The following is a 115,343-nucleotide window of genomic DNA, read 5'->3' on the forward strand; positions in this document are numbered from 1 at the left end:
ATCGATTTTAAGATTACCGTAGATGAAGGCATCGATACCCAATTGGTCAAGATCCCTTCGATGATATTACAACCTTTTCTTGAAAATTCGCTGTGGCATGGCCTGTCACCGAAAGAAGGCGACAAGAAAATAGAGCTTCACGTGGGGCGCGATAAAGGCGGTTTCATAAACATTGCGATTACCGATAACGGTGTAGGAAGGCAGGCAGCCGAAAAAATAAAGGAAAGCAAAGTACTCAAAAGAAAATCATTGGGAATAGACATTACCAAAGAGCGTTTGGCCAACTTTTCTCGAGATTACCAAAATTATTTCAATGTCGAGATTTTAGACCTTTTCGATAAGGTGAACAACGCCTCTGGCACCAAGGTAGTACTTCATATACCTACGGTCTGATATGTTCGTCGGCGACCTGTTCTAACTCCGTATACCAAGATAATCCAAATTTGCGTATTAAAGCCTCCTTAACAAATTTGTATATCGGTACTTTAAGTTCTGACCCCAGTACACATGCCTGGTCGCAGATTTCCCATTTATGATAGTTCACCGCGGTAAGTTCGGTATACTCGCGCACCCGTATCGGATACAAGTGGCATGATACAGGTTTTTTCCATTTTATGGCACCTTGATCATAGGCCGCTTCAAGTCCACATTTTGCCGTACCACTTTTGTCAAATACTACATAGGCACATTCGCTATTGTTGACCAGCGGGGTTTCCCATTCGCCATCATCACCTTTTACAAAGGCTCCCTGTCTTTCAATGGCCGCTATACCCTCGGGCCGAAGAAAAGGTTTCACATCGGAATAAACGTCGACCAAAATCTCGGTTTCCCTATCTTCAAGAGGTGCCCCCGCATTGCCATCAACACAGCACTTTCCTTTACAGGCCGATAGGTTGCAGACAAAATCATTTTCCAATATTTCTTCCGATATAATGGTCTTTCCTATTTGGAACATAATTAAAATCGATTCAGCGGACAAAGATAGTTTTTAAGATTGAACGTCTCTTTATTTTTATTTATCGTAGAAGCATCCGATACCACTGTTTTAAACGTAAATTTGCCGAAATTTTACAATCAACATCTGTGACATTCAATTTCAACATCAGGGAAATAGCTACCGCCACCATGGTCTTGTTTGCGGTAATCGATATTTTGGGTAGTATTCCCATCATCATAGGCCTTCGTAAAAAGGTTGGGCACATACAATCAGAAAAGGCGTCTATAGTAGCCGCTATCATAATGGTCGCCTTTCTTTTTGTAGGAGAGGAAATCTTGAAACTGATCGGTATCGATGTAAATTCTTTTGCCGTAGCTGGTGCTCTTATCATATTCTTTCTTGCCATCGAGATGATTCTGGGAATCTCGCTCTATAGGGACGACGAACCTGAAAGTGCTTCGGTCGTACCCATTGCTTTTCCGCTCATCGCGGGTGCCGGTACGCTGACCTCGATTTTATCGCTCCGTGCGGAATTCCAAGTCGAGAATATCATCGTTGCGATTGTGGCAAACACCGTTTTTGTATATCTTGTGTTGAAATCCTCAAAAAAAATTGAAAAGGTCCTTGGCAAGAACGGGGTGAATATTATTCGAAAAGTTTTCGGGGTGATTTTAATGGCCATTGCGGTCAAATTGTTCACGGCCAATATCAGCCAGTTGATTGGCAATTAACCGTTTATATCATGAGCAAAACACTTTCATTTGTATTGATTGCGCTTGGCATTGCCTTGATTGCCTACAATGTTACCTTGGTCGATTTCAAAAATCCGTTAGAAGGTGACAGCATCATTGCCATAATCGGTATTTTGGCCTCATTATGTGCCATCGTACTTTTATTGACTTATCTAACGTCGAAAAAAATACAGAAAAAACTGAACGAAGACTAGTTTTTTGCCTCTATCGCCTCGGCCTCGCCTTGGCTCACAAGAGGGTTGTCAAGCGCTAAGACCCGCTGCAACATCATATCTGCATCGCTTTTTATTTTGGCGTGTACATTGGGCCCGAAAAGTTGTTGGGCGATCGCCGCCTTTAAATAAAGTTTTATGGCATCCTCATAGTCATAATATTCCATTTTCAATTTCCTTTGGATGCAGTAATCCACAAATTTTTCGAAAAGTATATCATCGACGCTAAAATCAGCTATGAACTCTTTCTCAGTATATTGGTCATAACGATTGCGGTCTTCCTCTAAATGTTCGAATATAAAAAAGGAAATGAAGCCGACACTATCCATACTTTCAACAGCTTCCTCTTCGTTAGTCCCCATCGGAACAAAGACATCGGGAATTATTCCACCTCCTCCATAGACCACTTTACCTTTCGGTGTGGTAAATTTTAGGGAATCGGCCACCTTAATACTATCGACCGAAACCATCTCACCATTATGATAGCGATCGGTAAACCTTTTATAATAATCGCGATTGCCCTTGTCGTAAGATTTTTGAATCGAACGGCCCGTCGGGGTATAGTATCTTGACACCGTAAGTCGAACGGCCGAACCATCACCCAATTCCATTTCACGCTGTACCAGGCCCTTTCCAAATGACCGTCGGCCAACAATGGTACCTATATCGTTGTCTTGAAGGGCCCCTGCTATAATCTCGCTGGCCGATGCCGAGCGCTCGTTTATCAGCACGTATACAGGCTTATCTTCAAAATCTCCCTCATCGGTAGCATATATTTTGTCTATTTTGCCCCTTTTGTTTTTAGTGAACAAAATCAGTTTGCCATCTTCTAAAAACTCATCGGCCATCTGCTCCGCAATGCCAAGGTACCCGCCGGGGTTGTCCCTCAAGTCCAAAGTCAATTTTTTGGCCCCTTGTTCTCGCAACTCCCTTAGGGCCGATTTGAACTCCTTGAAAGTCGATTCGGCAAAACGGTTTATCTTGATATAGCCCATATCATCCGTCAACATATAATAGGCCGTAACACTCTTTATAGGTACTACATCGCGCTTGATATTTACCGTAAAAATACTATCCACACTTTTACGATAGATCTTTAGGCGAACGTTGGTCCCTTTTCTTCCCTTTAACTTTTGAACCACCGAATCGTTGATGAAATCACGTCCGAAAAGCGTGTCATTGTCAGCCATGAGGATGCGATCACCCGGTTTTATGCCCTTTAAGAAACTTGGACCATCCTGTATCGTTCGAATTACGGCTATCGTATCTTTATAAGGATAAAAATTAACGCCTATACCAACAAAATCACCTTTCATATTCTCTGAAACCTTTGCCATCTCGCGCTTCGGGATATAGACCGAATGTGGATCGAGCTTTTCAAGAATATTGTTGACGGTAACATCGACAATGCTGTCGGTGTCTATTTCATCAACATATTCATAGTCGATATAATCGATCAGGCGATTCAGCTTATCTTTTTTTGAGTTGGTGGTAAACAGTTTTTCAGGGGTATCGTTGAAATGTAGTTTACCCCCTACGAAAATGCCCAAAGCCAAAACCGCGGAGAGAATAAGGGGCCCTAGGTAAAGATATTTTTTTTTCATTTTTTGGCTTGTAACACTATTCTACAATGGCTTCGATTACAGGTATGTGTGCCAATTCAACCCCCGCCTTTCTTAAAAATCTTAATCCTGAATCATCTTTATAAGCGGTTTGATATACTACGCGCTTTATGCCCGATTGATGTATCAACTTGCTGCATTCGCGACATGGTGATAAAGTGATATAAAGCGTCGCTCCTTCACAAGATTGTGTGGATGAGGCGACTTTCGAGATCGCGTTCGCCTCGGCATGCAAAACATACCATTTGGTATATCCTTCTTCGTCTTCACAAATATTTTCGAATCCTGTCGGTGTACCATTATAACCATCTGAAATGATCATTCTTTTCTTGACAATGATCGCACCGACCTGACGTCGCCGACAATATGATAATTTGCCCCACTCCTGGGCCATTCTCAAATAGGCCTTATCGTATTTTTCTTGTTTGTCTCGTTTCACACTTGAACTTGTACAGAATAACGAATTTACCGGTTTTGAAAGACCCGAACATGATTATATGGTTAATTTTAACATTGGCCTACTACCAGGGGAACGTCTCGATCAACATCGGTATTGTGACAAGTACGACCAAAATCGAGCCAATGACAACAAAAATCGTTTGCTTGACCTTAAAAATCGTTTGCACGAGATAGGCAAGGGCCAAGATTGAAAGCACAATGATCAATTGCGAGATTTCGATACCTGTCGCAAACCCAATGAGTGGGCCCAATTTTTCGTCCTCGCCCGACATGAGCATTTTAAAATAGTTGCTAAACCCGAAACCATGAATAAGGCCAAAAAATGCGGTCGCGATCAGATGCAACAATATACTCTTGTGCCCATCGGCCGACTTCATATAGATCAGGTTGAAAAGTGCGGTCAATAAAATGGTCAAAGGGATAAGAAATTCGATCAGACCAACGTCAATGACAACTACTCCGTAGACCGAAAGGCCCAATGAGAGGCAATGGGTTACCGTAAAAACGGTGGCCAACAACAACACCTTTTTCCAACTCTTGAACGTGAAAGGCATGGCCAAGGCCAATAGAAACAGAATATGGTCATAGGCACTAAAATCGAGTACATGGTCAAGGCCAAGCTTTATATAAAACCAAAAATCTTGCATATTGTTCAATACTATAACTTATCAGTTTTTGAATATTTTCTATTGATCAGTTGATACCCCTTTCTTTTTGTAGCTGTTCGTAAGCCTTCTGGACTTCCTTGAATTTTTCTTCGGCACCTTTTTTTATGGCTTCATTTTCGGTATTCACCCGGTCGGGATGATATTTTTTGGCCATTTTACGATATGCCTTTTTAATCTCATCGTTCGTTGCCGTCTTTTCGATTTCCAAAATCTTATATGCATTATCAGCAGATTGAACGAACATGGCCATAATACTTTCAAAATCGCGCAAAGCCACCCTAAGGTATCCGGCTATTTCACGAATTTTATTTATTTCCGAATCGCTTACATGTCCATCTGCTTGGGCGATACCAAATAAAAAGTGCAATAATTGTAGCCGAACCTCGTAGCGCGTGCGCTGGTTAAGATATGCACATATTCGCTGTGCCGAAATCTCATGTTTCTTGTTGATTTCGTTAAAAGTCCTAAAAATGGCATTTGCTTTTTCTTTACCATATGTGCCGACAAAATACTGCTGCACATAATCCATTTCACGTTTACTTACCGATCCATCGGCTTTTATGACAATGGAGCAAAGAGATAGAAGGTTTAGCTCAAAGTCCGCGGGACTAACACTTTGCCTTGCAAAGTCACCTAAAATTGTTTGGGGCCTACCACCTCTTCCGGTGATGTTATCAATAAAACTTCCGACAAGAAACCCAAAAATAGCCCCAGGAAAACGGTATAGCGAATACCCTAATATGGCAGCCAACCACTTGATCATGTGTCTTTTATTTTCACCAAAGATAAGCACCCATCGATTGCCCTACAAGCAACAGGGCGATAACCTCAACGAAACGTTAAGGTCTTTATATAAAATGCGACAAAACCCGTATCTTTGAAATCCATTAAATCATAAGTTTATGTATCCTGCAGAATTAGTAAAACCGATGAGAGATGACTTGGCCATGGCCGGGTTTGAAGAATTATATACGGCCGAAGCGGTCGAAAAAGCCATTAATAGTGAAGGAACAACCTTGGTCGTGGTGAATTCGGTCTGTGGCTGTGCTGCGGCCAATGCCAGACCGGCCGCTAAAATGAGCTTGATGAACGATAAAAAACCTGACCATATCGTTACCGTTTTTGCCGGCGTCGATACCGAAGCGGTAGATGCGGCGCGTAATTTGATGGTCCCGTTTCCGCCCTCTTCGCCAAGTATGGCTCTGTTCAAAAACGGAGAACTCGTGCATATGATCGAGCGTCACCATATCGAGGGAAGGCCCGCCGAGATCATCGCCGAAAACCTGACCGAAGCCTACAACGAGTTCTGTTAGGCCACTAAATTGCCTCTTGGTACCAAGGGTAGAAAAGAATCTAAAAAAACCGTTCTTAATTGAGCGGTTTTTTACTTTTGTATATCCCTATGCAAAAATTGCTCGCATATCCTTTGTCCTTCATCTACCTGATCTTGTTCGGGCTTACCTTAGTAGTATTTCACCCGATACAATGGATATGTCTCAATCTATTTGGGTACGATGCCCATCAAAAGAGTGTCGCATTGCTCAATCTATGTTTGTTACGGTGCACCCATGCTTTGGGCACTACATATTCCTTTAAGAATTCACAAAATATTCCTGAAGACCGGCCACTCATTATCGTACCGAACCACCAAAGTATGCACGATATTCCGCCGATTATCTGGTATATGCGCAAATACCATCCGAAATTCGTGAGCAAGATCGAGTTGGGCAAGGGTATCCCCAGTGTCTCGTTCAACCTAAGGCATGGCGGCTCTGTTCTAATTGACCGTAAAGACAGCAGACAGGCGTTGACCGAAATAGCCAAGTTGGGCAAGTATATCGAAAAGTATAAGCGCAGTGCCGTTATATTTCCGGAAGGTACGCGAAGCCGTACGGGACAGACAAAAAAGTTTCAACCGATGGGACTCAAAATATTGATGAAAAATTGCCCTTCAGCACTCGTCGTGCCAATTAGCATCAACAACTCATGGAAAATGTTGAAATACGGAAAATTCCCTAACGGCATCGGCAATCATTTGACCTTTGTGGTGCACGAACCCATCGAAATTTCGGATAATCTGGATGATATGGTCGCACTTACCGAACGTGCCGTAAATTCAGGAATACAGATCGACCCATGACCGATACCGAACTTGTCGAAGAAACCATCACGTTTGTACAAGAAACATTGCAGGGCGCTGAAGGGGGTCATGATTGGTTCCACATTCAGCGCGTCTTCAGAAACGCACTTTTAATCGCAAAAGACGAAAAGGTTGATATCACCACGATTAGCTTAGCGGCCCTATTACACGATATCGCCGATGCTAAATTTTATGATGGGGATGAAACGATCGGACCTAAAATCGCAGGGGATTTTCTCAAATCCCTTCCCTTGGATACAGAAAAGGTGGATCATGTGGTAAAGATTATCGAGAACATATCGTTTAAAAACAGTTTGGACGGGGGGTCGAAAACCCGTTTTAATTCATTGGAACTACAAGTGGTTCAAGATGCCGATCGGCTTGACGCCATCGGAGCCATCGGAATAGCCCGGGCTTTTAATTACGGAGGCTTCAAGAACAGGCAAATATATAACCCTGAAATCGCCCCGAATTTGGCCATGGAAAAAGAGGAATACAAAAAGTCAAACGCACCCACAATAAACCATTTCTACGAAAAATTGCTATTGCTCAAGGATAAAATGAATACCAAAACCGGAAAAAAACTGGCATTGGAACGACACCGGTTCATGCTCGATTACCTTGAACAATTTTATAAAGAGTGGGAAGCCGATTGATCAAGGGAGGAACAGATAATCATTCTCTCGATTCAAGGAGTGTCAATTTCTTTTTCAAATGCTGCCTTTCAAGCTCATTACCGGTCGATTCAATAGCTCTTTTCAATGTTATTATTGCTTTGCCCCAATCTTCCAAATCACTCAAAAGTTCTGATTTTATAGCATAAAACAGGGTATTGTCAATAAAGTGAGGACTCTGTTCAAAGATCTGAAGTTCTTGCATCGCTTTTTCCGCACCATGTACTTTATGAAAAGGAACAATTCTGTTCAATTGCACGATCGGGGAATATTGTCTTTGCAATTGCAGGTCGTATAAAGCCAAAATACCTTTCCAATCGGTATCGGAAAACTTTTTTGCGATACAATGGTAGTATGAAACCGTAGCTTGCAAATGATAGTCGGAGAAGGTTGAAGCCACACTTGCCCTTTCCATCTGTCGAATACCGTTATTTATCATTTCGGCATTATACAATCGTCGATCTTGATTTTCAAGATCTACCATTTCTCCTTGGGCATCGATCCGGGCATCGAACCTTGCGGTATGAAAACACATTAGTGCCATCAATGCATGTACTTCCGGGAGTTTACAGTATTTGTTCCTTGTCAGCAATTGAGCCAGCCGAATGGCCTCTATGCAAAAATCCTTTTTTATCATGGTTGTTCCCGAACTGGCGGCATATCCCTCGGAAAACAATAAATATATGACCTTAAGAACGATATTCAGTCTTGACTTTAAGCCAAGTTCTATGGGTGTATCAAGGGTTTTTACATTTTCTTTCAGCCTTTTTTTGGCCCTAGTGAACGACTTGGCCACCGTTTCTTCTTTTTTTAGCATCGCCTTTGCAATCTCGGCATTTCCAAAACCAGCTATCAACTTTAGGCTCAATATAATCTGATATTCGGGCGATAGGGAAGGATGACAACAGGCAAATATCATCTTCAATTGACTGTCATTGATTATTTCTTCAAGCTCAATTTCTTTGGGAATCGATACGGTTTTGTTCAAAAGTTGTTCAAAATCGGTATCTACCACTTTTTTATCCTTGCGAAGCCTATCGATCAATTGATTGTTCGCAACCCTGAGCAGCCAGGCCGTTGGATTTTGTGGAGCTCCATTATAACCCCATACCTGCATGGCTTTGATCAGGGCATCTTGTACGGCATCCTCGATTCTTTCAAGGTGGATTGGACCAAATTTATGGGTAAGCAACGAAATTATCTTGCCATACTCATGTCTAAATACATATTCTACCAATGTTTCTTTCTCGGCGTTCTGCATGTTATAAAATTAAAAAGTCCGATTGTGATATCGGACTTTCAATCGTTTTAATCGACCGGTTACATATTCATAGACATGATTTCTCTTACCTCAACATTACCTCCATGCTCGAATATTGGGCAGCCTTTTGAAATCTCAACGGCCTCGTCCAATCCATCCGCCGAGACGATCAAATATCCGCCTACGACCTCGGCTCCTTCCGCAAATGGGCCATCTGTTATAACTTCTCCTGCATTTTCTACCACTTTGCCATCTCCAGACAATGGCAGCCCGTCTACCAATTTGCCTTTTTCTTTCAGTCCTCCCATCCATGCACCCCATTTCTTCATGTGTGCTTCTACCACTTCAGGTGCTGCCTGTTTCCAATCTGGATCGCCACCTCTAAATAAATACAAAAAATTGCTCATAATTATGTTTTTTAAAAGTTCACCTTAAAGACGTATTTCGAATTGCCAATTGGACAATTTTCGCAATTTAATTTAAAACAATCGCATTTGGCCATCTTTGAATTGCTCGTGCAGTTCGGTATTCAGTTTAGGAAAAGAGCTGTCCTTAAAATAAGTATGTTTCGCCAATCGCATCAAATCATGTATCTGGGCGGCAATCTTACCCTCTCCGCGACTTCGAAGACCGAAGCGGCTATCGTTCAGATTTCCGTTATGGCAAGATCTGATCTGACCCAATACTTTATCGGCACGATCTGGAAGTGTTTTTTTAATCCAATCCGTAAAGATTGTACCTATCGCCCCGTTGAGCCTGACTACCGTGAAGGCGATGGACAACGCTCCATTTTCTGAAGCCGCCTTGGCCAATTTCATAATCTCATGACTGTTGATACCCGGTATGATAGGGGCCAACATGACATTTACCGGAATCTTGTTTTCTGAAAGCATACGAACGGTCTGCAATCGCTTTTTGATCGAGGCCGTTCTCGGCTCAAGAATTCGCCGGGTATCTTCCGATAATGAAGTCACCGAAACGTTCACCGCGACCAGACCATCTTTTTGAAGTGCCTTCAAAAGGTCCAGATCTCTAAGAATCAACGCATTCTTAGTAATAATACCGACCGGGTGCCTATACTTTAAGAATACCTCTAAACAACCTCTCGTTATCTTGAACCGCTTCTCGGCAGGTTGGTAGCAATCCGTATTTCCTGACAGGACAATTGTCTCAGCCTTCCAATTTTTGTGCTTCAATTTGGCCTCCAACAATTGAGGCGCGCTTTTTTTTATCAAGATTTTACTTTCGAAGTCCAATCCGGGCCCATAGCCCCAATATTCGTGGGTGTTTCGTGCATAACAATACACACAGCCGTGTTCACAGCCCTGATAGGGATTCATGGAATGCATCATACCAACATCAGGACTCGTGACCTTGTTTACTATGGTTTTTGGAAATATGGGGATATACTGCGTCTTGTTCTTACCTGCTTCTTCGCCCTCGATCCTACAGAATTCCAAAAAATCATCCCGCATCTCGTGAAGGTGCGCTTCAAATCGGTTATGTACTTTTTGTTGGGCACCTCTTCCTTTGAGGTATTCGTTGTTTTTCAATTACTAGGATTTATTCCAAATTTATGGAATAAATCCTAGTATTAGGTAATTTGCCATTTAAAGTTTTCATCTTAAATAATCGGTTTATGGCGATTGTAAGTTACCGTCTGTCATGCGTTTGACAGACCGATCGGTCGGGTAACCCCGTCACTGAGCTGAATTAACAATCATTACTGCATTTTATCGAAGGCATGCCGAACTTTATCGGTCATTGACGCTGACATCCATGAAGACTTCTGGCACCCCACCGACCTATCGGTCGGAAGTTCGAATTTTGAAGAAAAGTGAAAGCTTATTGTATTGCGACTTTCACCAATTGTTTCTTGGTACCCCTTTTGGCGTAGAATAGCAGGTTATCATTCTTGGTATCTACCAAAGGTGCAGAAACCATCAAAGGCAACCGCGCGTCTTTATCATCGATGAGTTTCTCAAAACTGATTTTACCGCCTTCATCCAACTGAATGGCGAAAACATTTCGATTTCGACTAAGGCCCTGCTTGAAAAGCAATCGATCACCACTCAACAATTGAGGGTTCTCGGCAGCGGTGCTGATAAAAAAGTAGGTCTTTCCGTTTTTGCAATACGAACTATAAGAGGCATATGCCCCATCGCCCTGGGTAACCTCTGCCTTATTGATATTTCTGATCCATTCCACATCGCCCGAGGTGTTCAGTTTCGCACTGATGATGTCATTATAATGAAAGCGTTCGATCTTTACCCTACCGCCGCTAGAATTCGCCTGTACACTGGTGGTGACGAAATACTCCTCGGCATTGTAAAGTATCGATCCATCTTGGTTTACGGTCACATTTTTAAAAACGAGGTTCTTGACCTGTTTGTCGTCTTCACGCCCGAATTTATCCATCATAAACTGGCTCGAAAATGGATTGTATTTTTTGGCTTTTAAGGATAAGTCCGAAGGATCGACCTCGAAATATGAAAGTCCGTTGTAACGATTATCTTTTCGGTCGGCATAAAACCCGAGACACAAAAGCTTATCATTGGCAAAAACAGGTTTCAACGCTTCCGAATACTTGGCGGGGTCGTCAAAAGTCTGAATTTGCGCCCCTGCCGATGATATTTTGATCATCTCGTATTGAAACTTGCGTTCACTTGTTTGAAAACGTTTCTTTTTAAAATAGGCCTTGCCCACGATATAGGCACTCTGCAGATTTTTTGAAAAAGCGATATTCTCGAAAGAATAGTTCTTTTCTTCTACTTCGGCCGAAAAATCATGGGTGATCACTTTATTCAGGCTAGTATCGAAAAGATAGATAAAGTGTTGGTTGTTCTTTCCCTTTTTGAAATGTGTACTAATTACAAAAGCGGATTTCGCATCATCGAACAGTACTGAAGTGGTAAAACCAGATGCAAAATTACGATTGTAATAATTTCGGTCAAGAGGTTCCCTTACTTCATCTGAACGAATCGAAAGAATTGTTTCCTGGGTGAAGTTCATATCTTCCATAGGGCTTCTATGCACCACATAATCATAGGAGAAAGTATCATAGTTATAATCCAAAAACAGCAGATAGACTTGTCCGTTGCGCACATAGCCGTCCACAAAATTGCCGTTTTTAAGCTTATAATTGTATTCATTTACTAATTGAAGATTTTCGTCATAGGTCTCGATAAAATATCCCTTGGGGCGTAATATCATACCTGTATAGTAGGCACGCACGAGTATCGTACCGCCTTTTTCGTTATCGGAAATGGTAAGTAGATTGGAGTATTTGTACCTATCGTTATATTTTTCTCCAATCGTATGTTTTATGGGGATTTCCTGGGCCTTTACCACAATAAAGGCAAAAACGGAAAAAAGCAGGAAAACACTTTTTTGCAAGCTCATAAGTAGGTTTTTGGGGATTTGCTATTTACCCGGAAAATCGGCCTTGCGTTTTTCCAAAAAGGCGGTGGTGCCCTCTCTGAAATCCGCCGTTCCAAAGCAAGTTCCGAAAGCTTCTATTTCAGATGCAAATCCGTTACTATTATTCTTAAAACCCGCATTTATCGCTTTTATTGCATGAGCCACGGCAACAGGTGAATTGTTGCCTATTTTGGCGGCCAGTTTTTCACAGAAAGAAAGCAGTTCCTCTTGGGGTACGACATGGTTGACCAATCCTAACCTATGGGCCTTTTGGGCATCGATCATACCAGCGGTCATAATCATCTCCATGGCATTGCCCTTTCCTACCAATTGTGGCAGACGTTGCGTGCCGCCATATCCAGGTATAACACCAAGTGAAACTTCCGGAAGCCCCATTTTTGCATTGTCACTGGCCACCCTAAAGTGACAGGCCATGGCCAACTCAAGACCCCCTCCCAGAGCAAAGCCATTGACCGCAGCGATAACCGGCGTCGAAAGGTTCTCGACCAGGTCGAAGAGCAATTTTTGACCTTTCTTGGCCAATTTACCGCCTTCCTTTACCGAAAAATTGGCAAACTCGGCGATATCTGCACCGGCAACGAAGGCCTTTTCGCCACTTCCCGTTACGATTATGGTGCGTATCTTATTGTTGGTTTCAAGTGCCTTAAACGCATCATGCAGCTCTTGAATGGTTTCCCGGTTCAAGGCATTTAGTTTGTTAGGGCGATTTATAGTAACAATGGCCAGTCTATCCTTTTGATTGATAAGTAAATTTTTGTATTTCATGGTTTCAATAGTTAAAATAATGCCATACGGATTTCTAGTGTTCCTCTTTTTGGAACTTTACCGTAAATACGGTGCCTTTGCCCGATTGGGACGTAAAATTGATGCTTCCTTTGTATGTTTCTACAATGTTTTTCACCATTCCCAGACCAAGCCCCATACCGCTTGACTTCGTTGTGAACTTTGGCTCAAATATTTTTTCGGCAAAGTTGTCAGCAATACCGACACCGTTGTCGGCCACCGAAATTTTGACGTAATCATCTTCGGAAACGACCGAGACCAATATTCTTGGCGATTCTACCTCAGGTACCGCCTGAATGGCATTTTTCACTAAGTTGGTCACCACCCGTATCAATTGGGTACGGTCAAGTTTCGCAATGATTTCCTCTTCTTCAGAGATAAAATGAATATACTCCTCATTGAAGATGTCAAGCGCGAGCTTCACGATCTTGACTACGTTCAGGGTCTCGTTCTGCTGGGCGGGCATTTCGGCAAAACTTGAAAATGCCGAGGCGATACTGCTCATGGTATCGATTTGTTGGATCAAGGTTTTGGAATATTCGGCAACTTTATTTTCGATATTGGGGTCTTGGGGATCGAATTTTCTTTGAAAACTTTGAACACTTAAACGCATAGGTGTCAAAGGGTTCTTTATTTCATGGGCCACCTGTTTTGCCATTTCGCGCCATGCCTGCTCGCGTTCGCTCCTGGCCAACTTTATGGCACTTAGCTCAAGTTCGTCGATCATCGCGTTATAAGAATCGATCAATTTGGCGATTTCCTCACTTGGTTCCTCGATATAGATTTTCTCGTTACGTTTGGTCAAATCGGTTTTCGACATCATATCGGATACGGTCTGCAAAGAACGCGTGATATATTTTGATATAAAATAGGCTAGACCTATAGCTATCAAGAGCATTAAAAAATAGACCCCGGCCAAACGGGTCAAAAACTCCCGCAATTCCTTATCATTAAAAGTATTGTCCTCAAAATAGGGCATATTGACAATGCCGATGGGCTTGAACTTACCATCGGTTATATATGAATAAGAGGATTGATACCGATCGCCGGCCGCTGATTTTTCTTCTACAAAGCGTTTTTCAACACTGCTCTGAAGATTATTCAAAATCTCGGCATCCAAACAATTTGAAATGGAGTCATTTTCAAACTTGGGCCGTGAACTTTTTATCAATTGCCCTTCAAGATCGTAGATGTTGAAATTTTTGTTATGAACATCAGCGATCTGGTAGATTTCATCCATGAAAATCAACCCTAAATTTTCGGTAGTGGGCGGGTAAGTCGTTCTGCGTATGGTATAGTCAATGCTCTGCTTTATCTGCTCCTCTTTTCGCTCGAGCCGATCTTCATGATAATCCCTCAATTGTTCGCGATATTGATATACTGCAATTGCCGATATCAATACCGAAGATATCAATACCAATAATATCATGGCAAAGAATATGCGAAACCGTAACGATAATTTTTTGAACAACGAAAAGGATTTTACACTCAAAGGTAGCAAATATCAGGCCACCCTGACCATATAATATAATGCTGCAGCTGCCAATCGGCCCAAGAATTCGAGTGGTCTAGTTCTTTCATTTTTCCGGGTTTTTTTCCCGAAAGCGTTTGTAGAGTCTAATCCCCAACATGAGTAGAATGCCCAATATTATGATTCCGACAACGCCGAAAATCCAGCTTATGGCACTTTTCAATATCACCAAAAATACGATGGCAAAAAGAGCGATCGTCGCCACCTCGTTCCAAATGCGCATATAGTTCGACGTATATCTAACCTCATTTCGTTGCAATTGATTGAAAATCAAATGATTTCTAATATGGTAAAGAATCAGTAAGGCAACAAAGGCCAATTTTACGTGCATCCAGGGCTGTTGTAAAAAAGCAGGTTGCAAAAACAGCAGCCAAATGGCAAATAAGGTGCATAAAATAGCTGATGGCCATGTTATGATATACCAAAGCCTTCTGGCCATTAGTTTCAATTGTTCGGTCAATATATCCTTTTCAGGGGCGGGCTTTTGCGCTGCCTCTATATGATAGATAAAAAGCCGTGGAATGTAGAAAAGCCCGGCAAACCAAGTTACCACGAAAATGAGATGCAAGGCTTTGATGTAGTTATAATACTCGACCAAGGTAGTTTTTGGATTTAATATTCGACCGAAATCGAACAATGCGTCGACAAGCTCGGCATGACAGTTAAGGCTAATTTTAAATTACAAAGTTACAAAACCTGAAATCCCAAACTCCAACTTGAAATCTTTTAAAGACGTAAGGCACCGATACCGGCTTCCCAAAGTTTTTTATTGAAGTTCGGAATGGCCATATTCATGAGTTGCCCACCCTCTTTTTGCAAAATGTTCCATTGGGCATCCAATTCGGCCTTACGGTCTTTTGAGGGTTGGTTGACTCTTGGAATACCGCTATCGGTAGCGTTGATCAAGAACAAATACTCTGCCGTGAACTTGTTTTGAAAGTTCTCTACGTCGTCGTAGGCCTTTGACTTGCGCTGAATCATTTTTTGGTCCCATACATCAATTTCATTGGCCAGTTTTTTGCCTTCCGATCGCAAACCTTCGTCCTCGATATCTTCCAATAACTTCGCTAGCTGCTCCCTTGCCTTGAACAGTGAATTGACCATATCGTGCATTTTGGTCAGCTTGCGTTCCATATCGTACATTATCGTATGGTATTCTTCGTATTGGGCCGCCGTTGTGCCAAAAGTAGGCATGGGAACGATCTTACCCTCAGTACTTACCGTTTTTCCATCGACTTTAAGATTAAAGGTGTATTCGCCCGGCGGTGCCTTGTGGCCCCTGAAATTGGCTTCGATATACACATCGGGAATACCGGGCATAATGGGGTATTTCATGTCCCAGATAAAGCGGTTCAATCCTTCTTTTTTTGAAAGCACTGGAGCCGGTGGGGCACCGCCCCCATTATGTTTTTTGTAGTTTTTATCCTTTTCAGACGAAAAACTACGTACCAAATTGCCCTTTGCATCTAAAACATCCATGGAAATCGCCATGGAATCTTTGAGCTTGGGGAGGTTGTAGTACAGCACCATACCGTTCGCCGGATTTACCCCTTCAAAAGCATTCGTGCCATCAAATTCATCTGAATCACCGCTCAATGGGCTGCCCCACGAACCATTAACGGCATTGCCCGCAGCGAATAGGTGAACATCCTTTTCCGAGGGATCGTATTGACCTAGTATCGATAGATCGTCCAAAACCCAAAACGAGCGCCCCGAAGTCGCGACTACGAGATTATCCTGATGCACTTTTAAATCGGTTATCGGTGTCTTGGGAAGATTGAGTTGAAAAGATTCCCACGTTTTTCCTCCGTTCCAAGAAATATATATCCCTTTTTCCGTGCCGGCATACAACAAATCCTTTCTGTGCTGATCTTCACGAACGACACGGGTAAAGGCACCATAGGGAATTCCTGAACTAATGTTCGTCCATGTTTTGCCGTAATCCGATGACTTGTATAAGGCAGGAGTGTAGTCGTTGAACTTATATTTGGTCGTCGCCACATACACCGTGGCTGGATCGTGTGGTGACACTTCTATTGCATTCACCAAAGTTTCCCCAAGATTTTTCGGAGTAATATTCTGCCAAGAAAGGCCCCCATCTTTGGTAATATGTACATAACCATCATCACTACCCGTATAGAAAACACCTTTTTCATGTGGCGACTCGATCATATAGGCAATGGTCCCATAATTCTCGGCACCAACGGCTTCATTGGTATAAGGCCCGCCTCCTTTACCTTGCTTGGCATCGATATTACGGGTAAGGTCGGGCGAGATTTCTTCCCAGGTTAAGCCCATATCTCGGGTTCGCAAGACAAGCTGTGCGCAATGGTAAAACGTGCCCGGTTCATGTTTCGACCCAATGATCGGCGCGTTCCAGTTGTATAGGTATTTCATATCGCGGGCATCTCTTCCCAAATACTGTATGGGTGCCGCCATGATCTGTGTCGATGCTTTTGAATGCGTATCAAGTACTTCGATGGTCCCTAGGTAACTTCCTCCCAGAACATATCTGGGGTCATCGGGGTCAAAGGCCAAGAAGGCACTTTCTCCCCCTGCAGAATCGCTCCAGTCCGAAAGTGATATGCCACTGCTTCCAGGTGAGAAACTGGCAATCTTTACCGAACTATTGTCTTGCTGCCCTCCGTAAACGTTATAAGGAAAAAGATTGTCCACGCTAATACGATAAAATTGTGCGGTCGGCATATTGTTTTGGGTAGACCATGTTTTTCCGTTGTCAAAACTAATAGCAGCTCCGCCATCATCGGCCACAACCATATTGTCCGAATCTTCCGGATTGATCCAAAGGTCGTGGTAGTCGCCATGAGTACCAGTAATCAGCTCCCAGGTCTTGCCCCCATCGATGGAGCGCAGTGCGGGAGCGCTCAGCACATAAACCGTATTCTCATTGTTCGGATCGGCAAAAACCTCGATATAATACCACGCGCGTTGCACCAAACGATTATCGCCACTAACCATATTCCACGATTTGCCCGCATCATCTGAAACAAAAAGACCGCCCTTATCGGCATTACTGTCACTTTCTATGAGTGCATATACCTTGCTCGAATTCGCTGGGCTCACGGCTATAGCCATTTTGCCCTTCTCCTCCGGTAGGCCTTTGTGGATTTTTTCCCAGGTCTCGCCGCCATCGACCGACTTATAGAGTCCGCTGCCTTCGCCACCACTTATTACCATATTCGGTTTACGCTGATGGTGCCACATGGCAGCGTATATTATATCGGGAGCGTTCATATCGATGGATAATTCTGAGCAGCCCGTAAGTTCGTTGACGAACAGTACTTTTTTCCAGGTTTCTCCGCCATCACTAGATTTATAAATACCACGATCTTCCGTTGGGCCGTAAATCGCCCCCTGAGCGGCCACATAAACGATATCGGGGTTTTTAGGGTGGATGACGATCCTTGAAATCTGCTGTGTATTTTCAAGTCCCATTTTTTTCCAGGTCTTGCCCGAGTCGGTAGATTTATAGACACCGTCCCCATAGGAAGTCATAACCCCCCTTGGTGCATGTTCTCCCATACCGCAATACACGATATTAGGGTCGGATACCGAAACGGCCACCGCACCGACCGAACCCATTTCAAAAAAACCGTCGGAAATGTTGTCCCATCGTTGTCCTGCGTCGGTCGTCTTCCATAATCCTCCCCCTGTAGTACCCATATAATAGGTCAAGGGGTCGCCGACCACGCCGGCCGCACACACCGACCTCCCTCCACGAAAGGGGCCGATATTACGATATTTTAAAGGTTTGAAATAGTCTTCGGCCGTTTGCGAAAAGACCGAAATCGTAAACAAGGCCATTAAAAATGGAAGTGATTTTTTCATTAGGATATTTGGTTTAATGCATGTTGTTATCACATTTTCAATCGGAAATTCGTTCCATCTCGACCCAAAAAGGAAAAATTCTTTTTGAATCGGAAACATAGAAAGGCACAAGGTCGCATGTCATGCTCGCCAAGGAAACATTTTTCATTTCCAAGAAATCGATTCCTGTTCGGTCATTTTCAAACTGGTTGATGGTCGTTCCGGTTTCGAGAAACATTTTACCCTTTTCGGCCAGAGGTTCTATAAACTTGAACTTGATGTTATAGTGCCCTTGATCGATCTGTACGGCCCATTTGCCATATATTTCTTCTTGGGCCCAAATGCCACGCTCGCCACCTGCATCGTTTCGATTCAAGAACACAGGATTCTCATGCTCGGTCCCGATATGGATGCGCGGTGGGTCAATCAAATTCTTGGAAGTCGTTAATTCTTTATAGTGAGTTTCCATTTCGGCCATCAAACTCGATGCGATGTTCACATTTTCGGCAACAATATTTTGTTGTTCGTAAGGATCTTTGTGCACATCAAAAAGTTCGAAGTCCTCGGGTTTTGCATTATAATTCGTATGCCCTACAAGCTTATAATTGCCTTTTTGTAGCGATATATTATAATATTTTTCAGGATAATGTCTCGTCCAATATGAAAAAAAAGGCCTTTCAGACCAAGTCTCGTTTTTACCGATCAATAACGGCACAAGGCTTCTACCATCGATTTTTCGATCTAGTGGCATTTTTATTTTACAAATTTCGGCCAAGGTAGGTAGTATGTCGATATGGGCAGTCAAAGGCTCAATGTCACGCTTGCCCTTGATGAGTTTTGGATATTGCAGAAAAAACGGTACGCGAGTGCCGCCGCGGTAAACACTGCCTTTTCGACCGCGCATACCCGCCACATACCTCATTTGTTGGGGGCCATTGTCGGTCATGAAAATAACCAGTGTATTATCGGCTATACGTAGTTCTTTCAGTTTGTCGAGCAGCTTACCCACATTGTCATCGATATTACTGACCATGGCATATACCTTTCTAGCATCTTCCTTGTTTTTTTCGCTCATTTCGACAAAGGGCCTTCCATCGTCGAAACCAATGGCGGGGTCGATACCTTTGTACATATTGTAGTACTTCTCGGGTACCTGAAGCGGTGTATGTGGCGCATTGAACGAGAGATAGCAAAAAAATGGTGCGTTTTTATTCTCAGTAATGAATTTCATCGCTTCATTTGCGAATATGTCACTGCAATACCCTTGATATGGTTCTTGTTTTCCGTTGTGCCATAGCACGGGGTCAAAATAACTGCTATCACCCTTAAACCAAGTCGTGAAATCACCTACCTGCCCCATACCCCCAGAGAGATGGATGACCGATTCATCGAAGCCCTGGTCATTGGGCCTTGAAGGATAGCTGTCACCCAAATGCCATTTTCCAAAAATACCTGTACGGTAATCGGCTTGCTTTAACAATTCGGCTATAGTCACTTCTGTGGATGCCATGATGGCACCACCATTGTAAGTATCCCTTATTCCGGTGCGTAGCGAATAACGCCCGGTCATCAAGCTAGAACGGGTAGGGGCACAGACCGGTGATACATGAAAATTATTGAAACGAACACCGGCTTTGGCGAAAGCGTCAATATTCGGAGTTTTTATATGGGGATTACCGGTAATGCCGAGATCACCATAACCTTGATCATCGGTTATTATAATGATTATGTTCGGTCGTTCTACCTGCTGTGCAAAGACGGCAAGAACGTACACTAGCGCAAAAAAGGTCAAAACGATATTGCGCGTATTTTTTTTGTTTTGAATCCTTTTTTTCATGGCCCTACATTGCACAGACTATACTCCGATATTGTTAATTCAATCTTCGATGGATAGATATTTTAACTTCAAACTATTGAACGCCTCATTGAAAGCGCCGATTTCTTGATCTACCAGCTCGTCGAAAGATATTAACTGTGCATTTATTTTTGAGGTCAGTTCGTCTTTGACGGCAATATCTTGCGCCGTAGGCGGAAAATCATCCAAAGCAACCAAACTGTTCAGATGTCCTATTTTATTGGTCAATCGAATCGGAAAATTCAATGGGTCTTGCCCACTTCGATTCTTGGTCTGATACAGGGCCTTTTCGACCTCACTGAATTTATCCTTCATCTTTTTGGCCTTCTCGACAAGATCTTTCGTACGGTCGTCACCCTTATACTGTTCGGTAAAGGCATCGAGCTGATCGTTGATCTTACGGATTTTTTTGATGGACTGGTGTGCCTTGTCGACCGTGGCATTTACCTCGGTAACGAAATCGTATTGTTTCTGCATATCTTCGACGGTCGCTTCTGCCCGCGGATCAGGAACAATCTTGAATTCTTGGGTCTGGTCCGTTCCGTTAACGTTGAGAGAAACCTTATAACTACCGGGAACTGCTTTGGCGCCATTAAAATTGGCCCACCAGAATATCATCCCGGGAAGTTTTTCGGCTCCTTTGCCACGTGTGTCCCAGACATGGGTGTTACCGCCTTTTTTAACCTCTAGCTTTTTGTCCTTGTCTTTTGACGCATTACTGAAAGAGCTCAAAGTATCGCCTTTCATATTGAAATAAGTAAGGCTGATACTATCTTTTTCAGAAAGATCTTTAAGGTAAAAATGGGTCACTACACCGTTCGGGGGATTTTGTCCTTCGGTCTTCGATGGCGTCTTTCGGGCATCTCCTTTTGTACGATAGGCATCCTTGGGTTTATACAAAATAGCATGGGCATTTTGATTCGCCTTATCAGCTTGATGAATTACGGAAAGGTCATCGATCATCCAAAGACTTCGTCCTTGGGTAGCTACTATCAAACTATTCTCCTTGATTGTCAAATCGGTTATGGGCACTATCGGAAGGTTCATCTGAAACGGACCCCAACTAGCTCCGTCATCGAACGAAATATACATTCCGGTTTCGGTACCTGCATAGAGTAAGCCCTTTTGCTGTGGGTCTTCACGAACGACACGGGTAAAATGTTCCGATGGTATACCGTTCGTTATTTTTTTCCATGTCTTTCCGTAATCGGTCGTTTTGTACAAATAGGGCTGAAAGTCGCCCAACTTATATCGGGTAGCCGCCACATAGCAAGTGCCCTCGTCAAAGGCGGATGGTTCGATGCTGTTGACCATGTTCCATTCGGGCATGATATCAGGAGTCACATTGTTCCAGGTTTGCCCACCATCTTGGGTCACATGGATCAACCCATCATCACTACCGACCCAAATCAATCCTTCTTTCAACGGACTCTCATTGGCCGCAAAAATAGTACAGTAATATTCCACACCGGTATTATCCTGTGTAATCGGCCCTCCACTTGACACCAACTTATCGGGGTCGTTGCGCGTAAGGTCGTCACTTAAAAGTTTCCAGCTTTGTCCTTCATTTGTCGAAAGGTGTACATGGTTCGAAAAGGTGTACAGTTTTTTTGGGTCGTGCTTACTGAACATAATGGGAAAATTCCATTGAAAGCGGTATTTCATACCTTCGGCACCATAACCCATTGGATTGTCGGGCCACACATTGATCCCACGCACGGTACCCGTTTTATGGTTGACACGGGTCAAAAATCCTCCATAGCTTCCACCATAAACAATGTCGTTATTGTTAGGGTCTACGGCAATATGCGCCGATTCTCCGCCGGCCGTCTCTTCCCAATCGTCCTCACTGATTCCAAAGCCATCACTGCGATGATTGATCCTAATGGTAGAGTTGTCTTGCTGGGCCACATAAATTCTATAAGGTGTGGCATTATCAGTGGTAACCCGGTAAAACTGTGCGGTAGGTTGATTGTAGTAGGTGCTCCACGTTTCGCCCCCGTCATACGAAATCTGCGCACCCCCATCATCTCCGATAATCATCCTTTTCCCATTCTCGGGAGCGATCCAAAGATCGTGATGGTCACCGTGCGGGGCATTGAACGTGTTGAAGGTATTGCCGCCATCTGTGGACTTGTGATAGTTCACGTTCAGAACGTACACCACATTCTCGTCTTCGGTATCGGCGTACACGCGGGTATAATACCAAGCCCTTTGGCGTAATTTTCTTTCGCTATTGACCTGTGTCCATTTTTTGCCACCATCGTCACTGCGATACAATCCTCCTTTTTCCTTATTCTCGACGATTGCCCAAACACGTTCTGAATTCTTGGGCGATACGGTGACCCCAATGATGCCCAAGGTATCTTTTGGGAAACCCTCGTTCTTTGAAATCTCCTTCCAGGTCTCACCGCTATCCGTACTTTTCCATAGGGCACTTCCGTCTCCGCCGCTACTTAAACTATATGGCGTACGTTTGGCACGCCATGAAGAGGCATAAATGATTCTAGGGTTGTTCGGATCCAAGACTAGATCGACAAAACCCGATTGGTCATTGACGAATAATTTTTTCGACCATGTCTGGCCTCCATCGGTACTTTTATAAATGCCCCGGTCATCGGTAGGTTTGTAGATGTTGCCCAAAACCGCTGCATAAACGATATTGTGGTCCTTCGGATGGATTCGGATACGTGGCACATGACGGCTATTCTTCAACCCGGCCGAGGTCCATGTCTTTCCGGCATCCTCGGTTCTCCAGATTCCATACCCCGAGGATACATTTCCCCGAAGTGTTTTTTCGCCTCCCCCGACATAAATGACGTTAGGGTCACTTTGGGCGACCTCAACGGCGCCGATACTTCCACCGAAATAGCCATCGGAAATATTTTCCCAAGTTCGGCCTCCATCGGTCGTTTTCCATACGCCACCGCCAGTAGCCCCGAAATAAAAAAGGTTCGGTTCGCCGGGTACTCCTGTCACGGCTGCGGAGCGCCCCCCACGAAAAGGACCGACCAAACGATATTCCAGACTTGAGTACAAAGCCTCGGGTACTTGTGAAACCGGCGTGTTCGTTTTTTTACGACGTTGTGCGCCGGTATTTATTGGTGCTAGCAAAAAGAGGAGCAAACAAAGGCATGCCCAAGTGTAATATTTTCTCATTTAAGTTTGAATTAGCGTTCTCAATTAGTCAAGCTTAAATGTAAAAATAAATTCCTGCACTAGGGAATTTTAAGCTGTTAATATCAGGGTGTAAAAATTTTATTGCGTATCGCGTAGAGTACGAGTCCTATTCTATTCTTAACATTCAATTTTTCATGAAGGGAATCGCGATAGCCCTCTATGGTCTTCGGACTTAGAAACATTGCTTCGGCAATTTCTTTGTAGGTCATTTCGGTGCAGGCAAGTTTCAAAAACTCGATTTCACGCTCCTTTAATTGTGTCTCGTTCGATTTTTGATGCAGCGTTCCTACCAAGATCTGAGTGACCGTATTGGTATGATAATACCCTTTTTCGGCGATTTGTATCAAGGCTTCCTCAAGAATTTCGCGCTCGGTATCCTTCATAAGATAACCTCTGGCACCCGCCCGCAACATTTGCAAAATGGTATTTTCATCTTCTTCAATGGAGAGTGCCAAAACTTTGATATTTGGGTAGTCTTCCCTCAGAATCTCAGAGGTCTCGATGCCGTTAAGAATGGGCATATTGATATCCATCAGCACAATATCGGGAATGTTCTTGGGGTCTTCCAATTTGTTCAAAAGTTCCTTGCCATTTTTGCAGATGTAAAGCGAGCTGAAGCCATCAAAACTTTGCACCAAGCTGCTTATCGCCTGCGAGAGCAGGGTATGGTCATCAACAATGGCAACGGAATACTTCATTTTATGCAAGCTGATTGGGTTTATGATTAAAATTATAGAGCAACCGTAACATAGTGCCACGACCTTTTTCAGATTCGATCTGTAGGTCGGCGTTGATCAAACGTGCCCTGTTTTTCATGTTCTTGATCCCGATACCTGAAAAGTCGAGATTCTCATCAAACCCTATGCCGTCATCATCGGCGGTGATGGTCAGGTTACCATCCATATAATCGATTCCGACGCAGAGTGTTGAGGCCTTCGAATGTTTTATGGTATTCGAAAAAAACTCCTGTAAAATACGGAAGATGATGACTTCTTCCTTTGGGTTCAAAGGCTTTGGCGTTCCATCGACCGTTAAGGAAGCATCAACAAATTGCAGCCGGTTGAAACGCTCGATTTCAAGTTCCAAAGCTTCTTCTAGGGAGAGGTTCTTCAAAGCTTCGGGATTAATCAATTTTGAGAGTACACGCAATTCCCTTATGGCCTTACCGATGGTATCGGAGGCTTCTTCAAGGCTTTTTGACTTGTCGGGTACCATTTGTACCTGAATCTTGGCCAAGGTCATCAACTGACCAATGTTGTCGTGCAACTCCCAGCTGATATTGCGCAGGGTTTCTTCACGAATCTCTATCTGTGTTTCCGAAAGTTCCCGCTCGTAGGTTTCCTTCGCCATGGCCTGTTCCAACAGTAGCGCATTCTTCCTTCTTAGAAAAAGAATGAATAAAACGACCACCGTAAGTGCCAAACAAATAGCTATTACGGAAAAGATGATCAGAAACGATTGTACTTCTCCTTCGCCCATTGAAATCCGATTATATAACAGCCATATAAAATTGAATTTAAAACCAAAATGATGATGCCAAAATACTTACCGCCAAAATTCAAGTTATGGGAAAGCAGCATCAACGGAATCATGCCCATATTGAAAAGCAGTAGGCCAGTCGATATCCAAAATGACAATTTGTGCTTTAAAATCAGAACTTCGTCGCCATAGAGTAATTGCCGAAAGTGAAACAAAGTGCAAATCATTGTTAACAAAGCACCGATGACAAAGGTATATTTATGATACCCGTCCCAACTTTCAAAAACAAAGTTCCAAACTGCAAAACCCGTAAAAAATATGGCAAATAACCATACTATTTTTCGTAAGGTCTTTTGTTCTAAAATGGACTGGTACCAGTATAAATAGAACAAAAAAAGCACCAGCATATAAATGTTGTACACCCAGAAATTGCTACTTTCAAATGCATACCTCCAACTTCTACCAACAGTTTCAACAAGCACGGTAAACCATAATAGATATACGAAATGGCGTTCAGTAGAATTTTTGTATTTATTAAAATGGTAGGTAGCGCAAATGGCCGCGATCCATTCTAAAATACTGACCGAGAGAGTTAGATAAGAAACATCCATTTAACTATTGCACATCATTTGGGGGATGTCCTCCACTTCCAAAATTCAATGCTTTTATGCCTCCCGCAGTTGACTGTATCGGAGCTACTGGAAAAAAGCCATTTGCTATTCGCGGTTTGCCCATGGTGGGCACCAAAACGACGGTCGAATAGCCCGGATCTGCCCTTGGATCCCTACTATCTTGAGGATACGCCGCATAAAAAATACGGATGCCCATATCTTTGTAGCCTTTCTTCTCGCCCTCACTTTTTACGTAATCAATATATTGCTCCATAGTCTCCAAAGAAAACCAAAAATCACGTGTGTCAACCTTATCTAACATCGCATTGATGCTGTCGGCACGGGTTCTCACATATTCTTGCTGTAGTTGAGCTGCAAGTTTTAAGTCGATAGTTTGTTCAGGCGGTGCAATCTCTTTACGATCTTCTTGACCATCATCCAATGGTCCGCGAAACATGAAGGCAAAGATGAGCAGACCGATGATAATGGCCGCCATTGCGCCAACGAGGGTGTTGTTGTTTTTGTTTTCTCTCATAATAAAGTTATTTAGATTATTGGTTAAGGGGAACTAGGGTTACCGTAATTTACGAATTGTTGACATATTAAAAGAAAAAGCCCAGCGATGGCATAGCAATCGTGGGCTTTTTGAGGTTAGTGTCTATCGTAAAGTCTTCCATTGGGGGAAATTTTGATCTATCCGGCCATATTCATCAGACCAATGATAAAAAAGACTATTCCCAGTGCCGCCATTCCCAATAATAAGGTGTAATGAATCGTTTGAATCAATTTTTCTCCGAAGTGGGTTTCCATAGGTTCTCTAGTTTTGGGTTTAACACTACGAATATACACGATTTGCGGACCCAAAAAACACGACCTTATTTGTCCTACAAACATCTTTTAATCTTAAAAAACTTATAATCAGTATATTATAATTTTTTCTTACAAGACTTTGGGTCATGGAACGGGGCAAAAAGGGGTATTTGCCCCCCTTGAAAAACAGCATTCTAAAGGTGGTTCGTGCAGCGGTTCAATTCTAGGGATAATTGGTGAAATTATTTTTGCCCTACCCTGATTAAAGCATCGAAAATGGCCCTTGCTTTTTTGCTGTTCCAATCCGTAGCCCCGGTCTCATTAATTAATATCTTTCCATTGGCATCGATGACATAATTAGTGGGAATACTGCGTGCGTACAACTTTTCGGGCGGGGCCATTAATGGACTATAAACAGGCAGGTTATAATGCTTTTCTCTTAAAAACCCTCTCACCACATCGGGGTCCTCATTTGTAAGCAATATAAAATCCACTTGATTTCCATAGTCTTCGTACAATTCTTGAATACTCGGCAATTCGGCAATACAGGGTGGGCACCATGTTGCCCAATAGCTGATAAAGACGGGATTGCCGAAACCTATTTCAATCGATGTCGATTTACCTTTAAGATCCTGTAGCTCATATGAAAAGGGTTGCAATCGGGTTTGATCTTCTCTATCCAGTTCTGAGGGAGAGAATAGCTGTACCCTGACCTTGTTCACGGCCAACTGCAATACACTACGGGTCTGTGGGATTATAAGTAAAACAATAAAAATCGCGAATATGATATTCGACGGTGTAAGTGTCTTCTTTTTCATGTGCTCATTTTTATTGTTATTTATCCCGATAGCTATCGGGAGTCATATACCACCTTTGATGTTCAAAATAATCATTCCGCCGTCTGTTTAATGATGAATTTAAACATGCGGTTTCATTTTTGAAAATTACTTATTTCTTTATCGTGCGACGCCATTTTCGGCATTAGTATATGAATGTCTTTTTCACAGACCCTTAACACCCCATTTCAGCGGAAAACACTACTTTAAAGTCCATCTCCCGATAGCTATCGGGAAAAAACCGATTGTGATGAACTATTCCAGACGTGAAATCTTACAACTCTACGGATGCGCAGGTTTGGGGATGACATTGACCCCTTCGTTATTCTCATTTTCGCAAATCCAAAAAATGGGGCAACGGACCATTCCCGGTTCAGGTGAAAAACTACCTATGGTCGGACTGGGTACTTGGCAGACTTTCGATATCGGCAATTCAAAATCTGAATTGGAAATACGAAAACAGGTATTGGCCCAGATGTACAAGATGGGTGGCAGCGTAATCGATTCCTCGCCCATGTACGGAAGCTCGGAGACCGTCGTCGGCGAAGCTGCTTCACAACTTGATAGTCAAGACGATTTCTTCTATGCCACCAAGATTTGGACTTCCGGCAAACAGGCCGGCATCGATCAGATGACTTCCTCTTGCCGTAAAATGAAGGTCAAGACCATGGATCTGATGCAGATCCACAACCTTGTCGATTGGGAAACGCACCTTAGAACATTGCGCAACTTTAAAGAGCAGGGGAAAATACGTTATTGGGGGCTGACCCATTATGTGGATTCGGCCCACGATACATTGGAGCGGATTATCGTCGCAGAAAAACCTGATTTTGTACAGTTCAATTATTCAATACGTTCCCGAAATGCCGAAAAATCCCTTTTTGATACCTGTAAAAAACATGGTACGGCCACCATTATCAACCAACCCTATGAAAGCGGATCTCTTTTTCGAAAGGTAAGGGGAAAAGACCTGCCAGGCTGGGCCTCCGAATATGGCATTGCGAGCTGGGGACAGTATTTCTTGAAATTCATTCTTTCGAACGAAGGGGTCACTTGCGTGATTCCGGGCACTTCCAATGTAAAACATGTCATCGATAATATGGGGGCGGGTTATGGAAGGTTGCCCGATGGCAATACAAGGGAGAAAATGGCTGCCTATTTGGTGTCGATCTAGTAGCGAGAATCCGACCGGACATTCGGTGTAATACTTTTGACCATAATTTGAAATCATTATTATTTGGTAGACAAAAGTCGCTCCATCTTTCCCATTTTACTTTCAGGCCCTATCCAAAGTACTTCTAACTTCTTTCCTTAAATATAATCCGGTTACGATCGTCGCCAGTATATCGGCAATCGGAAAAGAGATCCAGACACCAAGTTCACCTAAAAAACCGGGCAGTACCAATATCAAGGGAATAAAGAAAAAACCTTGGCGCAACAGGGTAAGCAATAGTGCCGGCACGGCCTTTCCGATGGCCTGAAAATAAGCCGCCCCGATCAATTGCAGGGCTATGATCGGTGTGGCCGCAAATACCCAGCGCATGGCGTTCGGGGTATGTTCCAAAACAAAGGCATTTGTGGCCAGTTCCATTTCTGAAAGATCGGGGCGATTGCTTAAAAAGAGTCCGGCGATCTCGGCCGGAAAAATCATTAATCCGACAAACACGACGGTCGCCAAGATGGAGGCGTATTTTATCGCCGTGTAAATGGTTTTCTTGACGCGATCATATTTTTGGGCACCATAGTTGTATCCTGCGATGGGCAGAAACCCCTGGGTCACCCCGAACACCGGAAAAAGGGCAAACATGAGCATTCGCCCAATAATTGCATAGACGGCCACCATGGCCTCCCCTCCCAGTCCGAAAAGAATATTGTTCATCAATAAATAAATGATACTGACCACTGCCTGCCTCGACAAGGTGACAAAACCCAACGAACCGATTTCCCTAAGAATAGGCCGATCAAGACCAAAATGTGACCCATTCAATTTCAGTTCAGAGTTTTGCGAAAGAAAGAAGTAGGCTACATAGGCAAAGCATAGAAAATACCCGATCGTCGTTGCCCATGCCGCACCATGCATGCCCCAATCAAGCACAAAGATGAATATATAATCCATGAGCAAATTGCCCACGGAGGGTATGATCATGGCGATCATGGCAAATTTGGGCTTGCCTTCGGCGCGGATTACCGTATTGCCCATCATACAAAGCGCCAATAACGGCACCCCATACAAAACGATAACATAATAGATTTTTGCAGGTTCGAAAATGGCCCCTTTTCCACCAAAAGCCGGAATCAACGAATCGACGAAATAAAGACCCATAATTACCATCGATATCGTGATCAAAAGGGTCAGGGTAATCTGGTTTCCAAAAGTCTTTAAGGCCTTTTCTTTATTGCTCGCGCCCAATGCCCTTGAAATTATACTTGACCCTCCGATACCGATGGCCATGCCCAGGGCCCCGATAAAAAATGAAACGGGCAAGACCACATTGATGGCGGCAATAGCAATAGAACCGATCCAGTTGCCCACGAAAATGCTGTCGACAAGCACATTGAGCGACATCACCAAAATACCGATGCTGGCCGGTACCGCTTGTTTTACAAGCAGTTTTCCGATGGGTTCGGAACCCAATTGATCCGCTGAAACTTTTGCCATGCGTATTTTACGGTTTAGCCCTGCCCTGCCAATTTGAGCGCTTCAATAACTTTAGACCGGAAGCGCTCCGTTTTTTTCCCATTCATTGACCCATTTTGCCATCACCTCGACCCAGGCATCATCGTCGTTCAAACAAGGTATATGTATGTAATTCTCGCCGCCGGCTTCCTGAAACTGGTTTTTGCCTTCCATGGCGATCTCTTCCAAGGTTTCCAGACAATCACTGACGAATGCCGCAGTGACAACGGCCAGATTTTTCTTTCCTTCCTTGGCCAACCGTTCAAATTCAAAATCGGTATATGGTTTTAGCCATGGATCGTTCGGCAGTCGGCTCTGAAAAGAGTTGCTGACCTTATTTTCGTGAAGATTCAGATAGGCCTTGACCCTTTTTGTCGTATCAAAGCACTGATGACGATAGCACGTATGATGTGCTACGGAATTCGCATTGCAGCAATTGCCATCGATCTTACAATGAAATCGCGTAGGGTCGTTTTTTCTGATATGCCTTTCAGGAATACCATGGTACGAAAAGAGAATATGATCGTAATCAAACCCTTTCAGCCCTTTTGCGATACTCTCGGAAAGCACCTTGATATATTCCTCATTCTTATAGAAGGCAGGCAACGTTGTTATCTTGATTTTCGGGAAGTTCTCTTGCTGCTCCTGAATTGTTTTGACCACCACCGTCTCATAGCTTGACATGGCATAGTGCGGGTACAGGGGTACCAACAAAACTTCATCGACCCCTTTTTCGTTCAGTTCCTGCAAGGCCTTATTAATGGTCATCGATCCATAGCGCATCCCTAAGGCCACGGGCATTTTGGTCAGCTTTCCGACTTTTTCGGCAAAACGTTGTGAAATCACGATCAGAGGTGAACCTTCTTTCCACCATATTTTAGCATAGGCCTCTGCCGATTTCTTGGGCCTCGTACGCAAGATGATACCGCGCACAATAATATTTCGCAACCATTGCGGTGTGTCGATGACCCGTTCATCCATCAAAAACTCGTCGAGATACGGTTTGACATCTTTAGGCGTCGGGCTGTCGGGCGAACCCAGGTTTACGAGAAGTACTCCTTTCATTCTTTTAGTTTATTGTCGCTTTGATAGCGGTCGAAAGGCCTTTAACGGCCTTAAATTCGTGAAGTGCAAAAATACTACTTGCAACGAAACTACGTTAGCAATACTCAACCCAATATCAATGATACCATAGGTATTCCCGATCTTATCGAGACCAAATAGCCGTGTCAACAAAAAGTTAATTGGCGGTGTTCATTTTTGAAATTTTGAATTTTGAGCCAATTTTATAAAATAAGCGAAGTATTTATGCGGATATTTTTACCACTATTCCTTCTTTGTTGTTCGGGGCTTTTTGCCCAATCCCCTGACCCATCACGGAACGAATCCGTAAACAGTCTGCTTTGGGAAATATCGGGTAATGGCCTTCAAGAATCTTCGTACCTGTACGGTACCATGCACGTAAGCAAACGAATTGCCTTTCGCCTTGACGATGTCTTTTACGAGGCGTTGGACAAAAGTACCATCATCGCCCTTGAGTCGGACCCTGAAACATGGCTTGAAAACTCCGATAATCTGGACTATATGGGATATGGGCAGGGAAACGGTTTTGTTTCCAAAGGGTTTTATACCTATCCGTTTCAGATTAGAAATCCTAGAAAAGAAGAGGTGGCCGCTTACCTCGCTTTTGAGGATAGCCGTATCAACAATATTCTTTATCGTACCGATGAATATGCACAGAATTTTGAGGAAGAGACTTATCTCGACATGTTCATTTACCAAGCGGGCAAAAAATTCGACAAGACGGTCATCGCATTAGAAGACCTTGAAGAATCCTCGGCCTTGGTCGGTCGCGCCAGCATGAATGCCATGAAGCAAAAACCTGACGAATGGCTTCAGAAAAAAATGCAGCAACAGGATCCCATGGGCCTATTGCAAGATGCCTATCGCAATCGTAACATTTCGCTTCTCGATAGTATCGACAAGGCCATATACACTGAGCATTATCTGAAGCATATGCTATTCATACGCAATCGCAACATGGCCGAAAAGCTCGATTCTATTATGCCCACGGGCAAAGTCTTTACCGGAATCGGAGCGGCCCACCTGCCCGGGGAGCAAGGTGTCATCGCCATGCTGCGCGACAAAGGTTATTCGGTAAACCCTTTGGTGTCACGATCGACCCCAAAGGGAAAAAGATTGAAGACTAAGTTCGAGCAGGCCATACACAACAATAAATATTCAGAGGTCGCCCCTGATGATGATTTTTTCAGCATTGCCCTACCCAGCGGGCTGTACCCTATCGCCGAGTTTGTGAACACCACCTATATCTCGCCCGACCTTGCCAATGGCAGTTATGTCATGGTCAATCGGGTTCCGACATTTCAGTTTCTAAAACAGGATAACACGTACACGCTAGAATCTCTTGACAAGTTATTGTTCGAGAACATTCCGGGTACGATTCTGGAAAAGAATAAGATCACTAAAAACGGATTCAAAGGCCTTGATATTAAAAACCAATTGAAAAACGGCGATCATCAACGCTATCAAATCTATATAACCCCCCTTGAAATACTTATTTTCAAAATGGGAGGCGAAGGTGATTTTGTGGAGCAACATTCCGATACCATCTTCAATAGTCTGACCTTTCATAGGTCTGCAAAAAAATTCACGTTGGTAAAATCAGGGTTTGAGGATTTCGAGATTCGTTTGCCCTCACATCATTCCTTTCCCAATAAATATAGGGTTGGGGATAGGTTGTTACAGGCATACGACTCTATTACCGGTACTTATTACTTTCTAAAAAAAGCGACCCTTAACGATTTTAATTTCTTGGAAGAAGATAGCTTTGAGCTATCACAGATACAGAAACGTTTTTACCAAGACCTAAACCTAGAAGCTACCTACGAAAATCCGAAATTACACACCCAGACCTCAAGGGCCATCATCGATTCTACCACCGGAAAACAGCTCTACTTAAAAACTGTGTTGAAAGAGGGGGATTATTATCTAATGGGTACAGTAACAAAAGATGAAGAGGAAGCCAATGCCTTTTTCGATTCATTTAAGATCAAGGTGGCAAATCATGGATCGGGTTTCAAGAAGGTTCGCGATACTGCTCTTTTCTTCAGCACGATAAGCTCGGTAAAACCCCCAAAATTTGTAGAGAACAGCAATAACTATTATAACGGGCGAGCCAAACCTAAAGACTATGGCCCCTTCAACAAAAAGACCATTTACCAGAACGAGAACAATGAAGCCATCGCTGTCGAAGTTAACAAATCGCACGATTTTTTGATGTTTCAGAACATTGATTCCGTTTGGGCCTTGCGAAAGAAACTCTTGGCCGATAAAAAGTTCAACATTCTTCATGAAAAAGACAGCAGTTATGCCGACGGGCACCATGAATTGGAGCTGGTCTTGGGCGATACCGCAAGTACAAGGGGTATTTGGGTAAAAAATGTAGTCAAAGGGGGTCTACTTTATGAGGTCAAGACGACCATCGACACCCTAATCGCCCCAAGTCGATTCGTTCGAGAATTTTTCTCGAATTTCTCCCCGAGCGATACACTCATAGGAAAAAGTATCTTGACCGATAAGACCCCTGCATTCTTTGCCGCGTTGCGAAACAATGACAGTATTCTAGTCGATGGACACCGTTTTGTACAATTCGGGGAAAAACATCTCGACTCTTTAAAATATTACATTTCGGAATTCGATTTTCCGTCCGACAAGAAGAACATTCAATCGGATCTTATTCAAAAGCTTGGCCAAATCGATAGTCCCGAGGTACTGCCATTTTTTCAGGAATTTTATGGAAAGTCGTACAACAATTCGTATGCCCAGGCCAAAATTCTTCAAGCAGTCTCAAAAAAAGCCGATGAAGCATCCGTCTCATTGCTATTGGGCCTGCTTTCGAAAGATCTGCCATTGGTATCGAACAAATTCGAGATCTATTCCATCTTTAAACCATTTATGGATAGTCTCCCTTTGGCCAAAAAGCTCTATCCCGAATTGTTGGACTACAGCGCCATAGAGGAACATAAATCCCCGATCTTCTCAATGCTCGCGCAACTGGTAGCCGAAAATCGAATCAAGCCCAAAATCTATAAAAGGTATCGCAAACAGATGCTCAACGATGCCAAAGTTCAATTGAAACGGCAATTGGGGATATCGAATTACCGTCATTTGAACCGCAATCGGAACAACAATGGCAATCGCAATGCCGGTCGCGAGCTTTTGGAAGATTATGCCGTATTGCTCTACCCGTTCATACAAGAAAAAGAAGTCAAGCAGTTTTTTGAACGATTGCAGCTCGTTCAAGATGAAAAACTAAAAACCACTTATGTGGCACTTTTGGCCAAAGACAACATATCTTTGCCATTGGGCCTGATAGATTCGTTGGCGGCCGATATCAATAGTCGAATCCTACTCTTTAATAAATTCAAGAAAATTGGCAAATTAGACTTGATGCCGTCCCGCTATCGCACCGAAAAAGCCCTGGCAGAAGCCTTATTATTTGAATTCAAGGCCTATGACGAAAGACGCCATAGTTCGGTCTTTTTGGAACAACGGTCCTTGCAATACAAGGGCAAGGCGCTCACTGGCTATTATTTTAAAACCCGTGACAATCAAGACTACGACAAGAATTACAAAATGCACCTCATCGTGTTCGAAAATGGAAAGGCACTAACTACCTTACCTTACTATCAAAACGATGGGTTACGCATCGAAGACACCGATACCGATGCCGAAGCACTCGCATACGTGACCGAAGCGTTCTTGCTTAAAGACCGACCTAGGGCACAGGTGTATCGCCCGAATAGTTATGGAGCATACGGGTTTCATGGGTATTAAGAAACCTCTTGTCGTAAAATTCTTTCAAACCGACATGTAATCTTTATTTTTGTCAATTCTTAATCTCAAAGCATGAAATTAAAGCATTTAATTGTCATACTTCTTTCTGCCGGATTGTTTTCGCATTGCTCTAAAGATGAAAATTCTACATCAGAACCTGATATTGAGGGACGGACACAAATAGAGGAACAAAAACTGGAATTGTATTTTAGTTATTTTGGACTAGGGTCGTCCGAAAGTGATAATTGGATCATAATACACGACGAAAATGGTAAACTTGTCGATTTTAAAAAGGCAGATTATGGAAAAGTTTTAGAGTTCACAGCCTTGAAGGACTCCATTCCCAATAAAATTAGTATAACTGAATTTCATTATTTTGAAGGTTATGAAGGCAACCTTAGTCATAGGCTGTTTACATATACAGATATTGAACCCGGTAGTTCTCTGTATAAACCATATAATTATTCCATCCCAAACAATATTGGCACATTCGACCTACGCATAGAAAACATCCCGGGCGTCTATTCTCATAATATATCTATTGAAGGCGGTCCGATCAATCCTAAAGAAGTAAATATAGAGGGTAATTTAACCTCTAATACACTTGTTTTAAGCGAGATAAGGCTTTACGAAAATGAGGAATATGTTTTCAGCATATATGACAAATCTGGAAATCACAAGTATTTATTACTTGAAAGTCCAGTAAATGAATCTGATTTGGTTTTTGACTATTCTGAGTTCAAAGAATTTGATGATTATTTTGAAATTCCCATGCCTCCTTATAGCAGTATGTGGTTATACTCATATGGATATGCCGAAGATGACCCTAACTATAACTTTTTTGGACAGACTCTAAGCCATTACCAGAGTACCGATTATCCAGATACGGTCAGGGTGGGTTATCTTGACAAATACAAAAAATTTAAGACCGAGTTTAACGTTTCGCTAGATGGTTTCACATATAATTTTATCAAAACAGGTAATAAAGTAGAGAACATCCAAGTTCCTTCTAAACCGAATTATGTGCTAAGGGACTCATCAGTCTATGACCTTACATTCACAACTGATTTGAAATTAAGCTCTAAGAATTCGACACATACCTATGATAATGGTGAAAATATTCATACCCAATGGTCGGTTTACAGTTCGGCGAATAGTTTTCATAAGGTTGGCAAACTACCGGAAGAAGTTGTTTCTAAATATCCAAATCTTAATCTGGACAAACTAAACATCTTGACAGTGACTCTTTTTACCCAAGGGTATACACAACAAGAAATATTCGACCAACTAACTTCAAAAGAAAAAAAGGGGGATAAAACAATCGAAAGCTATCTTTATATTTATTTATAATATCATCTACGATTATGTCGAGTAACTATTTTTCTAAATACCGACTTTTTTTTCTCGTTGTTTTGACGCTTATGGGCTGTTCGAAAAATGAAACACCAACACCTAGACCTGATGCTCAGGAATGGCCTAAGCCCGACCCTGACCCTGAAAACCAAGAATCGAACGAACCTGAAGACGAGATTTATTTTTCATATTATTCAGATCCTAACGAAAGTGATCTTTACAATTGGACGGATAGATGGATTGTTATTCACAATCAAGACGGCGAACTTTTGGATTATAGGTCATTCAAAAAAGGAGATTCCCTTGATTTCGAAGGGTCATTGGAAAATTCAAAACACACAAATACACTGTCAATAACGACTTTGAATTACCGGCCTGGAAAAGAAGGTGGAAACTTTCATTCATTGGGGACCGTAACTGGAATTAAAAAAGGAACAGTCTGGGATTGGACGGATGATATTGAACCTACAATCACTGACCCTCCTAATAGTGCTCAATACCAAATAAGAATAACCATCCACAATATCCCTAATGTGCAGCATTTTCTAATAAGCTCTCAATTTGATATTACATCTATAGCAGGTTCTCCATTTTATCAGGAAACCAACATTCTAGAAATCGGTGGTGCTCGGCTTCAAAAAGATAGGGATTATCTCATTTCGGTCAGAGATGGCAATGATGAAATTAAATATTTATGGTTCGAGGTCGAAGACCCTACTTCCAATATAACTTTGGACTATAACGATTTTCAAGACTATGACTACATTATAGAAATTGAATTGCCAGAATACGAAGGCTATAATCTTGGTGTAGGAGCAAAAAACAAGTCTCATAATTACGCCCGGTTTCTAGATATTAATCGAGAAGATGATGGAAATCAGGTGAGAAGTACTGCAAAGCTTGGTTATCTTGATGGTTACGACACTTTTCAAACTTATTTATACTTTGATTATGACAAAGATGTTAGATATAGTTTCTATAAGTATGGGGGAAGACCAACAAACATTAATGTACCTCCTTACCCTCAATTCCAGGCAGAAAATAACTCTATCTACAATTATAATTTTACAACCAACGTAGAATACTATTGGAATACTTCTTATTGGATTTATACTGATTTGGAACAGGACAATACTACGAGATATAGTATTTCTGGAAAATCAGAGGGAGCTCCAATAATTGGCACTTTACCCGATCAAATTCAGGAAAAATTTCCACATTTGAATTTGGATAACTTAGAGTACGAAGAAACAGCACTTGCAATTGGAGAAAACATTGACTTTAAATCTGACGATCGAACCTCTTTATTTGGATTTGGAACTGTTACATTTTCTGAAAGACTTATCTTCAAGAACCCTGATAAATAAGAACAGTTTCGAGTTCAATCTTAAAAATTGTAACTTCCTAAAATGAGATTGACCATTCTTATTTTTCTATTTACTTTAGTATGTTTAGGCATTTCAGCCCAGCAAATCACCTGCTCTCCTACCGATAAACAGGCTTTTGAAAACAAGACCATCGAAATTGACGGCCTGTTAGAAAAGGACTTCGGTACAACCTTGGTGGCCATAGGCAAAACGTTTATTGGTATTCCGTACGTGGCCAAAACCCTGGAAATCGGCGAGACCGAATCTTTGGTCGTCAACTTGCATGGCCTCGACTGTACTACCTTTGTGGAAAATGTATTGGCATTTGGTCTTTTGTTAAAAGAGGGAAAATCAGATTTTGACTCCTTTACCGATATTTTGGAAACCATTCGGTATAAAGACGGCAGGCTCGATGGCTACGGTTCCCGGTTACATTATTTTTCGGAATGGATCTCGAACAACGAACAAAAAGGTCTTTTAAAGGAAATCACCGCTGAAATCGGCGGTATCGAGGTCAATAAGGAAATCAATTTCATGGGTACGCACCGCGAACTCTATCCTTTTCTAAAAGACGACGAAAACTTTGATAAAATACGCGCGACCGAAAAGGCATTGAAAGAAAGAACATTCTGCTATCTGCCCCAAGACGATATCAAGGCAAACGAGCATTTGATCAAACCCGGTGATATCATCGCCTTGGCCACCTCGATCGATGGTCTTGACGTAACCCACACCGGAATCGCCACTCGCGAAAAAGATGGACGCATACACCTCTTACATGCCTCAACCGGGTCGATGGAAGTCGAGGTCACAAAACTTCCTTTGGCCGATTATCTCAAAAAAATAAAGAAGAATATGGGTATCATGGTCGCAAGACCCTTCTAACGTCCCAGGCAATATAAGATCCCGCCGAGTAAGTGTTTTTTGAAGTCAGGGTCGTCATAGGCTTCATGCGTATGGCCCAACCCCGTGTAAAAGGCGCGACCCCCATCAAACTCGTGATACCAGGCAATAGGGTGATTACCATTATTTTCGCCACCTTCATAACTACTTTCATCCAGTTTCATGATGACGTTCAAATCCGGATTAATGTCCTTATAGTTATACCATTCGTCAAAATGCATCCATGTATCCCCTAAATGTTGTGTTGCGGCGTGGGTTCTGTCCACCACATCGATTTTGGCTTCCTGTTGTTTTGGATGGCTCAAAAAATAGGCGCCGACCAACTTATTGTACCATGGCCATTCATATTCAGTATCGGCCGCGGCATGTACGCCCAAGAAATTGCCTCCACCTTTAATATACCTCTCAAAGGCCTCTTCCTGTTCGGTTCCCAAAACATCTTGTGTAGTGCTCAAGAAGATTACAAGGTCGTACTTTTTTAAATTGTTGCTATTGAACGCCAAGGAGTCTTCGGTATGGCTCACCACAAATTTGTTCTGAAGGCCCAAAGCCTTTATAGTTTCAACCCCTTTTTCAATTGATTTATGGCGATATCCGTTCGTCTTGGTATAGACCAATACCAAATCGGTATCCATTTGCAATAGAGAGTTTGGAATTTTCACGACCGCTTCTTGTTTGGGTACCGTAACCTCCTGCTCTACCTTGCTGGCCCCGCATGCAACGAGTAGCATAAAAAATAGCGCGATAAAGGTATTCTTTAGAAATATGCACATACCAAAATGGTTGATTGAACTGATTTTATTGCTTACCCAATTACTGAAAAAGAAATTAATTGACAATGGACATTACATACTTTTTTGGCGTCGTGCCATACTTTTTCTTGAAGGCCGCGATAAAATGGCTCGAAGTGCTATATCCGACCTTGAGGCCAATTTCATTGACGTTGTATTTGCCCGCCTCCAACAGCTTACGGGCGTGTTCCATCTTATAATCGAACAAAAAGCCATACACCGAATCACCATAAATTTGTTTGAATCCTTCCTTAAGTTTTTTTAGAGGGAGGCCTATTTCCTTTGATAACTGCGCTAATGTCGGAGGTTCGATCATTCTTGAAATCATGATTTCCTTGGCCTGTCGAATTCGCCTAACATTGTCCTCATCCACTAAAAACGGACATTGTTCCATATCGGCATCGGTGCTTTTATTAAAATAGAGCGAAATCAATTCATAAACTTTGCCTTTGATGTAAAGCTCTTTGACCGAAGGATGCAATACATAATTCATCATTTGGCTAAGTACGACCGCAATTGCAGGAGAAACACCTTCTTGCGAATAATATTTTTTCTCTTTGTTCTCCGGATTTAAAAAAGGAATATAATCGGCTTCCTTTGAAAAAAGTGAATGAAATTTTCGAATGGTCATTATTACCGAGACCACCCATGAATTTGGGTAAAGTTCTAGGTTCATTGGCAAATTCAATTTTGTATTGTACAACAACAAAGAATTTTCTTCACTTACGTCAAGCGCATACCTGCCATCATTGAATATAAACTTGGCCCGGCCCTTGAGGCAAAAATGAAATTGAATAAAAGAACTATCTACGTCTTTGGCAACTTTCTGTATTTCAGAACCATCGTTCTGAATTTTTACAACAAAGAATCCTTCTTCGATAAGCATCTCATCAAATGAACCTTCAGCGACATTTTTTTTATCCATTCCTACACTTGTTTTTCAATTTCTATTTAGAAACGTTCTAAATAAAAATGTTCCAATACCCAATATTTGCTATAAATTTATCGTTTTTTAATTACATCATGTCGAAAATAACGCCAAAAGTCCTTATTCGACACTTATTGTTCCTCTAGCGTTGTTTTTATAGCAATATTGCATTTATTTTTGCCATCGTTCGAAACAGCAGATGAAAGATTACCATATTTCGAAACACAGTTCGTTCTATACCATAGGTCTCAGCTATAAAAAGGCCGATGCCCAGGTGCGAGGCGAATTCAGTCTTGATGAAACCGGTATGGAAAACATATTGGTTCAGGCCAAAGCACTTGATATTGACGGTCTTTTGGTCACATCGACATGTAACCGCACCGAGTTGCACGGTTTCGCGCAACACCCCTTCCAATTGATAAAACTGCTCTGCGACAATACCAAAGGCACGATCGAAGCATTTCAAGAAGTGGCCTACGTGTACAAGAACAATGATGCCATCGATCATTTGTTTCGTGTGGGTACCGGTCTCGATAGCCAAATTCTTGGCGATTTCGAGATCATAAGCCAACTGCGTCAAAGTTTTAACCGTTCTAAAAAACACGATATTGCCAATCCGTTTATCGAGCGATTATGTAATTCGGTCATTCAGGCAAGCAAACGGATCAAAAACGAGACCGAAATTTCATCGGGTGCCACTTCGGTAGCCTTTGCCTCTGTACAATATATACTTAATAACGTTCCTGAAATCTCTGAAAAGAACATTTTGCTTTTTGGAACGGGAAAAATCGGCAGAAATACTTGTGAGAACCTTATCAAGCACACCAGAAATCCACACATAACCTTGATCAACCGCACCAAGGACAAGGCCGAAAAAATAGCGGGAAAGTTCAATCTTACGGTTAAAAACTTTGGTGATCTTCAGACCGAAATACGCTCGGCAGATGTTCTCATCGTTGCAACCGGGGCGCAAACGCCGACGATATCGAAAGAATTGATCCATACCAAAAAGCCCTTGCTGATATTGGATTTATCGGTACCCAAGAATGTTTCCGATGACATAACGGACCTAGACCACGTCACTGTTGTTCATCTCGACCATTTATCGCAGATTACCGATGAGACCCTGGAACGGCGTAAACGGCACATCCCCCAGGCAGAAACAATTATTGAAGATATAAAAAGTGATTTCCTTCAATGGTTGGAGACCCGAAAATTCGCTCCGATCATTAAAGCCCTAAAAAAGAAATTAAAGACACTTAAGGATGAAGAACTGGACTACCAGTCAAAAAGAAATGCAGACTTCGACCCCGAACATGCAGATGTCGTCTCGAACCGTATCATCCAAAAAATCACCAAACAATTTGCCAACCATTTGAAGGATGCGTCTACCGATGCCGATGACAGTCTCGAGCTCATTCAAAAAGTCTTTCAACTCGAAGTGAATTCGCAATGAACAAAGTCATCCGCATAGGTACCCGCGATAGTGAATTGGCGCTATGGCAGGCGAATACCGTAAAATCGAAATTAGAGGCCTTGGGCCATCAAGCCGAATTGGTGCCCGTTAAATCTACCGGTGACCTAGTATTGGACAGACCACTTTATGAACTTGGAATTACAGGGATTTTTACCAAGACTTTAGACATTGCCCTATTGGAAGGAACGATCGACATTGCCGTACATTCGTTAAAGGACGTACCGACCCTTCTTCCCAAAGGCATCGTTCAGGCCGCCGTACTCGAAAGGGGAAATTATTACGACATACTGGCCTACAAGCACAATCAAGAATTTTTGGCGCAACGGGAAGCTACCATTGCCACAGGAAGCCTTCGCAGAAAGGCACAATGGCTCAATCGCTATCCGAGCCATACCGTGGTCGATCTAAGGGGCAACGTAAACAGCCGTATCGAGAAGCTGGCCGAGAATGATTGGAACGGGGCCATTTTCGCCGCCGCCGGACTTCAACGTATCGGTATCGAACCCGAAAATACGATCGGCCTTACTTGGATGATTCCCGCACCGGGCCAAGGAGCGGTCATGGTCGTTGCTCTCGAAAAAGACAAAGAAACGCTCGAAGCATGTGTTGCCCTTAACCATAAAGAAACCGAAATATGCACCAGCGTAGAGCGTAGGTTTTTAAACATTCTTGAAGGCGGCTGTACAGCACCGATAGGCGCACTGGCCACTATAGAAGGTGAAGAAATGACCCTCAATGGTGTGTTGCTCAGCAAGGACGGCAAAAAGAAATTGGAGGTCGTCAAAACAATGCCCCTGGCAAAATCAGATGATTTGGCCCAAATCTGTGCAGAAAGCATTTTAAGCCGTGGAGGACGAAGGTTGATGAAAGACCTACAAGCACCGAACGTGGCCCCCTCTGTCTTTTCAACTAAAAAATTGACCGCCGATCAACTACAATTATTCAATGCCCATACTCGCGTAGCTTCTGAAGATTTTATAAAAACCAGCCCTTCAAGAATTGCGCCTGCCTTATTAAAGTCCCCAATCGAAAATGTAATCATCACGAGCCAAAATGCGGTTGAGTCTTTATTAAAAAGTAGTGCGGCGAACTCCTTAAAGTTCAAGAACATCTATTGTGTCGGTCGGCGCACCAAGCGTTTGATCGAATCACGTATCGGCCCGGTAAAATATGTTGCAAGCAATGCCCAAAAATTGGCGGAATACCTCGTAGAATTTATGGAAGGGCTCGAAGCCACTTATTTCTGTGGTAACCGCAGATTGGATGAATTGCCCGATATTTTTGAAAAAAATAGCATAACGCTTAATGAAGTGGAAGCCTATAGCACCAAACTCGTTCCGACAAAAGTACCCGAAGAAGTAAAGGCAGTATTGTTCTTTAGCCCTACCGGAGTAGAAAGTTACCTCATCGATAATAAACGAGATGTAACGGCATACTGTATAGGAGAAACCACGGCCCAAGCCGCCAGAAAATACTTTACCATGGTTCAGGTAGCCAAAATACCGACCGTTGAAAGTGTAATCGATTTGGTGAATATGGATTATGGTGAATAGCCGTTGGCTGTTAGCTGTTGGAGTTTGGTTGAAAAATAAAATATGAGGGATTTTAGAAAACTTGATATTTGGAAGAACGGTATTCAAATCGTCAAGGAGATTTATGAATTGTCCGATAAATTACCTTCAAACGAAAAGTTTGGATTGCGAAGCCAAATTACAAGGGCGGCTGTTTCCGTTCCGTCAAATATCGCCGATGGATGTAGCAGGAATAGTGAAATCGAGTTCAAGCGATTTTAAGAAATTGCAATCGGCTCACTTTTTGAAGTAGAAACACAATTAATTATAACCGAAGAACTAGATTTCATTTCAAAAAAGGATTTACAGGATATATTTAAGCTTCTCGATAAAGAAGCAAAAATGATCAACAGCCTAATCAGTGAAATAAAATATAGCTAACACCCAAAGGCCAATAGCCAATAGCCAATAGCCAATAGCCAATAGCCAAATATGATCAAAAACGACTTATTCCTTAGGGCCTTGAAAGGCGAAACCGTAGACCGGCCTCCCGTATGGATGATGCGCCAAGCGGGCAGATATCTCCCCGAGTTCATGAAAATAAAGGAGCAATACGATTTCTTTACCCGTTGCCAAACGCCTGAACTCGCTTCCGAGATTACCGTACAGCCTATCCGTCGATTCGGCATGGATGCCGCCATATTGTTTTCCGATATCCTGGTCATCCCTCAGGCCATGAACATCGAGGTACAGATGAAGCCAAATTTCGGCCCGTACCTGCCTAATCCGATCCGCTCGAAAAGTGACTTGAACTCCGTTATTGTTCCCGATATCGACGATTCGCTCGATTATGTGATGCAGGCCATTAAGGCGACCAAGGAGAAGTTGAACGACGAGGTGCCGTTGATCGGTTTTGCAGGTTCTCCATGGACGATTTTATGCTATTGTGTGCAAGGTCAGGGCAGCAAGACCTTTGACAAGGCCAAAGAACTGTGTTTTACACAACCTGCCGTTGCCCACGAACTGTTACAGAAAATCACCGACACCACGATTGCCTATTTAAAGGCCAAGGTCAAGGCTGGCGTAAACGCCGTGCAGGTATTCGATTCGTGGGGAGGTATGCTTTCTCCCGTCGATTATCAAGAGTTCTCATTCCAATACATGCAACAGATAATTGATGCCCTAAAAGATGAAACGCCCGTAATCGTCTTCGGAAAGGGTTGTTGGTTCGCTTTGGGAGATATGGCCCGGTCGGGAGCTTCGGCCCTTGGTATCGATTGGACCTGTTCGGCGCGAAATGCCCGTTACCTCTCCGGTGGAAAGATAACACTTCAGGGCAATTTCGATCCGGCACGGTTACTTTCGCCTCCCTCAGAAATCAAAAAGATGGTCGTGCAAATGATCCATGAATTCGGCAAGGATAATTATGTCGTCAATCTCGGGCACGGTATTCTGCCGAACGTTCCCGTTGAAAATGCAAAAGCCTTTATCGATGCGGTAAAGGAATACGCTCCCTAATTTCCAAAATGGGGCTGAAATCCGAGAACGTATGTTAGTTGAGTTTGAAGAATATCTAATCGACGCTATACATGAAAAATATGCTTGGCGTATCTGCGATTTTGTCGTCTCGAACGCCGAGCGATTGAAACGATACTTTCCGAAGACGTTGGAACAAAATTTAACGCCCGACCTGTCAAAATATTTCGTCGAGAAAAAGCTCAAACAATATAAAAGTCAAGAAGAACTCGTTTTTGTTCTGAAAGAAAAAGAAAACCGTACCGTAATCGGATTGGTCTATATCAAGAAAATCGATTGGAAAGTCAAGGAGGCCGAGCTCGCCTACTGTATTGGCTATCAATATGAGGGCAAAGGGTATATGACCGAGTCAGTGCGATGGCTTTCCGATTATGCCTTTACCGAATTGAATCTTCGAACCCTTAAATTAATCGTCCATAAATCCAATTTTGGGAGTATCAAGGTTGCTGAAAAATGTGGGTATCTTTGGAAAAGAACATTATTCAACGAACATAAACCCCCGAATGAGAGTCCTTTGGACATGGAACTATACGAACGCACATGAAAGACCGGTTCTACACTTACATTCAAGACCTACAGAACGTGATTACCTCAAAACTTGAGAAAATCGATGGTGCTGCCCGATTTCAAGAAGACATTTGGAAACGACCGGAAGGCGGGGGAGGCAGAACACGTGTCATCGAAAACGGAAACGTATTCGAAAAGGGCGGGGTCAATATTTCTGCGGTACACGGGGCACTCCCTGAAAGCATGCAAAAGTATTTTGGGGTCAAAGATGCCGATTTTTTTGCCTGCGGATTGAGCTTGGTCGTTCATCCGAAGAATCCGATGGTACCGACCGTACATGCCAATTGGCGTTATTTTGAAATGTATGATAAGACCGGAAATATCGTTGACCAGTGGTTCGGCGGAGGGCAAGATTTAACGCCTTATTATCTCTTTGATGAAGATGCCGTTCATTTTCATTCTGTTTGTAAAAAGGCATGCGACACCCATAATCCTGACTTTTACCCCACCTATAAAAAAAGGTGTGACGCATATTTTTGGAACGCACATCGCGACGAAGCAAGGGGAATCGGAGGGTTGTTTTTTGACTATTGTAAAGAAACCGAAGAATTATCTATGGATGGCTGGTACGTATTCGTTACAGAAGTGGGTGACAGCTTTTTGGAAGCCTACGCTCCTATTGTAGAAAAGCGAAAACACCTGCCCTATTCCAAAGAAAATCGCGAATGGCAGGAAATCAGAAGAGGACGCTACGTCGAATTTAATCTAGTGCACGATAAGGGCACCCTGTTCGGCTTGAAGACCAATGGCCGTATCGAAAGCATTTTGATGAGCCTTCCGCCCCATGTACAATGGCGTTATGATTACCATCCTGAAAAGGGGAGTGAAGAGGAGCGATTAGTGCAAGTATTGCGAAATCCGATGGAATGGGTATAAACAAAGCTTTTTTTTTCGCTCTACTGATATTTGGTTGCACTTCCAAAAAATCTAAAAGCGATATCGATATCACCTTTACGCCTGACACCCTAAATGTCGGTTATACGTATTGGTGGCCAGAATCAGGGCCTTTTATCGGCGAATGTGGCAACGAACTTTCACTGGTCTTTACCGGGTCGATCAAGGCCTTGAAAGAACCCAACGACGACCCGGGGCCATTATATACTTCGCAAGAAGGAATTATCGAAATCGATAGGGTATTCAAGATCAAAGCATTGGGCGAGAATACATATGCCAATCAAAAATTCATGGTGACCGATTGTTTTCATGGCCTAGGGTTAAATATAGGCGATCAGGTCATTGTCTTTTGTTATGATTATGAGGGTGGTTACAGTATTCCTGGAGGAAAATCCATACTAAAAGTTACGTCGCTAGATGACCCCTTGGTCGAATCGATTAAAAAATACATCGATTCAAATCAAGATCCGAGGGTTTTGCAAGAAGATATTACTTTGTGGACGGACAAAGAGATGGGTTCGGCCGTAGAAAAAATAAGTGCCTGTCATGAAGAAATGAGTTCTATGAACAATACCCATATTGACATTAATAATTAACTTTATCCGTATGTATCCACTTATAAGAAATAGAAGGTTAAGAGCGAATGAATCGATCCGTAGCTTGGTTCGAGAAACCGTTATCACCCCAAACGATTTTTTGGTCCCTCTTTTTGTAGTAGAAGGGAAAAACATCAAGGAAGAAATCGCTTCAATGCCCGATTACTATCGTTTGAGCCTCGACAATTTGGAAAAAGAGGTCAAAGAACTTTGGAGTATGGGTCTTCGTGCGGTACTACTTTTCGTCAAAGTGCCCGACAACCTAAAGGACAACAAAGGTTCGGAAGCCCTGAACCCAAACGGACTCATGCAGTTGGCGATCAAGCATGTTAAAAATGCCTGCCCTGAAATGTTGGTCATGACCGATGTCGCCCTGGACCCTTACTCTTCCTTTGGCCATGATGGTATCGTCGAGGACGGACAAATATTGAACGATGAAACCGCAGAGGTCTTGGCCGAGATGAGTATTTCACATGCCCTGGCCGGAGCCGACTTTGTAGCCCCAAGTGATATGATGGACGGTCGTATACTGACGATACGCGAAGCTCTTGAAGAAGAAGAACTCTACAATACGGGTATTATGGCCTATAGCGCCAAATATGCCAGTGCTTTTTACGGCCCCTTTCGTGATGCGCTCGACTCGGCACCTGTCGATTTAAGGAATGTACCCAAAGACAAAAAAACCTATCAAATGGATCCTGCCAATCGCTTCGAGGCTATCAAGGAAACGCAAATGGATATAGAGGAAGGAGCTGATATCATCATGGTAAAACCTGGATTGTGCTATTTGGATATCGTTCGCGAAATACGCAACGAGGTCGATGTGCCTGTGGCGGTGTATCAAGTGTCGGGCGAATATGCCATGGTGAAGGCGGCGGCCGAAAAAGGATGGCTCGACCATGACACGGTTATGATGGAACAATTGGTGGCGATAAAAAGAGCCGGGGCAAATATCATTGCAAGCTACTTCGCCAAGGATGCGGTTAGGCTAATGGGATAGTATCGCCTAGTCATTCCTCCTTCGCCGGTATCACAAAAGCAAGGAAATATGAAAAAAATAGTTTTTATACTTTTCGGTTTATTTTGTATTGCCGCAAGCGGTCAAGAAAGTGCTTCCAAAGTACTTAAAATTGGTATGGGAGACGAACTTGCCCATGCCTCTCCGGCTGAAGTCGGTCTTGATTCTGCATACATACATACCCAAGTCGATTCCATAATAACGAACGGTATAAAACAGGAGGCCTTTCCGGGAGCACAAATTTTAGTGGCCAAGGAAGGTAAGATCATATTTCACGAAGCCTATGGGTTTCACACCTATGATAGCATTCAACCCGTCGCGCCCAACGATATTTACGACCTGGCATCGGTCACAAAAATCATGGGGCCCTTGCCTGCGATCATGAAATTGGTCGATGAGCGTAAACTGGATCTTGACATACCTTTTAGCAACTATTGGAAACGTTGGCAAGGCCAAAAGGATAAAGAAAACTTGACTTTACGTGAAATCTTGGCGCACCAGGCCGGTTTGACACCCTATATCGTGTTTTTGAACGAAGTCATCAAAAAGAACGGAAAGGTTAAAAAACGCTTTGTAAAAAAAAGATTAAAACCAAGGTTTGAGAACCAAGCTTATCCCGGGCTTTTTGTCAAAAACCGTTTCAACCGTAAGATGTACCGCATAATCGACCGGTCAAAAGTATCGGAAAAAAAATACCGCTATTCCGGGCTTACCTTTTTGATATTTCCTGAATTGATCGAGCAATTGACGGGCGAGTCCTACGAAGCCTATCTGGAAAAGAATTTTTACCTGCCCATGGGTGCAACAACGATGGGGTTCAAGCCAAGTACAAAAGGTTTTTCGAACAATATTGTGCCGACCGAGATCGACACACTTTTTCGGCATACCTTGACCCATGGCTGGGTACACGATGAAAATGCCTCGCTATTGGGCGGGGTATCGGGCAATGCCGGACTTTTCGCCACCGCGACCGACCTTGCCAAAATGATGCAAATGTATATGCAGTTCGGTACTTATGCCGGAAACCGCTATATCTCGGAAGAAACGCTTAGGGAATTCATTCGAGTGCAGTATCCCGAAAACGAAAACCGCAGAGGATTGGGCTTTGACAAGCCCTTATTGGGCAATGACACGCTCTATTTAAAAGATTCTTACCCTGCCCCCGAGGTAAGCCCAAAAAGCTTCGGACATAGTGGCTTTACGGGCACCTTTGTTTGGGCAGACCCTAATAACCAACTTGTTTATATCTTTCTTTCGAACAGGGTATACCCTTCAAGGGAACATTCCAACATCTATAAATTGAACATTAGGTCGGCAGTACTACAAGTCTTCTATCAAGCAAATCTTGCTTCAGACTGAATACGCCGTTCCCGTCGAATTTGTATCTTAGTGTCGTAAAAACCGATACATGGGGCTGCTCATATTCTACGCAATTATTTCAATCTTTTTTTCCTTTCTATGCTCCATTTTAGAAGCCGTGCTTTTAAGTGTAAATCCCACTTTCATCAATATCAAGAAAAAAGAGGGCAAGGGTTACGCCGAAACCTTGGAAGAACTTAAAAAAGATGTCGATAAACCTTTGATAGCCATTTTGACCTTGAACACCATAGCCCATACCGTTGGTGCAATTTTGGTCGGGGTACAGGCAAAAATTGCGTACGCGGATCTTTACGGAAGTAGCACAAGGTCTTTTTTTGGTATTGAATTCACCGAAGATCTAATGGTAGGTGTGGTATCTACGTTCATGACCATCTTGATTCTGGTCGCCTCGGAGATCATACCGAAGACCATAGGGGCCACCTATTGGCGCCAACTTGCCAACTTCTCGGCAAAGACCTTAAAGTTCATGGTCTTGGCACTCAAGTGGACCGGACTCCTTTGGCTCTTGCAGCTTTTTACCAAACTGGTAGGCGGCAAAGGTCATCATGGCAGTGTTTTGAGTCGGGAAGATTTCACCGCTATGACCGATATCGCCCATGAGGAAGGGGTTTTTGAGAAATCGGAATCCATCATCATCAAAAATCTGCTTCGATTCGACGAGGTACTTGTCAAGGACGTAATGACCCCGAGGGCGGTCATGAAAATCGCATCGGAAAAGAAAACCATTGGCGAGTATTTTGAAGATAATCCAAAGATGCGTTTTTCAAGGATTCCCGTGTTCAGCGATAAAATGGACCATATCGATGGTTTTGTGCTTAAAGACAATATTTTGGAAGAAATGGTCAATGACAATGGCGATACTCCATTATCCGAGATCAAACGGCCCATTTTGGTCACAGAACGGGATACCCCAATACCCAAACTTTTTGATATTTTCATAGGTAAGCGCGAACACATCGCACTGGTAATCGATGAATATGGTTCTGTGAGCGGACTTGTGACCATGGAAGACATTATCGAAACGCTCTTAGGTCTTGAAATAATGGACGAGAGTGATAATGTGGCCGATTTGCAGGAATTGGCAAGAAAAAATTGGGAAAGTCGGGCCCAACGCACTGGCGTAATCGAAAAACTTGCAAAACCCGAATGATTGAAACGGCATTTATAGAAACCCCCTTGGGCATTGCCAAAATCGAGGGCGATACCGACGGATTGAAGGCCATTACAGTTCTTGATACATCGGAGGAAATCACCAAAATTATTCCTGAAGTGCTTGAAGACGCTGTTTATCAACTGCAGGAATATTTCAGGGGAGAACGAAAAGCCTTTGACCTTATACTGAACCCTGACGGCACCGATTTTCAAATAAAAGTATGGGAAGAACTTTTGAATATTCCCTTTGGCAACACCATGTCTTATTTGGATCTGTCGAAAAAATTGGGCGATGTGAAAGCGATCCGTGCGGTTGCGGCAGCAAATGGCAAGAATCCGATATGGATCATAATTCCCTGCCATCGCGTCATAGGAAGTGATGGTTCCTTAACGGGCTACGCTGGTGGATTGCACCGCAAAAAATGGCTTTTAGAGCACGAAAGCCCCGTAAAACAGCAATCCCTTTTCTAATTTTTACCGACCCTCCGGTCTGTTTCTTCCAATATCTCGGAAACGAAGGAACGATTTGTGCATTTCATCGATAAAGGCCTGTTCTTTATGGGCATATTGACCTATTTATTCGCATTCATTCCGTCGAACGACCGACTTGATGGTCGGTAAGCCCTTTTTACGGTGTTTTGAAATAGTCTGTCCATAATTCCGCGAATCCTCCATATTACTGAATAAAAAATATCCCATTTGTTCGTATATTGGATTCTCCCATTTTCTTGAACCTGGTATTTAAAACACTATTGAATGTTGCAAAAAATCAATTTGGAAGATATTCTGTTTCTCGATATTGAGACCATTCCCGAATATGCAGATTTTAATGCCCTTGATGATGAGAAAAAGGAGTTGTGGGAACACAAATCGCAATACCAAAGAAAGGATGAAATTTCTGCGGAGGAATTTTATCAACGTGCGGGTATTTGGGCCGAATTCGGAAAGATCATTTGTATTTCAGTAGGCTACTTCAATCTAAAGGGTGACAAACGGGAGTTCAGGGTAACAACCTATCATGGCGAGGAAAAGAACCTGCTCGAAGATTTCAAAAACCTGCTGGATTTACATTTTGGACATCCTAAAAAACTACTCTGCGGACATAATGCAAAGGAATTCGATTTTCCGTATATCGCGCGACGCATGCTAATCCATGGCATTCCCCTTCCCCACAAACTAAATCTCTTTGGCAAGAAGCCCTGGGAAATTCCGCATTTGGATACCATGGAGCTTTGGAAGTTTGGCGATTATAAGCATTTTACATCCTTAAAACTGATGGCCAACGTGTTGGGCATTCCCTCGCCCAAACAAGACATCGACGGCAGTATGGTACGTGATGTGTTCTACAACGAAAACGACATTGAGCGCATCATAACCTATTGCGAACTCGATGTTGTGACGACCGCCCAAGTTTTCCTAAGATTGCGAAATGACGATCTACTAAGGGAAAAAGAAATCAAAAAAGTATAGCCCTACTCATTATACTTTAATTGAATATACACTGGAAAATGATCACTGTACCCGCCAAGATATTTTTTGCCCGCAAAGGTCCTGAAGGGATTTCCCTTATATTTCCCCGAATATTCCTTTAAAAATCGATCATCAAAAATATTGGCATGGGCGAAGCTATGCGTTCTTTTCTTGTAATTGAAATAATTGTGCGAAACTATTATCTGATCGAAAAGGCTCCAACTACGCTTATATGAGGTGCTTCCCCTCTCGAAGGGTGAATGTAGTTTTTCCATCGGGTTGTACAAGGCAGCCGACTTCATCAAGGTTTGAATGCTTGTCGATTCAGGGTTGTCGTTAAAATCGCCCATGATGATGTAATTCGGATCCTCATGGGCTGCTTCAATTTTCAACATGAAATTGCAGATGGTTTCAGCAGCCAATATTCGTTTATATTGGGTTTCATCTGCCCCATCTCTTCTAGAAGGCCAGTGATTTACAAACACATGAACCTCTTCTCCATTCATTTTCCCGTGCACGTAGAGAATATCACGGGTCATATCTCTTTCACCGTTCTGATCGGCCACGTACAAGGTTATGGGTTCGGAAGCCAGCACCTCAAAAAAACTCCTATGATATAAAAGGGCGGTATCGATGCCCCGCTCATCAGGTGAGTCATAGTGTACATACCCATAATCGATCTTGCGCAATGGTTCCGAATTTATCAGATCACGAACCACCATCTCGTTCTCGACCTCTGCCACCCCGACCAACACCGGTGGTTTCTGCGTAGACTCGAACCCTATTTCGGAAATGGTGCGTGCCAATTTGAAAAGTTTTCGCTTGTAGCGTTTGGCAGTCCATTTTCGACTGCCGTTTGGGGTAAAATCATCGTCCAAGGTATCGGGGTCGTCTACGGTATCGAAGAGGTTTTCCAGATTATAGAAGGCAATCGTATATAAAGAATTCCTTCTTTTCTTCTTTAAAAACGGAAAAATCATGATATAGTTGAATGGGGCACTAAATTTACAAAATATGCTAGTGAAGTAATGTTTAAATTTGCATTTTGATATAGGAAATGCTAGAAAGGACGAGTACAGATTACGAAAGGGCCATACTGATCGGTGTAATAAATCGTGAACAAAACGAGGAAAAGGTTACTGAATATTTAGACGAACTCGAATTCTTGACCTATACAGCGGGTGGCGAAGTTGTCAAAAGGTTCGTACAACGTATGGACGTTCCCAACCCAAAAACCCTGATCGGAAGTGGCAAGATAAAAGAAGTTCAAGAATATGTCTTGGACAATGATATCGGTTCGGTAATATTCGATGACGAGCTGACCCCGGCACAACAGAACAATATCGAGAAGACCTTAAAATGTAAAATCATTGATCGTACCAGCCTGATACTTGACATCTTCGCCCAAAGGGCCCAGACCAGTTATGCCCGCACCCAGGTGGAACTTGCCCAATATGAATATTTGCTGCCGCGTCTGACCGGTTTGTGGACACACCTTGAAAGACAACGTGGCGGAATTGGAATGAGGGGACCTGGTGAGACAGAAATTGAAACCGATAGACGAATAGTCAGAGACCGGATCTCGCTTCTCAAGAAAAAGCTGTTGAAAATAGATCGCCAAATGGAAACACAGCGCGGTAATCGCGGTGCGTTGGTGCGTGTGGCCCTGGTGGGCTATACCAATGTAGGCAAATCGACCTTGATGAACGTAATCAGCAAAAGTGAGGTCTTTGCTGAGAACAAGCTATTCGCTACACTCGACACAACGGTTCGAAAAGTAGTCATAGGAAACCTTCCTTTTCTTCTAAGCGATACGGTCGGTTTTATTCGCAAACTACCGACGCAATTGGTTGAGAGTTTTAAAAGCACCTTGGACGAGGTGCGAGAAGCCGATTTGCTCTTACATATTGTCGATATCTCTCATGCTCAATTCGAGGAGCAGATCGATTCGGTAAATAATATTTTGGGCGAAATCGACTGTGCCGATAAAAAAACGATCATGGTCTTTAACAAGATCGACCGCTATGAACATGAAACGATCGACGACGATGACTTGACGACGGAAAAAACCAAAAAGCATTTCACGATCGAGGAGTGGAAAAATACCTGGATGCAAAGGGTTGGCAAAGATGCCATCTTCATCTCGGCCTTGAACAAAGAAAACCTTGATGAGTTTCGCAAACGCGTCTACAATGAAGTTCGCGAGATCCACGTTACGCGATTTCCATATAACAACTTTCTTTACCCTGAGCATTTAGACCAATATTGAACTTGATCTCGGGTCGTTCATCGTATATTTTGACCGTTCATATTTTTCACAACATTTTGGGCTTAGTTCACAACAATAATTTACTGGAATCAATTATCCGCCATACATTTACATTGTAATTAAGTTATAGTATTGACCCCGAATCGAACTATGTGCTTGACCTTGACAAAGTGAAGTTTCCCCAAGACAGATCTTTGAACCTATAAAAGCTAACCCGATGATTATCGGGACCAAATTTTACGAAATACCTACTTATCTAAAAAAATTGCCCCGTTCTTGCGGGGCTTTTTTATTGATTATGGCTCTTCTTTGACCGTAGTTCATCGATCATACAACACATTTTGATGTATTTCACAACATGTTTTGAAAGGTTCACAACAAAAATTTAAGAAAGCGAAAGGGTAAAATTACATTCGCTTTGTATTTATTATTTAGTTTTTGTTCCTTATCGAAACTTGACCGAAACATAATTAGTATTTGGTTTTACCTGAATCTCTACTTGACCTAAGAAGTGCAATTTTTGACTGTTTGACCAAATTTAACGAATCCTACTTAAAGAAAACGCCCCGCGGTTAACGGGGCGTTTTTAGTTGTTGAGTGTTGATCTCTTTCTTAAAAGGCATAGTTAAGACCGAATAGCCAATAGCTCTGGGTCGGATTGTCAACATTCTCAAATGTCGGGCCCGGTGTGGGTACTGGATTTTGAGCTAGGGCATTCGCCAAAGCCTCTTGTTTGTTTCCTCTCAAGCCGAACTCAAATCCGAGACCTATTCCGTTCCACAATGTATATCCAAACGAGTTTATCCAGGTCCAGTTCGATAGGTCCCCACTCTTATAGCTTTGAAAAGTCGAGAAATTGGTCTTGAAATTAACCGCCCCTATCTGCCTTGTATAATCGACAAGTATTTTAGCTCCCATTGATGACTCGAATACATCATCTTGACTAGAAAACACGAAATTGTAGTTCAACGGATGTATTACAACAACCATATTCTCAACGGGCAACCAAGTGGCACCAATACCCGCATCAAGATAACCGGGGTCGTTGAAATTATTGATAATGGAAGTACGATACTCCGCCAAGGCCGAAATTGCGAACTTTTTGCTCAAGTTATAGCCGAACAGAGAAGTGATATTGAGAACATCAGTGGTACCATTAAAGCTATCATCGTCGGTATCGATATCCTTATTATCCAATTTAACCCATTGAAGGTTAACGTTAAGAGCGTTGTTCCAAAAGTATTTTTCTTGTTTTAAATTGGCGAAACCATTCAATGTAACGCCAATATTACCAGCTGAATTGTTTGGGTTTCCCTGCTGGAACCAATTCTTAGCTCCCGATAGATTGGCCCCAATTGTTCCGAATGCCCCTTTTCGCCAACCCGGCAGCGCGTTTATTTCACCTTGAAGGGCATCAATTCTCGCCTGAATGGCCGCAATCGAATCCTTTTTAGGTCCCAACTGAGCTTTTAATTCCTCCGCTTTTTCTACATCGGTCTGAGCATATGTACATGTTACCAAAAACACAGCTCCAATTGCAAAAAGTAAATTTTTCATAATGTTTAGTGTTTAATCAATGTTTATGAACGGCAAATGTAAGAATTGTTGTTAAAGATTAACAGGGTTATCAACAACTATTTGCTTTTGTACAATGGCACCGAAGAGCAGGCCTCACCATACATAAGGCTTGTTACAATAGGAAGTAATCTATTGGTTATCAATAAATAGGCGTTTGAGGGCACGGGTTTTTTGCTGCAACCTTTGACAATGACCGGCTTACCCTTGAATTCGGACAAGTCGATTTGTTCCAATATGGATTGATATAATGAGGTTTCAAGCACTTCTAAGTCGCCATAAACGGTCCTCTTGGCAAAAGGCTGTAATTTAGTCGCAACCAACATATACGCCCAACCTGGAACAATGGCGTCAGTGGAGCAATATAATGCAATGTATGCACTTTGGTATTGCTCCCAATTATGTTCGGCAACATGTTTCCTAAACTCCTTTTCCCTTAAGATAAGGCCCTCATGTAGCCAGTTTTTTATATCCAGAGAAATACGCTTTCCTTCAGGATAATAATCCTCAAGATCAAAGGTGACCAGCTTGCTCTGGGCAACGCGATTTATGATTTCTTCTGACATGGTAATAAAGGTCTCGACCGAACAATTCTAAAATTATAATAATCCGAGCTCCAATTTAGCCTCTTCGCTCATAAGGTCTTGCGTCCAAGGTGGGTCAAAGGTGATTTCAACCTCGGCATCGGTGACCGAATCCAACGATTTTATTTTTTCCTCCACTTCCACCGGAAGTGTTTCGGCTACGGGACAATTGGGTGATGTCAAGGTCATTAAAATCTTAACTTCATTGTCCTCGTTGACAAATACGTCATAAATCAATCCGAGTTCGTAAATATCTACTGGAATCTCCGGATCATAAATGGTCTTCAAGACCTTTACTATTTTTTCGCCCAATTCTTGGGTATCGATAGTTGTAGCTTCTTCGCTCATCATTTTTATAGTTTAAGGGTTTATGGGTTAATCAGGTCTATGGGCAACTTTCGATATCATCATAAACCAGGCCGAAGGCCAAAGTAGACCATAAACTAATTTAATTGTGTTTGATAGGCAACTGCGTAAAGTTTCAACTGCTTGATCATACTTACCAAACCATTGGCCCTTGTCGGCGACAAATGTTCCTTTAAGCCGATTTCATCAATAAAATCGGTATCCGCATCAATAATATCTTGAGGTTTCTGATTGTTAAAGGCCCGTATCAAAATTGCGATTATTCCCTTGGTAATGATGGCATCGCTATCGGCGGTGAACACCAATTTGTCATCTTCGAGATCGGCATGGACCCAGACCTTACTTTGACAGCCTTTAATGATATAATCATCGGTCTTGTATCGCTCGTCGATCAATGGCAATGATTTTCCCAATTCGATCATATATTCATAACGCTGCATCCAATCTTCGAACATTGAAAATTCATCTACGATCTCGTCTTGTATTTCTTTTATGCCCATGTAATTGAATTTATACAAAAATACGATAAGTAAGTATGGATTTCAATGCTTTAAGGGAATGATAACAAAAGCCTATGCCAGCATGTTTTTTGCTCTACGAACTCCTTCCGTCAAAATATCGACCTCTTCTTTGGTGTTGTAAAAGCTAAAACTGGCACGTACCGTACCGGGAATTTTGTAGAAATCCATTATCGGTTGTGCACAATGATGGCCCGTTCTAACGGCGATTCCTAATTTGTCCAAAATTGAACCGATATCGTATGGATGCAAACCTTCGATATTAAAAGAAATTACAGACGTTTTATTTTGCGATGTTCCATATATCTTAAGTCCGTCGATCGCTAACAATTTTTTTGTGGCATAGTTCAAAAGCTCATGTTCATAGGCCGAAATGGCATCAAATCCGATAGCATTCATATAGTCCAAGGCGGCACCAAAAGCGATTCCGCCACAAATATTGGGCGTACCAGCCTCGAATTTATGGGGTAAATCGGCATAGGTCGTCTTTTCAAAAGTTACCTCGGCGATCATTTCGCCCCCACCCTGGTACGGCGGTAACTTATTAAGCCATTCTTCTTTTCCATAGAGCATACCAACTCCGGTAGGGCCACACATTTTATGGGCGGACACTACGTAAAAATCGACGTTCAGTTTTTGTACATCTGCCTTGATATGGGGAGCGGCCTGTGCCCCATCGATCAATACTGTGGCATCGACCTGATGTGCCATATCAATGATTTGCTCAATAGGATTAATGGTTCCCAAAGCATTCGATACATGGTTGCAAAAAACCAATTTGGTGTTTTTGGAGAGTAATTCGCCATAAGCATCCATCAGTAACTCTCCTTCCTCGTTCATTGGGATAACCTTTAAAACGGCTCCCGTACGTTCACAAAGCATTTGCCAAGGCACAATGTTAGAATGGTGCTCCATGGCCGATACCAAAATCTCATCCCCTTTTTTCAAGATGGAAGAAAAACCGTTCGCGACGAGATTTATTCCGTGGGTGGTACCCGATGTGAAAATGATTTCATGGGGTTTGTCCGCATTGAAATGTTTTTGAATCTTTTGTCGTGCTTGCTCGTATTTATCGGTCGCTTCTTGCGATAAGGCATGAACGCCGCGATGAATATTGGCATTATAATTCGAATAATACTCGACGATACAATCGATTACCTGTTTCGGCGTCTGCGAAGTAGCGGCATTGTCGAGATAGACCAAGGGTTTGCCATTGACCTCTCGATTTAGTATCGGAAAATCTTGGCGTACAACCTGGACATCAAATACAATTGTCTCACTCATCTATAATTCATAAATCAAACCCAAGGTTTACCCCTAACTTTTTGGCAATCAACTTATTGATCCGCGTTTTAAGTTCTGGAATGCGAACACTTGCCAAAACGTTGTTCGCAAAGGCATACATCAAAAGTGCACGGGCCTCTTTTTTAGGAATACCCCTAGATTGAAGATAGAATAAGGCTTCCTCATCCAATTGCCCGATGGTACAGCCGTGCGAACACTTCACGTCATCGGCGAAAATCTCTAGTTGTGGCTTTGTATTTATGGTAGCCTTATCACTGATCAGAATGTTGTTGTTCTGTTGAAATGCATTGGTCTTTTGTGCAATCTTATCAACGATGATCTTACCGTTGAAAACCCCAGTGGAATTCTCTCCATAGATACCTTTATAGTCTTGATGGCTTTCGCAATTCGGTTGAATATGATGTACCAAGGTATGGTGATCGACATGTTGCTTTTCGCCCAATATGGTCACTCCTTTCATCGTCGAGTCGATATGCTCGCCATTTTGGTAAAAATTCAGGTTGTTTCGTGTCAGCTTTCCTCCGAATGAAAAAGTATGCACTTTTACAACACTTTTATCCTTTTGGTCGATATATGTATTATCTATCAAAGAAGCCGTACCCACATTGTTCTGAACCTTATAATAATCGATGATAGCATTTTTGGCCGCAAAAATCTCAGTGACCGAATTGGTGAGTACTTCATTGCTTGTCAAGCTCTGATGTCTCTCAATAACCTGAAGTTCTGCATTCTCTTCTACAATAATCAAATTACGCGGCTGCAACATCAAAGTCGCCTCATTGCCCGTGGCAAAGTGAAGAATCTCCACAGGTTTCTTCGGCATTTTGTTTTTCGGAATGTAGATATAGGCCCCCTCTCTACTAAAAGCTGTGTTCAAGGTGGTCAACGAATCATCTTTAGAAGCTATCTTATTGAAATATACATCTATTACGGGCTTGTACATCGGCTTGGTCAATGCCGAGCTCATCAAACAAATATCAACCCCATCGTGTGTGGTCTCTGACAAGAATGAACTATAGATACCATCTACGAAAACTATCTTGTAGGTATCAATTTCATTCACGAAATACTTCTTGACATCTTTGTAGTCGAGCGCATTAACCTCTTTTGGAAAAATACTGAAATCGACCTTCTGCAGGTTATTCAACGAGGTGTATTTCCAAGCCTCTTGCTTTTTAGATGGAAACCCCTTTAATTCAAAGTTCTTCATAGCCTCGGTACGCACGTCGTGAACAGGACTATCGATATCGACATTGTTCTCGAACATCATGAACGATGAAATAAGTTTGTCCTTTAAATCCATAATAATATTCCTCTACTTTTAATCGCGTTATACCGAAACCTCTTGTTTGATCCAGTCATACCCTTTTTCCTCGAGTTCCAATGCCAATTCCTTGCCGCCCGACTTCACGATCTTACCATCGTGCAATACGTGTACAAAGTCGGGAACGATATACTCCAAAAGCCTTTGGTAATGGGTAATGACGATAACCGCGTTTTCTTTACTCTTGAGTTTATTGACCCCGTTGGCAACGATGCGCAGGGCATCGATGTCAAGGCCTGAATCGGTTTCATCCAATATGGCCAATTTAGGCTCCAACATGGCCATTTGAAAAATCTCGTTCCGTTTTTTCTCCCCACCAGAAAATCCTTCATTCAAAGAACGGGACAAAAATTTCCTGTCGATTTCAAGTAGTTCCGATTTCTCACGAATGAGCTTCAGCATCTGGTTGGCGGGCATATCTTCCAAACCCCTTGCCTTTCTTGATTCGTTGATGGCCGTTTTCATGAAGTTGGTCACCGAAACCCCAGGAATCTCGACCGGATATTGAAAGGACAGAAAAATTCCCTTATGCGCCCTTTCCTCCGGGGACGTATCCTCCAAATCTTCCCCATCGAGGGCTATCGTACCTTCGGTAACTTCAAATTCTTCCTTTCCGGCAATAACAGAAGCCAAAGTACTTTTGCCTGAACCGTTCGGTCCCATAATGGCATGTACTTCCCCTGCCTTTACCTCAAGGTCGATACCATTCAATATTTCATTACCTTCTACCCCTGCGTGCAGGTTCGCAATCTTTAGCATGTTCTTTTCTATTTTAAATATTCGGGTGCCTTTGGCATTTTATCAAAATCTTCCCTTGAATGTTGTAGGTAGACCGTTGCGTTCTTTTCTTTGGCAAAAGCCTCGAACCTATCCATACTCTCACTGGTTTGTTTTACATCATAATTAAAAATCGGGATTCTTCTGAACTCTCTATTTTCGGAAAAATGATACAGGTCGCCCGATAATAGCAAGGGGCCGTGTTCCGCCAGATCAAGGTACAATACTTGATGGCCGGGAGTATGCCCGGGCATCGACTTAATGACTACCGTACCGTCTCCAAAAACATCATGGTCACCATTCAATTTTTCGATGTTGGTCAACTCTTTAATAGCATTGTAGATATCGGCATTGTTCTTTTGGGTCTCCTCGCTGGTGATAAAGTCGTATTCGGCTTCTTGCACCAGCCAAACGGCATCTTTGAACCTGTTCGCATGACCACTGTGGTCAAAATGCGTATGTGATAAAGCAATGTATTTGATATCTTCAGGAGCCAACCCAATAGATCTCAATTGATTCACTACCGAGTCTTTTCGTGACACCGTGAAAGCCCCGCTTGGGTCGGTATAAGGCTCTGGCATCTGGATCAATTGTTCAGGTAGGCCGGCATCCCACATGAGATTGCCCTTGGGGTGCTTGATTACGTAGAACGCATCGGCGAACACTTTTGACTGGCCCTGATATGTCGTGTCTTGCGAAAAAAGTTGCAATTGATTTACCTGAACGGTACCTCCATCAAAAGCATATAGTTGAACTTCCGTTTTTTCCTCGTTTTCAGTTACCAAAGAGGTTTCAGACCTTTCCTTTTGAGTTTCCTTGCACGCAAGGAAAGCAACTAAGCTTACTATTGTTAAAATGTATTTTTTCATTCTTCTGTTGTTGTTCTAGCACGGTAAGAATATTTATGACGACCACTCGACCGCGCTCGAGTGAACACCTGCAATTTGACTTTAGCCTACTGAACCTTCCAAGCTTATTTCCAACAATTTTTGGGCTTCTACTGCAAATTCCATTGGGAGTTTGTTCAAAACTTCCTTGCTAAATCCGTTTACGATCAATGCAATCGCCTTTTCGGTATCGATGCCCCTTTGGTTGCAATAGAAAATCTGATCTTCACCGATCTTGCTCGTTGTGGCCTCGTGCTCTATTTGGGCGGTCTTGTTTTTCGCTTCGATATACGGAAATGTATGCGCCCCACATTCATTGCCCATAAGCAATGAATCGCATTGCGAAAAATTTCTTGCATTCTTGGCGCGACTGTTGACCTGTACCAAACCACGATAACTATTCTGTGATTTTCCGGCTGAAATACCTTTGGATATAATGGTGCTTTTGGTGTTCTTGCCCAGATGAATCATTTTGGTGCCGGTGTCGGCCTGTTGATAATTGTTCGTTACTGCGATGGAATAAAACTCCCCGATCGAATTATCCCCTTTTAGGATGCAGGAAGGATATTTCCAGGTCACTGCCGAACCGGTCTCGACCTGGGTCCATGATATCTTTGCGTTTTTCTCGCATAACCCCCTTTTGGTCACAAAATTGAAGACCCCGCCTTTACCTTCCTTGTCTCCGGGAAACCAGTTTTGTACCGTTGAGTATTTTATCTCGGCGTTATCAAGGGCAATAAGTTCGACCACGGCAGCGTGCAATTGGTTCTCATCACGGGATGGTGCCGTACAACCTTCCAAGTAACTGACATAACTGCCTTCGTCAGCGATGACCAAAGTTCGCTCGAACTGCCCCGTGCCTGCCTGATTGATCCTGAAATAAGTCGAAAGTTCCATCGGACATCTCACGCCTTTGGGAATATAACAGAAACTGCCATCGGAAAAAACGGCCGAATTCAAGGCCGCATAAAAATTATCTTTTTGGGGCACAACGGTACCAATATACTTCTTGACCAGTTCAGGGTATTCTTTTATAGCTTCTGAAATGGACATAAAAATTATGCCTTTCTCGGCCAATGTCTTTTTGAATGTGGTCGCCACGGAAACGGAATCCATCACGATATCTACGGCCACCCCGGCCAATTTCTTTTGTTCTTCCAATGAAATACCCAATCTTTTGAAAGTATCCAACAATTCGGGATCCACCTCATCAAGACTGTTGTATTTCGGTTTTTTATTGGGAGCGGAATAATACGAAATGTCTTGAAAATCTGGTTTTTTGTACGTGACATTGGCCCATTCGGGTTCTTCCATTTCACTCCAAATTCTAAAAGCCTCGAGGCGCCATTCGGTCATCCAGTCGGGCTCTTCCTTCTTTTTTGAAATAGCGATGACAATATCTTCATTCAATCCCTTCGGAAGGGTATCTGATTCGATATCGGTATAGAAACCATATTCGTATTCCTTGGTCTCGAGTTCTTTTTTTAATTCTTCCTCTGTATATGCCATAGGCTTAAGTCAAAAGTCAAAAAGATAAAGAGTCAATACCCTGCTCTCTTATTGACATATTTGATATAGTTTGCTAATTGTTTCGATATATTCGTTACTTGAGTTTTCAAATCGGCCAAATCGCTGTTCTCAAAATATCCTACCTCAACCATTAAATTGAACAAGTTTCTGACTTCGCCTGCCGAACCTTTTGAAAAATACAAGTACCTTATCAACTCCTTGTCCGTTTCCCTTTCAAAACCTTCTGAAATATTATTCGAAATTGAAATAGTTGCTCTTCTTACTTGGTCAACCATCGCAAAGTCGTTTTTCAAAGGCCTCTTTTCCAATAACTTGTACACTTCTCCCGTAAATATGATAGTCGCTTTGTAAACTTCCAAATCTTCGAAAGAACTATACATTTTTACTTTTTCTCATTGCACTTTAACTTTTTTACTTCTATCTACAGTGAAAAACTTTCCCCGCAACCACATGTACGCTGGGCATTCGGATTATTGAACACAAACCCCTTGCCGTTAAGTCCGCCTGAATATTCCAAGGTCGTGCCCACTAGATATAGAAAACTCTTTTTGTCGACGATGATGCGCACATCGTTGTCTTCAAAGATCTTATCTGCCTCCCCTATCTTGTCGTCAAACTTGAGTTCGTAAGAAAGTCCGCTGCAACCGCCACTTTTTACACCCACACGTACATAAGCCTTGGTAGCGTCAAAACCTTCCTCAGTCATCAGGCCGATAACCTTCTTCTTCGCCGTTTCAGAAACTTGTATCATTATTTGGTACGATTCTAAATAGTTTACAAATATATAGCATTAGTAGGGTTTTACCGCATTTACTAACATTATTATAACGTATTGAAATATAAGATTTTGTTATGGTAGTAGTTACCTAAGAAAAAGAAAGTGACTTATCTGATTTTCATTACTATCAGGTCGGTCTTTCCCCTATTTTGAAGATCAGGAAAATCGGAGCTTGAGGTCTCCCCGACGACGATAATACTTTTGTCGGAATTTTCTAAAGTGTCGAACCCGAAGTCGACTCCCGAACCTCCAAAGGTTTTTTGCCAAACCATATGCCCTTCTGAATCGGTTTTCACAAGCCAGATATCATTCTCTCCCTCATTGTGGATTAAATCGACATCATTGCTTTTTGAATTTCCGGTGACCATAAAGCCTCCATCGGAACAGGTTCTTACGCTTTGCGCCGCGTCAAACAATGTTCCTCCAAAAGTCCTTTCCCAAACAAGATTGCCCTTATCGTCGATTTTGATCAGCCAAATATCGGATTCGCCGTTATTCTTTGCTACATCGGTATCATTGCTGAAAGTATTGCCCGTTATTACGTAACCATTGTCATTCGTTTTGGCAATATCCTGTGCTATTTCGATACCTGAGCCACCAAAGGAACGTTGCCACAACAAATTGCCATCAACATCGACCTTTACGACCCAAAAATCATAGCTGCCCTTGCTATCGCTTACATCAAAATCTACGCTCTCGGAAAAACCAGTCATTACAAAGCCCCCATCATCGGCCTGTACCACGGCATGGGCCCTATCGTTGTTCGAACCCCCAAAATAACTTCGCCATTCGATATTCCCCATGGCATCGATCTTGGTCCCCCAGAATTCACCTACTCCATGGCGGGTAAGCGAGCTTCCTTTTTCATTGTATCCGTCAGCCCTGGCCAATGTTATATCCAAAAATCCCACGAAGAAAAATCCCCCATCTTCGGTTTGTAGGATATCGTAGGAGTGATCGTGACCCGAAAAACCGTAACTTCTCTCCCATTCGATACTACCTTGGGCATTCAACTTGATTATCCAATTGTCATGAAATCCTTCATTGTTGCTTCCATCGCCATCCGCACTTTGGGCATATCCGGTCAAAGCGAATCCTCCATCTGAGGTCTGCACCAAACTTTGTCCTAGATCTTGCCCGCTTCCACCATAGGTTCTGTTCCATTCAAGATCACCCATAGCGTCGAACTTAAGCAACCAATAATCATCGACGGGAAGGTTTTTGAAGTCAAGGTCGCCATCAACGCTATTCGTATACCCCAAAACGGCAAAACCGCCATCTGAAGTGCCAATTATCTTACGTGCCGTTTCTTCACCTGAACCGCCAAAACGCTTCACCCATTCTAGTTCGCCAATAAAAGCGACCTCTGAACGGCCATCAAAATTTTCGCTATCCGTAGAACAAGAAATTAGCACAAAAAGTAATGGAATGAAAAGGCATTTGTTCATGAATTCGACTTTTTGACCACAAAAAGGCCGCGGTTGATATCGCTGACAATGATCTTACCGCTTTCAAAATAAGGATACACACTCCAAACACCATTAAAACCAGCGGTATTAGAGGTAGGGAAGGTATCGAAAAACCCTGCTTGCACAATCGATTTTGCATCAATGCCGGAAATATCAAGTACGCGTATGCCTGCCGTATAATTGGCCAGATAATATTCATCGCCCTTTACGTAACCGTTATGATCGATCGCCGAGACTGGGCCAGTGTATTCCGTGTGTAGTACGGGATTGTCCAAATCGGTAAAATCAAAGACCAACGTACGCGTATTGGTGCCAAAGTTTATTTCATCAAGTTCGTCTCCTAGTATGAAATAACGTTGGTCTTCTGTAAACCACCCTTGGTGTGTATAGGCCCTGTTACCGTAAGACAAGGAAGAAATTTCGACAGGATTGTCCTTATCGGTCACGTCGGCAATTATTACATTGGTCTCGTTCGCCCCGATATAGATTTCAGAGCCTGTATAATCTGTATCGGGGCCATTATAGGTAACTACTTGTGCATCATGTGAGTATCCACTGGCACCGTAGCCCCCCACCGGCACAGGGTTCTTAGGGTCTTGAATATCAATGAAATGTGCCCCGCCCTGAAAGGCATCTCCCCGATTGGTGCCGACCACATAGGCAAAACCGGTATCTTCATTGATAACAATATTATGGGCCCTTCCCAAACCGGTATAATGTGCATCGGCATCAAAAGTCTGGGGCGGGTTTGCCACATCGCGCAAGCGGGTCAAATCAAATACTTGCATACCATGGGCATCGTCACCCGAATTATTGTCCGCTACAACAAAGGCATGGTCTTGATGAACTTTAATGTCTCTCCACGTATCGGAGACCGTGGCGGTTGGCAGCTTGCCCAAATAGATTAAATTTTCGGTATCCGATATATCGATGAAGGCGGTTCCGTTGTCCAGTCCCATCAATGCGTACTCTTTTCCTGTGGTTACATCGGTCCAACCCCAAATATCATTGGCGGCCCGGGCGCTGAAATCGGCCAAAGGAATCTGCCCCAAAAGATCAAATCCCTCACAGGGGTATTCACCTGCCTTACCATTATCACAGGGTTTGAAGGCCGTTTCGACTTGATTGCCTTCGCCCTCTATACCATTATCGTCCGCAACGGGGTTTTCTTGGTCATTGGAGCATCCTGAGAAATAGAATAGTATGACTACCAGCAAGACAATTGATCTTTTCATTTATTTAAAAATTTGTATTAATCTAAAAATGAGTATAATAAAAATTTTATGCATAAATCAACCGCTGCGCTTTCGCATAAAAAATTTAATTATTTCGGTTGGTATGCAAAAAATTAAATTTGCTTATGCTCATTTCATAGCATTGAAATTGAATTCGTTAGGTCAAAGATAATGATTCGGTAATATTGTCCCCTAAAATTTTGGAGGCATCTACCTTCAATCCAATAGAATTGATTATCTTGATGCTCACTTTTTTAAACTGTTAAACCGTATAGCTTTATGCCTAAAAAGAAGACCGAACCAATGAACAAATCACGAAGAACTTTTGTCAAGAATTCTGGACTGGCCGCAGCTGGATTCATGATCGTGCCTAGACACGTATTGGGAGGCCAGGGTTTCGTGCCCCCTAGCGACAAACTGAATATTGCCGGTATCGGGGCCGGCGGAAAGGGAACAAGCGATATCGCATCTTTTGCCGAGAGTCCGAATGTCAATATCGTTGCCCTTTGTGATGTAGATGACAGACAGGCCGTAAAATCGCGCGAATCTTTTCCAAAGGCGAGCTACTACCACGACTTTAGAAAAATGCTCGAAAAGGAAAAGGACAATATCGATGCGGTATCGGTATCGACACCGGACCATAACCACGCCGTGGCGGCCTATCAGGCCATGGCCATGGGCAAGCACGTCTACGTTCAAAAACCGCTTACCCATGATATTTGGGAGGCCAGAATGCTGACCGAGGCCGCAAAAGAATTCAAGGTCGTCACCCAAATGGGGAATCAAGGCGGTTCCGGGGACGGTGTTCGAAAAATGAAGGAAATCTATGATACGGGCATCATTGGTGAGGTACATACGGTAAAATGCTGGACAAACCGTGCCATTTGGCCACAAGCACTGCAAACACCGACGAAAAAAAATAAAATTCCCAAAGGTCTGGATTGGGACCTGTGGCTCGGTACCGCCAAAATGAGGGATTACAACGATGCCTATTTACCATTCGACTGGAGGGGCTGGTCAGACTTCGGCACAGGAGCCCTCGGCGATATGGCCTGTCATATTATGGATCCCGTATATCGAATACTTCCCATTCTCTATCCAAATAGTGTGGAATGTAGTGTCTCAGACTCTTTTATCGGTAATTTTCAGTATAAGGAGTACCCAGGAAGTTTTCCGAATTCTAGTAAGATACATCTAAGCTATCCGAGAACCGACGGAATGGGCACTGTAAAAGTTACTTGGATGGATGGTGGACTACTCCCCGAGCGACCCGACGAAATGGGCGATGACGAAGCGTTGGGCAACTGGGACGGCGGTGTGCTCTTTATCGGTACCAAAGGGAAATTGTTGGCCGATTGTTACGGGGCCAACCCTAGGCTATTGCCTTTGACACTCAACGAACAATTTGAAGTCGAGGAAACCATCGCAAGGGTTCCCGAGGGGCACTACCTTCAATGGGTAAATGCCTGTATCGCAGGTTATGGCAATGCCGAGACCAGCTCATCGTTCGACTATGCCGGACCTTTCACCGAAAGCATCCTTATCGGTAATTTGGCGCTAAAAGCCTATTTCGAAGAAGATCCCACAATAGAAAATACGGGCTTCTGGGGCAGTGGTGCCCGCTACTACGGTAGAAAGCGCCTACTTTGGGATGCCGAGAATATGAAAATTACCAATTTCGAACCTGCCAACAAATATGTAAAACGCACGTACCGAGATGGTTATTCTTTAGGATAAGTCTTCTGCAATTAAGAATATCAAAACCGGGGATTGATGTCTTCGGTTTTTTTTATTCATGAATTTTGTATTTACACCTTACTTTTGTGCCATGCTAGAAGACAAAAATCAAGAACGCACCTCTTTGGAAAAACTGGGTGAATTCGGACTTATAGACCATCTCACCCAAAATTTCCAGATTCAAAACGAATCGACTTTAAAAGGCATCGGGGACGATGCCGCAATACTTGACTTTGGTGACAAAAAGGCCGTCGTTACCACAGACTTGCTTATTGAGGGGATTCACTTCGACCTCAGCTATATGCCCTTGAAACATTTGGGCTATAAGGCCGTAATGGTAAATCTCTCCGATGTATATGCCATGAATGCCCAAGCGACGCAGATTACGGTGTCCATAGCAGCTTCGAACCGCTTCCCGCTGGAGGCTTTGGAAGAATTGTATGCGGGAATTCTGCTGGCGACCAAAACCTATGGGGTCGATTTGATCGGAGGCGATACGACATCGTCACAAACAGGATTACTGATCAGCATCACCGCACTGGGGGAAGCATCCGAAGAAAAAATAACCTACCGAGACGGAGCCAAACCCAATGATCTTTTGGTCGTCACAGGCGACCTTGGCGGAGCTTATCTAGGCCTACAGGTACTGGAGCGCGAAAAAGAGGTTTTTAAGGTAAACCCAAACAACCAGCCCGACCTTGAACCCTATTCGTACATTGTCGAACGACAATTAAAACCAGAGGCTCGAAAAGACATGGTCAAACTTTTGAACGACCTGAACGTCAAACCTACGGCGATGATCGATATCAGCGATGGGCTTTCCTCAGAAATCTTGCATCTCTGCAAGAACAGCAAGGTAGGATGTAATTTGTTCGAGGAGAAAATTCCATTGGATCCCACGGTCATTTCGGCCTGTGAAGAGTTCAAATTGGACAGCACGACCGTAGCCCTCAATGGCGGTGAAGATTACGAACTGTTGTTCACGATCGATCAAAGTGATTTCGACAGGATCAAGGGCAATCCGAATTTAACGGTAATCGGGCACATGACCGATATCGCCGATGGGGCTCATTTGATCTCAAGGGCCAATACCAAAATACCGTTGACGGCTCAGGGATGGAATTCTTTCGATCCACCCAAATAGAATTGATATGGCAGGTATGGTAAAATCGGCCCGTTATTTATCCATTTTGTTCTTGATATTGTCACTTTTGGGATGTGCTCCTATTCCCAAACTCTCAAAAGAACAGAGACGAACAATCAGATCGGTACTTAAAACGGCCCCGCCAGAGGTCGTCAAAGGGCAAACCGGTTATGCGGTCAACGACGGAAACAAAATATGGTACGAGCAAATACCTGCAAAAACGAATAAAAAGGGCACGGTGCTTTTGATTATGGGCAACGGACAAGATGCCTTGGCCTGGCCGCCCGATTTTATTTCATATTTTAACGATGCCGGTTATGAGATAATACGGTTCGACCATCGAGGCACAGGTCTTTCTTCCTACGTCAAAAAGTGGAAAAAGTTGGATCCGTACACCTTGAACGATATGGCCGACGATGCCATTGCCATACTTGACACGCTCGCTATTGAAAAAGCACATATCGTAGGTGCCTCAATGGGAGGGATGATCGCACAGCTAATCGCCATAGAACACCCCGAAAGATCTGCTACCCTGACATCGATAATGTCATCGGGGCATGTCATGGATGATAAATTGCCCCCCATGTCAAACGAAGTACTACCAAAAATGATAAGCGCTGTATTGAACCATGGATTTTTTGGAAACAAGAAAGGACAGATCAAGCGCCAAATCGTTCAAAAAAGAATACTGATGGGCGGTGCAACCGGTGAAATCGATGTCAAGACCTTGACTGAAGTTTCATATTACAATCTAAAGAAACGCGACGGTTACAATCTAATGGCCGCCCGACACCATTTTGCGGCAATTCTATTATCAGGTTCGCGATATGATCAATTGAGCAATTTGAAAATTCCCGTATTGTTGGTCCATGGGGAAAAGGATCCCGTGATGCCCATCGAACACAGTAAAAAGTTGGATTCGATCATACCCGGTTCGACACATCTGTGGATCGAGAATATGGGTCATGACCTGCCCGATGAAGCGATACCGGAAATAACGGCCAAGATAATTTCGAACTTAACAAGAAAAGAAGATTGAGCCAATGGGCAAATTTCCCTTAGGGCAGAACATATTCCAATAAAAAAATTCCCGAAAATCAAGGGCAATCCTAACTTAACTATTGTGGGGCATACGACAGTTGAGAACGAAGGTGCTTTCTTAATTTCCAGGAATAACTTTTGAATTCCGCAACAGTTGTTACCTGAATTCTATTGCCAAAGCATAATTAGGCCGCATTGCCAGCGGCTTGATGTCTCTTTTGATATATAATCTCCAATGTTTTGTTGATATCCTGCAATTCGGGGGTGAGGGTCGATAAATGTCCACCGACATCGGTGGTCACTTCCCTTCCACAATGGATGCATTTATATTCTTTGATGTGTGAGGTAACTTTCTTTGACACCGCATAGTGGTGGCCAAAAATATTGCAAAATACTTTCTTCATGATGTAGGTTTTACATTGCATTTTCGGGATTTGGGGGCCGTAGATGCAACAAACAAAAAATCAGTTTATGGGTTCGAAATGGTTCATGTCACATTTCTTTTTAAAGAACGCCTCCCTACTGTCTTTTATTGGGTCTTTCATAGTGTTCCGTCCATATTTTCGATGAACGGCATTTTTTTCGATGAACTGTGCCATAACGCCGATGATGGACACGTATAATTTTTGTATGGAAAAACAAGTGCCAGTGCGAATGATTTTATTAATTATCTTCCGCACTGAAACGCGACCGAAGATGTTGAGATCGAAAGATACCCTGGTTACCGCCTTTGCCCTTTTTTCATTGTTCTTCGGAGCCGGAAATTTAATTTTACCCCCGCTACTGGGTTTCAAATCAGGAGGACTATGGTGGTTGGTCGCTTTCGGCTTTTGCCTTTCAGCCGTCCTGATCCCCATTTTCGGAATATTGGCCCATGCAAGATTGCAGGGCACCATGTTCGACTTTGCTCGCAAGGTATCGCCTACATTCAGTGTCGTTTACTGCTATATCGTTTATGTCATTGCCATAAGCCTACCTTCGCCGCGCACGGCCTCGGTAACCCATGAAATGGCGATACAGCCCATTTTCGGTTCGCCCTCGCTCTTGACGAGCGTTGTTTACTTCGCACTGGTCTTTGTTTTTGTGGTCAACCGTTCGAAGATTCTCGACATTGTCGGTAAGATCCTGACCCCGGGCATTATTATGATCTTGTTTCTCATCATCGGAATTACCGCATTCGATTATGAGTTCACTTTCGGGAAAACGGTTTTTGCGAGTCCGTTTACCGATGGTATTCTCGAAGGCTATCAAACTTTCGATGCCATCGGCGCGGTAGTGGTCGGGGGGGTCATCATCATCTCCATCAATATCAAGGACAAAAAAGCCTCATTTGCCGAAAAGAAACAATTGATACGCCATGCCGGATGGCTGGCCGGATTCGGACTCTTTTTCATCTACGCCGGACTCATATTGACCGGAGCCCTGATGGGTGCCGAATTCGATCCCGAAATTTCAAGGACGACCCTTTTAAGCGGAATCGCCTCAAAAACTTTGGGCAATCCCGGAAATCTCTTTTTAAGTATTTTGGTGAGCCTTGCCTGTTTTACTACCGCCGTAGGCATCGTCACCGGAACCGCCGATTTTATCAAACACCGTTTTGGCGGTTCGCGACAGGCCTATCTGATTACGTCAATTATCGGCTGTTTTCTTGGCGTGGCCATGGGGCAATTCGATGTACATTATATCATTGCCGTTGCCGTACCCGCCTTGATGTTTATCTACCCTATTACGATCGTGTTGATCTTGCTGAACGTCGTACCCGAACGTTTTGCATCCGAAAAAGTATTTCGGGCGGTCATTTTCACTACCATACTTTTTAGTGTTCCTGATTTTTTGGGGAGTATAAGCCCCCTAACCCCCAAAGGGGGAATACTCGATTGGATACCTTTACAAGAATACAGTATGGGGTGGGTGTTGCCGGCTTTGGTGGTTTTTGTTATTATTAATAACATTGATTATTGGCCGCGCTCCAAAAACAACTCCTAAGGTCTTTAACGTTACCCTTTCAATTGAAACGATTTAAGTATCTTAGAGTAAATGATCATATGTAATTGTTATAAGCAATTTTAACGAAAAGATTCCCTTAAATGTGGCAAATAATACTGGATTTCATAGTTGTTTTCTTTCTCATTTTTTTATCCCGAATTGCATGGATAATAGGAAAGAAGAAAGAACAGAAACAGATTAGATTATTCTTTAAGTCCATATCCATTTTCATATTACTTCACTTATTGGTTTTTCCTTTGATTTATATGAAGCTAATTAATCAAAATGAAAATAGCATTAGGATTGAAAAGAATATTATCTCATTTGAACGTAATGAAAAAATGAAGCAGGCATTTGAACAAAAAATGGAAATAGAAAATAGATTAATTAAAAAGCATAAACCAGAGTTGACTGACTTTACAAACAAGTATTCTAATCAATTATCTCAAATTCCATGGAACTATCTAGATAATAAAAGAATTTTAAAATTTGACTCTTTTATGGTCACAGGAAAAACAATGCGGCAGGAAATACCTGGAGGACATGATTATAAGGAAATTGAAATTTATGACCATAGTAATATCAAGTTATTGGAACTAAATATTTTCAATGATAAAGAAAACCTGTATGATATTATTAAACAATATTTAACAGAACTCGAAATTGATAAAAAGAGAATTAACAAGAAAATAGACGATATCGAAAAAAACAAATTTTGGAATTATAGACAAATTTTACCGTATACTTTGAATATATTATTTACAGATAATTTTAATCCACAAAGTCGAATAGCCAACTTTATCTATTTCCTTCATAATATTGTGGTTCTAGGTTTCTTACTTACAATTATTATTAATTTATTTCAGTTTTATCTACTGAATAATAAATAAAAACCGCTTACAACAAAGAACTGAGTAAAAAAACAAGTTCTTTTAGTTCAATCTCGATACATTGCTTCAACTATAAGATATTCTACTCAGAGTTTCTCCCCCTTCTTGGAATAAAAATAAAACGAACAGACCACCAAAATCAACATTACGAAAGGAAGGTAAGTGCCAATGGCCACACCAATTTCATAGGTCTATCTCCAAACTAATGGGGCAATGATCGCTCCCCATGATCTGATCATGGATCTCGGCCGATTTTACCCTGTCCCAAATGGCACGGTCGACCATAAAGTAATCGATACGCCAGCCCGCGTTTCTTAATCTGGCCCCAAAACGTTGGCTCCAAAAGGTATATTTATCGAAAGTATCGGGGTGTAGTTCGCGATAGCTGTCCACCACGCCAAGTGTATTAATCAAATGGTCCAGCCCATCAATCTCCACTTGCGTGAATCCCGACGTTTTGTTGTAGTTCGGTTTGGGGTTAGCAAGATCGTTCTCGGTATGGGCCACATTAAAATCCCCGGTAATGATCAAGGGTTTATCCTTCTGCAATTGCAAAAGGTATTGGGTAAAGTCCACATCCCAAATGGCACGGTAGTCGAGCCTTTTTAACCCATTGCCACTATTCGGTACGTACACATTGACCAAATGGAATTTTTCATATTCGGCGTGGGTGATCCGGCCTTCGGTATCATGTTCGATCTTGCCCATATCACGATCGAATGCAACGGGACTTTTCCGTGTCAAAATGCCCGTACCCGAGTATCCTTTTTTTTCGGCGCTATTGGTAAAGATTTCATATTCGGTAATATCCTTTAACGCCTCCTTTACCTGATCGTCCTGCGCCTTGGTCTCTTGAATACAGAAAACATCCGCATTAAAGTCGGCCACGACATCTTCAAATCCCTTTTTTACAGTTGCCCTGATTCCATTTACGTTCCATGATACCAATTTCATAACCTAATCTTTTTTAGTAGTACAACGTGAGTTCAATTTAAGACTTGACATTTTTATGTTCAAAAATCCATAAAATAAGTACGTGTTCCCTCGAGCGCAGTCGAGAGGTAGGTAAAATCCGATACTAAAATTAAGGTCTCGACTGCGCTCGACCTGACATTCAACCATAAAAAATTAAAAATCGGCATATAATATTGAAAAGCAAAGCTATATCGAGCTCACGTTAAAATATACTTTCCTTTTTATTATTCTTCGACACCTCGATTACTGTTGCCGTATTTTCACAAAATTCCCTAGTGAAATCACCTTAACAGAAAAACAATGGTCAAAATCACATTTTCCGTCCGGGTCAGAGTCCCCCCTTTTTGGGGAGTTAGAGGGGGCTTTGCATCAACGTCTCGATCTCTTCGATCTCGATGGGAATATTGCCCATCAAGTTAAAGGGCTCGCCGGTCGACTGAATGACCACATCATCTTCCAAACGAACACCCATTTGCTCACCGGGAATATAAATGCCCGGTTCTACGGTAAAGACCATGTTCGCCTTCATCGGGGTCTTGAGCTCGCCGTAATCGTGCGTATCCAAACCGATATGGTGGCTGGTACCGTGCATAAAGTATTTTTTATAGGCGGGCCATTCGGGATTCTCATTTTGAACGTCGGCCTTGTCGAGAAGCCCCAAGCCCAAAAGTTCAGAAGTCATGATCTTGCCACATTCTTTGTGATATTCGGCCCAAATGGTACCGGGCACCAACATTTTCGTGGCCTCGTTCTTGACCCGAAGCACTGCTTCGTAGACTTCTTTTTGACGCTTGGTAAATTTTCCGTTCACAGGAATCGTTCGCGTAAGATCGCTTGAATAATTGGCGTACTCCGCAGCGACATCCATCAAGATCATGTCGCCATCCTTACATTGTTGGTTGTTCTCGATATAGTGCAGCACGTTGGCATTGTTGCCCGAGGCAATGATCGGGGTATAGGCAAAGCCTTTTGAGCGGTTGCGCACAAACTCATGAAGCAGTTCGGCTTCGATCTCGTATTCCCAAACTCCGGGTTTCACAAAGTTCAACAATCTGCGAAATCCTTTTTCGGTAATGTCGCAGGCTTTTTGCATTAACTTGATTTCCTCTGGCTCCTTGACCCCACGGATCTGCTGCAAAATCGGATTGCTCTTGGCCACGCTATGCGCGGGATAATCTTTTTTGACCTTTTCGATAAAACGTGCCTCGCGGGTCTGGGTCACGACCGATTGCCGATAGTGTTCGTTGGTATTCAAATAGATCGTTTCGGCCTCGGTCATAAGGTCGAAGAAAATCTTATCGAAGTTGGAAAGCCAGTGTACAGTCTCGATGCCCGAGACCTCGGTCGCTTTTTCCTTGGTCAGCTTTGCGCCTTCCCAAACGGCGATATGTTCATTGGTCTCGCGAACGAATAATATTTCCCGATGTTTTTTATCCATGGCATCCGGAAACAAAACCAATATCGTTTCTTCCTGATCGGCACCGCTCAAATAAAAAATATCGCGATGTTGCTGAAAGGGCATCGTACTATCGGCACTTATGGGGTAAATATCGTTCGAATTGAAGATCGCAATGCTTTTGGGGGCCATTTGCGCCATAAACTTTTTACGGTTCTTCTTGAAAAGGGAATTCTGAATTTGTTCGTATTTCATTATTATCTGATTTGTTGCCTAAATGTAAGAATAACCTATAATTTCAGGTCGATCGACGCATAACTATTTTGTAAATTTAGGAGCTATTCAAATAATCTAAGGAACACTATGCGGATAAAACTTCGTTTCATTGCCTTGCTTCTGTGCATTCCCCTTTCCCTTGCCTCACAAACCGACCCTTCCATCTTTGAAAACCTGAAATTCCGTTTTATCGGCCCTGAAGGAAATCGCACCATTGCCGTTGCCGGAGTGTCGGGCGACCCCATGGTCAACTATATCGGGGCGGCCTCTGGCGGACTTTGGAAAACGACTGATGGCGGACTCAATTGGAATCCCATTTTTGATGATCAGGATGTTTCCTCGATCGGTTCGGTGGCGATTACTCCTACCAACCCTGATATTGTCTGGGTCGGTACCGGAGAGACCTTTGTAATTCGCCCGGCACATGCCATGGGTGACGGCATCTATAGATCCGAGGATGCCGGAAAGACTTGGAAAAATATGGGGCTCGAAAAGACGGGGCGGATCGGGCGGATCATCGTGCATCCTACGAATCCAGATATCGTCTATGCCGCGGCCCTTGGCCATACCTACGGGCCTCAACAAGAACGAGGGGTATATAAGACCACCGATGGCGGCAAGACCTGGAAGCGCATCTTTTTCGTGGATGAGAATACCGGTGCGGCCGAGCTGGCCATCGACCCTAAAAATCCCGAACGCCTTTTGGTCGGCATGTGGTCGATCCATATCAATTCATGGGGGCTGAACAGCGGCGGCCCCGGTGGCGGGGTCTATCGCACGACCGATGGGGGCGAGACCTGGGAGCCCCTTTCTAAATATGGTCTCCCCGGAGGTAAGGACAATCCGGTCGGAAAAACGGCCGTCGCCATTTCATACTCCGAACCCGACGTTGTTTATGCCCTGTTCGAGATTGAAAGTCCGGCATTATATCGTTCCGAAGATTTTGGGAACTCTTGGGCCTTGCAGACCCGCAACCACGACATCGGGGAACGGGCCCCATACTATATTCGCATGGCCGTTTCACCGAGCGACCCGAACGAACTTTATTTTGCCAACGTAAAGTTCAGTACCTCTAAAGATGGTGGCAAGACCATCAAAGGCGGATATAGTGCCGGAGGCGACAATCACGATATTTGGTTGGATCCCACCAATGCCGACCGTATGATGGTGGCCCATGACGGCGGTGCAAGTATTACCTTGAACCATGGCAAAAGTTTTCAGCGAATTGTATTGCCCATCGCACAGATGTACCATGTTGCCGTCGATGACCGAATACCGTATAACGTCTACGGAAACCGCCAAGATGGCTATTCGTACAAAGGCCCGAGCAATAGCCGGCAAGGTTATATTCCCCTTGGGCTTTGGTCGGATGTAGGCGGATGCGAAAGCGGTTTTGCCCAACCCGATCCTTTTGACAACGATATCGTTTGGTCGGGATGTTACGACGGCGGACTGGAACGCTTCAATGCCAGAACAGGCCATGCCCGCGAGGTACGTGTATGGCCCGAAGCGGCCTACGGTTGGGAACCCGGAAAACTGAAATACCGATGGCACTGGAACTTTCCTTTGGCTTTTTCGCCCCATACCAAACATCGGGTCTATGTGGGGAGCCAATTTGTGCACAAAAGTGATGACGACGGACAAAGTTGGCAGGTCATCAGTCCGGATCTGACCCTTAACGAAAAAACGCATCAACAAAGCTCAGGCGGTATCGCCATTGACAATCTGATGACCTTTGATGGATCCGTGCTCTTCAGTATCGTGGAATCTCCACTGGAATCCGGACTTATATGGACGGGCAGCAATGACGGGCAGGTGCAATTGACACGTGATGGCGGCGCAAATTGGACGAACGTTACCCAGAACATTCTCGATCTGCCAAAATGGGGCACGATTGCCAATATCGAAGTTTCCAGATATAAAAAGGGAACTGCTTATATCTCGGTAGACCTGCATCAAATGGGCGACTTTGACCCCTATGTTTATAAGACGGCGAATTATGGACAAAGTTGGAAATTGATTTCGGAAACAGTTCCAAAATCGGTACACAGCTTTGCCCACGTCATCAAGGAAGACCCGAAAAGGGAGGGCATGCTCTATCTCGGTGTTGATAATGGAATCTATTTTACAACAGACGACGGCGAAAGTTGGATGCGCCTGAAAAACAACCTCCCCCCCGCACCGGTATATTGGCTCGAGATCCAGGAAAGGTTTGACGATTTAGTCGTGGGTACTTATGGCAGGGGCTACTACATCTTGGACAATATTTCTCCCTTGCGCGAATATGACCTTGAGGCCAAAGGTAATGAGGCGCATCTTTTCAGCCTTCGGCCCGCCTACCGTTTTCAAAATGTTCAAAGTATCAAGACCGACGGCCCAAGCATGAACTCAGGAAGAAATCCCGACTATGGGGCCGAAATCAATTATTATTTAAAGGACAGTACCGATCAGAAAATAGAAATACAGATTTTGACCCCAGAGAATGAAGTTGTGCGAACCATGGAGGGAAAGAACAAACCCGGTGTCAATCGCGTCATGTGGGACCTGCGCTATGAACCTACCTTTAAGCCGAAGTTGCAGACCGCCCCCCCAGGAAGACCTTGGGTACAACTTAATGGCGAAGGCTGGCGCCCTTTGGTCACTTGGGACCTCGATCTGATGCGAGGTCAATACGGGCCAAAAGTGGTTCCTGATAGCTATAAAGTCAAATTGGTCATCGGGGAAGAAGAATATGTCAGGGAGGTCGAAGTACTGAAAGACCCGACGACCGAGGGCACTTTGGAAGACATAAAAAAACAGGTCGCCTTTTCGTTGGAACTGCGCGATGCCATGAACCTTGCCGTTACCATGATAAACGATATCGAGGAGATCCGGGCCGAACTTGAAACGCTTATCCCTAAATTAAAAAACAAATCGGATGTCGAAAAAGCAGATGAACTTCGGGTTTTGGCGGAATCAATTGCAGGCTCTCTATATGACATCCATTTGACGGGTGCGCGGGAAGATGCCTTTAGGTCACCGATGAAACTCTATGGGAGGTTAAGCGCCCTTGCCAGCGATATAACTGGAAACGGCATTGATTTCAAACCCACCGACCAACAACGGGAAGTATATGCAATTTTTAATAAGCGGTTGGAAGATGTGGACAAGAAGTTCAAAAAATTCATGGGCGTAGAGGTAAAAAAATTGAATGCCCAACTTAAAAAGAGCGAATTTCAAATAAAACTGGATAAAAAAATCAAATCATAAACTATTGAATTAAATATGAAAAGAATCACACCTTTTATAATCGCATTGTTACTTGTATTTTCTTGCACCGAAACTAAAAAAGAAGAGACCCGAGCCGAACTCTTTGCAAGGCTCGATGCAGAGATTAAACAAAATTCAAAGGCATACACCACATTGGAAGAAGCCACAAAAACCATCGGCCATCGTTTGACAGGCTCCGAAAACGGGGCCAAGGCCGAGGAATATACCTATAACAAGTTCAAGGAATACGGTTTTGAGGATGTTGCCTTCCAAACTTTTGAGGTCGAAGCCTGGGCACGGGATCAGGTGGCGCTCAAAATCAATGATGAGGATGTTAAAGTGGTTACTTTGGGCCATTCTCCCGTGGAAGCAAGTGTTACCGGCGAAATTGTCGATATGGGCAATGGATTGGAAGTGGATTATCAAAACAGTCCAGATGCGGTGAAAGGTAAGATATCACTGGTCTACATTGGTATTCTGGAAGGAAGTGAAGAAGGACTTACCAATTTGCACCGAAGCGAAAAAACCGCCTTGGCCATCAAATACGGCGCAATCGGCATTATCATCATCAACCAAGTCGACAATGGCGTTCTGTTGACGGGCACCGCATCGGTAACCGGGGAATTGATTCCGATTCCTGCGGTCTGTATCGGCAAGGAAGACGGAATGGCTTTAAAAGAGTCGCTAAAAAATGGCAAAGCTACAGCCGATATCGAAATGACCAATAAGAGCGACATGATCAAGGCAAGAAACGTTATCGCTACCTTGAAAGGAAGCGAATTGCCCGATGAGGTAATCGTTATCGGAGGGCATTTAGATTCTTGGGATCTGGCAACGGGAGCTATCGATAACGGTATCGGTTCGTTTGCGGTACTCGATATCGCAAGAGCTTTCAAAGCGAATAACCTAAGCCCCAAACGAACCATAAAATTTATGATGTTCATGGGTGAGGAGCAAGGACTTTTGGGGTCTAAACATTTTGTCAATGAGGCCATCAAAAACGGAACCATTGACAATATAAAGTATATGATGAACCTTGATATGTCGGGCAATCCTATCGGGATGAACGCAGGCGGAAAATTGGATGATGAAGCCTTTTTCAAATCTTTGGGCGAGGCCATACAAATGCAGGATACTATCTACAAAAACGATTTTTCAAACCGATCCGGTCTGCATAGCGACCACCAGCCTTTTATGCTTGAAGGCGTACCCATATTATCGGTACATAGCAACCTTGATCGTTCCATTTATGGGTGTTACCATTCCGATTGTGATGATTTTGATCTGGTCAACAAAGAACATATTACCAACACGGCCCGTTTTGGTACCATGATGCTTTATGGCCTCGCCAATGCGGATAAACTTCCCGCAACCAAAATGGATAGTGAGACTACCAAGGAATTCATGATCAAGAACAATCTTAAGGAAAAGCTGATCATCGGAAATGACTGGAAGTGGGACCAATAAAATCATGAAATTCCAAATGGCATGAATAGGATTATACTTGGACTAACGGTATCCGTTCTCGGAATCATAAGCTGCTTCGGACAAAATAAAAATACCGAAGAGTATTTTGAATTGGTCCGTCCGTTGTTTACAGGAGAATTGGCCTATGAAACCGTAGATTTCGTTGAGAAATATTGGCGCATCACAGGTAATACGGGGTTCAATAAAACCGTTTACAGAATTGCAGAAGAATTGGAAAAAGCGGGCTATGTTTTAGAGGAAAACGCCACGCAGTATGACCGATTGACCTATCGAATCGAAAAGCGGGCCATGGAAAATCCCACTTGGGAACCTGTAGATGCCTCAATGGCCATTATAGGTCAAGACACGGCGCTCTTAAATTTTACGACGAACCGAAATATGATCTACGTCAACTCGGTTTCGACCCCACCGGAAGGGATAACGGCCGAGGTTGTACATATTAAAAAGCCCGAAGAAATCGAAAATCATGATGTAAAGGGAAAAATAGTATACGCTACGTTTTCGGCCCATGGCATTTTTGAGGAAGCTATCATAAAACAGGGCGCCTTGGGTATTATAACCTATAACAATCCGAAATACCTACAACCCGAAAAGAATACGACTTCGATTCAATTTAGAAGCTTTCCGTATCAAGCAGAATCCACTGCATGGGGCATTGCACTTTCCTATGCTGCAAACGAAAAGCTTAAGAAAGCCATGGCCGAGGGAAAAGTAGTACTTTTTGTAAAAGTTAAAACGAAGATTTATCCATCCGAAGAACTTACTATTGTTGCCGACGTGAAAGGGAGCGAAAATCCAGATGAGCGATTGGTGTTCAGCGCGCACATTCAAGAGCCCGGGGCGAACGACAATGCCTCTGGTGTGGGCGCACAACTTGAGATGGCGGTTTTGACTGCCGATTTGCTAAAAAGCAAGAAAATCGATTTGAATCGCACCTTAACTTTTTTGTGGGGCGATGAAATAGTTTCTACCCATCGGTATATTACGGAGGATGCAGCTCGTTCCGAGAAAATAAAATGGGGCCTTAGCCTCGATATGGTAGGAGAGAATACTGCAATTACCGGAGGTTCTTTTTTAATTGAAAAAATGCCCGACCCAAGTGCCATTTGGACCAGGGGCAATGATAAACATAGTGAATGGGGCGGTGAGGTCATGAAACTCTCTGATATGAAACCCCACTACCTCAACGACTTTATGTTGACAAACTTTAAAAAACAAGGGGAATATGCAGATTGGGAAGTAAACACCAATCCCTTTGAAGGGGGCAGCGATCACATACCGTTCCTAAAGGCCAATATTCCAGGGCTGTTGCTTTGGCATTTTACCGACCAGTTTTACCATACCGATAATGACCGTATGGACAAAGTTTCACAAGAAACCCTCAAAAATGTAGGTACGGGCGCATTGGTAAGTGCATTTACGCTGCTGAATTCAGACACCGATACCGCTTTGGGCCAATTGGCCGCTTTGGAAAAAGCGGCGGAAAACCGAATCGAAGAAGAATTACAACTGAGCCTTGAAAACATCAAGGCAGATGCTAAAATTGGGCAAGAAGTACAAATTATCGAAGCTTGGCGAGATTGGTATTTGAAGGCGATGCAAACGCTGACCGATATGGAAAATACCCCCAGCGAAAAATTGGCAAAAGCCATCGAATCAGCCCAAAAACAACTTAAGGCTTCTGTGGAAAAAGAGATCAAAAACTTGAAAAAAACTAATTGATGACTGCATATTCCTTAAGGTCTTTTGCCTTCATCTCAATGATATTGACATCCAGTGAAATTGGAACCAACGGCTCATCGATCGTATCGCGGGGTACATTGACAATGGCATCCACCACATCCATTCCCTTTATCACTTTGCCATATACCGTATAATCACCATCCAAACGGTGCTCGCCATTCTTATTCTGCACGATATAAAACTGGCAGCGTGCCGAGAGTTTTTCCGCGTTACCGTCTCTACCGGCCCCAAAAGCACCATAATCGTGCAACAGTTTTTCACTAAACTCTGGAGCCAAAAGATATTCGGGGTCATTGAACCCTTCGGGAGTGTCGGGGCAACCGCCCTGGGCGACAAAATCGGGAATGACCCTATTGAAGGTCAATGAGTCCCAATATCCGTCATTGGCCAATTGAATAAAGCTTTTTTTATGGTTTGGGGTTTCGTCGTGCAGCCATATCAAAATTTCGCCTTTCGGGGTTATAATCTGACCAACTTCATAAACCTTATCGTTGGGACAAGATGCCATCAAGAGCAATAACGGTAGGAATAATTTATACATCTGAATACTATCTATGGCGAAGATAAAAAAAGAGGCCCATTAAATGAGCCCCTCTTTCTAGTTTAAGTTGGTCAATTTAGCTTTTGCCCATTGCATTTTTTATGGCGCCTATAATAGCCATGAGAACGCCGCCGCCAACGCCACCTCCGGCGACACTACCTAGAATACTTGAAAGATCCATTCCACCGGCCGCATCGGCAACTGCTGTAGGATCACCCCCAGCTCCAATACCCAACATACCCAAAAGATAGCCTCCAAGACCACCTCCTAAAATTCCTGAAATCGAATTCCCAACCGTTCCGAGGGAAAGGTTTTTTAATAATTTTCCTGCTACGTTGCCCCCTAGGGCACCAGAAATTAATTGAATGATTAACGGTAAGTACTCCTCCATTTTTTTACGAGTTTAGTTGTTTATACATCAATAAATTAACAAAATTTTAAGTTGATATGCAATACCAAATCCAATTATTATGGAAATGGCAACAACATATTTGACCGTACATTTATTCCTTTCATCCAATATATACTTTACAGAATAACATTCATGCGCAGTTTTCCAACTTTTTTTTGGTAAAAGTAGATGGCCAAGGCCTAAACAACCCCATTGCGCCAAACCGACCTCAAAGTCGGTTTCAAACTTCAGCGCTTTCAATTAACAAATTGATTTTTACGATTTATAACCTAGACCATCGGTGAAATGCGCGTGTATTCCAATGTAAAGGCAACCAATTCGTGTCAACAAACCCAATAGTCTGTTCTATAACTTCCCTGAATACTGAAAATACCCAATTTACAGCTCTTATATGGGGGTAATACAAAGGCTTCTAGCAAATCGTCTATCGAATTTTTTCACCGCCAACATGAAATAGAGCATCCCCTTGATTTACGACAGCTTGGTTGTTTATACAGCAAACAAAGCCATCAAAGGGGGCTTTTAATTTTTTTGTCTTCTTTCCAAAGGTATCGGTCACCGTTCCCAATAATTCGCCTTTTTTCAATTCGCTGCCGTTTGTGACCTTGGGAATGAACATGCCGGCCGTAGGTGCACGAAGCCAGCGCCTACCCGTCAAATGGATACTTTTCATACGTTCGACATACTTGGGCTCGATTTTATCGATCATATTGAAATGCCTTAAGATATTCAAAATGCCCTGCATGCCCTCTAAAATGGAATAATCGTCGAACCGCATACTCTCACCGGCTTCGAAGACAATTGTGGGCTTGCCCATACGATAAGCGGCATTTCGAAAAGAGCCCCGTATCAAACGCGACGAAAAGCTAAAAGGGGCATTAAAAATCTCTGCCAGTTCCAAACTTTTTGGATCCTCGTCGGTATACCGGATCTGAGGAAAATTATGTCGTTGCGCGCCCCCAGTATGCAAATCGATCCCAAAATCTATTTGTGGAAGGATTTGCGAAGTGTAGTGATAAGCTATTCTACTGGCCATTGAGCCTTTTTTGGAGCCGGGAAAACTACGATTGACGTCCTTTCCGTCGGGTACGTCCCTAGAAAAATGGATAAATCCGAAAATGTTCAATATCGGCACGGCTATTACGGCACCCCTATCGATCTTGAACCTTTTTTCCTGCAGCATACGCCGCACGATCTCGATTCCATTTATTTCGTCGCCGTGCAACCCTGCCTGAACCAATAAAGTGGGCCCAGGTTTTTTAGAATTAAAAACATACACCGGAATATCGATCAACGTACCAGTCGGCAAACGATCGATTGCGATATTGACAAGTTTTTCCTGCCCAGGGCTTACCGTTTCACCTCCGATAACGATAGCTCTATTTTCTTCTCTTTCGACCATTGCGTTCAACGAATAAAATAATCTCCTTGGCAATATTCACTCCCGTGGCCGCTTCTATGCCCTGCAACCCTGGAGACGCATTGACCTCGATCAACAAGGGCCCTTTTTTTGAACGGATCAAGTCGACACCTGCGACGCCCAGTCCAATATGCTTGGCCGCATTCAAGGCGATATATTGTTCTTTTGCTGAAAGCGTTACCTTCTCGGTACTACCGCCACGATGTACGTTCGAACGAAATTCATCCAATTCGCTCGTACGCTTCATGCTGGCCACGATCTTATTGCCCACGACAAAAATACGTATGTCTTCCCCATTGCTTTCCTCGATATATTTTTGAATGAGAATGCTGGTATCCATCTTATAAAAAGTATCGATTATCGATTTGGCCGACTTTTTGGTCTCGGCCAAAATGACTCCCAAACCTTGTGTGCCTTCTTGAAGCTTTATGATAACGGGCGGGCCTCCCAAAATCTCGATCTGTTCTTTAATGTTGTCGGGGTCGATCGCAAAAAGAGTTTCGGGAATAGGAATGCCCTTGCGTGCCATGATCTGTAAAGTCCTCACTTTGTTTCTGGCCCTAGCGATACTCAGTGAACGTGCGGTGCTGAAGACACCGTTCATTTCGAACTGTTTTACTATTGCGGCGCCATGCCGCGTAACCTTGGTGCCTATACGGGGTATTACGGCATCAAAATCATTGGTAATATTATCGCCGTGATAGAAAATTTGCGGTTTTCCTTTCCCAAGTTTGACGACACATTTGGTGTGATCGACCTGTTCGATAAAATGACCAAGATTTTCAGCTTCCTCCACTATTCTACGCGTAGAATATACGTTCATGCTTACTGAAAGAAGACCAATGTCCATTATTAAAATCGGTTAATGTCGGTTTTTGGCCATGAATATCGGTAAAAAATGGGGTTGGCTATCTTTTTGGTTCATTTTTTTGGCACTTTATGAGAAAAATTGCCCCTGACAAGACCCTTGATCAAACTCCTTCTAAATACGGCACATAAGCGCATAAAAACTTGTTAAGAACTCGTCTATACCGTAAATTTGTATTCAAACTTACCAACCATGAGCGGATTTTTTAAATCTTCGATAGGCAGAAAGGTTGCCATGGCCCTTTCAGCTTTTTTCTTGATGATTTTTTTACTTCAACATTTTATCATTAACAGTCTTTCGGTATGTAGTCCGGACAGTTTTAACGAAGTTTCCCACTTTATGGGCACGAATTGGTTGATCCAATACCTATTACAACCTGTTTTGATCTTTGGGGTTGTTTTCCACTTTGTAATGGGTTTTGTGCTCGAATTGAAAAACAAGGGGGCGAGAGATGTAAAATATGTGCAGAACAAAGGTGCGGCCAATTCAAGTTGGATGAGCCGTAATATGATTTGGAGCGGCTTGGCAATACTCGCATTTATTGTACTTCACTTTATAGACTTTTGGTTTCCGGAAATAAACACCAAATACATTGTCGGAGACACCTCAGGGCTGCTGCATAACGGGGAAGGTTTTCGCTATTATGAGGAATTGCACCACAAGTTCGAATCTCCCTTACGTGTGGGGGCCTATGTTCTGGCCTTCGTCTTTTTGGCACTGCATTTAATGCACGGCTTTACCTCGGCATTTCAATCGATAGGTGCCACGGTCGGAAGAAAAAAGATTATGAAAAAATTGGGAATGGCGTATTCGGTCTTGATCCCATTAGGGTTTATTATCATTGCGCTCTACCATCATTTTAATCACTAATAAAGACCTTATTTATGTCTGTATTGGACTCAAAAGTACCCAAAGGCCCATTGAAGGATAAATGGACAAGTTATAAAGACCATATCAATCTTGTGAATCCGGCCAATAAGCGATTGATAGATGTTATCGTCGTAGGTACAGGCCTGGCAGGAGGTTCCGCGGCCGCTACTTTGGCAGAACTGGGTTACAATGTAAAAGCATTTTGCTATCAAGATTCTCCCCGTCGCGCGCATTCGATAGCTGCCCAAGGAGGTATCAATGCCGCAAAAAACTACCAAGGAGATGGCGATTCTGTGTACCGTCTTTTCTATGATACCGTTAAAGGTGGCGATTATCGTTCGCGCGAAGCGAACGTATATAGGCTAGCCGAAGTTTCGGCAAACATTATCGACCAATGTGTTGCACAAGGAGTTCCTTTTGCACGGGATTATGGAGGATTATTGGATAACCGTTCTTTTGGAGGCGTTTTGGTTTCAAGGACGTTTTATGCCAAGGGTCAGACCGGGCAACAGTTATTGTTAGGGGCCTATTCGGCGATGAACCGCCAAATTGCAAGAGGTAAGATTCAAATGCACAACCGCCACGAAATGTTGGATGTCGTTATAGTTGACGGCAAGGCCCGTGGTATCATAGCGCGAAATCTCGTTACCGGAGAAATCGAGAGACATTCGGCACATGCGGTAGTAATAGCTTCGGGCGGTTATGGAAATGTTTATTTTCTGTCTACGAACGCCATGGGGTCCAACGCCACGGCAGCATGGAAAATACATAAAAAAGGGGCGTTTTTTGCCAACCCTTGTTATACGCAGATCCATCCGACCTGTATTCCAAGATCCGGAGATTATCAGTCGAAATTGACCTTGATGTCTGAATCGCTGCGTAATGACGGGCGCATCTGGGTACCTAAGCGCATGGAGGATGTGATAGCGATAAGGGAGGGGCGGATCAAACCTACCCAGCTAGGCGAAGAAGAACGTGATTATTATTTGGAAAGACGTTACCCCGCTTTCGGAAACCTTGTTCCCCGCGATGTAGCTTCGAGAGCCGCCAAGGAACGATGTGATGCCGGTTTCGGAGTCAATCAGACCGGCGAAGCGGTCTATCTAGATTTTAAATCGGCCATCGAACGGTATGGCACCGAACAGGCCAAAATTCACGGTATCGATAATCCTTCAAAAGAAAAAATCACCGAATTGGGCGAAGCCGTTATCGAGGCAAAGTATGGCAACCTGTTTCAGATGTATGAAAAAATCGTGGATGAAAATCCGTATAAAACGCCCATGATGATCTACCCGGCGACCCACTACACTATGGGAGGCATTTGGGTCGATTATAATCTGATGACCACCGTACCTGGGCTCTATTGTATCGGCGAAGCGAACTTCTCCGATCACGGTGCCAACCGATTGGGGGCCTCGGCATTGATGCAAGGTCTTGCCGATGGCTATTTTGTACTGCCCTACACTATCGGCGATTACCTGTCGCACGATATACGAACAGGGCCGATTTCCACCGATACCGAAGAATTCGAGCAGGCCGAAAAAGAAGTGAAGGGGCGTATCGATTTCTTTCTCAATAACAATGGCGAATATTCCGTTGATCATTATCATAAGCTTTTGGGCAAAATAATGTGGGACAAGGTAGGGATGTCGCGAAACGCCACCGGTCTGAAGGAAGCCATAAACGAAATCAAGGCCCTTCGTGAAGAATTCTGGAAAAACGTAAAAGTGACCGGAAATGCAAACGAATTGAACCCTGAACTGGAAAAAGCCGGCAGAGTGGCCGACTTCTTGGAGCTTGGCGAGCTTTTTGCCAAAGACGCTTTGATGCGCGAGGAATCATGTGGTGGTCATTTCAGGGAAGAATCGGTCGAACTGGATGGCGAACAAAAAGGAGAGGCCAAACGAAATGACAAAGATTATGCCTTTGTCGCGGCTTGGGAATATAAGGGAGAGCCCTCGGAGGCCGTATTGCACAAAGAGCAATTGGAATTCAAAGACATTGAGTTGAAACAACGATCTTATAAATAGTTTTATGAAGCTAACGTTGAAAATTTGGCGTCAAAAAGATGCCGGCACCAAAGGTAAAATGGTAGACTACCAAGTCAAGGATATTTCGGAGCATATGTCGTTTTTGGAAATGATGGATGTGCTCAACGAGCAACTTGTCGGCAAAGGTGAAGATCCCGTTGCTTTTGACCATGACTGCCGTGAAGGTATTTGCGGCATGTGTTCGATGTATATCAATGGCGAGGCACATGGCCCCGATCGCGGTATTACCACATGCCAATTGCATATGCGCATGTTCAATGATGGCGATACCATTACAATAGAGCCGTTTCGGGCAAAGGCCTTTCCGGTCATCAAAGACCTTGTGGTAGATCGAACCGCTTTCGACCGGATTCAACAAGCCGGGGCATTCATCTCGGTAAATACTTCGGGCAACACGCAAGATGCCAATGCCATTCCCATATCGAAACATGCGGCCGACGAGGCCATGGATGCCGCCACCTGTATCGGTTGTGGTGCCTGTGTCGCAAGTTGTAAGAATTCATCGGCAATGCTTTTCGTAGGTGCCAAAGTTTCACAGTATGCGTTATTGCCACAAGGGCAGGTAGAAGCCGCGGATCGCGTTCGCAACATGGTCGCCCAAATGGATCTCGAAGGTTTTGGCAACTGTACAAACACCGGAGCTTGCGAGGTTGAGTGCCCCAAAGGCATTTCATTGGAAAATATCGCAAGAATGAACAGGGAGCTAATGAAGGCCGCAGTGAATAATTGAAATCGTGTCCGTACCTGCACTATCGGTGAAATTGATAAGCGATAGTAATGTAAATAAATGACCTTTTAGACAGCCTTGTTTTTAGTATATTGGAATATGCCCAAAAAATATTCCGAAGAACGCATAATCGTACCCCGCTTCAACGAAGAATCAGGATTCTACACCACACCGGAACGTTCAAGAATCATGGGCAAGATACGGGGCAAGAACACCAAACCCGAACTCATATTTCGAAAAGCGCTCTGGAAAACGGGTTATCGCTATCGCATCGACTATAAAAAACTCATTGGTAAACCCGATATCGTTCTTAAAAAATATAAGACGGCCATCTTTATCGATGGGGAATACTGGCATGGCCATAATTGGGAGGAGCGAAAACATAAGATCAAGACCAACAGAGAATTCTGGATTGCCAAAATCGAACGCAATATGCAACGCGACCGAGAAGTAAATATCGAATTGGAACGATTGGGCTATCGGGTTTTCAGGTTTTGGGAAAGAGAGATCAAAAAAGAACTTGATCGCTGTTTAAGGGAAGTTGTTTCTCATTTGGAAGAACAATTTTCGAAGGGCTGAGGTATTATTTCACTACTTTTATTGCCACATATAAAAACATGTTGGCTTTGCTAAAGCACTTCACATCAAAACTTCCCAATGTCAAGACCACGATTTTTACTACGGTCGGCAATCTTGCCAGAAAGCATAATGCCATAGACCTGTCGCAAGGTTTTCCAAATTTTGAGGCCGATCCCCAACTAATGGATCTGGTTACCCAGGCGATGGAAGCGGGCCATAATCAATACGCCGCTATGCAAGGTTATTACGGCCTCCGGGAAATCATTTCCGATAAGATCGAAAAACTGCACGGAAGAAAGTACAATCCAGAAAATGAAATTACGGTCACTGTGGGCGCCACCCAAGCCATTTTTACGGCAATTACGGCATTTGTGCATCCGGGCGATGAAGTTATCGTGCTCAAACCTTGTTACGATTGTTACGAACCTGCCATCGAAGTCAATGGGGGCATCGTCGTTCCGATACAATTAAGGCTAGGGGACTATAAAATCGATTGGGAAGAATTCAAAGGCAAGATTACCTCAAGAACCAGAATGGTGGTCATCAATACGCCCCATAACCCTAGCGGCCATATTCTTGCTAAAGAGGATATGTTACAACTTCAGGAAATTCTGCGCCCAACCAATATCATTCTGGTCAGTGACGAGGTGTACGAACATATTATCTTCGACGGACAGGAGCATCAGAGTGTTTCCCGTTTTAATGATTTGGCTTCCCGTAGTTTTGTTTGTGCCTCCTTTGGAAAAACCTTTCACGTGACCGGTTGGAAAATGGGCTATTGTGCCGCTCCCTCAGAACTTATGAGCGAGTTTGTCAAGACCCATCAATTTGCGGTTTTCTGTGCGGATCACCCTACCCAAAGGGCCATGGCCGAATACCTCAAAAACGAAGAACATTATCTTAAGCTCAATAATTTCTATCAAGAAAAGCGTGATTTCTTTCTGTCGCGCCTTGAGAGTTCAAGATTCAAATTTACGCCTACCCAAGGTACATATTTTCAATTGCTGGATTATACCGCAATTACCGATGAAGATGATGAAGACCTTGCCAAACGTTTGATAGTCGACCACAAATTGGCCAGCATTGCCATTTCTTCATTCAATCTTAATAACCGTCAAGATGGAGTGTTACGTTTTTGTTTTGCCAAGAAAAAAGAGACTTTGGAACAGGCCGCAGAAATATTAAATGCGCTTTAGTCAACAGGTAGTTTGGGGATCTGGCCATAATTTGGCACGTATACTTTCCCTAGGAGAATTGCCGCCATGTCCTTTTCCAAAGACTCGACGGGCGATTCAACGATCCGGTTTACGGCCTTGCCATTTTTATAAAAAATAAAGGTGGGCACTTTTATGATGTTCAGGCCTTTTTCTTCCCCGCCCGGACTTTTCTTGTACTGGTCCTTCTCGTAGTCCAAAGCTACTATAGTAAGTCGATCCATAGGGTAATCGGCCGTTTCCAAAATTTTAAGAAACCGTGGCACCTCACGTCGGCTATCACCGCACCACGTACCCATAAATATGGTAATGTTATGTTGGTTCAGTTCGTTTTTGATTGATTTAATGGGTTGCGGATCTACCGCATACGACTCGAACTGTTTTTCGAACCAAGCTTTATAACCGCCTTGGGTCAAACCGCTTTTATCAATTTTTCCCAAAAGCATTTCATTGCCCCTTGCATCGGTCTTGGTTCGGTTGATTTCCTGTGCTAATGAAGAATGAAATATTAACAGTAAAAGTAAGATGGAATAAGCGGTTCGTTGGGCCATGGTGCTGTTTTTTGGATTTTGTCCAAACCTAGGGCTCCTGCCTCTCCAAATTAAATATACTGTGCCATCGCTTAAAAAGAAGATGCGAAACGTCTGGTGTCAGGTATATTCGGTCAATCGGCCATTTCTGGTCGTTCGTATCGACCAAACCTATGTTCATACATTTTTTTTGACCTCTCGTTTTATTATTGGTATTTTTTAAACCTATTTTGTGCCAATGAATATCTTGAGCCATCGGGTTACCAAAGTCTTGATCCATCTTTTATTTTGGGCGTTGTTCATATTTATTTCGCTCTTTGTCTTTCCTGAATACCACTGGAAGGAAAACCCTTTTCTACAATATTTCTTCATTCTTTTGGTACTCGTGTATGTGAACAACGAAGTGCTGCTTCCATTTTTTATCAAACGGAAAATGTATTTATCATATACCTTACTCATTGGGCTTATCGCTTTTTGGGCCACTCAATTGTACTGCAATTATTTTGCGCAATGTGGCTGTTCGATCATAAAATGTTTGTCTGATTATCTATGGCAGACCTTGGTGCCGTTGGCATTCTTTTCCTTTATTTGGATGTTGTTCCGCTTTTTGGAAAAACAGGACGAAATCGAACTCATCAAGAAAGAACATACCGAAATGGAACTACAGTTTTTAAAGTCACAGATCGATCCACACGTACTTTTCAACAATCTCAATACCGTTTACTCGTATGCCTTGGAGAAACCGCAAGAAACCCCGAATCTTATCTTGATGCTCTCAGACAATCTAAAGCATGTACTCTATGAAAGCAGTGCCCCAAAAGTGCCTTTGGAAAAAGAACTGGAATACATCGACAACTACATCGCATTTCAAAAAATAAGGACCGAGAACATCAATGAAGTCGTCTATAAAAAAGAGATTGAAAATTACGGCTTTGAAATTGCGCCCCTTTTGCTCATTACGTTGATCGAGAATGCCTTTAAACATAGTACAGCAAACAGCAAAGTCGAAGTAGCCATACAGGTAAAGAATTCCATTTTGCAGTGTGATTGCAGCAATCATATAAAAACTACCGTCACTGAAAATGGGAAACCCAAAATAGGGTTAGAAAATCTCAAAAAACGTTTATCCCTGTTGTATAAGAACAAACACGGACTGAAAATTACGGCAGATGGAAAATTCCATGTCCGCCTTAAATTGGAATTGTCATGAAGTGTATTATCATCGAAGATGAAATTCCGGCCCAGCGGATATTGTTGAACTATATCTCCAAGATTCCGGAATTGCAATTAACGGGAAGTTATCAATCTGCCTTGGAAGCGAATCCGACCTTACGGAATACTGGCATAGATCTAGTTTTTCTGGACATCAACCTTCCCGATATTTCGGGAATTCAATACATAAAGACTTTGCCAAAGCCCCCTGCCATTATAATGACGACCGCCTATCACGAACATGCCGTCGAAAGTTTCGAATTGGATACCATTTGCGATTATCTGGTCAAACCGTTTTCTTTTGAACGTTTTTTGAAGGCCATCAACAAGGTAAAAAAACTTGAAAATGCCATAGTTGATAACATCGAAAGTAACGAAAGTTCGTATGAATCGATTTTTCTGAACATTGACAAGACTTTGCACAAAATCAATGTTCTTGATATTCTTTACGTCGAATCTGACAAAAACTATGTGACGGTGGTCACCAAAAATGGAAAGTATTCGTACTTGGACTCCCTTAAAAACTGGATCCAAAAATTACCTGAAACACATTTCGTACAAGTTCATAAATCGTACGTCATCAATTATCGTGAAATTGAAAAGATTGTCGGCAATATTGTTTTCATCCAAGCGGGAAAAATTCCGATCGGTCGGATCCATAAATCAAGATTCTTGAAGAAGTTAAAACTCGATTGAAGCTTATTTCAAGGCCTTATTTACCTTGGTCATAAACTCTTCTATTTTATTGGGTTCCAACCACCGCGTGACGACTACCAGGTCATTTTCTTTATCTATTACAATAAAGTTGCCCCCAAAACCTGCCGCATAGTAGATGTCTTCTGAAAGTCCTTCCCAATGGCGGTCGCCTTTTTTGTTGAGCCACCACATATAACCATAATTGATATTCGGTTTTGAGGGTTCGATTACTTTTTTGATCCATGATTCACTGATCAATTGCTCCTTTTTCCATTTACCATTATTCAGGAATAGAAGACCGAACCGGGCCATGTCCTCGGTGTTGATAAAGAGTCCGGCTCCAGAATGACCACCGCCGGTGACCGATTTCATTCGAATGCCATCGATTTCGACCCAGGCATGATCATAACCGTGCCAGCGCCAAGTAGTCGAAGCTCCGATTTTGTCCATTATGTTTTCTTTCAAGACCATTGGCATCGGTTTACGCCAAACATGGGTAAGGGCATAGGCCAAAACATTTACACGCACATCATTATATTCCATCACAGAGCCGGGTTCTTTGGGTTTTTCAAATTTCCAATCGTCTATTCCACCTACTCTTGGAGGACGATCGGCCCAATCTTTACCGCCCCATAGTTCACCCGACCAGGCCGAATTCTGTTGCAGCAAATGTTCCCAGGTAATCTTTGAATTATGGGCTCCGTCAAAAGTGCCGTCCCAAACATAATCGGCTACTTTATCATGCGTGTTGGCAATAAGTCCTCGGTCTTCTGCCAGTCCGGCCATTGTACTTAAAAAGCTCTTGGTTACGCTAAAGGTCATATCGACCCTTTTGGTATCGCCCCATTGGGCGATGACATAACCATTTTTCAGAATCATCCCGGCGGGTCCGCCACGTTTTTTGGTCGGCCCCAATATCTTGTGAAAAGGCTCGCGCTCAAATCCTTTAAGAATTGCAATACGCAAGTCGCGTGACCCCGAATATTCATTTGCTTCAGCATAGTCAACCGCTGCCTGTAATGCTTCAGAATCGATTTTAAAGTCGGTCGGTTGTTTATGTTGCCATTCGCTATTTCGCTCAGGGAAGTAATAATCGGTTTGGGACATTAAAAGGTTCACACCTATCAAAAAAAAATAACTGATTGTTGATAATCTCATCTTTCCATAAATTTAACTATTGGCAACCATTCGGATTTTAAAGTAATTACTGTCAAATGTTCAAAGTAAGAAATTTATGTGAACATTCATTCCAAAGTTACATTCCCGTTATTTATATGGCAGAGTTATTGATTTAAAAATATTGTCGACAAAATATCATGAAAATAAATCAGTATATACTTTTTCTTTGCGCGTTTTGCCTTTTGCCAATTGGTATGAGAAAAGTACATGCCCAAAAAACGGTTGAACAATTGACCAAAGAATTTAATCAAGCGTATACCCAAGAAACAGGGAGAAAATTGCTCTTTGCATATGCCAAGGACAACTATTACAATTCGAAAAATGGACAAGGACATTACTACATGGCGTGGTCGTTTGAAGGTCTTCTTCAAGCATGGCAAGCAACCGGAGATCCTGAGTTTTTTGATGACCTTCAACAGATAATTAATTCGTTAAGGTCCTCGGCCAAAAATCTTAAGGGTATAAGTAAAGATTTTCGAGGATGGCCCGCAGGAGATCAATATTATAAAGAGAACGGGGCAACTTTATTTGACAGTTATCTGTGGCGCTTTGTTTTTACATTTTATAGAATTATCGAACAAAGCCCGAATCTTAAAAAAGAGAATTTGAATTGGTATGAAGACAACCTGAATTGGGCAATAAAAAACATCTGGGATAGGTATGAAAACCAAGGTATACAATACTACATATATCGTGAAAACCCATATATGACCAGCCATTGGGGTCGAATTGCAATGGAACTGTATCTAATAACTTCCGAACCAAAATATCTAATCACATTTGAAAACATCAGTTATAAGGGTATTTCAGGAAAGGCGCAAAACGGACAGCATATTTTAAACCGATTCAAGCCCAATGTGGGAAAAAAAGGCGCCTTGGATTTTTCCCCGAATTGGTCTCTGGAAGCTACCGGTACTACTGATGGAGGGCATTTTAGCGACGTAGTTAGTTTTATTACCAATGCCATTGAAAATAAAATGTATTGGCATACTCAAAAAGAATGGCTGCTACCAGGAATAATATCTACATATAGGGACATCGTTTGGGACGATAAAAAGAACATGATGGGAACAGGTTATCTAAATGGAACGAGCGACCCATCTGGCTACGCACAATACGGGAGAACCCCTATCAGTCAAGGTGCACAGTTAAACCTAGGAAGATTTGATGAAAATTTTCAAAAACTTTTGGAGGAGCATTATACCCCAAACGCAAATACATTTAATAAAGTTTTGTTGGCCGGTATACTTTTAAATAATCGGGTAATCTTGGAAAATGGAAAGCCTTTTTATCCTGAAGTTTACATTTATTCAGAGAATTGATTCAGGAGTCATTAAATCAAAACGCATCAACCAATCCATCTGTTTGTCACTTCCGATGTAGTATGGGTGCATTCCAAATTTTGAAAATCCATTTTTTTCGTAAAAAGAGATAGCCCTCTCATTCTTTTCCCACACCCCGAGCCAAAGGAATTCTTTTTGCATTTCTTGTGCAATTTTAATCGCTTCTTGCAATATCCAACGGCCTATTTTTCTGTTCTGAAATTCCTTGAGAACATAAATACGTTCCAGTTCGATGGATTCAGGTCGTTTTAAATCGGTCTGCGCCTGCTTAAGGTTCAACTTGAAATATCCTACTTGAGACCAGTCCAAATAAACAAAATAGAAATAAGAGTCTTTATTTGAAAGTTGCTTTTTCAGGTTTTCGCGATCAAAGGCCCTATTGACGTAGTTATTGAAATCTTCGGGTTTATTATCCTTTTCAAAGGCCTCGACAAACGTCTTTCGCGAAATCTTTACCAAATCACTTAAAGATTCGTGGGAACACTGTTCAAGTCGTAGTTGCATGATGCTGATAGATGAACTCTAAAAATATTAAAAACAAAAAAGCCATGCTTTGGGGAACATGGCTTTTTTTAAAATTCTTGTAGCTACGCTATAGCATAAACAGTTTTCGCGTAAGCATTACAATACCGCTAAAGAAATCGTTCTTATAAACCTGTATTTCTTTTTGTGCGGGTGCATGGTTCATTTGGGCGTCCATAATCGTGGGTTTTGTTAGGTTAGATTTGGGGGCTAACTTTCAATTACATCGTAAAATTAGCACTTACTTGTCAACGGACTAAATTATTGTTGTGAAGCACCTCTATAATGTTGTGAAAAATATGAACGGTCAATTTCTACGATAAAGAACATCGGCTAAATGCACTTCAAGCACCTATCTGCATCGAGAAAACCTATAAACGCTGATTGTCTAATACCCACCTAAATGGCCATTTCAGGAATGTCTCCCTGTACTACAAGGGTGCCCTCGGTCGCTTTTTCAATTTCCTCTACCGATACTCCTGGCGCGCGTTCCAGTAAAAGAAATCCATCGGGAGTAACCTCGAGTACGGCTAGATTGGTCACGATTTTTTTTACACAGCCCACCCCTGTCAGGGGTAGCGAGCACCTCTTAAGCAATTTTGATGCACCAGCCCTATTGGTATGCATCATGGCAACGATAATATTTTCAGCGGATGCAACAAGATCCATGGCCCCGCCCATACCCTTGACCATTTTTCCGGGAATTTTCCAATTGGCAATATCTCCGTTCTCGGCAACCTCCATAGCTCCCAAAATGGTAAGGTCTACATGTTTTCCACGAATCATTCCGAAGCTGGTTGCCGAATCGAAGAATGATGCCCCTGGCAGCGTTGTTATCGTTTGCTTTCCGGCATTTATGATATCGGCATCTTCCTCACCTTCAAATGGAAAAGGACCCATGCCCAAAACCCCGTTTTCACTTTGAAATTCCACACTGATGTCGTCACGCACAAAATTGGCGACCAGGGTAGGTATGCCGATGCCCAGGTTTACATAGTACCCGTCTTTGACCTCCTTGGCGATACGTTTTGCTATTCCGTTTTTATCAAGCATAATTATGAAAATTCGCTGATTTGAAAAATTTGATAATCATTTCTTTTTACTTGAAGATATGATTTTTGATACAACTAATATTATTGAACTTATCTGTTTTTGCAATTCCGCGCTTGGACTGGGATAAAAAGGGGATCTCTCGCACAATTTTAGCCAATACTCAACTTCATCTGCTTCTTTAGCAGCAATTTTAAACTTATGTATGAAATCCGCTTTACTCTCAGCGTTTTGAGCCTCCTTAATATTGGACCCAATTGAAGTGCCGCTCCTAAAAATTTGCGATGACATTTCATACTTATTAATATCTCTTAAAGATTCTGCATACTCGATTATCTTAATCGAAAAATCAAAAGTCAAATCAACAATTAAGTTTTTCTTATCATTCCTCATTTTCAAATTTCCAAATCATGTCGTTTTCCTAACGGTCAATTGCTCTATTCGTTTCTCATAGTTTGTTCCCTGAAAGATTCGTTGAACAAAAATTCCTGGAACATGGATTTCATTGGGGTCTAGCTCCCCAGCCGGAACCAATTGCTCTACTTCGGCTACCGTAATCTTGGCCGCACCGCACATACAGGGATTGAAATTACGTGCCGTACCCTTGAAGATCAAATTTCCCGCCTCATCGCCTTTCCAAGCTTTGACAAAGGCAAAATCAGCCTTGTATGCATGTTCCAAAACGTACATCTTACCATTGAATTCACGTATTTCTTTTCCTTCGGCCACTTCGGTTCCATAACCGGCAGGGGTATAAAAGGCCGGGAATCCAGCCTGAGCGGCCCTGCATTTTTCTGCCAAGGTTCCTTGAGGGGTCAGTTCAACCTCTAGCTCACCGCTCAACATTTGACGCTCAAATTCATCATTTTCACCAACGTATGATGAAATCATTTTCTTGATCTGGCGCTTTTTTAGCAATAGTCCCAAGCCAAAATCATCCACTCCGGCATTATTGGAAATACAGGTAATATCGGTAACCATCAACCTCACCAATTCGGCAATGGCATTTTCTGGAATTCCGCAAAGCCCAAAGCCCCCTAACATAAAGGTCATTCCATCTTTGACTCCTTCAAGCGCAATTGTTACATTTTCGACTGTTTTTTTAATCATCCCGCATTATCATTTCTATATTAATACTGCCCTAATTTACGTCTTTATATAAGAAAGCCCCAACTTTCAACGGCTAGGGCTTTCTCTTGTTTGTTATTATCTCTTAGAAATCAAGGTCGTCGAGATCATCATCGGTGTCCACTTTTTTAGCGGCCTCTTCCTTTATTTTATCACAATCTATCTGAATCGACAAATCATCAGGTTTGGGAAACTCACCATCTGAAATGCCCAATTCCTCATTTTCATAGTTCTTTTTCATATAGAGCCCCCATATAGGCAGTGCCATTGCCGCCCCTTGACCATAAGTGGTGGTCTTAAAGTGGATCGATCGCTCTTCACCACCGACCCAAACACCCGTCACCAAGTTGGGTACCATCCCCATAAACCAGCCATCGCTTTGATTTTGCGTCGTACCGGTCTTGCCCGCGATCGGATTCTTGAATTCGTAGGGATACCCTGTAACGACTTCTTTATAGACCTTTGAGTTCTTCATACTACTGTGCCTTAACCGCATGCCCGAACCACTTTCGGTAACCCCTTCCATCAGATTGACCATGGCATAGGCAACATCTTTACTCAACACATCTTTTGTTTCAGGTATGTACTCGTACAGAACCGTACCGTTTTTGTCTTCGATCCTGGTAACCATGACCGGTTTTACATATACCCCTTGATTGGCAAAAGCACCGTAGGCACCAACAACTTCATAAACGTTAAAATCATGCGTGCCCAATGCAATCGACGGAACTGCTGGAATGTCTCTGTCAAGGCCTAAATTATTGACGATATTGACCACCGATTTCGGACCGACCATATCGATCAATTGCGCCGTAACTGAATTTTTAGAGTTTGCCAAAGCATTCTTAAGCGTATAACTCTTGCCCGAGTACGTACCATCTGTATTTTTTGGGCACCAAGGTTCTGGATTACCATGTTTATTGGCTTCAATACAATATTGGGTGTCGGGTAAAGTATCGCAGGGCGATAAACGTAGTTGGTCGATTGCCGCGGCATAGACAAAAGGTTTAAAAGTCGACCCTACCTGTCTTGCCCCTTGGTATACATTGTCGTATTGAAAATGCCTATAGTCAACGCCGCCGACCCATGCCTTTACATGGCCTGTCTGGGGCTCCATCGACATCATCGCCGTTCGTAAAAACGATTTATAATACCGTATGGAATCCAAAGGGGTCATTATCGTATCTTTTTCATGGGCATCGCTTTTCCAGTCAAAAACCGACATTTCGGTCTTCTTGGTAAACGATTCACGAATTTCTTCTTCCGACTTTCCGGCCGCCTTCATTTTACGCCACCGATCCGAGGTTTTTATGGCGCGTTCCATAATTCCATCGATTTCTTCGGGCTCTAAATCTATAAATGGTGCGGTCTTGTCTTGAGGGGTAATCTGGGAGAAAAATACGGATTGTAGGCGCTCCATATGTTCGGCCGTGGCATCTTCGGCATTTTGCTGCATTCTCGAATCGACCGTAGTATAGATTCTCAAACCGTCAAGATAGAGGTTCCATTTGTCCCTTTCTCCCTCCAAGGCCGGTTTCGGATTTTTTTTGATCCAATCGTTCATAAAACCCTGAAGGTACATTCTAAAATAGGTGGCGATACCATCGCGATGTGATTCTGGATTATAGTTCAGATTAATCTCAAGCGCTTGGAGTGAATCTTTTTCAGCTTCACTGATGTACCCGTATTTGGCCAATTGACCCAAAACGGTATTTCTTTTTTTCCAGGTCAGTTCTTCACGTCGCAACGGATTGTAAAGGGAAGAGTTCTGCAACATGCCTACCAACATGGCCGACTCTTCTATCTTCAAATTTTTGGGTTCTTTGCCGAAATAGATACGTGATGCGGATCTTATACCATCGGCATTGTTGCCGAAATCGTAGATGTTCAAGTACATCTTGATAATCTCTTCTTTGGTATACCTACGTTCGAGTTGCGTGGCGATGACCCACTCCTTGGTTTTTTGTTTTATCGTTTCAAATTTGCTCCGCGACCTCGGGCCAACATATATCTGACGCGCCAACTGCTGGGTAATGGTACTGGCCCCACCCCTCTTTCCTAAAAAGAAAAGTGCCCTTAAAGTTCCGCGTGCATCAATGCCCGAATGATCGTAAAAACGTACATCTTCACTAGCAATCAATGCGTTCACAAGATTTTCCGGCAAATCTTCGTACGAAACATCGGTTCGATTGTCATCCAAATAAAACTTTCCCAACAATTCGCCATCGGAAGAAATAATCTGCGAAGCCAAATTGGTCTGTGGATTTTCAAGCGATTCATAGGTGGGCAATGGCCCCAAAACTCCCCAAGATGCCAATAGGAACAACATTAAAACGGAAAGAATACCCATGGCGAACAAAAGCCAAAACCATTTGATGAACTTGAAAAAGCCTTTGTTTTCTTTTTTCTTTACGGCCTTTGTCATTTACTTGCCTAATTACTTTTTAGTATTTCATAACCTACATCGGTTACTCCTTCCAAATTAGTTACGCCCTCAACATTTCCATTTTTTCGCATCGCATGGGACAGTCGTAAAGTATATACGCCCGAAGATGGAAAAACGATGTTCTCTTTGTACCAAAGTTTGTTTTCCTTAATGCTACCGTAACCTTTGCCCAGCCATTGCCCATCAGGTTTGGCCATTTCATATTCCAGCGTGTCAGTAACTATATCCCCTGATGGAAAACCGAGTTCCGCTATCAAAAATAAATTATTGTAAGGAAAATCTTCGTCGTTTCGTAGATTGATGAACAAATTGTGTCTTTGTACAGTATCGATTTCATTGAAAGTGAACTCCATGATACTGTCTTTGTTCCATACACCATTGTCGGTTGGCCTGAATTCAGACTTTACAAGTTTCCCATTACAAGAAACCATTGTCAACACCAAAATAATAAGCGGAATATTACGCATTGTTTTGACGTTTTTTTCTTGGATTTCTGCGCTTTTTACCACTGTTTGCGTTCGTGTTTGCCGGCCTGCTTCCTCCGGTGACGTTTGCCTTGTCACGATTTTGTTTCCTCCCTTTGTTTCTATTATTTCGTCTTCTCGATTTTTTAGGCCGGTCAAAACGGGTAAGGCTGTCTTCCCCTACAACATTCTCGAACACCACCTTTTCTTCAACGATATTTTCCATTGCATATTCTTCAAGGCTGGCAACTTTTTCATTCTTTTTGTTTTTTTCCAAAATCTCGTTCACCTGCTCCTTGTCCAGCGCATGCCAGTTCGCCGGTTCATCTTTATAGGAAAACCATAAAGTAGCCTTGAAGATGTCTACTTTTTGGCAAAACGCAACTCCCTTCTCTGTCAATAATTTGGTGTCTGAAGACGGAAAATCTTTTAATGCCTCTAGATATACATCGAGCTCATAATTTAGACAACACTTCAACTTGCCACATTGACCTGCCAATTTTTGAGGGTTCAACGATAATTGTTGGTAGCGGGCCGCAGATGTACTTACCGACCTGAAATCTGACAACCAGGTCGAGCAGCAAAGTTCACGGCCGCAAGAACCTATTCCTCCCAACCTTTGTGCCTCTTGCCGATATCCGATCTGTCGCATTTCGATACGGATTCCAAAGGCCTTTGCCATGTCTTTTATCAACTGGCGAAAATCGACGCGCTCGTCGGCCGTATAATAAAATGTGGCCTTCGAACCGTCGCCCTGAAACTCAACATCGGAAATTTTCATTTGGAGTTTAAGGATAATAGCTATCTCGCGCGAGCGTTTCTTAATCTCCTCTTCGCGATTGCGACATTTCTGCCAAACATCTATGTCTTTTTGGGAAGCTTTTCTGTAAACTTTCGGAAGCTCAGGGTCGTTGAAATCTACCTTTTTGCGTTTCATCTGAACCTTGACGAGTTCTCCGACAAGGGTCACCATACCAACGTCATGGCCCGATTGCGCCTGGGTAGCTACGATATCTCCAATGGAAAGGGAGAGGTTCTCAGAGTTTCTGAAGAATTCTTTTCTACTGTTCTTGAACCGGACTTCGACGCAGTCAAAAGGTTTTTCCCCATTGGGGAGCGACATGTTCGAAAGCCAATCGAAAACCGTTAATTTATTACAACCATCGGTACCACAAGTCCCGTTGTTCTTGCATCCTCGTGGCTGTCCGTCCTTACCGGTCGAACAACTGCTACAACCCATATTTTATATCTTGGTTTGGCAAAACCCGCACTTTTGGTTAATGAGCCATGGGTTTTAACCAAAAAAGGTTCATAATTAATCTCGAACGTAAAGGTAATGATTTTTTAACGCGATGAAAAGTATATAGATCCCATTCAAATGCTATGAACGGTCAATTCACTTTTTGAATTTTAGCACCTCAGACCTGCCCTTTTTGAAAATCTTGTTGCTTGCTCCTTTGCCTTTTCTTAGCCTTTTTTGTTCTTCATAGGGTAAGCCATGTATCTCCTTACAGTGGTCCGAACAACAATCGTTCATTTTTTTTGCGCACTCTTCGCATTGAATGAATAATAGATGACAGGCTTCATTGGCGCAGTTCACATGGGTGTCGCAAGGTTTGCCACATTGATGGCATTGTGCGATTACATCATCTGTGATACGTTCTCCCCTTCGATGATCGAAAACAAAATTCTTGCCCAAGAATTTGTTTTCCAATTGCTTCTTTTTGACCTGTCGGGTGTAATCTATTATGCCCCCTTCCAATTGGTAGACTTGTTTGAACCCTTTGTGTTTGTAGTAGGCACTTGCCTTTTCGCAGCGAATTCCTCCAGTACAGTACATTACCAATTTTTTATCCTCTTTATGCGCGGCCAGATCTTTTTCGATAATGTCCAATGAATCGCGAAAGGTATCCACATCGGGGGTAATGGCATTTTTGAAATGGCCTATCTCACTCTCATAATGGTTGCGCATGTCGACCAAAATGGTATCGGGGTCTTCTATCAACTCATTAAATTTTTCGGCCCCTACATGAATGCCTTTGTCGGTCACATCAAAAGTACGGTCGTTCAATCCGTCTGCAACAATCTTCTTTCGAACCTTGACCTTTAGTTTCAAGAACGATTTGTTGTCTTGTTCTATGGCTATGTTCAACCTCACATTTTTGAGAAAAGAAATACTATCCAAATGTTCCTTAAAGGCTTCGAAGTTTTCGGCCGGCACCGAAAGTTGTGCATTGATGCCCTCGTTCGCCACGTAAATACGGCCCAGTACATCAAGTTCGTTCCAATTTATGAATAAGTGGTTTCTGAAAATCGGCGGATTGCCAATGTGTGCATATTTGTAGAAAGATATGGTCAAGCGTTCTTGACCGGCCTCTTCGATAAGAGCCGCTCTTTCTTTTGCACTTAAGGTATTGTACAGTTGCATGCTATACGAATAGTTTAAGTTAAAAGAATGTCCTGTTAATAATTAAGCGTTTGCAAAGATAAGAAATGCAGTCTATTTCAACGTACTAGCCAAAGTGCAGAACAAAAAAAGAGTCTCGAATATATCAAGACTCTTAATTGGCCATTCCATTTTCTTTTTCACAGCACTCTTTAGATCCAAAGGGAAGTGGCCACGATTGCCCCCTGCCAATAAAAACAGAAGAATATATATTGAGTTAGTATATATACTTTTTTAAGTAGATGCACTATTTCCAAAAAGGTTGCGTCGTCATTGTTATATGCAAAAAGAAATGGTAATTTAGCATCCCTGTACGGTTGTCGAATGGCCTACAGTTTCCATACAAAAAACACTGAATGCCATAGTGGCAAAACGTAGCATCTTGTGGGATGAACATTAATAGAAAAAAATATGAGTGCTGAAAAAGAAGCGAAACTAAAGGCCCTGAAACTTACCTTGGACAAATTGGATAAAACATACGGAAAGGGTTCCGTTATGAAAATGGGCGACAGTATTGTTGAAGATGTCGAGGTGATACCCTCAGGTTCTTTGGGTCTGGATATCGCATTGGGTGTTGGTGGCTATCCACGTGGTAGGATTATCGAGATCTACGGTCCTGAATCCTCGGGCAAAACAACCTTGACCCTACACGCCATTGCCGAAGCCCAAAGAAATGGCGGTATCGCCGCTTTTATAGATGCGGAGCATGCTTTTGACCGGTTTTATGCAGAAAAACTCGGCGTCGATATCGATAACTTGATCATTTCGCAGCCCGACAATGGTGAACAGGGACTTGAAATTGCCGACAATCTGATCAGGTCGGGCGCCATAGATATCGTTGTTATCGATTCGGTCGCAGCCTTGACTCCGAAAAGTGAAATCGAAGGTGAAATGGGCGATTCAAAAATGGGGCTTCATGCCAGGTTGATGTCTCAAGCTTTGAGAAAATTGACCGGATCAATTAGTAAAACCCATTGTACCGTAATTTTCATCAACCAACTTCGCGAAAAAATCGGCGTCATGTTCGGTAATCCCGAAACGACCACAGGCGGCAACGCGCTCAAATTTTATGCCTCAGTACGCTTGGATATTCGTAGATCCACTCAAATAAAGAATTCTGACGGAGCAGTTCAAGGAAACAAGACTCGCGTAAAAGTGGTCAAGAACAAAGTAGCCCCTCCATTCAAAACCGCAGAGTTCGATATCATGTATGGCGAGGGCATCTCTAAAGTCGGTGAAATAATCGATTTGGGCGTCGAATATGAAATCATAAAGAAAAGTGGTTCTTGGTTCGCGTATGGCGATACCAAATTGGGCCAAGGGCGTGATGCGGTTAAATCTTTGCTCAATGACAATCCTGAGCTTTTTGATGAACTTGATAAAAAAATCAGGGAGGCCATCAATTCCCTTAACTGATCACGGCCGAATCATTCTTGATTTAACCGATTTTAACGCAACCTTATCTCACCGCATACATCTTAGTATAAAATCATATTGTTATGAAACGGTGGTATTTGAAGTTCGTGGCCGTAGTACTTCTTGGCTCGGTAGGTTCATGTAGCCTGAACGATGATGATGGTGTCAATTTTCATTATGAAGCCCTGCAAATTTTAAGTGTAGAGGTGCCCGAATCTTTTAGTTTGCAACAAATTTACACTATCAAGGTAAACATGTTAAGGCCAGATGATTGCACCCTGATTGAAGGGTTTGATGTGACCAAATCAGATTTGACCGTAAGAAATGTGATCGCTGTAGGGGCCGTTCTTGATAAGCCCGACTGTAAGACGGTAAATCAAGAGGTACAAGACACGTTTCAGTTCAAAGTAATCTATGACGAGCCCTATCTTTTTAGGTTCTATACCGGCGAGGATGCCAACGGTGAGGCACAATATCTAGAGATAGAGGTTCCGGTGGACCAATAGAAGTATCTAACCAAATTTTGGGTCTGGAAGAGCTCATAAAAAAGTGCAAGCAAGGAGATAGACAAGCACAGGAACAATTATATAGGCAATATTCCCATATACTGTTCGGTATTTGTCTCAAATACTCGCACAATAAAATGGAGGCTGAAGATAATCTTCACGATAGCTTTATGACCATTTATGACAAAATAGGACAGTTTAGTGCCAAAGGGTCATTCGAGGGTTGGATGAAACGTATTACCGTAAACACAATATTGCAAAAATTCAGAAAAGTAGAACAGTTAAACCTAGTCTCGGATAACATAGAAAACCCTACGGAAGTGGAAATGGACAACGAGCCAGTCGACCTCAGTACCCTTCTGAATTTCATTCAAGAGCTTCCCAATAAATATCGCGCCACTTTTAATCTCTATGTGCTCGACGGATATTCGCATAAGGAAATCGGCGAACTTTTGGGAACTTCTGCAGGAACATCAAAGTCAAATCTTGCTCGGGCAAGAAATATTTTAAAAGAAAAAATCGAAACCATAACCACCAGATCGATCATCAGCGTACTGATTATCGTATTTGGTTATACACTGTGACCCTAACATTCATAGCGTATACACAAAGACATTGTAAAATGGGCAAAAAGAATTTAGACCGTTTATTTCAAGAGAAATTCAAGGACTTCTCTGAGATCCCCGATAAAAAAGTTTGGGAGAACATATCCGCATCCTTGGATGCAAAACATAAAAAAAGAAGAATCATTCCCCTTTGGATAAAATTGGGCGGTGTGGCGGCAATATTGGCGGTAGCCGTCTATCTTATCGATCCTCTTGATTCGGAGGAGAGCGATGCGATTCCAAAGGTTACTGATATTGAAAAATCAGAAGATTCTCCCCGTATCAAGAAAAGTGAAGGCTCCGAGACTTTTGAAATCAATCCGGAAGAGGAAAAAGCGATTACCGATGTCGATTCCGATACTGAAAATGCCCGGCACAACGATACCGTCAAGGAAAAAATCACTTTATCCGAAAATGCTAAGGATAACAACGAGGGCGAAGGTACCTCAGTTGTTGGTTCAGAAATACAAAAATCGCAGGTAGCCCAAGGTGATTCCGATAATACCTTGACGAAAAATGATGGATTCGATCAATCCCGGGCGGATGAGGTTTTGAAAAATCGTAAGGAAACTGAGACCATTGCAGTAAATTCCATGGATAAAAATGAATCGACTGAAAAATTGAATGATGATAAAAATAAGAAATCGGATAAACTCTTAGAAGAAGGTTTGACCGAAATCAATGATAAGGATGTAGTTCAAAATTCGGAAACGGCAGTCGAAGAATCAAAGAAAAAGTCCATTTTAGACGAAATCGAAGAACAAGGCAATGAAGAAAAGATAGCCGATGAGGGCTTGGGCAATAGATGGTCCGTAGGTGGTAATATTGCACCGGTATACTTTAATTCTATTGGCGATGGCTCTCCCATACATTCAAGTTTTGTGTCAAACTCAAAATCCGGTGAGGTCAATTTAAGTTATGGCCTTTCGGTAGCCTATGCCTTGAACAAGAAACTGAGTATTAGAACGGGGATCAATAAAGTCGATTACGGGTATGACACCAACGATGTTGAGTTTTCGTCATCGCTGTCCGCATCAAACGCTTTGCAATTTTCAGGGGGCAATGGCCAATTCGAAAATATCGATTATACCACTACTTCAGAGAATCTCGTTGTAGAAAGTATGGATGGTTTCAACGCACCGGTAAAAAATGCCGCCCCCGAATTGGCGAGCAAAAGTGCAACAAGAAATGGGGTTATGGGACAACAGTTCGGTTATTTGGAAGTGCCCTTGGAACTGAATTACGCTTTACTTGATAAGCGTTTCGGGGTTAATTTGGTCGGTGGCTTCAGTTCATTGTTCTTGGTCGATAACTCGGTCATTCTATCATCTGGCGATCTGACCACCGAAGTTGGTGAGGCCAACAACCTCAATTCAGTGAATTTTAGCGGTAATATTGGTTTCGGGATCAACTATAAATTCACGCGCAAAATACTGTTGAATGTCGAACCGGTATTTAAATATCAATTGAATACTTTTTCAAATACAGCCGGTGAATTTCAACCCTTTTCAGTTGGGGTATATAGCGGACTGCATTTTAGATTTTGACAAAACAAGCCAGGGGTTTTCAGGCCGGATTGAATTGGCACATTGTTCGAGAATGTTTTAAACACTCCAGAAATCTTGTTGTGGCCTGTCTTTTAAATCATTGGTCAACGCCATCAAGATCACTTCCCTGACTTCTTCGCGCAAAGTACTTTTATCTTCTTCGGCCAGCAGTCCGGTTTCGAAAAATTCGTGCACCATGGCACGTATAACGCCCGGGCCCCCACTAAAAAATGTAAAAGGGAACCGTTTTTTGTTGTCATAGAAAGTCATTGGAACCACCGGAATATTATGTGCAATGGCCATTTTAAATGCCCCGTCTTTGAATTCATCCAAAACAATGTCTTCATCAGGCACGCCGCCTTCCGGAAAAATACAAATGCTCAACCCTTGGTTCAACCTTCTTTGCGCCCTTCGGTATACCCCCGTTCGACTTTTTGTATCCTCCCGATCGACCATTATACATACCCTTTTGTAGAAAAAACCGAAAAGGGGAATCTTTACCAATTCTTTCTTTCCGACAAAAACAAAGGGGTTCTTGCTCACGTACAGCATGAGCATGATATCGAGCATGCTAGTATGGTTGGCCACCAACATATAGCTTTTGCCGTCTACCATTTTTTGCTTTCCAAGAACTTTCGGCGGGCAGCACATTCCATACAATATGGGCGTGGCCCATAAATTCCTGGCAATCCAAAAAAAATGGGGGTACGTTTTGTCCGACATTGTGAAAGCCAACAAAAAGGGAAAAAAAAGAACAATGGGCAAGGCGACCAGAACATAGAACCAAATACGGTAAAGGCTTTGGCCAATTTTTCGAAAAGCAGTAACCATATTCTCAAAAGTAGAATTTTTATGTATATTTAAGAGGATAACCAATATATTAAAACATGGGATTACTATATGCAATCATAATAGGGGCCATAGCAGGATGGCTCGCTGGAAAAATCATGAAAGGAGGTGGTTTCGGACTACTTGTGAACATCATTTTGGGTATCGTTGGCGGTGCCGTTGGAAATTGGCTTTTTGGAGTATTGAACATCTCCATAGGGTCTGGGGCGATCGGTGATATCATTACGGGGGTGATCGGTGCCATAGCGTTACTTTTTGTAGCAGGACTCTTTAAAAAGTAGACCTGGATTCTTTCCGAATTACGCGGCCTATGCCGCTTTTTTTGTGTTTTGTCTTACCTTTGTCGCTTTTAGAAACATAGTCAATGGCAAGAATTCTGACAGGTATACAAAGTACGGGTGTTCCCCATTTGGGCAATATTCTAGGGGCCATCATGCCCGCTATAGAAATGGCACAAGACCCCAAAAATGAATCTTTTTTGTTCATTGCCGATATGCACTCGCTTACCCAAATCAAGAATGGTGAGGAACTTCGCCAGAATACATATGCCACCGCGGCTGCATGGCTGGCTTTCGGGCTCGATATCGAAAAGACCGTTTTTTATCGCCAAAGCGATGTGCCCCAGGTAACCGAACTTTCTTGGTATCTCAGTTGCTTCTTTCCGTACCAACGTTTGACGCTTGCACATTCTTTTAAGGATAAGGCCGATAGGCTCGAAGATGTCAACGCGGGCCTTTTTACCTATCCGATGTTGATGGCGGCAGATATACTTTTATACGATGCGAACATTGTTCCCGTCGGGAAAGACCAATTGCAACACCTAGAAATGACCCGCGATGTCGCTTCTCGATTTCATGCCAGAATGGGCGAAACATTCGTGCTACCGGATGCCAAGGTGCAGGAAGAAACAATGTACATACCCGGAACGGACGGTGAAAAAATGAGTAAAAGTAAGGGCAACCTCATCAACATTTTCCAGCCCCATAAAAAACTCCGCAAACAGATCATGGGCATTCAAACCGATTCAACCCCAATGGAGGAGCCCAAAAATCCGGATACGGACAATGTCTTCGCCCTATACAAAATTTTGGCCACTAAGGCGCAAACGGAAAAGATGCGTCAAAACTACCTCAATGGCAATTATGGCTATGGGCATGCCAAGCAGGCACTGTTCGACCTACTGATCGAAAAGTTTGGTGAGGCACAAGAACGGTTCGATTATTACATGGCCCATTTTGACGAAATAGACCAGGCCCTTCACTCAGGTGCAGAAAAAGCCAAAAAGGTCGCTGATAAGGTATTGAACAGGGTAAGAGGCAAAGTGGGGTATTGAGTTTTAGCACAAAACTTCTTTTTTATTCCAAACTTCTATTTGTAAATTGATTGGGCAAATTAGCCCATGAATCAAGTATACAAAATATTCGTCTGTATGCTCGTGATTTCAAGTAAATCTTTACTTGGAAATACAGTAGAATCTTCAATTGGGCCTCATACTTCTTCCATCGAGATATCGTTGGAACAACATGAAATCAGCGGCAAAGTCATCGACAAAGAAACCGGAGAACCTATTCCATATTGCAGTATTGCGGTAGAATCTTTATCACTCGGAACGGCCAGCAATGAGCTTGGGGAATTTACCATTAGGGTAGACTCCATACCTGCCAAATTGATTTTTTCACATATCGGTTATGGTCAAGTGGTTGTTGATGTCTCGACAACTTCAGAGCTAATAGTAGTTCTAGAACCCTATGTGTCCTATTTGGAAGAGGTCGTCGTACTTGCCTCTAAAAAAGATTCATTTGCAAGAGATTTGGTCAAAAAGGCCTATGAAAAGGCCGATAATGCCGCTAACCGGCAACTCTATGGAAAGGCGTTATATCGACAGAAAACAAAGAACGGAGGTGACTATTCAGAGTTTTCCGAAATCTTTTACGACATTCGCTATACTTCCAACGGTATTGCCGATTGGAATATTATTGAGGGGCGTTATGCGCTTAAAGACGATGCTGTTCACAACAGAAATTATACCCTCTTGACAAGGTTATTGCAACCCTTGCAACCCAATACGGAAGAATTGATCTTTCCATTACACCCGGCTTTCGAAGTGTATTATGATGTGGCCGTTAACCAAATAATCCAAACAGATCGATCGAGGATTGCGGTAGTCCATTTTAAACCACTCGGTACAATCAAAACGCCCATTTTCGAAGGCGACGTCTATATAGACACAAAAAACCACCGTATTCTTCAAATCAATGGAGGTCTGTCGCGGGATGACCTCAAAATACTTAAGCTGAGCACCAATAACGGTTATTGGAAAGACTATACCCTTGCATTTGAAATCGTTTATAAGCCAAATGATGATGCTAATTTATTAGACCATATCAAGGTCGACCAAGAGTTTGATTACTATAAAAACGACAATCTGTTATACCGCTCGGTAACAACTTCCAATCTGACGTTTTATGAACATTACTCCCCTAACACAGCGCGAAGATTGGGCGGGCAAATTACTAGAAATCAAAGCGACTGGGAAAATTTAGATGAGATCGGTTACAATGAACAATTCTGGGCCACCAACCCGATCATCAAGCGAACACCGGTGGAAGAAGAGGTCATCAACGCCTTTGAACGGGATAATGCCTTTAGTTCCATTTTTTTAAATAGTGCGGAAAACATTGCTCTTTTGGAGTCGAATTTGTCGGAAAACCCTTTTATAGTTCAGTTTACGCAAAAGGTAAACGACTACAATGGGCATTACCCGATAGAAAAGGTATTTCTTCATACTGATAAGGACCTATTTATTTCCGGAGAATCGATTTGGTTCAGTGCCTATGGTGTAATCGGGCCATTTCACGAATTGACATCCGCCAGCAAAGTCTTGCACCTAGATCTAATTGCCCCGAACAATACGATTATACTTTCTCAAACCCATGAATTGTTGAACGGTCTGGGCTCGGGCGTGATCGAACTTCCAAAAAATCTTGTTTCGGGCAACTACCAATTAAGGGCCTATACCCAGTGGATGCGTAATTTCGACCCGGATTTCTTCTTTACCAAGCAAGTAGAAATATTGAACAACGGCACTCCTCAAAATACCAAATCCCTCACTAATGGTACAATCGACCTTCAGTTTTTTCCTGAGGGTGGCCATGCCGTAGATGGAATAGCTTCCAAAATTGCCTTTAAGGCCATAGGAAACAATGGAGAACCTGAGCCCGTAAAAGGAAGAATATATGATTCCAATGGCAATGCCGTCGCAGAGCTAAATACTTTTGATAGAGGTGCCGGTTTTTTCCAACTAATTCCAAAAAAAAATCTAGAATATACCGCGGTCTTGAATGATGGCTCAAAATATCCCCTGCCCAAAATATTGAAAAATGGATATGCCATGTCGGTCAACAACATGAACGAGAGAAGTATCAAAGTAATCGTTCAGGCCAGTGCTTCCCTCAAGGGTCAGCCATTTTATATAATCGGCCATATGCGCCAGCGCAAATATTACCAGGGTATCTTCGAATTTCGAAATAACCAGATCATCTCCTTTGAAATACCAAAACATACCATGCCCAGCGGTGTCTTGACTCTGAGCCTTTTCGACAGCAATAAAACTCCACGTTGTGAACGGGCGCTATTTGTTGATAATGATGACAAACTGGTTATTACCGCCAACATTGAAAATCAAAGATTATTCAAGAGAGGTAAGGTCAATATGTCATTAATGGTCACCGATTCTTACGGAAAACCAGTGTCTGGTAATTTTTCAATTGCGGTAACCGATCAAGGGCAGTTTGAAAAAGACCCGGGAAAGATGAATATCCTAACACAGCTTTTATTACAATCGGACGTAAAGGGCCATATCGAATATCCTAACCAATTATTTCAAGACCGCAAAAGATCGACCCTAAATAAATTGGACTTGGTCATGCTTACCCATGGTTGGCGAAAATTTCCTTGGCAAGAAGTTTGGAACGACCATTATGATCAAAAGGAATTTGGTTTTGCAAAGGGTCTTACCATAAAGGGCAAAGCCACTAGAACGAACAAGAAGCCACTTGCAAATACAACTTTGAACGTCATTGCCAAATCTGGGGATTTGTTGGGCATGTTCTCTGCGAAAACCGCATTCGACGGTTCTTTTTCCATTGATGACTTTAATTTTAAAGGGCCTACCGATGTTGTCTTTAACGCATTCGATGTCAAGAACAAACCACTTGATGTTAAGATTGTCCTTGAGGACAAACAAGATAAAGTTCCTCGGCCATCGTTCAAAAGCCGGGAAAAACAGCAAATAAAGGATACCGAAACCTATAGAACGCATGCCATAGCCCGGCAAAGAATGGAAACCATATATGAATCACAAAAGGTAACCGAGTTGGACGAAGTGGTCGTTACGGAAGAAAAAAATGAAAAAAGTCGAAACCAATCCCCTTCCTTTCTTGGCCAAACCCCAGATGCCACCCTATATACCGCCGATCATCCAGCCGTTCAAACCGTTTTACAATTGGTCAGCCTGTTCAATGGTGTAACCGTAAGTGGCAATTCCGTAAGCATACGTAACCAGGGGCCCCCGTTGTGGGTTCTCAATGGTATTCCGATCCCAAACGAAAACCCCTCTCCGTCCACAGCTGCTATTGCCGAACAACGAGCGGCAAGAAACTCGGACAATCCGCGACCTCAGTTAAATCTCTCCATGGAACGGGCGCTGGCGCCCGGACCTGCACCTTACTTTGTGACCACAATGGACGCGTTAACCGTTGAACGAGTGGAGGTCTTAAAAGGAGCCTCGGCGGCTATATGGGGCTCAAGAGGTGCCAATGGTGTTATTCTCATCTACACTAAGAAAGGTGAAGGTCGAACCTACGAACCAACGCTCTCCCCTGATTTTACGATTTTTGGGCATGCCGTTGAAAAGGAATTTTATTCCCCGAAATATGATATGGAAACCCCAGAACATATTGCACCGGACTATCGGGCCACTTTATTCTGGAATCCGAATATTAAGACCGACAAAAATGGTCGGGCCAATATAGAGTTCTTCAACTCTGATAACGCGAAAAAAATTCAGGTCTCAATCGAAGGGCTTTCGCAGTACGGTATACCGGGTTCGAATTTGACAACTTTCGGCAAGCAATAGCTTAAGTAAGATTGATATGGTCAGACAAAGTGGTCAAAACACAAAACAAACCGTTTGGTCGGTTTTAACTGCTTTCGATTCATAAAAATCATGATACAATCAAGATTTAATGAGATACTTTGTCGATGAACGGCCTAATTTGTTAATATTACCCGCTTCTTATAAAACGAACATACCGTTGAGTTTGTATCGGCCTAGATCGCCTCGAACAGTTTGCCGGGCAAGGGACGTATGACACCTTTCATTTCCATGTTCAACAGGGTAGATGACACCTTGAAAACAGGAATTCGGCATTCATGGGCAATGCTGTCCAACAATTGTTTCCCTTCTTTTTGCAAGTAGGTATATATCGATTGTTCGGTATTGTCCAATTCGACAAAGAGCTGTTTTTGAATGTTTTTTGTTTCTACCTTTTCTATTTCCCAACCCAATAAATAGATAAGATCGGCGGCCGATGTAATCATTTGGGCCTTTTGCTGTTTGATCAGATTATTGCATCCTTCACTAAACTTATCTCCGGCCCTACCGGGAACGGCAAAAACATCGCGATTATAGCTATTGGCAATATCGGCCGTTACCAAACTGCCCCCTCTCTGGGCCGATTCTATGACCAAGGTTGCCTCGCTAATCCCCGCAATGATGCGGTTTCGCTTTAAAAAATTTTCTCGGTCGGGATTGCTGGTACTCCAAAACTCTGTCAAAAAACCTCCATTTTTCTTTACATCGGCAAGATATTTTGAATGGCCCTTAGGGTAAATCTGGTTGAGGCCATGTGCCAAACAGCCTATGGTCTGTAACCCTTGGACAATAGCCGCCCTTTGAGCACAAATATCTACCCCATACGCAAAACCACTGACAATAATAGGATCCATGGGAGCTATTTCTTCCATAAATCGTTCGCAAAAATAGGTTCCATAGCTGGTTATGTTCCTTGTACCGACAAGGCTTATGACCCTTCGCCCCTCAAACTCAATATTCCCGCTTTTAAAAAGCAGTACCGGGCTATCGATACAATGCTTCAACAACTTCGGGTAGCCCTCGTCCATGAAATAGTTATAGGCCAGTCGATTATCTTGAATAAATCTATATTCACCCTCCGCGGCCTCAGCATGTTCGGTATCGTAAAGGCCTTTTAGAGTATAACTCCCAATGCCTTCTATTTTGAGCAAATGTTCACGTTTATCTTCAAAAACGGCTTTTGCACTTCCACAATGGGCTATTAATTTTTTAGTAAGTACGTCACCTATATTCCGAACGTTCTGCAATCTCAAAAGAGCAATCAATTCGGCTTCAGCAAGTTGTGAGTCGCTCATAGTTATTCACAAAATACATAAATTTTAATGTTAATAAAAAGTTGTTCAGAAGGTTTTGAACCGAGCTATTTTTTTGAATATTTGTGAGCATGGTGCTAGAACACTATATATCAGAATTGCTTTATAGGCACAGCTGTGTCATGGTACCAGGGTTTGGTGCATTTTTGACACAAC

Annotated in this window: 105 protein-coding genes and 1 pseudogene (2 of these 106 running past the window's edge); 48 read left to right on the top strand and 58 right to left on the bottom strand. The window is 42.9% G+C overall.

What is annotated here, in order from left to right; genetic code table 11:
- Positions 1–393, top strand: partial view of a tetratricopeptide repeat-containing sensor histidine kinase gene (locus tag ACEZ3G_RS05425; protein WP_432424429.1) — the 3' end only. 1,584 nt of this gene lie to the left of the window's left edge; only the last 393 of its 1,977 coding nucleotides appear in the window; its start codon lies off the left edge, out of view; the stop codon is at positions 391–393.
- Here the strand turns inward: ACEZ3G_RS05425 and ACEZ3G_RS05430 are convergent.
- Positions 383–955, bottom strand: coding sequence for a DUF3109 family protein (locus ACEZ3G_RS05430; RefSeq protein WP_432424430.1), 573 nt, complete (start codon positions 953–955; stop codon positions 383–385). The two genes, ACEZ3G_RS05425 and ACEZ3G_RS05430, sit on opposite strands and share 11 nt — an antisense overlap.
- Positions 956–1,083: 128 nt before the next feature.
- Here ACEZ3G_RS05430 and ACEZ3G_RS05435 point away from each other — a divergent pair, with 128 nt between their 5' ends.
- Both ACEZ3G_RS05435 and ACEZ3G_RS05440 read left to right on the top strand, forming a co-directional pair.
- The gene (locus ACEZ3G_RS05435) at positions 1,084–1,668 is read left to right on the top strand and encodes a MarC family protein (protein ID WP_432424431.1); all 585 of its coding nucleotides are present in this window, start codon (positions 1,084–1,086) and stop codon (positions 1,666–1,668) included.
- Positions 1,669–1,679: 11 nt separating this feature from the next.
- On the top strand, positions 1,680–1,883 hold the full coding sequence (locus tag ACEZ3G_RS05440; RefSeq protein WP_432424432.1) for a hypothetical protein: 204 nt from the start codon (positions 1,680–1,682) through the stop codon (positions 1,881–1,883).
- Here ACEZ3G_RS05440 and ACEZ3G_RS05445 read toward each other — a convergent pair.
- The 4 genes from ACEZ3G_RS05445 to ACEZ3G_RS05460 all read right to left on the bottom strand — a co-directional run bounded on the left by ACEZ3G_RS05445 (position 1,880) and on the right by ACEZ3G_RS05460 (position 5,413).
- Positions 1,880–3,505: a S41 family peptidase gene (locus ACEZ3G_RS05445; protein ID WP_432424433.1), complete on the bottom strand. Its 1,626-nt coding sequence runs from the start codon at positions 3,503–3,505 to the stop codon at positions 1,880–1,882. The two genes, ACEZ3G_RS05440 and ACEZ3G_RS05445, sit on opposite strands and share 4 nt — an antisense overlap.
- Before the next feature lie 16 nt (positions 3,506–3,521).
- Positions 3,522–3,962: a deoxycytidylate deaminase gene (locus ACEZ3G_RS05450; RefSeq protein WP_432424434.1), complete on the bottom strand. Its 441-nt coding sequence runs from the start codon at positions 3,960–3,962 to the stop codon at positions 3,522–3,524.
- Between the two features lie 82 nt (positions 3,963–4,044).
- Positions 4,045–4,629, bottom strand: a complete 585-nt coding sequence (locus tag ACEZ3G_RS05455; RefSeq protein WP_432424435.1) for a HupE/UreJ family protein — start codon at positions 4,627–4,629, stop codon at positions 4,045–4,047.
- 46 nt (positions 4,630–4,675) lie between these two features.
- Complete coding sequence (locus ACEZ3G_RS05460; RefSeq protein WP_432424436.1) at positions 4,676–5,413, bottom strand: TerB family tellurite resistance protein; 738 nt, start codon at positions 5,411–5,413, stop codon at positions 4,676–4,678.
- 139 nt (positions 5,414–5,552) lie between these two features.
- Here ACEZ3G_RS05460 and ACEZ3G_RS05465 point away from each other — a divergent pair, with 139 nt between their 5' ends.
- From ACEZ3G_RS05465 to ACEZ3G_RS05475, 3 genes are all read left to right on the top strand, one after another.
- Positions 5,553–5,963 carry a BrxA/BrxB family bacilliredoxin gene (locus tag ACEZ3G_RS05465; RefSeq protein WP_432424437.1) on the top strand — a complete coding sequence of 137 codons (411 nt, stop codon included), beginning with the start codon at positions 5,553–5,555 and terminating at the stop codon, positions 5,961–5,963.
- 89 nt (positions 5,964–6,052) lie between these two features.
- Positions 6,053–6,790 (top strand): lysophospholipid acyltransferase family protein, encoded by a 738-nt coding sequence (locus tag ACEZ3G_RS05470; RefSeq protein ID WP_432424438.1) that lies wholly within the window; start codon positions 6,053–6,055, stop codon positions 6,788–6,790.
- Complete coding sequence (locus ACEZ3G_RS05475) at positions 6,787–7,446, top strand: HD domain-containing protein (protein WP_432424439.1); 660 nt, start codon at positions 6,787–6,789, stop codon at positions 7,444–7,446. The genes ACEZ3G_RS05470 and ACEZ3G_RS05475 overlap by 4 nt, the downstream gene beginning before the upstream one ends.
- 19 nt (positions 7,447–7,465) lie before the next feature.
- On the opposite strand, the gene ACEZ3G_RS05480 is transcribed toward ACEZ3G_RS05475, so the two are convergent.
- The 15 genes from ACEZ3G_RS05480 to ACEZ3G_RS05550 form a co-directional block, all read right to left on the bottom strand.
- Complete coding sequence (locus ACEZ3G_RS05480) at positions 7,466–8,725, bottom strand: RNA polymerase sigma factor (RefSeq protein WP_432424440.1); 1,260 nt, start codon at positions 8,723–8,725, stop codon at positions 7,466–7,468.
- A 59-nt stretch (positions 8,726–8,784) separates the two neighbouring features.
- Positions 8,785–9,132 (bottom strand): YciI family protein, encoded by a 348-nt coding sequence (locus ACEZ3G_RS05485; RefSeq protein WP_432424441.1) that lies wholly within the window; start codon positions 9,130–9,132, stop codon positions 8,785–8,787.
- Positions 9,133–9,204: 72 nt separating this feature from the next.
- Positions 9,205–10,278, bottom strand: coding sequence for a PA0069 family radical SAM protein (locus ACEZ3G_RS05490; protein WP_432424442.1), 1,074 nt, complete (start codon positions 10,276–10,278; stop codon positions 9,205–9,207).
- 292 nt (positions 10,279–10,570) lie between these two features.
- Complete coding sequence (locus tag ACEZ3G_RS05495; protein WP_432424443.1) at positions 10,571–12,127, bottom strand: hypothetical protein; 1,557 nt, start codon at positions 12,125–12,127, stop codon at positions 10,571–10,573.
- A 21-nt stretch (positions 12,128–12,148) separates the two neighbouring features.
- On the bottom strand, positions 12,149–12,931 hold the full coding sequence (locus ACEZ3G_RS05500) for an enoyl-CoA hydratase/isomerase family protein (protein ID WP_432424444.1): 783 nt from the start codon (positions 12,929–12,931) through the stop codon (positions 12,149–12,151).
- A gap of 34 nt (positions 12,932–12,965) precedes the next feature.
- Positions 12,966–14,378 carry a sensor histidine kinase gene (locus tag ACEZ3G_RS05505; RefSeq protein ID WP_432424445.1) on the bottom strand — a complete coding sequence of 471 codons (1,413 nt, stop codon included), beginning with the start codon at positions 14,376–14,378 and terminating at the stop codon, positions 12,966–12,968.
- 148 nt (positions 14,379–14,526) lie between these two features.
- Entirely contained in the window at positions 14,527–15,078 is a 552-nt protein-coding gene (locus ACEZ3G_RS05510; protein ID WP_432424446.1) for a CopD family protein, read from the bottom strand.
- 128 nt (positions 15,079–15,206) lie between these two features.
- On the bottom strand, positions 15,207–18,329 hold the full coding sequence (locus tag ACEZ3G_RS05515) for a VPS10 domain-containing protein (RefSeq protein ID WP_432424447.1): 3,123 nt from the start codon (positions 18,327–18,329) through the stop codon (positions 15,207–15,209).
- Positions 18,330–18,366: 37 nt separating this feature from the next.
- Positions 18,367–20,145, bottom strand: a complete 1,779-nt coding sequence (locus ACEZ3G_RS05520) for an arylsulfatase (RefSeq protein WP_432424448.1) — start codon at positions 20,143–20,145, stop codon at positions 18,367–18,369.
- A 39-nt stretch (positions 20,146–20,184) separates the two neighbouring features.
- The gene (locus ACEZ3G_RS05525; RefSeq protein WP_432424449.1) at positions 20,185–23,322 is read right to left on the bottom strand and encodes a WD40/YVTN/BNR-like repeat-containing protein; all 3,138 of its coding nucleotides are present in this window, start codon (positions 23,320–23,322) and stop codon (positions 20,185–20,187) included.
- Between the two features lie 83 nt (positions 23,323–23,405).
- Entirely contained in the window at positions 23,406–24,041 is a 636-nt protein-coding gene (locus ACEZ3G_RS05530) for a response regulator (RefSeq protein WP_432424450.1), read from the bottom strand.
- Between the two features lies 1 nt (position 24,042).
- Positions 24,043–24,822, bottom strand: a complete 780-nt coding sequence (locus ACEZ3G_RS05535; protein WP_432424451.1) for a sensor histidine kinase — start codon at positions 24,820–24,822, stop codon at positions 24,043–24,045.
- Complete coding sequence (locus tag ACEZ3G_RS05540; RefSeq protein ID WP_432424452.1) at positions 24,792–25,433, bottom strand: hypothetical protein; 642 nt, start codon at positions 25,431–25,433, stop codon at positions 24,792–24,794. Before ACEZ3G_RS05540 ends, ACEZ3G_RS05535 begins: the two co-directional genes overlap by 31 nt.
- Positions 25,434–25,437: 4 nt before the next feature.
- Positions 25,438–25,968 carry a hypothetical protein gene (locus tag ACEZ3G_RS05545; RefSeq protein ID WP_432424453.1) on the bottom strand — a complete coding sequence of 177 codons (531 nt, stop codon included), beginning with the start codon at positions 25,966–25,968 and terminating at the stop codon, positions 25,438–25,440.
- Between the two features lie 517 nt (positions 25,969–26,485).
- Entirely contained in the window at positions 26,486–27,061 is a 576-nt protein-coding gene (locus tag ACEZ3G_RS05550) for a redoxin family protein (protein ID WP_432424454.1), read from the bottom strand.
- A gap of 268 nt (positions 27,062–27,329) precedes the next feature.
- On the opposite strand from ACEZ3G_RS05550, the gene ACEZ3G_RS05555 reads away from it, so the two are divergent.
- On the top strand, positions 27,330–28,253 hold the full coding sequence (locus tag ACEZ3G_RS05555) for an aldo/keto reductase (RefSeq protein ID WP_432424455.1): 924 nt from the start codon (positions 27,330–27,332) through the stop codon (positions 28,251–28,253).
- A 102-nt stretch (positions 28,254–28,355) separates the two neighbouring features.
- Here the strand turns inward: ACEZ3G_RS05555 and ACEZ3G_RS05560 are convergent, their stop codons facing one another.
- A complete protein-coding gene (locus ACEZ3G_RS05560) occupies positions 28,356–29,738 on the bottom strand; it encodes an MATE family efflux transporter (protein ID WP_432424456.1) in 1,383 nt (460 codons plus the stop codon).
- Positions 29,739–29,789: 51 nt separating this feature from the next.
- On the bottom strand, positions 29,790–30,821 hold the full coding sequence (gene hemH / locus ACEZ3G_RS05565) for a ferrochelatase (protein WP_432424457.1): 1,032 nt from the start codon (positions 30,819–30,821) through the stop codon (positions 29,790–29,792).
- Between the two features lie 243 nt (positions 30,822–31,064).
- Here hemH and ACEZ3G_RS05570 point away from each other — a divergent pair, with 243 nt between their 5' ends.
- The 4 genes from ACEZ3G_RS05570 to ACEZ3G_RS05585 all read left to right on the top strand — a co-directional run bounded on the left by ACEZ3G_RS05570 (position 31,065) and on the right by ACEZ3G_RS05585 (position 38,218).
- Positions 31,065–34,613, top strand: a complete 3,549-nt coding sequence (locus tag ACEZ3G_RS05570; RefSeq protein WP_432424458.1) for a TraB/GumN family protein — start codon at positions 31,065–31,067, stop codon at positions 34,611–34,613.
- Positions 34,614–34,685: 72 nt separating this feature from the next.
- Positions 34,686–35,963: a hypothetical protein gene (locus tag ACEZ3G_RS05575; RefSeq protein ID WP_432424459.1), complete on the top strand. Its 1,278-nt coding sequence runs from the start codon at positions 34,686–34,688 to the stop codon at positions 35,961–35,963.
- 71 nt (positions 35,964–36,034) lie between these two features.
- Positions 36,035–37,333 (top strand): hypothetical protein, encoded by a 1,299-nt coding sequence (locus tag ACEZ3G_RS05580; protein WP_432424460.1) that lies wholly within the window; start codon positions 36,035–36,037, stop codon positions 37,331–37,333.
- A gap of 42 nt (positions 37,334–37,375) precedes the next feature.
- Positions 37,376–38,218 (top strand): N-acetylmuramoyl-L-alanine amidase-like domain-containing protein, encoded by an 843-nt coding sequence (locus tag ACEZ3G_RS05585; RefSeq protein WP_432424461.1) that lies wholly within the window; start codon positions 37,376–37,378, stop codon positions 38,216–38,218.
- Here the strand turns inward: ACEZ3G_RS05585 and ACEZ3G_RS05590 are convergent.
- A complete protein-coding gene (locus tag ACEZ3G_RS05590; protein WP_432424462.1) occupies positions 38,215–39,009 on the bottom strand; it encodes a ThuA domain-containing protein in 795 nt (264 codons plus the stop codon). The two genes, ACEZ3G_RS05585 and ACEZ3G_RS05590, sit on opposite strands and share 4 nt — an antisense overlap.
- A gap of 55 nt (positions 39,010–39,064) precedes the next feature.
- The gene (locus ACEZ3G_RS05595) at positions 39,065–39,952 is read right to left on the bottom strand and encodes an AraC family transcriptional regulator (RefSeq protein WP_432424463.1); all 888 of its coding nucleotides are present in this window, start codon (positions 39,950–39,952) and stop codon (positions 39,065–39,067) included.
- 202 nt (positions 39,953–40,154) lie between these two features.
- Here ACEZ3G_RS05595 and hemA point away from each other — a divergent pair, with 202 nt between their 5' ends.
- The 12 genes and pseudogenes from hemA (at position 40,155) to ACEZ3G_RS05655 (ending at position 51,556) form a co-directional block, all read left to right on the top strand.
- Positions 40,155–41,411 carry a glutamyl-tRNA reductase gene (gene hemA / locus ACEZ3G_RS05600; protein ID WP_432424464.1) on the top strand — a complete coding sequence of 419 codons (1,257 nt, stop codon included), beginning with the start codon at positions 40,155–40,157 and terminating at the stop codon, positions 41,409–41,411.
- Positions 41,408–42,985 (top strand): hydroxymethylbilane synthase, encoded by a 1,578-nt coding sequence (hemC, locus tag ACEZ3G_RS05605; RefSeq protein ID WP_432424465.1) that lies wholly within the window; start codon positions 41,408–41,410, stop codon positions 42,983–42,985. Before hemA ends, hemC begins: the two co-directional genes overlap by 4 nt.
- A 42-nt stretch (positions 42,986–43,027) precedes the next feature.
- Positions 43,028–43,384 (top strand): annotated as a pseudogene (locus ACEZ3G_RS05610) (four helix bundle protein).
- A gap of 51 nt (positions 43,385–43,435) precedes the next feature.
- A complete protein-coding gene (hemE, locus tag ACEZ3G_RS05615) occupies positions 43,436–44,461 on the top strand; it encodes a uroporphyrinogen decarboxylase (RefSeq protein WP_432424466.1) in 1,026 nt (341 codons plus the stop codon).
- Positions 44,462–44,492: 31 nt separating this feature from the next.
- Positions 44,493–45,023, top strand: a complete 531-nt coding sequence (locus ACEZ3G_RS05620) for a GNAT family N-acetyltransferase (protein WP_432424467.1) — start codon at positions 44,493–44,495, stop codon at positions 45,021–45,023.
- A complete protein-coding gene (hemF, locus tag ACEZ3G_RS05625) occupies positions 45,020–45,922 on the top strand; it encodes an oxygen-dependent coproporphyrinogen oxidase (protein WP_432424468.1) in 903 nt (300 codons plus the stop codon). The genes ACEZ3G_RS05620 and hemF overlap by 4 nt, the downstream gene beginning before the upstream one ends.
- Positions 45,913–46,536: a hypothetical protein gene (locus ACEZ3G_RS05630; RefSeq protein ID WP_432424469.1), complete on the top strand. Its 624-nt coding sequence runs from the start codon at positions 45,913–45,915 to the stop codon at positions 46,534–46,536. The genes hemF and ACEZ3G_RS05630 overlap by 10 nt, the downstream gene beginning before the upstream one ends.
- 10 nt (positions 46,537–46,546) lie before the next feature.
- Complete coding sequence (gene hemB / locus ACEZ3G_RS05635; RefSeq protein ID WP_432424470.1) at positions 46,547–47,536, top strand: porphobilinogen synthase; 990 nt, start codon at positions 46,547–46,549, stop codon at positions 47,534–47,536.
- A 48-nt stretch (positions 47,537–47,584) separates the two neighbouring features.
- Complete coding sequence (locus tag ACEZ3G_RS05640) at positions 47,585–48,913, top strand: serine hydrolase domain-containing protein (RefSeq protein WP_432424471.1); 1,329 nt, start codon at positions 47,585–47,587, stop codon at positions 48,911–48,913.
- Between the two features lie 49 nt (positions 48,914–48,962).
- Complete coding sequence (locus tag ACEZ3G_RS05645) at positions 48,963–50,084, top strand: CNNM domain-containing protein (RefSeq protein WP_432424472.1); 1,122 nt, start codon at positions 48,963–48,965, stop codon at positions 50,082–50,084.
- Positions 50,081–50,557: a methylated-DNA--[protein]-cysteine S-methyltransferase gene (locus tag ACEZ3G_RS05650; protein WP_432424473.1), complete on the top strand. Its 477-nt coding sequence runs from the start codon at positions 50,081–50,083 to the stop codon at positions 50,555–50,557. Before ACEZ3G_RS05645 ends, ACEZ3G_RS05650 begins: the two co-directional genes overlap by 4 nt.
- Before the next feature lie 285 nt (positions 50,558–50,842).
- A complete protein-coding gene (locus ACEZ3G_RS05655) occupies positions 50,843–51,556 on the top strand; it encodes a 3'-5' exonuclease (protein ID WP_432424474.1) in 714 nt (237 codons plus the stop codon).
- A 2-nt stretch (positions 51,557–51,558) separates the two neighbouring features.
- Here the strand turns inward: ACEZ3G_RS05655 and ACEZ3G_RS05660 are convergent, their stop codons facing one another.
- Positions 51,559–52,536 (bottom strand): endonuclease/exonuclease/phosphatase family protein, encoded by a 978-nt coding sequence (locus ACEZ3G_RS05660; RefSeq protein WP_432424475.1) that lies wholly within the window; start codon positions 52,534–52,536, stop codon positions 51,559–51,561.
- A 77-nt stretch (positions 52,537–52,613) separates the two neighbouring features.
- On the opposite strand from ACEZ3G_RS05660, the gene hflX reads away from it, so the two are divergent.
- On the top strand, positions 52,614–53,825 hold the full coding sequence (gene hflX, locus ACEZ3G_RS05665) for a GTPase HflX (RefSeq protein ID WP_432424476.1): 1,212 nt from the start codon (positions 52,614–52,616) through the stop codon (positions 53,823–53,825).
- A 612-nt stretch (positions 53,826–54,437) separates the two neighbouring features.
- On the opposite strand, the gene ACEZ3G_RS05670 is transcribed toward hflX, so the two are convergent.
- From ACEZ3G_RS05670 to ACEZ3G_RS05730, 13 genes are all read right to left on the bottom strand, one after another.
- Positions 54,438–55,382, bottom strand: coding sequence for a DUF3078 domain-containing protein (locus tag ACEZ3G_RS05670; RefSeq protein ID WP_432424477.1), 945 nt, complete (start codon positions 55,380–55,382; stop codon positions 54,438–54,440).
- A 77-nt stretch (positions 55,383–55,459) separates the two neighbouring features.
- Positions 55,460–55,966, bottom strand: a complete 507-nt coding sequence (locus ACEZ3G_RS05675; RefSeq protein ID WP_432424478.1) for a DUF2480 family protein — start codon at positions 55,964–55,966, stop codon at positions 55,460–55,462.
- A gap of 33 nt (positions 55,967–55,999) precedes the next feature.
- Positions 56,000–56,332 (bottom strand): SUF system Fe-S cluster assembly protein, encoded by a 333-nt coding sequence (locus ACEZ3G_RS05680; protein WP_432425149.1) that lies wholly within the window; start codon positions 56,330–56,332, stop codon positions 56,000–56,002.
- Between the two features lie 95 nt (positions 56,333–56,427).
- The gene (locus tag ACEZ3G_RS05685) at positions 56,428–56,850 is read right to left on the bottom strand and encodes a SufE family protein (RefSeq protein WP_432424479.1); all 423 of its coding nucleotides are present in this window, start codon (positions 56,848–56,850) and stop codon (positions 56,428–56,430) included.
- A gap of 72 nt (positions 56,851–56,922) precedes the next feature.
- Positions 56,923–58,152 carry an aminotransferase class V-fold PLP-dependent enzyme gene (locus ACEZ3G_RS05690; protein WP_432424480.1) on the bottom strand — a complete coding sequence of 410 codons (1,230 nt, stop codon included), beginning with the start codon at positions 58,150–58,152 and terminating at the stop codon, positions 56,923–56,925.
- A 7-nt stretch (positions 58,153–58,159) separates the two neighbouring features.
- Complete coding sequence (gene sufD / locus ACEZ3G_RS05695; RefSeq protein ID WP_432424481.1) at positions 58,160–59,476, bottom strand: Fe-S cluster assembly protein SufD; 1,317 nt, start codon at positions 59,474–59,476, stop codon at positions 58,160–58,162.
- A 27-nt stretch (positions 59,477–59,503) separates the two neighbouring features.
- Positions 59,504–60,256, bottom strand: coding sequence for a Fe-S cluster assembly ATPase SufC (gene sufC / locus ACEZ3G_RS05700; protein ID WP_432424482.1), 753 nt, complete (start codon positions 60,254–60,256; stop codon positions 59,504–59,506).
- Between the two features lie 8 nt (positions 60,257–60,264).
- Positions 60,265–61,143, bottom strand: a complete 879-nt coding sequence (locus ACEZ3G_RS05705; RefSeq protein WP_432424483.1) for an N-acyl homoserine lactonase family protein — start codon at positions 61,141–61,143, stop codon at positions 60,265–60,267.
- Positions 61,144–61,224: 81 nt separating this feature from the next.
- Positions 61,225–62,670: a Fe-S cluster assembly protein SufB gene (gene sufB / locus ACEZ3G_RS05710; protein WP_432424484.1), complete on the bottom strand. Its 1,446-nt coding sequence runs from the start codon at positions 62,668–62,670 to the stop codon at positions 61,225–61,227.
- A 32-nt stretch (positions 62,671–62,702) separates the two neighbouring features.
- The gene (locus ACEZ3G_RS05715; RefSeq protein WP_432424485.1) at positions 62,703–63,071 is read right to left on the bottom strand and encodes a four helix bundle protein; all 369 of its coding nucleotides are present in this window, start codon (positions 63,069–63,071) and stop codon (positions 62,703–62,705) included.
- A 41-nt stretch (positions 63,072–63,112) separates the two neighbouring features.
- Complete coding sequence (locus ACEZ3G_RS05720; RefSeq protein WP_432424486.1) at positions 63,113–63,442, bottom strand: HesB/IscA family protein; 330 nt, start codon at positions 63,440–63,442, stop codon at positions 63,113–63,115.
- A gap of 134 nt (positions 63,443–63,576) precedes the next feature.
- Positions 63,577–64,917: a hypothetical protein gene (locus tag ACEZ3G_RS05725; protein ID WP_432424487.1), complete on the bottom strand. Its 1,341-nt coding sequence runs from the start codon at positions 64,915–64,917 to the stop codon at positions 63,577–63,579.
- On the bottom strand, positions 64,914–66,173 hold the full coding sequence (locus ACEZ3G_RS05730; RefSeq protein ID WP_432424488.1) for a choice-of-anchor B family protein: 1,260 nt from the start codon (positions 66,171–66,173) through the stop codon (positions 64,914–64,916). The genes ACEZ3G_RS05725 and ACEZ3G_RS05730 overlap by 4 nt, the downstream gene beginning before the upstream one ends.
- A gap of 279 nt (positions 66,174–66,452) precedes the next feature.
- Between ACEZ3G_RS05730 and ACEZ3G_RS05735 the strand changes: the two genes are divergently transcribed.
- The 3 genes from ACEZ3G_RS05735 to ACEZ3G_RS05745 all read left to right on the top strand — a co-directional run bounded on the left by ACEZ3G_RS05735 (position 66,453) and on the right by ACEZ3G_RS05745 (position 70,093).
- Positions 66,453–67,910 (top strand): Gfo/Idh/MocA family protein, encoded by a 1,458-nt coding sequence (locus ACEZ3G_RS05735; RefSeq protein ID WP_432424489.1) that lies wholly within the window; start codon positions 66,453–66,455, stop codon positions 67,908–67,910.
- Between the two features lie 91 nt (positions 67,911–68,001).
- On the top strand, positions 68,002–69,054 hold the full coding sequence (gene thiL, locus ACEZ3G_RS05740; protein WP_432424490.1) for a thiamine-phosphate kinase: 1,053 nt from the start codon (positions 68,002–68,004) through the stop codon (positions 69,052–69,054).
- A 7-nt stretch (positions 69,055–69,061) separates the two neighbouring features.
- Positions 69,062–70,093 carry an alpha/beta fold hydrolase gene (locus ACEZ3G_RS05745; RefSeq protein WP_432424491.1) on the top strand — a complete coding sequence of 344 codons (1,032 nt, stop codon included), beginning with the start codon at positions 69,062–69,064 and terminating at the stop codon, positions 70,091–70,093.
- A 187-nt stretch (positions 70,094–70,280) separates the two neighbouring features.
- Here the strand turns inward: ACEZ3G_RS05745 and ACEZ3G_RS05750 are convergent, their stop codons facing one another.
- Both ACEZ3G_RS05750 and ACEZ3G_RS05755 read right to left on the bottom strand, forming a co-directional pair.
- Positions 70,281–70,499, bottom strand: a complete 219-nt coding sequence (locus ACEZ3G_RS05750) for a hypothetical protein (protein ID WP_432424492.1) — start codon at positions 70,497–70,499, stop codon at positions 70,281–70,283.
- A gap of 60 nt (positions 70,500–70,559) precedes the next feature.
- Positions 70,560–70,712 carry a hypothetical protein gene (locus tag ACEZ3G_RS05755; protein ID WP_432424493.1) on the bottom strand — a complete coding sequence of 51 codons (153 nt, stop codon included), beginning with the start codon at positions 70,710–70,712 and terminating at the stop codon, positions 70,560–70,562.
- A gap of 79 nt (positions 70,713–70,791) precedes the next feature.
- On the opposite strand from ACEZ3G_RS05755, the gene brnQ reads away from it, so the two are divergent.
- Positions 70,792–72,081: a branched-chain amino acid transport system II carrier protein gene (brnQ, locus tag ACEZ3G_RS05760; RefSeq protein ID WP_432424494.1), complete on the top strand. Its 1,290-nt coding sequence runs from the start codon at positions 70,792–70,794 to the stop codon at positions 72,079–72,081.
- Positions 72,082–72,182: 101 nt separating this feature from the next.
- On the top strand, positions 72,183–72,971 hold the full coding sequence (locus ACEZ3G_RS05765) for a hypothetical protein (RefSeq protein ID WP_432424495.1): 789 nt from the start codon (positions 72,183–72,185) through the stop codon (positions 72,969–72,971).
- Positions 72,972–73,154: 183 nt separating this feature from the next.
- Here the strand turns inward: ACEZ3G_RS05765 and ACEZ3G_RS05770 are convergent, their stop codons facing one another.
- Entirely contained in the window at positions 73,155–73,925 is a 771-nt protein-coding gene (locus ACEZ3G_RS05770; RefSeq protein ID WP_432424496.1) for an exodeoxyribonuclease III, read from the bottom strand.
- A 373-nt stretch (positions 73,926–74,298) separates the two neighbouring features.
- A complete protein-coding gene (locus tag ACEZ3G_RS05775) occupies positions 74,299–75,597 on the bottom strand; it encodes an aminopeptidase P family protein (RefSeq protein WP_432424497.1) in 1,299 nt (432 codons plus the stop codon).
- Between the two features lie 108 nt (positions 75,598–75,705).
- On the opposite strand from ACEZ3G_RS05775, the gene ACEZ3G_RS05780 reads away from it, so the two are divergent.
- Genes ACEZ3G_RS05780 through ACEZ3G_RS05790 form a run of 3 tightly spaced genes read left to right on the top strand, consistent with a single transcriptional unit; the run spans position 75,706 to position 82,077 of the window.
- Positions 75,706–78,867, top strand: coding sequence for a WD40/YVTN/BNR-like repeat-containing protein (locus ACEZ3G_RS05780; protein WP_432424498.1), 3,162 nt, complete (start codon positions 75,706–75,708; stop codon positions 78,865–78,867).
- Positions 78,868–78,882: 15 nt separating this feature from the next.
- Positions 78,883–80,334 (top strand): M20/M25/M40 family metallo-hydrolase, encoded by a 1,452-nt coding sequence (locus tag ACEZ3G_RS05785; RefSeq protein WP_432424499.1) that lies wholly within the window; start codon positions 78,883–78,885, stop codon positions 80,332–80,334.
- Between the two features lie 21 nt (positions 80,335–80,355).
- A complete protein-coding gene (locus tag ACEZ3G_RS05790) occupies positions 80,356–82,077 on the top strand; it encodes a M28 family peptidase (protein WP_432424500.1) in 1,722 nt (573 codons plus the stop codon).
- Here the strand turns inward: ACEZ3G_RS05790 and ACEZ3G_RS05795 are convergent.
- The 4 genes from ACEZ3G_RS05795 to ACEZ3G_RS05810 all read right to left on the bottom strand — a co-directional run bounded on the left by ACEZ3G_RS05795 (position 82,070) and on the right by ACEZ3G_RS05810 (position 85,321).
- Positions 82,070–82,639: a peptidylprolyl isomerase gene (locus ACEZ3G_RS05795; protein WP_432424501.1), complete on the bottom strand. Its 570-nt coding sequence runs from the start codon at positions 82,637–82,639 to the stop codon at positions 82,070–82,072. The two genes, ACEZ3G_RS05790 and ACEZ3G_RS05795, sit on opposite strands and share 8 nt — an antisense overlap.
- Before the next feature lie 76 nt (positions 82,640–82,715).
- Positions 82,716–83,030: a hypothetical protein gene (locus ACEZ3G_RS05800; protein ID WP_432424502.1), complete on the bottom strand. Its 315-nt coding sequence runs from the start codon at positions 83,028–83,030 to the stop codon at positions 82,716–82,718.
- 445 nt (positions 83,031–83,475) lie between these two features.
- The gene (locus tag ACEZ3G_RS05805) at positions 83,476–84,453 is read right to left on the bottom strand and encodes a succinylglutamate desuccinylase/aspartoacylase family protein (RefSeq protein WP_432424503.1); all 978 of its coding nucleotides are present in this window, start codon (positions 84,451–84,453) and stop codon (positions 83,476–83,478) included.
- A complete protein-coding gene (locus ACEZ3G_RS05810) occupies positions 84,431–85,321 on the bottom strand; it encodes a RimK family alpha-L-glutamate ligase (RefSeq protein ID WP_432424504.1) in 891 nt (296 codons plus the stop codon). Before ACEZ3G_RS05810 ends, ACEZ3G_RS05805 begins: the two co-directional genes overlap by 23 nt.
- A 210-nt stretch (positions 85,322–85,531) precedes the next feature.
- On the opposite strand from ACEZ3G_RS05810, the gene ACEZ3G_RS05815 reads away from it, so the two are divergent.
- From ACEZ3G_RS05815 to ACEZ3G_RS05835, 5 genes are all read left to right on the top strand, one after another.
- Positions 85,532–86,209 carry a succinate dehydrogenase cytochrome b subunit gene (locus ACEZ3G_RS05815; protein WP_432424505.1) on the top strand — a complete coding sequence of 226 codons (678 nt, stop codon included), beginning with the start codon at positions 85,532–85,534 and terminating at the stop codon, positions 86,207–86,209.
- 14 nt (positions 86,210–86,223) lie between these two features.
- Positions 86,224–88,239 (top strand): fumarate reductase/succinate dehydrogenase flavoprotein subunit, encoded by a 2,016-nt coding sequence (locus ACEZ3G_RS05820; RefSeq protein WP_432424506.1) that lies wholly within the window; start codon positions 86,224–86,226, stop codon positions 88,237–88,239.
- A 4-nt stretch (positions 88,240–88,243) separates the two neighbouring features.
- On the top strand, positions 88,244–88,990 hold the full coding sequence (locus ACEZ3G_RS05825; protein ID WP_432424507.1) for a succinate dehydrogenase/fumarate reductase iron-sulfur subunit: 747 nt from the start codon (positions 88,244–88,246) through the stop codon (positions 88,988–88,990).
- Positions 88,991–89,086: 96 nt separating this feature from the next.
- The gene (locus ACEZ3G_RS05830) at positions 89,087–89,566 is read left to right on the top strand and encodes a very short patch repair endonuclease (protein ID WP_432424508.1); all 480 of its coding nucleotides are present in this window, start codon (positions 89,087–89,089) and stop codon (positions 89,564–89,566) included.
- Positions 89,567–89,604: 38 nt separating this feature from the next.
- Positions 89,605–90,762, top strand: a complete 1,158-nt coding sequence (locus ACEZ3G_RS05835) for a methionine aminotransferase (RefSeq protein WP_432424509.1) — start codon at positions 89,605–89,607, stop codon at positions 90,760–90,762.
- Here ACEZ3G_RS05835 and ACEZ3G_RS05840 read toward each other — a convergent pair.
- Positions 90,759–91,331, bottom strand: coding sequence for a thioredoxin family protein (locus tag ACEZ3G_RS05840; RefSeq protein ID WP_432424510.1), 573 nt, complete (start codon positions 91,329–91,331; stop codon positions 90,759–90,761). The two genes, ACEZ3G_RS05835 and ACEZ3G_RS05840, sit on opposite strands and share 4 nt — an antisense overlap.
- 217 nt (positions 91,332–91,548) lie before the next feature.
- Here ACEZ3G_RS05840 and ACEZ3G_RS05845 point away from each other — a divergent pair, with 217 nt between their 5' ends.
- Positions 91,549–92,520, top strand: a complete 972-nt coding sequence (locus ACEZ3G_RS05845) for a sensor histidine kinase (RefSeq protein ID WP_432425150.1) — start codon at positions 91,549–91,551, stop codon at positions 92,518–92,520.
- Positions 92,517–93,218 carry a LytR/AlgR family response regulator transcription factor gene (locus ACEZ3G_RS05850; RefSeq protein WP_432424511.1) on the top strand — a complete coding sequence of 234 codons (702 nt, stop codon included), beginning with the start codon at positions 92,517–92,519 and terminating at the stop codon, positions 93,216–93,218. Before ACEZ3G_RS05845 ends, ACEZ3G_RS05850 begins: the two co-directional genes overlap by 4 nt.
- Positions 93,219–93,221: 3 nt before the next feature.
- Here ACEZ3G_RS05850 and ACEZ3G_RS05855 read toward each other — a convergent pair whose 3' ends face one another.
- The gene (locus tag ACEZ3G_RS05855) at positions 93,222–94,376 is read right to left on the bottom strand and encodes a serine hydrolase domain-containing protein (RefSeq protein WP_432424512.1); all 1,155 of its coding nucleotides are present in this window, start codon (positions 94,374–94,376) and stop codon (positions 93,222–93,224) included.
- Between the two features lie 215 nt (positions 94,377–94,591).
- On the opposite strand from ACEZ3G_RS05855, the gene ACEZ3G_RS05860 reads away from it, so the two are divergent.
- Positions 94,592–95,719, top strand: a complete 1,128-nt coding sequence (locus tag ACEZ3G_RS05860; RefSeq protein WP_432424513.1) for a hypothetical protein — start codon at positions 94,592–94,594, stop codon at positions 95,717–95,719.
- Here the strand turns inward: ACEZ3G_RS05860 and ACEZ3G_RS05865 are convergent.
- The 8 genes from ACEZ3G_RS05865 to trhO form a co-directional block, all read right to left on the bottom strand.
- Positions 95,708–96,244 carry a GNAT family N-acetyltransferase gene (locus tag ACEZ3G_RS05865; RefSeq protein ID WP_432424514.1) on the bottom strand — a complete coding sequence of 179 codons (537 nt, stop codon included), beginning with the start codon at positions 96,242–96,244 and terminating at the stop codon, positions 95,708–95,710. The two genes, ACEZ3G_RS05860 and ACEZ3G_RS05865, sit on opposite strands and share 12 nt — an antisense overlap.
- A 417-nt stretch (positions 96,245–96,661) precedes the next feature.
- Positions 96,662–97,315 carry a 3-oxoacid CoA-transferase subunit B gene (locus tag ACEZ3G_RS05870; protein WP_432424515.1) on the bottom strand — a complete coding sequence of 218 codons (654 nt, stop codon included), beginning with the start codon at positions 97,313–97,315 and terminating at the stop codon, positions 96,662–96,664.
- Between the two features lie 36 nt (positions 97,316–97,351).
- Positions 97,352–97,705: a four helix bundle protein gene (locus tag ACEZ3G_RS05875; protein ID WP_432424516.1), complete on the bottom strand. Its 354-nt coding sequence runs from the start codon at positions 97,703–97,705 to the stop codon at positions 97,352–97,354.
- Between the two features lie 15 nt (positions 97,706–97,720).
- On the bottom strand, positions 97,721–98,422 hold the full coding sequence (locus ACEZ3G_RS05880; protein ID WP_432424517.1) for a CoA transferase subunit A: 702 nt from the start codon (positions 98,420–98,422) through the stop codon (positions 97,721–97,723).
- Positions 98,423–98,525: 103 nt separating this feature from the next.
- Positions 98,526–100,865 (bottom strand): penicillin-binding protein 1A, encoded by a 2,340-nt coding sequence (locus tag ACEZ3G_RS05885; RefSeq protein WP_432424518.1) that lies wholly within the window; start codon positions 100,863–100,865, stop codon positions 98,526–98,528.
- A gap of 8 nt (positions 100,866–100,873) precedes the next feature.
- Complete coding sequence (locus tag ACEZ3G_RS05890) at positions 100,874–101,353, bottom strand: gliding motility lipoprotein GldH (protein WP_432424519.1); 480 nt, start codon at positions 101,351–101,353, stop codon at positions 100,874–100,876.
- Positions 101,346–102,590, bottom strand: coding sequence for a PSP1 domain-containing protein (locus tag ACEZ3G_RS05895; RefSeq protein WP_432424520.1), 1,245 nt, complete (start codon positions 102,588–102,590; stop codon positions 101,346–101,348). The genes ACEZ3G_RS05890 and ACEZ3G_RS05895 overlap by 8 nt, the downstream gene beginning before the upstream one ends.
- Before the next feature lie 156 nt (positions 102,591–102,746).
- Positions 102,747–103,778 carry an oxygen-dependent tRNA uridine(34) hydroxylase TrhO gene (gene trhO, locus ACEZ3G_RS05900; protein WP_432424521.1) on the bottom strand — a complete coding sequence of 344 codons (1,032 nt, stop codon included), beginning with the start codon at positions 103,776–103,778 and terminating at the stop codon, positions 102,747–102,749.
- 429 nt (positions 103,779–104,207) lie between these two features.
- On the opposite strand from trhO, the gene recA reads away from it, so the two are divergent.
- The 4 genes from recA (at position 104,208) to ACEZ3G_RS05920 (ending at position 107,870) form a co-directional block, all read left to right on the top strand.
- Positions 104,208–105,212 (top strand): recombinase RecA, encoded by a 1,005-nt coding sequence (recA, locus tag ACEZ3G_RS05905; protein ID WP_432424522.1) that lies wholly within the window; start codon positions 104,208–104,210, stop codon positions 105,210–105,212.
- A gap of 83 nt (positions 105,213–105,295) precedes the next feature.
- Positions 105,296–105,718, top strand: a complete 423-nt coding sequence (locus tag ACEZ3G_RS05910; RefSeq protein ID WP_432424523.1) for a hypothetical protein — start codon at positions 105,296–105,298, stop codon at positions 105,716–105,718.
- Positions 105,719–105,735: 17 nt separating this feature from the next.
- Entirely contained in the window at positions 105,736–106,302 is a 567-nt protein-coding gene (locus ACEZ3G_RS05915; RefSeq protein WP_432424524.1) for an RNA polymerase sigma factor, read from the top strand.
- A 38-nt stretch (positions 106,303–106,340) separates the two neighbouring features.
- Positions 106,341–107,870 (top strand): outer membrane beta-barrel protein, encoded by a 1,530-nt coding sequence (locus ACEZ3G_RS05920; protein WP_432424525.1) that lies wholly within the window; start codon positions 106,341–106,343, stop codon positions 107,868–107,870.
- Between the two features lie 57 nt (positions 107,871–107,927).
- On the opposite strand, the gene ACEZ3G_RS05925 is transcribed toward ACEZ3G_RS05920, so the two are convergent.
- Positions 107,928–108,701: a lysophospholipid acyltransferase family protein gene (locus ACEZ3G_RS05925; RefSeq protein WP_432424526.1), complete on the bottom strand. Its 774-nt coding sequence runs from the start codon at positions 108,699–108,701 to the stop codon at positions 107,928–107,930.
- Between the two features lie 56 nt (positions 108,702–108,757).
- On the opposite strand from ACEZ3G_RS05925, the gene ACEZ3G_RS05930 reads away from it, so the two are divergent.
- From ACEZ3G_RS05930 to ACEZ3G_RS05940, 3 genes are all read left to right on the top strand, one after another.
- Complete coding sequence (locus tag ACEZ3G_RS05930) at positions 108,758–109,000, top strand: GlsB/YeaQ/YmgE family stress response membrane protein (protein ID WP_432424527.1); 243 nt, start codon at positions 108,758–108,760, stop codon at positions 108,998–109,000.
- A gap of 83 nt (positions 109,001–109,083) precedes the next feature.
- Positions 109,084–110,052: a tryptophan--tRNA ligase gene (gene trpS / locus ACEZ3G_RS05935; RefSeq protein ID WP_432424528.1), complete on the top strand. Its 969-nt coding sequence runs from the start codon at positions 109,084–109,086 to the stop codon at positions 110,050–110,052.
- 66 nt (positions 110,053–110,118) lie between these two features.
- A complete protein-coding gene (locus ACEZ3G_RS05940) occupies positions 110,119–113,856 on the top strand; it encodes a carboxypeptidase-like regulatory domain-containing protein (RefSeq protein ID WP_432424529.1) in 3,738 nt (1,245 codons plus the stop codon).
- 194 nt (positions 113,857–114,050) lie between these two features.
- Here the strand turns inward: ACEZ3G_RS05940 and dprA are convergent, their stop codons facing one another.
- Complete coding sequence (gene dprA / locus ACEZ3G_RS05945) at positions 114,051–115,169, bottom strand: DNA-processing protein DprA (protein WP_432424530.1); 1,119 nt, start codon at positions 115,167–115,169, stop codon at positions 114,051–114,053.
- Positions 115,170–115,258: 89 nt separating this feature from the next.
- Here dprA and ACEZ3G_RS05950 point away from each other — a divergent pair, with 89 nt between their 5' ends.
- Positions 115,259–115,343 carry the 5' end (the start) of an HU domain-containing protein gene (locus tag ACEZ3G_RS05950; protein ID WP_432424531.1) on the top strand. It continues 872 nt past the right edge of the window, so only the first 85 of its 957 coding nucleotides appear in the window; it begins with the start codon at positions 115,259–115,261; its stop codon lies off the right edge, out of view.

It is taken from the genome of Meishania litoralis (genome assembly GCF_042611095.1).
Lineage (GTDB): Bacteria > Bacteroidota > Bacteroidia > Flavobacteriales > Flavobacteriaceae > Meishania > Meishania litoralis.

Bases quoted from the DNA above. Each gene is read 5' to 3' on its own strand.
- ACEZ3G_RS05790 (WP_432424500.1), top strand. From the start codon at position 80,356: ATGAATAGGATTATACTTGGACTAACGGTATCCGTTCTCGGAATCATA.
- ACEZ3G_RS05630 (WP_432424469.1), top strand. From the start codon at position 45,913: ATGGGTATAAACAAAGCTTTTTTTTTCGCTCTACTGATATTTGGTTGC.
- ACEZ3G_RS05705 (WP_432424483.1), bottom strand. From the start codon at position 61,143: ATGAAAAAATACATTTTAACAATAGTAAGCTTAGTTGCTTTCCTTGCG.
- ACEZ3G_RS05515 (WP_432424447.1), bottom strand. From the start codon at position 18,329: ATGAAAAAATCACTTCCATTTTTAATGGCCTTGTTTACGATTTCGGTC.
- thiL (WP_432424490.1), top strand. From the start codon at position 68,002: ATGCTAGAAGACAAAAATCAAGAACGCACCTCTTTGGAAAAACTGGGT.
- ACEZ3G_RS05655 (WP_432424474.1), top strand. From the start codon at position 50,843: ATGTTGCAAAAAATCAATTTGGAAGATATTCTGTTTCTCGATATTGAG.
- ACEZ3G_RS05455 (WP_432424435.1), bottom strand. From the start codon at position 4,629: ATGCAAGATTTTTGGTTTTATATAAAGCTTGGCCTTGACCATGTACTC.
- ACEZ3G_RS05785 (WP_432424499.1), top strand. From the start codon at position 78,883: ATGAAAAGAATCACACCTTTTATAATCGCATTGTTACTTGTATTTTCT.
- dprA (WP_432424530.1), bottom strand. From the start codon at position 115,169: ATGAGCGACTCACAACTTGCTGAAGCCGAATTGATTGCTCTTTTGAGA.
- ACEZ3G_RS05920 (WP_432424525.1), top strand. From the start codon at position 106,341: ATGGGCAAAAAGAATTTAGACCGTTTATTTCAAGAGAAATTCAAGGAC.
- ACEZ3G_RS05795 (WP_432424501.1), bottom strand. From the start codon at position 82,639: ATGTATAAATTATTCCTACCGTTATTGCTCTTGATGGCATCTTGTCCC.
- ACEZ3G_RS05585 (WP_432424461.1), top strand. From the start codon at position 37,376: ATGAGATTGACCATTCTTATTTTTCTATTTACTTTAGTATGTTTAGGC.
- hemA (WP_432424464.1), top strand. From the start codon at position 40,155: ATGAAAGATTACCATATTTCGAAACACAGTTCGTTCTATACCATAGGT.
- ACEZ3G_RS05595 (WP_432424463.1), bottom strand. From the start codon at position 39,952: ATGGATAAAAAAAATGTCGCTGAAGGTTCATTTGATGAGATGCTTATC.
- ACEZ3G_RS05910 (WP_432424523.1), top strand. From the start codon at position 105,296: ATGAAACGGTGGTATTTGAAGTTCGTGGCCGTAGTACTTCTTGGCTCG.
- ACEZ3G_RS05870 (WP_432424515.1), bottom strand. From the start codon at position 97,315: ATGCTTGATAAAAACGGAATAGCAAAACGTATCGCCAAGGAGGTCAAA.
- ACEZ3G_RS05890 (WP_432424519.1), bottom strand. From the start codon at position 101,353: ATGCGTAATATTCCGCTTATTATTTTGGTGTTGACAATGGTTTCTTGT.
- ACEZ3G_RS05845 (WP_432425150.1), top strand. From the start codon at position 91,549: ATGAATATCTTGAGCCATCGGGTTACCAAAGTCTTGATCCATCTTTTA.
- ACEZ3G_RS05720 (WP_432424486.1), bottom strand. From the start codon at position 63,442: ATGATACAAGTTTCTGAAACGGCGAAGAAGAAGGTTATCGGCCTGATG.
- ACEZ3G_RS05825 (WP_432424507.1), top strand. From the start codon at position 88,244: ATGAAGCTAACGTTGAAAATTTGGCGTCAAAAAGATGCCGGCACCAAA.
- hemC (WP_432424465.1), top strand. From the start codon at position 41,408: ATGAACAAAGTCATCCGCATAGGTACCCGCGATAGTGAATTGGCGCTA.
- hemF (WP_432424468.1), top strand. From the start codon at position 45,020: ATGAAAGACCGGTTCTACACTTACATTCAAGACCTACAGAACGTGATT.
- ACEZ3G_RS05555 (WP_432424455.1), top strand. From the start codon at position 27,330: ATGAACTATTCCAGACGTGAAATCTTACAACTCTACGGATGCGCAGGT.
- ACEZ3G_RS05645 (WP_432424472.1), top strand. From the start codon at position 48,963: ATGGGGCTGCTCATATTCTACGCAATTATTTCAATCTTTTTTTCCTTT.
- ACEZ3G_RS05875 (WP_432424516.1), bottom strand. From the start codon at position 97,705: ATGAGGAATGATAAGAAAAACTTAATTGTTGATTTGACTTTTGATTTT.
- trhO (WP_432424521.1), bottom strand. From the start codon at position 103,778: ATGCAACTGTACAATACCTTAAGTGCAAAAGAAAGAGCGGCTCTTATC.
- ACEZ3G_RS05805 (WP_432424503.1), bottom strand. From the start codon at position 84,453: ATGGTCGAAAGAGAAGAAAATAGAGCTATCGTTATCGGAGGTGAAACG.
- sufC (WP_432424482.1), bottom strand. From the start codon at position 60,256: ATGCTAAAGATTGCGAACCTGCACGCAGGGGTAGAAGGTAATGAAATA.
- hemE (WP_432424466.1), top strand. From the start codon at position 43,436: ATGATCAAAAACGACTTATTCCTTAGGGCCTTGAAAGGCGAAACCGTA.
- ACEZ3G_RS05475 (WP_432424439.1), top strand. From the start codon at position 6,787: ATGACCGATACCGAACTTGTCGAAGAAACCATCACGTTTGTACAAGAA.
- ACEZ3G_RS05465 (WP_432424437.1), top strand. From the start codon at position 5,553: ATGTATCCTGCAGAATTAGTAAAACCGATGAGAGATGACTTGGCCATG.
- ACEZ3G_RS05440 (WP_432424432.1), top strand. From the start codon at position 1,680: ATGAGCAAAACACTTTCATTTGTATTGATTGCGCTTGGCATTGCCTTG.
- ACEZ3G_RS05650 (WP_432424473.1), top strand. From the start codon at position 50,081: ATGATTGAAACGGCATTTATAGAAACCCCCTTGGGCATTGCCAAAATC.
- ACEZ3G_RS05670 (WP_432424477.1), bottom strand. From the start codon at position 55,382: ATGAAAAATTTACTTTTTGCAATTGGAGCTGTGTTTTTGGTAACATGT.
- ACEZ3G_RS05525 (WP_432424449.1), bottom strand. From the start codon at position 23,322: ATGAGAAAATATTACACTTGGGCATGCCTTTGTTTGCTCCTCTTTTTG.
- ACEZ3G_RS05560 (WP_432424456.1), bottom strand. From the start codon at position 29,738: ATGGCAAAAGTTTCAGCGGATCAATTGGGTTCCGAACCCATCGGAAAA.
- ACEZ3G_RS05640 (WP_432424471.1), top strand. From the start codon at position 47,585: ATGAAAAAAATAGTTTTTATACTTTTCGGTTTATTTTGTATTGCCGCA.
- ACEZ3G_RS05530 (WP_432424450.1), bottom strand. From the start codon at position 24,041: ATGAAGTATTCCGTTGCCATTGTTGATGACCATACCCTGCTCTCGCAG.
- ACEZ3G_RS05765 (WP_432424495.1), top strand. From the start codon at position 72,183: ATGTGGCAAATAATACTGGATTTCATAGTTGTTTTCTTTCTCATTTTT.
- ACEZ3G_RS05885 (WP_432424518.1), bottom strand. From the start codon at position 100,865: ATGACAAAGGCCGTAAAGAAAAAAGAAAACAAAGGCTTTTTCAAGTTC.
- ACEZ3G_RS05865 (WP_432424514.1), bottom strand. From the start codon at position 96,244: ATGCAACTACGACTTGAACAGTGTTCCCACGAATCTTTAAGTGATTTG.
- ACEZ3G_RS05545 (WP_432424453.1), bottom strand. From the start codon at position 25,968: ATGAGAGAAAACAAAAACAACAACACCCTCGTTGGCGCAATGGCGGCC.
- ACEZ3G_RS05430 (WP_432424430.1), bottom strand. From the start codon at position 955: ATGTTCCAAATAGGAAAGACCATTATATCGGAAGAAATATTGGAAAAT.
- ACEZ3G_RS05460 (WP_432424436.1), bottom strand. From the start codon at position 5,413: ATGATCAAGTGGTTGGCTGCCATATTAGGGTATTCGCTATACCGTTTT.
- ACEZ3G_RS05770 (WP_432424496.1), bottom strand. From the start codon at position 73,925: ATGAAATTGGTATCATGGAACGTAAATGGAATCAGGGCAACTGTAAAA.
- ACEZ3G_RS05470 (WP_432424438.1), top strand. From the start codon at position 6,053: ATGCAAAAATTGCTCGCATATCCTTTGTCCTTCATCTACCTGATCTTG.
- ACEZ3G_RS05895 (WP_432424520.1), bottom strand. From the start codon at position 102,590: ATGGGTTGTAGCAGTTGTTCGACCGGTAAGGACGGACAGCCACGAGGA.
- ACEZ3G_RS05520 (WP_432424448.1), bottom strand. From the start codon at position 20,145: ATGAAAAAAAGGATTCAAAACAAAAAAAATACGCGCAATATCGTTTTG.
- ACEZ3G_RS05930 (WP_432424527.1), top strand. From the start codon at position 108,758: ATGGGATTACTATATGCAATCATAATAGGGGCCATAGCAGGATGGCTC.
- ACEZ3G_RS05505 (WP_432424445.1), bottom strand. From the start codon at position 14,378: ATGATATTATTGGTATTGATATCTTCGGTATTGATATCGGCAATTGCA.
- ACEZ3G_RS05800 (WP_432424502.1), bottom strand. From the start codon at position 83,030: ATGGAGGAGTACTTACCGTTAATCATTCAATTAATTTCTGGTGCCCTA.
- ACEZ3G_RS05715 (WP_432424485.1), bottom strand. From the start codon at position 63,071: ATGTATAGTTCTTTCGAAGATTTGGAAGTTTACAAAGCGACTATCATA.
- ACEZ3G_RS05580 (WP_432424460.1), top strand. From the start codon at position 36,035: ATGGGCTGTTCGAAAAATGAAACACCAACACCTAGACCTGATGCTCAG.
- ACEZ3G_RS05725 (WP_432424487.1), bottom strand. From the start codon at position 64,917: ATGAACAAATGCCTTTTCATTCCATTACTTTTTGTGCTAATTTCTTGT.
- ACEZ3G_RS05735 (WP_432424489.1), top strand. From the start codon at position 66,453: ATGCCTAAAAAGAAGACCGAACCAATGAACAAATCACGAAGAACTTTT.
- hflX (WP_432424476.1), top strand. From the start codon at position 52,614: ATGCTAGAAAGGACGAGTACAGATTACGAAAGGGCCATACTGATCGGT.
- ACEZ3G_RS05745 (WP_432424491.1), top strand. From the start codon at position 69,062: ATGGCAGGTATGGTAAAATCGGCCCGTTATTTATCCATTTTGTTCTTG.
- ACEZ3G_RS05540 (WP_432424452.1), bottom strand. From the start codon at position 25,433: ATGGATGTTTCTTATCTAACTCTCTCGGTCAGTATTTTAGAATGGATC.
- hemB (WP_432424470.1), top strand. From the start codon at position 46,547: ATGTATCCACTTATAAGAAATAGAAGGTTAAGAGCGAATGAATCGATC.
- sufB (WP_432424484.1), bottom strand. From the start codon at position 62,670: ATGGCATATACAGAGGAAGAATTAAAAAAAGAACTCGAGACCAAGGAA.
- ACEZ3G_RS05685 (WP_432424479.1), bottom strand. From the start codon at position 56,850: ATGGGCATAAAAGAAATACAAGACGAGATCGTAGATGAATTTTCAATG.
- sufD (WP_432424481.1), bottom strand. From the start codon at position 59,476: ATGGATTTAAAGGACAAACTTATTTCATCGTTCATGATGTTCGAGAAC.
- ACEZ3G_RS05575 (WP_432424459.1), top strand. From the start codon at position 34,686: ATGAAATTAAAGCATTTAATTGTCATACTTCTTTCTGCCGGATTGTTT.
- ACEZ3G_RS05690 (WP_432424480.1), bottom strand. From the start codon at position 58,152: ATGAGTGAGACAATTGTATTTGATGTCCAGGTTGTACGCCAAGATTTT.
- ACEZ3G_RS05535 (WP_432424451.1), bottom strand. From the start codon at position 24,822: ATGGGCGAAGGAGAAGTACAATCGTTTCTGATCATCTTTTCCGTAATA.
- trpS (WP_432424528.1), top strand. From the start codon at position 109,084: ATGGCAAGAATTCTGACAGGTATACAAAGTACGGGTGTTCCCCATTTG.
- ACEZ3G_RS05660 (WP_432424475.1), bottom strand. From the start codon at position 52,536: ATGATTTTTCCGTTTTTAAAGAAGAAAAGAAGGAATTCTTTATATACG.
- ACEZ3G_RS05815 (WP_432424505.1), top strand. From the start codon at position 85,532: ATGAGCGGATTTTTTAAATCTTCGATAGGCAGAAAGGTTGCCATGGCC.
- ACEZ3G_RS05730 (WP_432424488.1), bottom strand. From the start codon at position 66,173: ATGAAAAGATCAATTGTCTTGCTGGTAGTCATACTATTCTATTTCTCA.
- ACEZ3G_RS05835 (WP_432424509.1), top strand. From the start codon at position 89,605: ATGTTGGCTTTGCTAAAGCACTTCACATCAAAACTTCCCAATGTCAAG.
- ACEZ3G_RS05855 (WP_432424512.1), bottom strand. From the start codon at position 94,376: ATGAGATTATCAACAATCAGTTATTTTTTTTTGATAGGTGTGAACCTT.
- ACEZ3G_RS05780 (WP_432424498.1), top strand. From the start codon at position 75,706: ATGCGGATAAAACTTCGTTTCATTGCCTTGCTTCTGTGCATTCCCCTT.
- brnQ (WP_432424494.1), top strand. From the start codon at position 70,792: ATGTTGAGATCGAAAGATACCCTGGTTACCGCCTTTGCCCTTTTTTCA.
- ACEZ3G_RS05775 (WP_432424497.1), bottom strand. From the start codon at position 75,597: ATGAAATACGAACAAATTCAGAATTCCCTTTTCAAGAAGAACCGTAAA.
- ACEZ3G_RS05680 (WP_432425149.1), bottom strand. From the start codon at position 56,332: ATGAGCGAAGAAGCTACAACTATCGATACCCAAGAATTGGGCGAAAAA.
- ACEZ3G_RS05590 (WP_432424462.1), bottom strand. From the start codon at position 39,009: ATGTGCATATTTCTAAAGAATACCTTTATCGCGCTATTTTTTATGCTA.
- ACEZ3G_RS05750 (WP_432424492.1), bottom strand. From the start codon at position 70,499: ATGAAGAAAGTATTTTGCAATATTTTTGGCCACCACTATGCGGTGTCA.
- ACEZ3G_RS05880 (WP_432424517.1), bottom strand. From the start codon at position 98,422: ATGATTAAAAAAACAGTCGAAAATGTAACAATTGCGCTTGAAGGAGTC.
- ACEZ3G_RS05925 (WP_432424526.1), bottom strand. From the start codon at position 108,701: ATGGTTACTGCTTTTCGAAAAATTGGCCAAAGCCTTTACCGTATTTGG.
- ACEZ3G_RS05840 (WP_432424510.1), bottom strand. From the start codon at position 91,331: ATGGCCCAACGAACCGCTTATTCCATCTTACTTTTACTGTTAATATTT.
- ACEZ3G_RS05850 (WP_432424511.1), top strand. From the start codon at position 92,517: ATGAAGTGTATTATCATCGAAGATGAAATTCCGGCCCAGCGGATATTG.
- ACEZ3G_RS05480 (WP_432424440.1), bottom strand. From the start codon at position 8,725: ATGCAGAACGCCGAGAAAGAAACATTGGTAGAATATGTATTTAGACAT.
- ACEZ3G_RS05810 (WP_432424504.1), bottom strand. From the start codon at position 85,321: ATGGACATTGGTCTTCTTTCAGTAAGCATGAACGTATATTCTACGCGT.
- ACEZ3G_RS05860 (WP_432424513.1), top strand. From the start codon at position 94,592: ATGAGAAAAGTACATGCCCAAAAAACGGTTGAACAATTGACCAAAGAA.
- ACEZ3G_RS05675 (WP_432424478.1), bottom strand. From the start codon at position 55,966: ATGTCAGAAGAAATCATAAATCGCGTTGCCCAGAGCAAGCTGGTCACC.
- hemH (WP_432424457.1), bottom strand. From the start codon at position 30,821: ATGAAAGGAGTACTTCTCGTAAACCTGGGTTCGCCCGACAGCCCGACG.
- ACEZ3G_RS05550 (WP_432424454.1), bottom strand. From the start codon at position 27,061: ATGAAAAAGAAGACACTTACACCGTCGAATATCATATTCGCGATTTTT.
- ACEZ3G_RS05495 (WP_432424443.1), bottom strand. From the start codon at position 12,127: ATGAGCTTGCAAAAAAGTGTTTTCCTGCTTTTTTCCGTTTTTGCCTTT.
- ACEZ3G_RS05570 (WP_432424458.1), top strand. From the start codon at position 31,065: ATGCGGATATTTTTACCACTATTCCTTCTTTGTTGTTCGGGGCTTTTT.
- ACEZ3G_RS05445 (WP_432424433.1), bottom strand. From the start codon at position 3,505: ATGAAAAAAAAATATCTTTACCTAGGGCCCCTTATTCTCTCCGCGGTT.
- ACEZ3G_RS05500 (WP_432424444.1), bottom strand. From the start codon at position 12,931: ATGAAATACAAAAATTTACTTATCAATCAAAAGGATAGACTGGCCATT.
- ACEZ3G_RS05820 (WP_432424506.1), top strand. From the start codon at position 86,224: ATGTCTGTATTGGACTCAAAAGTACCCAAAGGCCCATTGAAGGATAAA.
- ACEZ3G_RS05940 (WP_432424529.1), top strand. From the start codon at position 110,119: ATGAATCAAGTATACAAAATATTCGTCTGTATGCTCGTGATTTCAAGT.
- recA (WP_432424522.1), top strand. From the start codon at position 104,208: ATGAGTGCTGAAAAAGAAGCGAAACTAAAGGCCCTGAAACTTACCTTG.
- ACEZ3G_RS05485 (WP_432424441.1), bottom strand. From the start codon at position 9,132: ATGAGCAATTTTTTGTATTTATTTAGAGGTGGCGATCCAGATTGGAAA.
- ACEZ3G_RS05620 (WP_432424467.1), top strand. From the start codon at position 44,493: ATGTTAGTTGAGTTTGAAGAATATCTAATCGACGCTATACATGAAAAA.
- ACEZ3G_RS05830 (WP_432424508.1), top strand. From the start codon at position 89,087: ATGCCCAAAAAATATTCCGAAGAACGCATAATCGTACCCCGCTTCAAC.